The sequence below is a fragment of the Mesorhizobium sp. M0011 genome (assembly GCF_040324155.1).
Classification (GTDB): domain Bacteria; phylum Pseudomonadota; class Alphaproteobacteria; order Rhizobiales; family Rhizobiaceae; genus Mesorhizobium.
This window is the reverse complement of record NZ_JAMYVQ010000019.1, coordinates 1-113,463: the sequence shown is the minus strand read 5'-3', so window position 1 is coordinate 113,463 and position 113,463 is coordinate 1. Positions and strand designations below refer to the sequence as shown.

The window sequence follows — 113,463 nt, the reverse complement described above, 5'->3', positions numbered from 1 at the left end:
CGCATCCACACCAAGCTGGCGCCGGAAGGCAAGGCGGCCCGCGCCATCTATGACGCGGTCGAACAGGCTCGCGTCGAGGCGATAGGCTCACGCGCCATGCAAGGCGTCGCCGACAATATCGGCTCGATGCTGGAGGACAAATACGCCAAGGCCAACCTCGTCGACGTCAAGGACAAAGCCGACGCGCCGATCGAGGAAGCACTCGCCCTGATGGTGCGCGAGAAGCTCACCGGCCGTCCTATCCCGAAAAGCGGCGAGCGGCTGGTCGAACTCTGGCGCCCCTGGGTCGAGGAGAAGGCCAAGGCCGACCTCGACGGATTGTCGGCCAAGCTCGGCGACCAGCAGGCGTTCGCCCGGGTCGTGCGCGAGATGCTCGCCTCCATGGAGATGGCCGAGGAACTCGGCGACGACCAGGAGACGGAAGATTCCGAGGACAATGACGACAACCAGCCGCAAGGCGAGGAGCAGAGCGAGGAGGGCGGCGAAGAGGATTCCGGCTCCGAGCAGTCGCAGTCCGAGGACGCCGAAGCTTCGGCCGATGACGAACAGTCGGCCGAGACCGAAGCCTCCGACGCCACCGCGGACGACCTGTCCGACGATGACGACGCCGATGCCGAAACGCCCGGCGAGGCGCGCCGCAACGACAATCCCTTCACCAATCTGCCGAAGGAAATCGACTACAAGGTCTTCACCACGGCTTTCGACGAGACGGTCGGGGCCGAGGAGCTGTGCGAAGAAGAAGAGCTCGACCGGCTGCGCGCCTTCCTCGACAAGCAGCTGGCCAATCTGTCCGGCGTCGTCGGGCGGTTGGCCAACCGGCTGCAACGTCGCCTGATGGCACAACAGAACCGCTCCTGGGATTTCGACCTTGAAGAGGGTTACCTCGACCCGGCAAGGCTGGTGCGGGTCGTCATCGACCCGATGCAGCCGCTGTCGTTCAAGCAGGAGCGCGACACCAAATTCCGCGACACGGTGGTGACGCTGGTGCTCGACAATTCCGGCTCGATGCGCGGCCGGCCGATCACGGTCGCGGCAACCTGCGCCGACATCTTGGCCCGCACGCTGGAGCGTTGCGGCGTCTCGGTCGAGATCCTCGGTTTCACCACGCGGGCCTGGAAGGGCGGGCAGGCGCGCGAGAAATGGCTGAAGGACGGCAAGCCGCCGAATCCTGGCCGGCTCAACGATCTGCGCCACATCATCTACAAGTCCGCCGACCATCCGTGGCGGCGGGCACGGCGCAATCTCGGCCTGATGATGCGCGAAGGCCTGCTCAAGGAAAATATCGACGGCGAGGCGCTGCTGTGGGCGCACAACCGGCTGATCGCCCGGCCCGAGCAGCGCAAGATCCTGATGATGATCTCGGACGGGGCGCCGGTCGACGATTCGACGCTGTCGGTCAATCCGGGCAATTATCTCGAGCGCCATCTGCGCGCCGTCATCGAGCTGATCGAAACGCGTTCGCCGGTGGAACTGCTGGCCATCGGCATCGGCCACGACGTCACGCGCTACTACCGCCGTGCCGTCACCATTGTCGATGCGGAGGAACTGGCCGGCGCCATGACCGAGCAGCTGGCTTCGCTGTTTGCCGAGGAAAGCGCGAAGGATACGCGACGCGGCGGTGGTATGCGGCGCGCCGGATGATCTCCAGGCGCGGCGGGTTTCGGCAGACGCTTTTCGCCGCCATCGCCCTGCTTTCCGGCGTGGCTTCGGCGGCAGCCGGTTCGGCCGACTCTAGTTCTGTCGAACCGGCCGAAATCTCGGCCCGCCCGATCACCGAATTCCACATTGGCCGTGCCGGCAAGCAGTTCGGCCCGTTCGAATTCGTCGGCGGGCTGGAGATGACCTCGCCGACACGCGATTTCGGCGCGCTGTCGGCCTTCCGCTTCCTGAAAGCCGGCGGTGACTTCATCGGCGTTGCCGACACCGGCTTCTGGTTCTTCGGCACGGTGGTCCGCGACGCGGAAAAGCGACCCTCCGGCATCCAGAATTTCCGCATGCAGCAGATGGTCGACCAGACCGGCCGGCCGATCGACAGGAAATGGGAGGTCGATGCGGAAGGTCTCGCGGTCAAGAACGGCATCGCAACCGTCGGCTTCGAGCGCAGCCACCGCGTCGCCCAGTTCAAGATCGACCCCAACGACATGAAGGCACCCTTCAAGCCGCTGGATTTCGCCGTTCCGGCCCGCGAGCTGCGCCAGAATCGCGGCTTCGAGACCGTCACCCACGCCAATGCCAACGGCCAGCATGAGGGCGGCCTTGTCGTGGTCTCCGAGAAGAGCCTGGACAAGGCCGGCAACATCTATGCCGCCATCATCGAAGGACCGCACAAGGGCGTCTTTACCGTCAAGCGCAATGGCGATTTCGACATTACCGACGGGGCCTTCCTGCCGGATGGCGACCTATTGCTTCTGGAGCGCAGTTTCTCGATGGCCAGCGGCGTCAAGATGCGGCTGCGGCGCATCTATGGCGAAAGCGTCGAGAAGGGCGCGGTCGCCGACGGGCCGGTGCTGCTGGAGGCCGACATGGGCTACCAGATCGACAATATGGAAGGGCTCGACGTCTGGACCCGCGGCGACGGCGCGCTGATGGTGTCGCTGATCTCCGACGACAACCACTCGATCCTGCAGCGCAACCTCTATCTGGAATTCATTCTCCACCAGGATTGAGCCCGCCGGCTTTACGTCCTGGTGGCGATCCAGATGACATGGCGGGCGCCACGCTTGCCGTTGGCGCGCGTACTGACCTCTTCGACCCCGAAGCCTGCCTGCTTCAGCCGCCGCGTGAAGCCGATGTCGGGGCCTTGCGACCACACTGCCAGCACGCCGCCGGGTTTCAGGGCGCTGCGTGCGGCTGCGAGGCCGTGCACGCTGTAAAGTGCGTCGTTGGATTTGTGGACGATGCCTTCCGGGCCGTTGTCGACATCGAGCAGAATGGCGTCCCAGGCCGCGGGCCGCGACCGGATCAACTGCCCGACATCGGCTTCCTGGATTGTGACGCGAGGATCGTCGAGACAGCCGCCAAAGATTTCGGCCATCGGACCGCGCGCCCAGGCGACGACGGCCGGCACCAGTTCGGCGACGACTATTCCGGCATCATTGGCCAATTCTGTGAGTGCGGCGCGCAAGGTAAAACCCATGCCAAGCCCACCGATCAGGATTGTGGGCCGGCTCTGGCCGGCAATCCGCTCGCAGGACAGTTTTGCCAGCGCTTCCTCGGAACCGCTGAGGCGGCTATTCATCAGTTCGTTGGTGCCCAGCATGATCGAGAATTCGGTGCCGCGCCGCTTGAGGCGCAGTTCTTGTCCGCCGTCGGGAGTCTTCGCCGAATCGAGCTGGACCCACGGGATCATGATCTTTGTCCGACCATGATCTTTTCCGAAAACCGGGTCCCACTTTTCGGGATCATGGCTTAAGCCGCAACCGCCGGCTGGCTCCAGCGGGCGGCGAGCAGACGGTAGGGGATCAACGCCACGACGGCGATGATCAGTTTCACCGAGAGATCACCAAGCGCCCAGGAAATCCAGCGCATCGCCTCGACATGGAAGACGCCCATCAAAGGTGCGCTTTCCGACGCAAAGCCGTCGTTTGGTCCGGCGAAGGCAAAGGCAGCCGAGAACGCGACGGTGAAGAACACGGCGGTGTCGAACACCGACCCGACCAGCGTGCCGATGATCGGCGCGCGCCACCAGCTCTGCTGGCGCAGCCGGTTGAACACGGTGACATCGAGCAGTTGCGCGCTGAGGAACGCCGCTCCGGACGCGGCCGCGATACGCACCAGCCGGTCGGCGGCGGTCTCGAATTCGATCAGGCCATGGCGGAACAGGAAGGGCGGTACAAGGATCGAGCAGATCACCGCCGTCATGAAGCCGACAAAGACGATCCGGCGCGCCACAGTGGGTCCGTAGCGGCGGTTGGCGAGGTCGGTGACCAGGAACGAGAAAGGATAGGTGAAGGCGCCCCAGGTCAGCACGTCGGCCAGCGAGAGGCCGCCGATCTGGCCCTGCATCGGGAATTGCACGAGAATGTTCGATGCCACGACGACGAGCGCCATGGCGGCCACGAATGGCAAATACCGTGAGAAGGAAGTCATTTTTTTATCCTGGGTAATGGAACCAGCCAAGCACCATGCCCATGCGGGCGATGCTTGCCTTCGTATGTGGGCACCGGATTGCCAAAACCTTGCGGCTTCGATCCGATGCTCAGGCCAACAAGTGTTGGCCAGAGGCCAACAAGAGGTTGGCCAGGGCGGTCGTCCCCCGCCTTTGAACTGTTTTAAGCGGCAGCCTGTTCGGCGGTCTTCTTGGCGATCTGCTTTTTCAGCAAACGGGCGCGCTGCGACAATTCCTTGACGTCTGCCTTGGCCAGGAAGGCGTCGAGGCCGCCGCGATGTTCTACCGAACGCAGCGCGTTGGCCGAAATGCGCAGGCGCACGTTCTGGTTCAGCGCTTCCGAAATCAGCGTCACATTGACGAGGTTCGGCAGGAAGCGACGCTTGGTCTTGTTGTTGGCGTGGCTCACATTGTTGCCGGACATGACTGCCTTGGCAGTGAGTTCGCAGGTGCGGGACATGGTTCTAACCTTCAGTTCTCGGGGTCTGCCAAACACTCAAGTCCACGCCGGGTGGCGCGCGGTTCTGGTCAGGCGGCCTTATGGAAAAAGTTGGCGTTCCATAGTTGCATTTCGCCGAGGCGTCAAGCTCCGGCTTGCCCAGCCCCTGCATTGCCCACGGCGCGCCCGGCATTTTCATATTAAGGCCGGAATTCATCCTATAAGCGGTTCCATAGGGACATGCCAGACCGGAGTTGCCCGCCTCCGGCCGAAAATCAAGGACCCGATCCCGCCATGCTTCGTTCGCCACATGCCCTTGTTGCCATGCTTGCCATAGCTTTGCCGTCCGCCGCGTCTGCTGCCTCGCCGCAGTCGTTCAAGGGCGAGTACACGGTGTCGTTTCTTGGTCTTTCGATAGCGAAATCAACGTTTTCCAGCCGCTATGAGAACGGCGCCTACGCGATCCAAGGCAGTGTCACCGCGGCAGGTCTCGCCAAGCTGTTCGACGACACGCGCGGCACGATCTCGTCCAAAGGCACGATTGCGGGCAAAAAGATGGTGCCGCAGGCATTCCGCGCCGACTACACCTCCGGCAAGAAGGCATCGGTGGTCGATATCCGCTTTGCCAATGGCAGGGTCACTTCGACGAAGGTCGTACCGGCACCAGGCAAACGCGACCCCAAGAACTGGGTACCGCTCGGTGCCGGCGACCTGGCATCGGTGCTCGATCCTATGGCCGCCACCGTCATTCATGCCGACAGTCTCGACCAGGTCTGCGGCCGCACGGTGAAGTTCTATGACGGCGAGATGCGTGCCGACCTGACGTTGACCTACGCGTCGAAAGGCACGATCTCGGTCCCGGGCTACAAGGGCGACACCGTCACCTGCCAGATGGGCTTCGAGCCGGTGGCGGGTTATCGCAAGGGCCGCAAGGCGCTCAACTATCTCAAGAACAAAAGCCGCATGATGGTGACGTTTGCACCGCTCGGCCAAACCGGCGTATATGCGCCGATCCGTGCCACGGTTGGCACGCAGATCGGCACCTTGACCATCAGCGCCGGGCGTTTCGAAGCCGTACAATAGCCAGGCGCGGAATTGGCGCGCCACTGGAGACAGAATGGGGCGCGCAACACTGATCGGCTTTTCGGCGGTCGCCATGTGGGCGTTGCTCGCACTGCTCACCGATGCGTCGGGCCAGGTGCCGCCGTTCTTGCTATCGGCGATCACCTTCTCGATCGGCACCGGCGTCGGGCTGGTCGCGCGGCTGTTCATGCCGGCACCCGACAAGAGCCAGAAGATACCGCCGCAGGTGTGGCTGATCGGCATTGCCGGCCTGTTCGGCTACCACTTTTTCTATTTCACCGCACTGCGCAATGCGCCGGCGGTGGAGGCGAGCCTGATCGCCTATCTGTGGCCGCTGCTGATAGTGCTCGGCTCGGCGTTGATGCCGGGCGAAAAACTTGCCTGGAACCATATCGTCGGCGCGCTGCTCGGCCTTGCCGGCACCGTGCTGATCGTCACCAAGGGTGGCGGGCTGGCCTTCGACGCCCGCTATTCCTTCGGCTATGCCATGGCTGCCGTCTGCGCCGTCTTGTGGTCGTCCTATTCGTTGTTGTCGCGGCGCTTCCCATCGGTGCCGACCAGCATCGTCACCTGGTTCTGTGCTGCCACCGCGGTGCTGTCGCTCGCCTGCCACCTGGCGCTGGAACAGACGATTCTGCCCGTCGGCGCCGGCCAGTGGCTGGCGGTGCTTGGTCTTGGCCTGATGCCGGTGGGCGCTGCCTTCTACGCCTGGGACATCGGCGTCAAGCGCGGCAACATACAGGTGTTGGGTGCCGCAAGCTATGCCGCACCGCTGTTGTCGACGCTGGTGTTGATCGCGGCCGGCGTCGCCGAGCCGTCGCTGCGCATCCTCGCCGCCTGCGTGCTCATCACCAGCGGTGCGGTGCTCGCCGCAAAATCCCTGTTCCTGCGCAAGCCGGCTGCGGTCGAGAGCGGAGCCGCGGCATCCGAAAGCAGAGCCGGGGCATCCGAAGACGGAGCCCGGGCATCCGAAGGCGGAGCCCAGGCATGACGATGCCGTTTGCGGGCGGCATCGACGCCAATGCCAATGCGACACTGATTTTTTCGCTGGCGGCGGCGGTGATCTATGCCTTCACGCTTGGCATGCCGCCAACGCTGGCCCGCTCGGCCGCAAAGACGCTCGCCGTGGCGATGCTCGCCGTGCTGGCGGCGCTGCAAGGCGGCCCGCTGCTGCTGGTCGCCGCGCTCGCACTCAGCGCCGTTGGCGACGCCTTCCTGTCACGCGACGGCGAAAAGGCCTTTCTCGGCGGGCTGGCCAGTTTTCTTGTCGCTCACATCGTCTATGTCGCGCTGTTCCTGCGCAGCGGTGGCGGGTTGGGAGTGCTTGGCGCCGAGCCGTGGCGCGGAGCGATCGCGCTCGCCATGGCGGTGTTCGTGGTCATCGTGCTGGCGGCGCTGTGGCGTCGTGTCGGTCCCAGCCTGCGTATCCCGATCACCGTCTATATCGCGGCGATCCTGGCAATGGGCATCTCGGCGCTGACAACAAGCAATATGTGGGTGATCGGTGGCGCCGTGCTGTTCATGGTATCGGACGGGCTGCTCGCCACGGAGAAATTCCTTGTCGCCGCCATCTCGCCCCACCGCGCCTGGATGCGCTTCGCCGTCTGGGCGCTATACTACGCCGCCCAGCTCGCGACCACGCTAGGCTTCCTGCTAAATTAAGGTTCTTGCCAAGTTAGGACTGTCCAGACTGCCAGCCGGGTGCCGCCAGCTCAAAAGCTGCAAATTCGAAGCCCGGCGCGACGGTGCAGCCGACCAGCGTCCATTCGCCCAGGCTGCGCGCCGATTGCCACCATCCTGCGGGCACGACGATCTGCGGCCGCTCACCGGCTGCGAGATCGATGCCGAGGACCTGCTCCACAACGGCACTGCCTTCCTCCCACATCGCCAGCGCCAGCGGGGCGCCGGCATGGAAATGCCAGACCTCGGCGGCATCCTTGACCCGGTGCCAGGTCGAAACCTGATGCTCCTCAAGCAGGAAATAGATGGCAGTCGAATGGCCGCGCGCGCCGCCGGTGCCATCGCGAAAGGTCTCGGCATACCAGCCGCCTTCCGGATGCGGCTTCAGCCCGAGCGTCGCGATAATTTCTGCGGAGCTGGTCATGGCGACGATACCACCGGGCCTACAAATTGTCCTTGCGCTTGCGGATTTCGGCAAAGACCTCGGCGTCCGAAGCTTTCTCCAGCCCCAGATGCTTGCGGATCGCCGGATCGTGCCAGCGCAGGAAGGGATTGGTCGACAGCTCCTCGCCGATCGTCGTCGGCAGCGTCGGCTTATTGTCGGCGCACAGCTTTTCGATCTTGGCGGCGCGTTCCTTCAATGCCGAATTCGTCGGGTCGACGGTCAGCGCGAAACGGGCGTTGGCGAGCGTGTATTCATGACCGCAATAAATAATCGTTTCGGCCGGAAGCGCGGCCAGCTTCTTCAGCGAATCGTACATCACCGGCGGCTTGCATTCGAACAGCCGTCCGCAACCCAGCGCAAACAGCGTGTCGGCGGTGAACGCCACACCCGAAGCCGGCAAATAGTAGGAAACGTGGCCGGCGGTGTGGCCGGGCGTGGCGATGACTTCGATCTTTTCATCGCCAAGATGGAGAACCGAGCCGTCTTCGACGGTCTCGTCGATGCCGGGGATCTTGGCCTTTTCCGCTTCCGGGCCGACGATGCGCAGCTTGAAGCGCTCTTTCAGCGTCAGATTGGCCTCAACGTGATCCATGTGATGATGCGTGGTCAGGATCATCGTCGGCGTCCAGCCGGTGCGCTTGAGCGCGGCCAGGATAGGCGCTTCCTCGGGCGCGTCGATGATCGCGGTCTGGCCGCTTTTGGGATCATGCACCAGCACGCCGAAATTGTCGCTGCGGCACATGAACTGTTCGATTTCGACCGGCATCGCATCTCTCCGTTTATGGCCGCAGACATAGGGCGCCGGCGCGTGGATGTCATCCTGGATGTTGAAGACATCCTGGATGTTGAGCAACATTCCGGGACGTTGAACGACGTCCCGCAATGTCTAGTGACATTCCCGGAATGCCAGGTCGTCGCGGCCTGTTGTTGAAACCCGCCGATATCGCGGCTACATCCCTGCCATGCATTCCGACATCGTCGATCTTCGCTCCTTCTATTCGACAACACTCGGCCGTTTCGCCGAGCGTTCGATCACCATGGCGTTGTCGTCGATATGGGCGGTCGTGCCCAACGAGCGGCTGGTTGGTCTGGGCTACACCTTGCCGTGGCTGGAGCGGTTCGGCACCGACGCCGAGCGGGTCTTCGCCTTCATGCCGGCGACGCAGGGCGCGGTGGTGTGGCCGGCGACAGGGCCGACGGCGACGGCACTGGTCTTCGACGAGGAACTGCCGCTGGTCGATTCCTGCATCGACCGCATGCTGCTCGTCCATTCGCTCGAACATGTCGAGAACCCGCGTGAGACGCTGAACGAGATCTGGCGCGTGCTGTCGCCGGCTGGCCGCGTGGTCATCGTCGTGCCCAACCGGCGCGGTGTCTGGGCGCGCTTCGAGCACACCCCGTTCGGCAATGGCCGGCCTTTTTCGCGCGGCCAGCTTACGGAACTGCTGCGCGAGGCCAATTTCACGCCCGCCGCCTGGTCCGATGCGCTGTTCTTTCCGCCGTCACGGCGCCGTTTCATGATGCGCTTCCACAATGTGCTGGAGCGCGCCGGCCGGCGGCTGTGGCCGATCTTTTCCGGCGTCATCGTCGTCGAGGCGCAGAAACGGCTCTATCAAGGCGTGCCTGTCGTCCAGCGCGCCTCGCGCCGCGTCTTCGTGCCGGTGCTGTCGCCGCATGGCGCCACCCGGCTTGGCCGTCACAATGCCGATGCCAAGCCCTCGGCTGCGCAGGTGACGGCTTCGTGATCACGGCAAGCGTGCCTGACGTCGTTTCCCTGCCTATCTGTCGCAAGCGGACCGACAGCCCATCCGGCAGCCCATACGAACGCCTGTCAAGTTTCTCCATCCGGTTTCAGCACTGACGCGAGGACCTCGGCCATGGCTGATCAACCGGACAATGCCGCCGCCGTTCAGCCGGTTGCCGTGGCGGTCGAAGCCAGCAGCCTGCGCGATCAGGTGATGACGATCCGGCGGGCGCTGGCGGGATCGCCGGTTCGCAAATGGTTGCAGTGGACATTGGTCGGCATCATGGCCGTGATCATCGCAACGTCGATCGGCCAAGTTCTGCTCAACCGCTGGAACCAGCCTTTCTACGATGCGCTTGCGCGCCGCGACATGGCGGCCTTCCTGCACCAGCTCTTCGTCTTCGCGATGATCGCCGGCGGGCTGCTGGTGCTCAATATCGGCCAGACCTGGCTCAACCAGATGATCAGGCTCAAACTGCGCGAGGCGCTGACGCTGGATCTGATCGATCAGTGGATGCGGCCGGCGCGCGCCTTCCGGTTGGCCAATGCCGGCGCCATCGGCGTCAATCCCGACCAGCGCATGCAGCAGGACGCCGCGCATCTGTCCGACCTGTCAACCGATCTCGGCGTCGGCCTGCTGCAGTCGTGCATCCTGCTGGTGTCCTTCGTCGGGGTGCTGTGGGAGCTGTCCTCGGGCTTCGTGTTCCACATCGGCGGGACCTCGCTGGCCATACCGGGCTACATGGTCTGGGCCGCCATCCTGTACGCCGGCATCGCCTCCTGGCTGAGCTGGCTGGTCGGGCGCCCGCTCATCCGCCTGAACAGCGACCGCTATACACGCGAAGCCGAGCTGCGCTCCTCGATGGTGCGCGTCAACGAGAATGTCGATGCCATTGCGTTGTATCATGGCGAGGCCGACGCCAGGCGGCGGCTCGAACTCGATCTCGGCACGGTGCTGGGCGCCATGCGGCGCATCTACACCGCCCAGATCAACCTGTCCTGGGTGACCGACACCTATGGCTGGATCACCGTCGTGGCGCCCATACTGGTCGCTTCGCCGGTCTATTTCTCAGGTGATATCAGCTTTGGCGGGCTGATGATGGCGGTCGGCGCCTTCAACCAGGTCCACTCCTCCTTGCGCTGGTTCATCAACAACATCGGCAGTATCGCCGATTGGCGCGCCACGCTGATGCGCGTGGCCGATTTCCGCATCGCGCTCGATGAAACCGATGCGCTGCACGACACGGAAAAGCGCATCGCCTTCGGCCAAAACGTCAATGGCAGCCTGACTTTCGAGAAGCTCGAAGTGACCTCGCCGGAGGGTTGCACGAGACTCGCCGACCCGCATGTCGAAATCCGCCCCGGCGAGCGCGTCATGATCACCGGCGATCCCGGTGCGGGCAAGACGCTGTTCTTTCGTGCCATTGCCGGCCTGTGGCCATGGGGAAGCGGCCGGATCGGCCTGCCGGCGGGAGAAGCCCCCATATTCGTGCCGCGCGTGCCTTATTTTCCGGTCGGCACGTTGCGCGAGGTCCTCGATCACCCGAACGGGCCCGCGCCGGCGAACGATGCCGACATTTCGGCGGTGCTGGCCGAGGTCGGTCTGGGACGGCTATCCTCGTCGCTCGACCGCGCCGGGCGTTGGGACCATGAGTTGGGCGATGACGAACAACGCTCGCTGGCCTTCGCCAGGCTCGCGTTGCGGCAGCCGAAATGGGTGATCATCGATGAAGCGCTGGATGCGTTCGACGGCCCATCGCTAAGACGCGTGCTGTCGATGCTCGAGAAGCGTTTGCCGAGGACAGCAATCCTCAACATCGGGCGCGGCCAGCACAACAACCACTTCTTCCCGCGCGCTTTGACGATCGTCAAGGATTCCGGTGCGCCAGCCCTGAAGCCCGCCCGCGTCAGGGCCGGCGCGATCGAACCGCCGCCAGCCGCCGCTCGTCGCAAGAAATGAGCTGATTTCCGGGCGAGGGAAGCAAAGCTTTATTTTGCCGCGATCGCGAGGGAAGCTCCTCGGGAGAAACAATCTTGGCGACGGCCATGCTTGATGCTCTGCGCCTGCTTGCCTGTCTTGCCTGCGCCCAGGCTGCCCCGGCCGCCTCGCCGCCGGATGCGCTCGCCGTCGACGTCGAGCTGGTGCTGGCGGTCGACATCTCGCTGTCGATGGACGAGAAGGAGTTCGCCCTGCAGCGGGCCGGTTATGTCGAGGCGCTGCGGCATCCCGACTTCATCAAGGCTGTCCGCGCCGGCGCCAAGGGCCGCATAGCGCTGACCTATTTCGAATGGGCCGGCACGGTGCGCGACGACGCGGTTATCGGCTGGCAGATTATCGATAGTGCCGAGAGCGCGAACAGCTTTGCCGACAAGGTCGCGGCTCGTCCGTTCCGCAGCTTTCGCGGCACTTCGATTTCCGGCGCGCTGGCCTTCGGCACCGAGCTTTTCGACCGCACGTCTTTCCAGGGCGAACGCAGCGTCATCGACATTTCGGGCGACGGACCGAACAATATCGGGCCGCCGGTCACCGCGACGCGTGATGCGGCGACTGGCAAAGGCATCGTCGTCAATGGCCTGCCGATCCTGATCAGCCCGTCGCCCACCTTCAGCCATCTCGACCAGTATTATGCGCAGTGCGTGATCGGCGGGCCCGGTTCCTTCGTGCTGCCTATCTATGCCGCCGCCGAGTTTTCGACAGCCATCCGGCGCAAGCTGCTCCTGGAAGTGAGCGGCATTCAGGACGAGGTGAGAAGCATCCCCGTCGACGCGGCGACGTCGATAGACTGCCTGCAAGGCGAACGGGACAGGCGGTTTCTATCGGATCCGTATTTTCCCGAACTTGACCGTTGAGCTCTAGACAGAGGGGTTAACGCGATCCGGAGGAAAAACCGTTCCACAATTTCCCGGAATCCCTATCGGTTTAAGCGGGCCGGGCACCAAATTGATTGCGAAACTCGTTGGAGAGATCGCGGCGCCAGCGCCGGCCATGGACATAGCCTTGCATCAATTCCGGCAGCGAATAGCCAAGCGTTTTGGATGAACGGTTGGCCATGTAGCCCTGAAATGCCTCCGGTATCCTGCCTCGCAGGATGTCGGCGATGAGCTGCCGCGAGATCATGTAAGGCGGAATGTGCGGGTAGGCATGGGCAATATGCGGATGTTTGCCCATCAGGTTCGCATAGGCCTCGACATAGCCGTCACGGCGGCCGGAAATCGAGTTCTCCGAATTGTATTTCGTCCAGTCCAGATCCCTGGACAACTGCGCACCGAAGCGCCGGGCAAGGCGCAGCAGCAATTCGCGATCCTGCATGCGGGTGATGTCGCTGTCGTAGCCGCCGATGGCCAGCAAGGCTTCGCGGCGAGCGGTGATCGCGGAGCCGGCAATGAAGATGGTCTGCCCAACCAGCGTCCGCTCCAGCATTGCAGGGCTCACGAACGCCTCGGGGTTGACGCAGTTTGTGATGCGATTGCCTTTCAGGGACACGAACGAACTGATCAGCACTTGCAGTGCAGGATTCTCATCGAACCAGGTCAGGGTTCGTTCAAGCCGGTGCGGCATGTAGATGTCGTCGGAATCGAGGAACGTCACCAACGGTGCCCGCGCGCGCTCGATGCCGGCATTCCTGGCTGCGTTGGCGCCTCGCCATTTCGCCCCGACATAGATCAGCCGCGGGTCCTGGATACGGGCCAGCGCCGCTTCGGTTCCATCGGTCGAACCATCGTCGACGACAATGTGCTCAAGCCTCGACATGCTCTGGGAGAGTACGCTTTCCACGGCGCGCAACACCGTTTCGCGTCGGTTGTGGGTCGGCGTAATGATCGTGATGAGAGGTGTCGGTTCGATGGTTTTGACCATTTTGACCATAGTGCTTCAGCTATGTCCCACGTAGAGGGGCACGTTTTCAACCTCGTCCCGAACCAGCCCAAGGGCCATGGCCGCTTGTGCACAAAAAACCAGCGCGCAAAAGGCCAATCCGACGATCAGTGCAAACGGGATCTGCCATGCGGGCATTCCGAGCCGAGTTGCATGCGTCAGAATACGCCCGCCCACTTTCCAGGACGTCGAAAACCAACGTCTTGTCGCCTTCAGCACTCGCGCGGCTTGGGATGGCGATGCCAGTGCCACATATTTCCGGTCCGCATCGCGCCCGGTGACCAGGGCACGCCAAAAGAAAAAGCGCCAACCGCGCGGAGGATAATGGCTGGCCCGGCATCGACTCTGACAAAATCATGCCCGCTTGCTCGTAACTGGCTGGTGAGCAACGTGCAAGAAACCTTGAATCCATTGCTGGCCGGAAAGGGATGGCCGGCTAACCAGCTTCTGCGGAAGGCGCAATTGTTGGCGTTCATCGCGCGCTTGGAGGCAAAGCGCCGATCACCATCACGCAGCGGGAAGAACCACAGAAGCGCAAAGGTCCGCGACGCGAAATCGTCACAGCCGAGATAGGTGTAACCGTTCACGGCGATTGTCTTCGGGTCCTGGAATGGTTTGAGAAGTGCCGACAGCCAGCCGTCTTCGATCACTGTATCGGAATCGCAGAAAATGACGATATCGCCCTTGGCCAGCGCGGCGCCTGCGTTCTTGATCTCATAGTACCGGCCGCCTGTGCAGGCACTGAAGACCGTATTTGCAACCATACCAAGTTGCGGAACAATTTCGGTGAGACGATGCCGGAGAAGCGGTGTGTCGGTATCTGATCCGCTATGAACAACGATGACCTCCGGTTTTAGGTATTGACCGGTTGTCGTCACGGCTTCTATTTCCCGTGCCAAAGCACTCAACGAAACGCCGATCTCATCTTCATTGATGGACTTGGCGTTTTCCATTTCGACAACGATCGAATAGGTCAGGTTCCCCGCTCCATGCTTCGCTCGGCATCGCGTCCAGCATGACGCTACGAAAAACATATTCCCGTGTCATCATCTGGTTGCAGAGTTCAATCCGTCCGCAACCACGAATTCGCAACCTTGCGTCTCAACGGCAACACCCTGAGGGCCGGAGACTGGAAACGGCCTCAGGATCGCGCAGGCCGATTCGTCACGATCGCGTCCATGTCATTCTTATTACTTTTGGAGTAATCGAATTCCGTCACGACCATTGGGTATCTGTGCCTGTGGAGCCGGCAATCGGCTTCGATTGAAAGGGAGTGCACTTATGACCGCTTACGCCGTTGCCCATATGCGCCAAGCCACGATGGGCCCGCAGATCGTCGAATACCTGCACAAGATCGATGCCACGCTGGAACCTTTCGGCGGCCGTTTTCTGGTCCATGGCGGCGATGTCGAGGTGATCGAGAACAACTGGCCGGGCCATCTGATCATCATCGAATTTCCCGACAGGCAGCATGTGCATGGCTGGTACAATTCGTCCGCCTACCAGGCGATATTGGCGCTGCGCACGGACAATTCGGAGGCCGATGTGGTGTTTGCTGACGGCGTCGAACATCCGCACAAGGCCACGGACATCCTCGAATAGCTTGCGGCTACTGCCGTTTCAGCAAGAACACTGCCTGCTGGCCGAAGAAGTTCCAGAACCACCACGGCATCGACAGGCCGATCTTCTGGCCGTTGGCGTCGAGAGCGGTTGCCTTCTCGACGGTCGCGCCGAGCTCGTCGCACAGATTGACGAAGTCGCGGATGGTGCAGAAGTGGATGTTGGGCGTGTCGTACCAGGAGTAGGGCAGATCCTTGGTCACTGGCATGCGGCCGTTGACGAACAGTGACAGACGCACACGCCAATGGCCGAAATTGGGGAAGGAGACGATGGCGCGATTGCCGATCCTGAGCAGTTCGTCGAGCACCAGCTTCGGGTTGCGGGTGGCCTGCAGCGTCTGCGAGAGGACGACGAAGTCAAAGCCCTTGTCGGGATAGAATTCGAGATCCTTGTCGGCATCGCCTTGGATGACCGAGAGGCCGCGCGCCACGCATTCGTTGACGCCGCGCTGCGACAGCTCGAGCCCACGGCCGTCGACCTGCTTGCTGTCCTGCAGCAATTCGAGCAGCGAGCCGTCGCCCGAGCCGACATCGAGCACGCGCGACTGTGGTGGGATGAGGTTGGCGACGACTTCAAGGTCGACGCGCTGGTCGAAATTGACGTTCATGATGAGAGCCCTCTTGCTCGTGCCGCCGAGCCGATGAAGCCGTTAATGGCGGCAAACAGTTCCGGCTCGTCGAGCAGGAATGCGTCGTGGCCGCGGTCGGTTTCGATCTCGACGAAGGATACCGATGCGCCGGCGGCGTTGAGCGCATGCACGATCGAGCGGCTCTCCTCGGTCGGAAACAGCCAGTCCGAGGTGAAAGACACCAGGCAGAAGCGGGTTTTCGTTCCGGCGAAGGCATCGGCCAACCGGCCGCCATGGTCGGCGGCAAGGTCGAAATAGTCCATCGACCGCGTCATGTAGAGGTAGGAATTGGCGTCGAAGCGATCGACGAAGGTCATGCCCTGGTGGCGCAGATAGCTTTCGATCTGGAAGTCGGCGTCGAAGCCGAAGGTCAGCGCCTCGCGATCCTGCAGATTGCGGCCGAACTTGCGGTGCAGGGCGGCTTCCGACAGGTAAGTGATGTGGGCGGCCATGCGCGCCACCGCCAGGCCTTTTTCCGGGCGTTTGCCGTGCTCGAAATATTTGCCGCCATGCCAGTCCGGATCGGCCATGACAGCCTGGCGGCCAACCTCATGAAAGGCGATGTTCTGCGAGGAATGGCGCGCGCCGGTGGCGATCGGCAGCGCCGAGAAGACCCGCTCCGGATAGCTCGATGCCCATTCCAGCACCTGCATGCCGCCCATAGAGCCGCCGAGCACGCAGAACAGCTTTTCGATGCCGAAATGGTCGATCAGCATCTGCTGCGCCCGCACCATGTCGCGAATGGTGATGATGGGCAGGTCGAGCCCATAGGGCTTGCCGGTGGCGGGATTGGTCGAGGCCGGACCGGTGGACCCAAGGCAACCGCCGATGACGTTGGAGCAGATGACGAAGAAGCGATTGGTGTCGATGATCTTGCCGGGGCCGATCAGCACTTCCCACCAGCCAGGCTTGCCGGTCACCGGATTGGTGCTGGCGACGTGCTGGTCTCCGGTCAGTGCATGGCAGACGAGGATGGCGTTGGAGCGGGCATCGTTCAGCGTGCCGTAGGTCTGGTAGGCGATCTGGAACGGTGACAGCAGCGTGCCGGCGTCCAGCTTGAGCGGCTTGTCGGATCCAAAACGCAAAACCGGGCTCGACGGTTGGTCGACCTCGTTGTTGGTTTTGCGGGCACGCAGAACGGCCATGACATCCATCTCACACTTTGAGCCCACGCATCGCGCTTGTCGAAAGTCGATGCCGATCCGGGTGTCCGGCCGGCGCGGACAACAAAAAACCGGCATTGCGGTCGCAAAGCCGGTTACAGGATGCAAACGGCCCTTTAGCAAGTTGTTTAACGTGGCTGCAAGCCGACCGGCCAAATCACCACGGAAGTCCGCTCCCCTTCTAGGGCTGTGGCGCGCCGGCGTCAACGGCCAGCCTTGGGCGGTGGCTGTCGCCTCTCGACATTGCAGGCCACGGCTTGTATTTCCGCTGCGGCTTCCCTCAGGAAGCGTTCTCGACGGATTTTGCGACATGAGCCAGACACCGGACCAGGCACGTCCAACCCCGCGCGCGGGCATCATGGACATAGACGCCTATGTGCCGGGCAAGAGCACGGCGCCCGCGGGCGTCGCCAAGATTCACAAGCTGTCCTCGAACGAGAATCCGCTAGGGCCCTCGCCGAAAGCGATCGAAGCCGCGCGCGAGATTGCCGGAAAGCTCGACGTCTATCCAGATGGCACCGCCAGGCGGCTGCGCGAAGCGATCGCCGAGGTGCATGGTCTCAACCCGCAGAACATCATTTGCTCCAACGGCTCCGACGAGATCCTCGGCCTGCTGGCGCAGACTTATCTGGCGCCCGGCGACGAGGCTGTCATCACCGAACACGCCTTCATGGTCTACAAGATCTACATCCAGTCGGCAGGTGCCGTTCCGGTGACGATCAAGGAAAGAGACGAGCGCGCCGATATCGACGCCATCCTCGCAGCCGTCACGCCGCGCACCAAGATCGTGTTCCTGGCCAATCCCAACAATCCGACCGGCACCTATGTGCCTTTCCAGGAGGTGCGCCGCCTGCATGCCGGCCTGCCCAGGCACGTGCTTCTGGTGCTAGACGCGGCCTATGCCGAATATGTCCGCCGCAACGACTATGAGGCCGGCATCGAGCTGGTCGGTGCTGCCCAGAACGTGGTGATGACCCGTACCTTCTCCAAGATCGGCCTCGGCGGAGCGCGGATCGGCTGGATGTATGCGCCGATGCATATCGTCGACGCCATCAACCGCGTGCGGGGTCCCTTCAACGTCAATGCGACGGCGATCGAGGCCGGTATCGCAGCCATCCGCGACCGCGCCCATGTCGAGCGCAGCGTGGCGCACAACGAGACCTGGCTGGCCTGGCTGAGCGAGGAATTCACAAAGCTCGGGCTGCGGGTAACGCCGAGCGTCGGCAATTTCGTCCTCGTTCATTTTCCTGACGATCAGAAGCATTCGGCGGCGGCGGCGGACGACTATCTGACGGCGCGCGGCTATATATTGCGGCGCGTTTCGGGCTATGGCTTTCCCAACGCGTTGCGCATGACCGTCGGCACCGAAGAAGCCAATCGCGGCGTTGTCGCCGCTCTCACGACATTTCTGAAAAGCTAGAACGCCATGACATCACCGATGTTTGAAAAGATCGCGCTGGTCGGCATCGGCCTGATCGGCTCGTCGCTGGCCCGCGTCATCCGCCGCGAGGGGCTGGCCCGTCACGTGGCCATATCAACGCGCAGTGCGGCGACGCTGGCGCGAGCCGAGGAACTCGGGCTGGGCGATAGCTATACCACCGATGCGAAAGAGGCGGTCCGCGATGCCGACCTAGTCGTCATTTCGGTGCCGGTCGGCTCATCCGGCGCGGTGGCCGAGGAAATCGCGCCGGCGCTGAAGAAGGGCGCGATCCTCACCGATGTCGGCTCGACCAAGGCGTCTGTCATCGCGCAGATGCAGCCTTATGTCCCTGAAGGCGTCCATTTCATTCCCGGCCACCCGCTGGCGGGCACGGAAAAATCCGGCCCCGACGCCGGCTTCGCCGACCTGTTCGACAATCGCTGGTGCATCTTCACGCCGCTGCCCGATACCGACGCGGACGCGCTGGAGCGGCTGTCGGAGTTCTGGCGCCGCTGCGGCGCCAACATCGATACCATGGACCCGCAGCATCACGACATGACGCTGGCCATCGTCTCGCACCTGCCGCACATCATCGCCTACAACATCGTCGGCACCGCCGACGATCTGCAGTCGGTGACCAAGTCCGAAGTGATCAAATATTCGGCTTCCGGCTTCCGCGACTTCACGCGTCTTGCCGCTTCCGATCCGACCATGTGGCGGGATGTGTGCCTGCACAACAAGGACGCCATCCTCGAAATGCTGGCGCGGTTCTCGGAAGATCTGGCGTCCCTGCAACGCGCGATCCGCTGGGGGGACGGCGAAAAACTCTTCGACCTGTTCACCCGCACCCGCGCTGTGCGCCGCTCGATCATCGAGGCCGGCCAGGACATCGACGTGCCCGATTTCGGTCGCCAGGCCGTCGAGCATCCCGCGAAGGGCTAAGTCAGTTTCAGGCTGGCCAGGTCTGCGCAACCATGGCCAGCGTCTCGGCCCGGTTCGGCGCACCAAGCCTGCCGCCGAAGCGCAGGCATTTGAGCGCGGCGGCCGCACTGGCAAAGCGCAAAGCCTGCTCGACCGGCATGGCTTCCGCCAGCCCGACGGCGAAGGCGCCGTGAAAGACATCGCCGGCGGCCAATGTGTCGATCGCCTTGATCTTCGGTGCCGCGACATGGCGCACGCAGCCTGCGCGACGGTCGTGCCACCAACTGCCCGCCGCGCCGCCTGTCACTGCGACAAAAGCGTCGGTGCGGCTGGCGAGATCGGCGCAAGCCGTTTCCGGATCGAGCGCCTGGCCGCAGACAATGCGCGCCGCCGTTTCCGAAGCGACGATGTGCGTGGCGAGCGGCAACAGCTGTTCCAGGATCTGCAACGGTGCGGTATCGGCATCGAGGATTGCCGGCCGGCCGAGGGCGCGCGCCGCTCTCAGGGCAAGGGCTGCCGCACCTGGCTAGCGGACATCGACCAGTACGGCGTCGAATGCCGTGAGGTCGGCGACCGGCAAGGCTTCGGGATCGGCCTGGGCAAGCCCGTCATAGAACGGCACGATGATGCGCTCGCCATACGCGTCGACCAGGATCGAGGCCAGCGCCGAGCGGGCGCCTCTGACGCGGCGCACAAAGGTGCAATCGACGCCTTCGGCCTCGATGCCGGCGATGAGCTGGTCGGCGACGGCATCGTCACCCGCGCTCGCCCACAGCGATACCTCGGCCCCCAGGCGATGCGCGGCGCAGGCAGCACTCGTGGCCATGCCCGAGGCGATCTGGACGCCGTCGGAGGCAATGAACTTGCCTTGATGCACGGGCAGCGTCTCGACGCGCAGGATGGTGTCCAGCGTCAAAGCGCCAACGCTCAGCAGCTTCACGGGTCTTGCCATCGCAGCGCTATTCCACCGGCTTGATCTTGCCCAGCGGAATGAAGCCGAGCGAGGCCTTGCCCCTGACCACCTTCAGCGGCATCGACGGTTCGTTGCCGAGCACCGCCAGGGCAGCAAAGCCCTGCTCGATCTGGCTTTTCTGCTCGGGTATGGCGGCGCCGAGAATGGCCGCCACCGCCTTCGGGTCCTTCAGCCTGATCATCAGATCGGCGTTGATCAGGCCCTCGGCATCGACCGAGAGCGGTCCCGAAACGGTGATGCGCGCCGTCCCCGACGACAGGTCGAGGTTGCGGATTTCGATCGCCTGGCCACGAAGGCTCTTCACCTGCGTGCCGATCAACGCGACACCGTTCTTCAGCGTGACGTCGCCACTGGCATCGAGCGCCGGAAGCACGCGCCCGCCAATTGCGTCGGGGTCGATCTCGAGATCGCCGAAACTGCCGAGATAGTCGATATCCTCACCGTTGGGCTGCAACTGACTCGATGCCTTGCCGGCGCTGAACAGTTGCACCGGATCGGTGTCGTCGGCCGGGTCGGTCTGGCCGGAAAGGCCCTCTGCCTCCAGCGAAATCCGCTGCGGCAGCGGCCACCACAATTTGAAATTGGCCTGCAGATTGTCCCAGTCTATCCACAGCGGCACCATGTCCGGAACGGAGGTCCTGAGCGGGCCGCGCAGATTGGCAACCGGCGACAGAGGCTGGATGATCTGGGCGGCTGCGTTGAAACTGCCGGCTGAAGCCGCAATGTTCTTGGCATCGTCCTCATAGGCGAGGTTGTCGCAGGAGACGGTAAAGCTCAAGGGATAGCCGCTGACCTGGAGATTGGCGCAGCCGGCCTCGACGCCATTCTTGTTGAGCGTGGCAACCGCCTTGTCGGCCTCGCTCCTGACGCGGTCAGCCAGATAGAACCAGCCGCCGCTGTAGAGGGCGAGCAGCACGACGATGAATGCTGCAAGCCAGACCAGGCGGCGACGTTTGTTCGGCTGGCGTTCGTCACTTGACGTCATGCTTTGGCTCTCGTTAACGCATGGGTGTTGCGGACGGGTAGTCGATTCCGCCAGGTAGACAGACGATAGTTAGACGGGACGGGCGGAAAAAACACCGGTCCGGGTGCGGTGTTGGCATCTTTTGCAATCAGGCGCGGCGATATGGGCGATTTTTGGGTGTTTGGCTATGGCTCGCTGATCTGGCGGCCGGGATTCGCGCATGTCGAAACACAGCGTGCCCGCCTGCATGGCTACCGGCGCTCGCTCTGCGTCTATTCCTTCGTGCATCGCGGCACGCGCGAGCGGCCGGGGCTGGTGCTCGGCCTCGACCGCGGCGGGTCCTGCGTCGGCCTCGCATTCCGCGTCCCCGGCGACTTGCGCGACGAGGTCATGGCCTATCTTCGCGAGCGCGAACTGGTCACCAATGTCTATCTGGAGCGCATGCTCAAGATTCGCCTCGACGGGGGCGGTACGGTCGACGCGGTGGTCTACATTGTCGACCGCCACCACGAGCAATATGCCGGAGCGCTCGACGCGGCGGATGCGGCGGCCGTGGTGCGCGGCTCGGTCGGCCAGTCCGGCAACAACGAGGACTATGTGCTGAGCACGCTTGAGCATCTCGAGGCGTTGGGCATAAGCGACCACTGGCTGGAGGATGTCGCCAGGCAGGTCGCGCCTTTGTGAAGCTGGCTCTGCGGAAAAAGGCGGCCAGGCCTTTGACCTCGTTCAGGCAAGACCTAGGTTAGGCTCCGACCCTCAGCCCGCGGGCGCCATTTGCCCGCCCCAATCATCCCGGAGATCCGCCTTGCAGAAACGTCGTCTCGGTCGCACCGACCTGTCCATCGCGCCGCTGGTTCTGGGCGGCAACGTCTTCGGCTGGACCGCCGACGAGAAAACCTCGTTCGACCTGCTCGACCGCTTCGTCGGCGCCGGCCTCAACGCCATCGATACGGCGGATGCCTATTCGCGCTGGGTTCCCGGCCACAAAGGCGGTGAATCGGAAAACATCATCGGCAAATGGATGAAAGACCGTGGCAATCGCGACAAAGTCGTGGTGATCACCAAGGTCGGTTCGGATATGGGGCAGGGGCACAAGGACCTGTCCGCCGCATACATCGAAAAGGCCGTCGATGCATCGCTGAAGCGGCTGCAGACCGAGTTTATCGATCTCTATCTGTCGCATTGGCCGGACCCTGCAACGCCCTATGAAGAAACGCTTGGCGCCTACGAGAAGCTGCTCGCCAAGGGCAAAATCCGCTATGCCGGCTGTTCGAATCTCGACGCCGGCCAGTTGCGTGCCGCACTCGATGTGGCGAGCTTGCGCAGCCTGCCGCGCTACGAGGTGCTGCAGCCGGAATACAATCTTTACGATCGCTCGTCCTTCGACGGGCCGTTGCGCGATCTATGCGTGGCCGAGGACATCGGCGTCATCACCTATTTCAGCCTGGCCAAGGGTTTCCTCAGCGGCAAATACCGCAGCGAGGCCGATCTCGGTCAAAGCCCGCGTGGCGGCGGGGTGAAGGACTATCTCAATGCGCGCGGCATGCGCATCCTTGCGGCACTCGACGCGGTTTCATCAAGGCATTCGGCCAAGCAGGCGGAAGTGGCGCTTGCCTGGGTTATCGCTCGGCCGGGCGTCACCGCGCCGATCGCCAGCGCCACCAAGCCTGAACAGATGGACAGCCTGATCAGGGCGGCGTCGCTGAAACTGACCGCCGCCGACATGACCGAACTCGACAAGGCGAGCGGCTGAAGCTCAGTCGCGACGCCTCGCACGAACGTCCAAGACGCCCCTCTGGTCCTGCCATACCGTCTCTTCGCGCAAGGCAGGACAGAGGAGAAAATGGCTGAGCCGCTTCTTTCGCAGCCGGATTTTTGGGGACAACTTCTCGCGCTGATGCTTGCCGCCCTGGTGATCATGGGCAGCCCGGGACCGGCGACGATAAGCGTTACCGCCGTCGGCGCTGCCTTCGGTTTGCGCCGCTCGCTGGGTTATGCCTGGGGAATCATACTGGGCACGATCGCCGTGCTTCTGGTTGTCGCGACCGGGGTCGTGGCGGTGCTCACCGCGATGCCGAGGCTGGCGCCGTTGCTGGCTTTCGCTTCCGCGGCCTACATCCTCTATCTCGCCTTCAAGATCGCCACGGCGCCGCCCATGGCAGCACGCGGCGCCGAGGCTTCGTTCCAACATGGCTGGCTGGATTCCTTCTCGCGGTCGCCAATCCAAAGGCCTATGTGGCGATCGCCGCCGTGTTCGCCAGTGCTTCGTCCAAACAGGGCGCCACTGAGCTTGGTCCATGGCTGAAGCTGACGGCTCTCGCCCTGATGATCGTTGCCATCCATGCTCTGTGGCTTGTCGTGGGAGCATCGTTCGCGCGCTTCCTGCGCCGGCCGGCGGCCTCGCGGATCATCAATCTGGTCTTTGCCGCGACGCTGGTGTTGACCACCACGCCGGCCGTGTTCGGTTGAGAACTGTCGGCCGGAGACTTCCGATTCAGGCTTTGGTTCTTTCAGCCGCGTCCAGCTCTTGCAGCCTTTTCACCGCTGTCGGAGGCAAGGCAGGCGGGCTCGGACCGCGCGCCACATCAATCAGGAATTGGTCGCAGGCAGCCTCGGTCTCGCCGATCAGCCGGGCCATGAATTCGTCCTTGCTCAAGCCGGGCGGGATCGGCGGCAGGAAGCGTGCCTTGATGGTGCCGGGGTAGCGCAGGAATTTCCGGCGCGGCCAGTACAGGCCGGCGACATGGGCAACCGGCACCACCGGAACGCCAAGCTGCGCATAGATTTCGACGATGCCGTATTTGTAGGCCGGTTCGTCGCCCGGTGCCCGGCGTGTGCCCTCGGGATAGATGATCAGCTGGCGAGGGTTGCGCGCCATCTCCTCCTTGGTCGCGGCGACCACGGCCTTCAGCGCCTTCGAGCGGCTGCCGCGGTGAACCGGGATCATCCGCATCTTCATGATGTACCAGCCGAAGAACGGGATCCAGGTCAGCTCTCGTTTCAAGATGTAGAGCGGGTCCTGGAGGAAGGGGAAGAAGGCGATCGCGTCCCAGAACGACTGGTGCTTGGGCGCCAGGATGAACGAGCCTGCTGGCAGGTTTTCCTGGCCAGTGATGTCGCTCTTCGTTCCAGCGATCTTGTCGAAGAGCCACATCGAGGTGCGCGACCAGAATTTCGGCACGAACCAGGCGCGGTGACGGGGCGACAGGAAATAATAGGGGGTCCAGAGGATCATCTGGACGATCAGGTTGACGTAGAAGACGAAATTGAACGTCAGCGATCTGGCATAGAGCATGGGGGAGGCCCGGTGAGGAGGTGAGCGTTGGTTACACCAAGCGCGGGGAAAAAGGAAATGGCCGCAGGGCGCCTTGACCGACGAAGAAAGCGGTCGCTGATTGGGGAGACCCGGTTCCGCTACTTCAGCCGCGCCAGCCGCTCCTTCAGGCGCGGGCCGGCAAAATCGAGGAAGGCACGCAGCTTCACCGGCAGCAGGCCATGGCCCGCATGCACCAGGCTTACCGGCCATGGATTTGGCTCGAACTCCTCCAGCAGGACGCGCAGCATGCCGGACCGCAGCGCGGCCTCGATCTGGTAGGAGAGCACTTTTGTGAGCCCGACGCCGGCAATCGCCGCATCGATGGCCGCTTCGGCGGTGTTGATCTGAAGCCGTGAATGGACCTGAACCGGGATTTCTGCCTTGCCCTTGATGAAGCTCCAGGTGGCGGCGGAAGCAAGTCCCTCAAAGGTGATGCAATCGTGTGTTTCCAGATCTTCCGGGGTGATCGGCGTGCCGTGTTCAGCCAGATAGGCGGGGCTGGCGCAAACGACGCGGCGGATCGCGCCGACGCCCATGGCGACCAGGCTCGAATCGGGCAACCGGCCGATGCGGATGGCGAGGTCGAAATGGTCCTCGACCAGCTGGGTTATGCGGTCTGCCAATATCAGGCGGATGTCCACGTCGGGATAGGCTGCGAGAAAGCCGGTGACGACCGGCAGCACGTGCAGGCGGCCAAAGACGACCGGCGCGGTGATGGCCAGTTCGCCGGTTGGAGCGCTGTACTCTCCGGCAGCCGTGCGTTCGGCCTCACCGACGTCGTCGAGGATGCGGCGGCAGGCGGCAAGATAGGCCTGGCCGGCATCGGTCGGCGTCAGCCTGCGCGTGGAGCGGTTCAAAAGGCGTGTGTTCAGATGGCGTTCCAGATCGGAAACCTTGCGGCTGACCGTCGCCAGCGGAATGCCGAAACGGCGGCTGGCTGCGGAAAGGCTGCCGGCCTCCACCGCGGCGACAAAGAGCGACATGGCTTCGAGACGATCCATAGCTTCTTCCGGAAAATGGAAGGATGAGTTGCAAATATGCCATCTGCATTGGAAGGATGGAAGGCTTTATATTGGGTGTCGGCCTGCCTGCAGCATGGCCTCGCAAAGGAGTTGCCATGTCCGAAGCCCGGCCGCCACTGCCGCCCTTCACCGCAGAGACATCAGCGCAAAAGGCGCGCATGGCCGAGGACGCCTGGAACTCCCGTGATCCGGCACGGGTCGCGCTTGCCTACACAATGGACAGTCGCTGGCGCAACCGGGCCGAATTCCTGCAAGGGCGCGATGCCATCCAGGCGTTCTTGACACGCAAATGGAGCCGCGAGCTTGACTATCGTCTGATCAAGGACGTCTGGGCCTTCCACGGCAACCGCATCGCCGTGCGCTTCGCCTATGAATGGCACGACGACAGCGGTTCATGGTTCCGCAGCTACGGCAACGAGAACTGGGAATTCGACGAACATGGACTGATGCGCCTGCGCATCGCCAGCATCAACGACCTGCCGATCGGCGAGGCCGATCGCAAGTATCACTGGCTGCTCGGCCGGCGGCCGGACGACCACCCGACACTGTCGGAGCTCGGACTTTAGCATCTTGCCGCAAGGAAGCTTTCAATGAACGCGCATGCTTTCACCAGCGACGTTGCCTTCACGCCGACCGTCAAGGCGATCCAGGCCCGCAAGGGCTCACGTCAGTCCTATGCCCGCGTCGAGGAGCGTGGCGGCTGGCAGGCCGGCATCACCCCGGACCTTGCCGCCTTCGTCGAGATGCAGACCAGCGTTTTCCTGTCGACGGCCAATGGCGATGGCCAGCCCTACATCCAGCATCGCGGCGGGCCCGCCGGCTTCCTCAAGGTGCTGGATGAACACACGATCGGCTTCGCGGATTTTGCCGGCAACCGGCAGTTCATCACGCAGGGCAATCTGGCCGACAATCCAAGGGCGTTCCTGTTCCTGATCGACTATATGCACCGCCAGCGCATCAAGATCTGGGGCACGGCGCGGGTCGTCGAGAGTGACGCCGAGTTGATGGCGAAACTGATGCCGCAAGACTACAAGGCGCGCCCCGAGCAGGTCATCCTGTTCACGGTCTCGGCCTGGGATGCCAATTGCCCGCAGCATATCCCGCAACGGTTCGAGGCGGCCGACGTGGCGGCGGCACTCGAAGAGCGGGACAAGCGTATCGAACGCCTTGAGCAGGAGATCGCACGGCTCAGGGGAAATTCGGGCGCGGCCGCAGGGGAATAATCAGCCGCCGGCCGCGGTTTCGGCCAGTGCGATGCCGTTAGGCGTCGGCTTGACCGGCACGATGCCGCGCGCCAGCGCCAGCAGATATTTGTTGTATTCGGTGAACAGCACGCGCAATGCCCGCGGCTTGGTCAGCCAGCCGCCATTGTCGAGGTTAGAATTGACCACCGGATAGGGCTCGAGCTTGGCGCCATGCAGCAGCCTGCCCATTTCCAGCAGGCTGCGGGGCATGTGATAATTGTTGGTGACGAGGATCACCGTGCCATAGGCGTGGCTCTCGACCCATTTGGCGCTTTCCTCCGCATTGCCGATCGTATCGAGCGCGGCGCGGTCGATGTCGACGCAACAGGAAAACAGCTTCTTGTCGCCGCCGGTCGCTGCCTGCAGCTGGCGACGGCTGGCCGAAGGGTGCACGCCGCTGATCAGCAGCCGTTCGCCCTTGCCGGACGCCAGCAGATCCATCGCCGCATCGAGGCGGGACTGGCCGCCGGTCAAGACAATGATCGCGTCCGCCCTGGCCGGATTGGCGGGCGTCGTCAGATGGCTTACCTTGTTGGCGAACCAGCCGAAACCGCCGGCAAACAACGTAGCGAGGATGAGCAGAGACAGAGCCGAAAGGCGCAACGCGGCTCTTAGACGGCTCACAGCGCGGCGGTCATGCGAACGGGCAACCACCACTGGCATCTGCCCAGCCGTACCGGTCGAATCCCGCGCGTCCATCGCCATATGGTTAATCCTGAAATGCGGCTTTGGGTAGGTAAAAGACGCACTTTGCGTTACGTGAATTCTCCATCCGTGATCACCCTGTTTTATCCATGTCGTTGTCCCCCAACCGGTTCCCACTTTTGGGCGACATGAATTAGCCTGCATCCGGCTGGCGGACATCGATGTCGCTGAGATAGGCAACGACGGTGACGTGGGACGTGGCAGCTGTCAGTCCGCCGATCACCAGCACCATCAACACGACACCGAGATAGCCTGCCGAACCGATGGCGAAATTGCCGAACAGGGCGGTCGCCTGGTCGGCCTGCGGCGTCGCCATATTGCGCGACGACCACCAGGAAAAGACGATGAACACGAGCACTGCGGCGGCACCGCCAGCCGCTGCTCCCTTCATGCCGGTGACCAGGAAATGCCGGCGGAATTCGCGCGCGATGAAGCGTGCTTCGGCGCCGACGAAATGCAGCACCTCGATGATGTGACCGTTGCCGGCCATGGCGCCGCGCGTCGCGAACACCACGGTCAGCACGGTCGCCGACAGCATCAGCGCCAGCACGGCGATGCCGATGGTCACCGTCGTGCGGGCCATGGCTACCAGCCGGTCGACCCAGGTGCGGTGATCGTCGAGCGATGCGCTCGGCAGTTTCGGCGTGATCGCGGCGCGCATGGCAGCGAAATCGGGCGGGCTGTTCTCGTCGATGGTGACGATAATCAGGCGCGGCACGGGTAATTCGTCGATGTTGAGCCCCGAGCCCAGCCAGGGCTCAAGGAGCCTCGCGGTCGCCTCGCGGTCGATGATCCGGGTCGTCTTGACGCCAGGGAATTCACCGGCGATCTGGGAGGCCTGGGTAAGGGCTGCTTCCATGTCGAGCCCGTCGACCGGCTTGATCTGGATGGTCGCCTCGCGCGAAATCTGGTTCTCCCAGACGGACGCTGTGTCGCGCACCAGCGTCACCGCGCCGAAAGTCAGGCAGGACAGGAAGGTCATGATGGCGATGACCAGGACCAGTGCCCGGCCAGCGATGTTCTGCGCCGGCACGATCGGCGCCATCCTGCGCTGGGCGCGGGGCTTTGCCTCGGTCGCCTCGGCGTCCTGCTCCCGTTCCACAAAATGTTCGGCGGACAGTTCAGTCATAGATGTCCAGCCTTCCGCCGGCCAGGATCATGCGGCGCGCGTCGACCTGTTCCATCAGGCCAAGGTCGTGGGTGGCGATCACCACCGCGGTGCCGAGCCGGTTGAGCTCGATGAACAGCCGCAGCAGGCGTCGCGCCAGCGGCGGATCGACATTGCCGGTCGGTTCGTCGGCGAGCAGGATTTCCGGCTGCTCGATCAGCGCCCGCGCGATCGCCGCGCGCTGCTTCTCGCCGCCGGACAGAACCGGCGGCAGCACGTGCATGCGCTCGCCCAGCCCGACCCACTTCAACAACTCGGTGACATCGGTGCGGTAGCTCGCCTCCTCGCGCCCGCGCACGCGCAGCGGCAGCGCGACGTTCTCGTAGGTGGTCATGTGGTCGAGCAGGCGAAAATCCTGGAACACCACGCCGATGCGGCGGCGCAGATGCGGCAATTCGGTGCGCGAGATGCGCGAACGGTCCTTGCCAAAGATGGTGATCAGCCCGCGCGTCGGCTTCAGCGACATGAACAGCAGGCGCAGCAAGGTCGTCTTGCCGGCGCCCGAAGGCCCGCTCAGGAACTGGAAGGAGCGCTCCGGGATGTGCAGGGAGATGTCGCGGAGGATTTCCGGACCCATGCCATAGCGGAGGCCGACATTTTCGAAACGAATCAATTTCGACGACCTGAATTTCGGCACGGCGGCGAGCCGGCCTGTTTTAGATAAAGACCATCGGCCGGCATGGTTAACCGGCGGTTAATTTCTGGGCTGTTTCGGCTCGTCACGAGGGCTCCGGTGGGGAAGCGTTAACCATTTGTGTTTACGCAAAAGAAACGAAAAGCGAACACGTGCTGCAATGCTGGGGCCATGATGGCTGACGATCGAACCGCGCGCCCGGTTTCCGGCGAAATCATGACCGATCCGGCGGCAATCGCCGCAGCGGACCGGTTCATGCGCGGTTCGGCTGCCGACATCGTCGATGCCGACTACGTGGTGATGCCGCGCCTTGCGCCTGCCGTGGAAAGCGTTTCGCCGCTGCCGCGCGCGATCGTCACGCCGCCCATCGACGGCATGGACATGTTGCGCAAGCCCGAGACTCCGGCAGAACGACCGCCAACCTCACGCGGCGGGCCAATCTTCTGGGTCGCCGGCATCGGCGCTGCCTTGGCCGCATTCTGGACCTCCGGCGGGCATGCGCTGGTGCGCCAGGCGCCGTTCCTGTCCAGCGCGCAGGCGTCGGCGCTCAGCATTTCGGGCGTCACGTCACGCGTCGACGCTACCGGGCCGAACGCCGCACTGTTCGTCGATGGCGAGGCCGTCAATGACGGTGCGAAACCGACGCAGTTGCCGCCGCTTGAAATCCGGGTGACTGGCAATGACGGGCAGACCACCCGCTATACGTTGGGGACATCCGGCCGCTCGCTGGCCTCTGGCGAAAGATTCGGCTTTGCCAGCCGGCTCGACTTGCCTAGAAACGGTGTGAAGACCGTGTCGGTCACTTTCGCCGAATAGGCGATCACCGGGGAAGACCATCAATGCCCATCGTACGCGGCAAGGACATCGAGGTTCTGTTTTCAGCATCGGCGATCGCGCGGCGCAATCTGGAACTCGCCAAGGAGATTGCCGGCCACGACTATCACGATCTGCTGGTGATCTCGGTCCTGAAGGGCTCGTTCATCTTCGCCGCAGATCTCATCCGCGCCATGCATGATGTCGGCCTGTCGCCGGAGGTCGAATTCATCTTCATCTCCAGCTATGGCGCCGGCACCAGCAGCGGCGAGGTGAGGGTGCTGCGCGACATCGACAATGAGGTCGCCGGCCGCGACGTGCTGCTGATCGACGACATTCTCGAATCGGGGAAGACGCTGAGCTTTACCCGCGAGCTGATGTTGTCGCGGGGCGCCAAGAGCTGTTCGATCGCCGTGCTGCTCGACAAGCGCATGCGCCGCCAGACCGAGCTCAATGCCGACTATGTCGGCTTCGACTGCCCCGACTATTTCGTTGTCGGCTACGGCATGGATGTCGCGCATGCTTTTCGCGAGTTGCCGTTTGTCGGTGTCGTCAAAGGGGATGTCTGAGCGGCATCAAAAAGGTTTGCTGATGCTTAGAGCGGTTCGCCGCTTCACGAAAACGCCGAACCGCTCTAGTTTTTTGTTTTGACGCAATTCCCAAGGGAAAGCGCTATGCGCTTTTCCCGGAAAACCGTCTCACACTTTTCCTGAATTGCTCTGGGGCTTTCAGGAAAAGTCAACTTTTGGCGGCCAAATATGCCGGCCATGGCAAAGCTTCTGATCGTCGAGGACGATGAGTCCGTCCGCACCCTGGCCGCCCGCGCGCTTGAACGTGCCGGGCACACAATCGATATCGCGGCGGACGGCGCGCAGGGGCTTTCGCTGATCCAGGCGGCGCGTGGCGGCTATGATCTCGTCGTCTCCGATATCCGCATGCCGGAGATGGACGGCATCGAGATGGCGATCGCGGCGGCGGCACTGTTTCCGGCGATGAAGATCGTGCTGATGACCGGCTATGCCGACCAGCGCGAGCGTGCCGAGGAATTGAACGGCATCATCCTCGATGTCGTGCAGAAGCCCTTCACGCTGGCCGAAATCCGTTCGCGAGTCGAGCGGGCGCTGATCTGCTTCGCCTGATCAGGCTGGGCCGGCGGCAGTGAGCACGGGTGGAACGCTCTTGCGCCGTTCGGTGTTGAGCGCCAGCAGACCGGCGCCGATGATCAAGGCAGCACCGATCACCGTCGTCGACCGCGGCACCTCGGCGAAGAACAGGAAACCCCACAGCGGCGACCACAGGATGCCGGTGTATTCGAAAGTGGCAACGCGGTTGGCCTGCGCCATCCGGTAGGCCTGCGACAGCAGGATCATGCCGGCGGAGGCGACGAAACCGCAGGCCGCCATCTTGAGAAAATCGGGCAGCGTCGGCCACAGCCAGGGCCGTACCAGGAATTCCAGGCTCGGATGGACGGCGTGGGTGATGCCGGCCAGGTGAAACGCCCCGGCAACCACGGCGGCGCCGACCAGATAGGCGCCGTTCTGATAGAAGGCCATGACGGTGGAGGATTCGGTATCGCCGATCTTGCGGGCCATCAGCTGCGAAAAACCATAGAGCGCCGCCGAGCCCAGCGACAGCAGCGCAGCCCAGTCGAACAGCCCTGCGCCCGGACGCAGCATCACGAGGACGCCGAACAAGCCGATCAGCACGGTTGCCAGTGTCTGCCAGGAGACGCGCTCGCCAAGGTACGGCCCGGCCAGCACCATGATGAACAGCGGCGCCATGAAATAGAGCGCCACCGCATCGGCAAGCGGCAAGGCGGCGATGGCCAGGTAGTACATCGTATAGGAGGTGAACTGGATGAAGGCGCGCACCGTCAGCATGCCGAATCGCTTCGACTGGATTGCCCGCAGGCCGACGTCGGCATGGACCAGAACGATCAGGATCGGCAGGGCGACGATCGAGCGGATCGCCATCACCTCGGTCACTGGATAGCCGCTCGACACGGCTTTGACGAGCGGATCCTGCAGCGAAAAGATCAGCACGCCGAGGCACAGGCTCAGGATGCCGCCCACCATCCGATTCTGCATCTGCATCCAGGCTCCTGCGCGTACGGTCCGAAGCTGTCGCCTGCGGCGTAAAAAGAACCCGCCACCGTTTCGGGCAGCGGGCACGAGTGAGGACTCTTGATTGGTCCGCGGCTGATTTCGCAGCCGCATATCCAATGGGTGAGGCGACTATCGTCCGCCATTTGACATGTTGCAAACGAATTGGAATGATGCCAGCAATCAAATTCCCTTATGGCGGATTTCATGCGGCCGACCCTCGACAGCGATCTCCTGCGCACCTTCGTGGCCATTGCCGAGACCGGCAATTTCACCAAGGCGGCGGAGCAGGCCGGCCGCACCCAATCCGCGGTGTCGATGCAGATGAAGAAGCTCGAAGAGCTGATCGGCGCCAGCCTGTTCGAGCGCGGTTCGCGCGGCGTCGCGTTGACGCGGCGCGGCGGCGAACTCATCGTCAACGCCCGCCGCATTGTCTCGCTGCTCGACGAGACGTCGGCATCAATGGCGGCAGCGCCGCTTGGCGGTCCGGTTCGCATCGGCATTCCGGAGGAATATGGCCACGCCATCCTGTCGCGCGCTCTCGGCGCCTTCTCGAAGCGTCATACGCAGGTCGAAGTCACTGTGCGCTATGCCCATTCCGGGGCACAGATGGCGGCGCTCGCCGCCGGCGAGCTCGATCTGTGCGTGGTGTTCGAATGGCAGGATCCTGCCGGCGGCGAAGTGCTGATGCACGACCCGACCGTGTGGGTGACGTCGACCCTGCACCATATGCATGAGGAACAGCCGGTGCCGATCGCGCTCTACAACCGGGCCGGCTGGTGCAAGGACTTTGCCATCAAATCGTTGGAGCAGCGCGGTCTTGCCTATCGTGTCGCCTATACCAGCGACACCACCGGCGGCCTCAAGCTCGCCGTCACCTCCGGACTGGCGATCGCGCCGATTTCGCGCAGTAACATTCCGGACGGCTGTCGTGAACTGACCACGGCAGACGGATTCGGCGCCATCGATTCCTCGAACGTGGTGATGCACCGCAACCCGAATGCGTCAGGCGAGGCGATCGACGGCATGCAGGATGCGATCTGCGAAGCCTTCGTCAACAGGCTCAGTCAGCCGGCATCCTCGTAGAAATGCAGCCTGTTGCCGAACGGATCGGCGACCGATATCTCGCGGGTCTTCCAAGGCGTCTCTTCCACGCCCGGCCTGGCGAAGCGGTAGTTTTTGCCGATCAGTTCGCCACGAAGAGCCGTGATGTCCTCGACCTCGATGCGCAGGGCGATGCCGGGTGCACCGTCGCCGTGATGTTCGCTGAGATGCAGAACACAGCCGTCGCGGCCGACCGCCATGTAAAGCGGCGCGTCGTCGGCGAAGCGATGTTCCCACTGCACCTCGAAGCCGAGGAAGCCGACGTAGAATTCACGTGCCTTGGCAATGTCGAAGATGCGCAGGATGGGTGTGACGGCGCCAAGTCTGGGCATGGTGGTGCAACCGTGCGAGAGGGTTTTCAGGTGGGATGGCGGACGGCAATCCCTTTATTTTATAGCAATTCCGGACGGAAAACCGCTTCATAATTTTCGTGGAATTGCTCTATTTCAGCTCGATCAGCCGTTCCAGATAGCTGCGTTCAATGTCAGGGCTGAGCGCATTGCCGAGCCGCTTGCGGATCGCTTCCAGTATCTGGCGGGCACGCTGCACGTCGATCTCGTCGGGCACCTTCACCGAATCGCCGAAGTCGGGACCCGTGCTGGCGCGTGGCCGGCCGAGCGGATCACGATCGGCGTTCTGCTGGCGGCCGCCTTCCTCGCCGCCGCCCTGGTCGCCTTGCATGGCCTGCATCTGCTTCATCATGTCCTTGGCGCCCTTGCGCAGCGCTTCCAGCGCCCGGCCCTGATGACCGACGGCCGCATCGCCTTCGCCCTCGCCGAGTGCCTGTTCGGCATTGCCCATGGACTTGCCGGCCTCGCCAAATCCTTCATTGGGCTCCATACCCATGCCTTCGAGGCCTTTCTTCAACTGATCGAGGTCGCTTTGCAGCTGGCCCTGGCCCTGCTGCAGCTGTTTCAGCGCATCGGCGAATTCCTGGGGTGTCATCGGCTTTTGCCGGGCGAGCGGATCGCGGTCTTCGCCGACGCCGGGTCTGTCCTCATCCTGGCCGCCTTCGCCGAGCTGCTCGTCACGGTTCTGCCCGCGCTGGCGCTCGCCGCGCTGCATCTGATCCATGCGGAAGGTGTCGTTCATCATCTCCTGCTGACGTCGCAGGATCTCGCCCAGCTTGTCCATCTGCTGGCGCATCTCGCTGTCCTGCTGGCCGCCTTGCTGCTGACGGCCGGCTTGCAGATTGTTCATCATGTCCTGCAGTTGCGACAGCAGTTGCTGGGCCTTGTCGCGATCTCCGGACTTCGCCAGGTTTTCGATCTGGTCCATCATGCGATCGATGTCGCTCTGGCGCAGTTCCTGGCCGTTCTGCTGCATCTGCGGGGCGTTGGGATTCTGCTTGGCGCGCTCCGCGAATTCCTGCAGGAACTGGTTCATCGCCTCGCGCAGTTCCTTCATCGCCTTTTCGATTTCAGCGTCGCTGGCGCCATTCTTGATGGCGTCCTGCAGCGCCTGTTGCGCCTGGCGCAGCCGCTTTTCGGCGGCCGAAAGATTGCCTTCCTCGATGCCGAGCGCGATTTCCCAGAGATAGGAGACCTCGCTGCGCAATTGATCGTCGCTCTCGGCCATCTTCAGCCGGGTGCGGGCACTCATGATGGCGAGGTAGTGGGACATATTGTCGAACGTGTCTTCCGGCCGCAGCGTGATGGCGTCCATCAGGTCGAGCACGCGCGGCTTGGCGTTGGCGTCGAGCGCCAGCAGGCGGCGCTGTTCGATCACGGCGCGTGCCAGCGGATTGGCGAAAGGCCGCTCCGGCATCAGCAGCGTCTTGGTTTGGCTCGATGCGGTGTGCCCGGCATCGTCGGTGGCGACTAGCGTCAGCTTGATGCTGCTGCCGGCCCAGACATGCTCGGTCAGGTCCTTGGAGGTCCTGGCGGCGTTCGACTTGCCGCCGCGGCGCGGCAGCGTCAGCGGCATTTCAGGTGCACCGTACAGCGGACGCGCATTCGGCGCCTGCGGATCGGCGAGCGCGAACACCGCCTTGGCGGTGGCGGCGCCATAGTCGTCGTCGATTTGGTAGTTTAGCTCGAAGGCGCCATTGGCGGCGCGCTTGGGCTCGCCGACGAAGCGGATCTGCGGCGGCTTGTCCGATATGACCGCGAAGGCCCAGCGGCCGAGCTGTTCCTCGCCCGACGTCAGCGTCAGCGTGCCGTCGCCGGTCAGCTTGCTGGTGAACTGGCGCACCTTGGACGGCGTCGCCGGGCTTGCAGCCGGCTTGGCGGCGGTCTGCGGCGCAGCGGGGTCGATGACGCGGGCGTTGCCATTCTTGTCGGCATAGCCGAGCGTCTCCTCGCCCGAGCCGCCCGTCACGCGCAGCGAAACGTCGCTGCCTTCGGGAACCGTAAAGGTCGGGATCGCCTGATTTGCGTCGGCGGTCAAGAAGATCGGCGGCTTGCCGGTATAGGCCGGTGGCGTCACCCATGCATCGATGCGCGGCGGCACGATATCGCGCGTCCCATGGGCATTGAAGCCGTCGCTGATCCTGCCGCCCGTCGGTCCGAAGGAGAAGGCGAAGGCGGTAACGAGCAAAAGGGCCGCCACCGCGCGCAGCCCCCAGGGGTCGCGCTCCGGCACGCGTGTGCGCGGCAGGTCGGCGCCAAGGTTGTCGAGCTTTCCAGCCATGCGCTTCTGGTGTTCGCGCCACAGCGCCTGCGAGAAGCTGCTTTCCCTGCCGCTGGGCCGGTCGGTCTGCACCAGCACCGGGCTGTGCAACAGTTGATTGGCGGCCTCGATGCGGCGGTCAATTTCGGCGGCGCCCGGCAGGCGGAAGAAGCGCAGCGGATAGAGCGCGGCCAGTGCCGCTATGGCAAAAGCAGCGATCAGGCCGATGCGCGCCATATCCGGCAGCCGGGAGAACAGCCCGAGCCAGGAGATGCTGAGGAACAGGCTGGCGACTATGACGAGCGGAAGCAGCAACGGCCAGCCGCGCTCGACCATCATCGAGACCCGCGTCGCCAACCGGCTCAAGGCCAGGCGCCCGGCCAGGCCGCGATCGCTGCTGAAGGTGGGTCGTTGCGTCATCGGCCCTTCCTTGAGCCTATCCCGAAAACCGGGATGCGGCCCTATCCCTTTGAGCATGATCTGTTCCGAAAGGGATTTCACCTTTCGGGATCATGCTGTGGAGCGGGCAGGATAGCCCGACGCCTCACGACTCAAAGAATACCAGCAAACACGGCAAAGGCGAGGCAGTTCGGAAAAACGTGAAGTGGGCCGTTAAAGTTCCATCCTGCATACCCTTTAGAAGGCAGCAGGCCATTAGAAGGTAGCGGGGTCCGCATTCGCCCCGCAGACCAGCACGGCGACCCGTTCGCCCGCCGCCGGCGTATAGCGGCCCGACAGGACCGCGGCAAAGGCGGCCGCACCTCCCGGCTCGGAGATGATGCGGGCCCGGTTCCACAGCGCCTTCTGCGCGGCGATGATGTCGTCGTCGCTGACCAGGATCGAGCGTTCGACAAAGGCTTCGGCGATCGGGAACATCATTTCGCCGACGCGCTTTGGCGCCAGCGAATCGGCGGCGATGCCCTCGGCCGGTGCGTCGACGGGGTGTCCGGCCTCGAAGGCGCGATGAAGCGTCGGCGCCCCTTCCGGCTCGACGGCGATGATCCGAATGCGGCCGGCGAACCAGGCAGCGATGCCGCCGATCAGGCCGCCGCCGCCGACAGCGACCAGCAGCGTGTCGATCTTAGGCAAATCGCTCTCGATTTCGAGCCCGAGCGTGCCCTGGCCGACGAGCGTTTCCTCCTGGTTGAAGGCATGGATCTGCAAGGCGCCGGTCTCCTCGGCGAAACGTTCGCTGGCCGCCAACGCCTCGGCATAGCGGGCGCCGCCGACGATCAGCTCGGCGCCGTAGCTGCGGATCCGTTCCAGCTTGGCCGCCGGGCTCACCTCGGGAACGAAGATGGTCGCCTTATGGCCCAGCCGCATGGCGGCATAGGCGACGGCCGCGCCATGGTTGCCGCCCGATGCCGCGACGACACCGGCGTCGGGAACCGGCCGCTCCAGGAGATTGGTGAAAGCGCCGCGCGCCTTGAACGAGCCGGAATGCTGCAGGCATTCGAGCTTCAGGTCGACGGCCAGCGGCGGCCGGTCGAAGTCGGCCATGTCGACGCGCAGCACTGGCGTGAGCCTGATATAGGGGCGGATGCGCGGTTCCATTGCGGCAATGCGCTCGCGTGTGACGGTGATGCCGTTCGTCATGATTGCTCCCTGTGACGGGTAGGTGTGTTTCCGGCGCTTCTATGCAAGCCAGTCGGGCATGGAATCCAGCCCGATCAAGTCGTCATAGGTCAGGCGTGGGCGCACGACGTGGAACCGGTCGCCGTCGACCAGCACTTCCGGAACCAGCAGACGCGTGTTGTAGGTGCCGGCCTGTACCGCGCCATAGGCGCCGGCGGTGGAGACGGCAATCAGGTCGCCGGCCTTCAGCCTGGGCAGATCGCGGTCCAGGCCGATATAGTCGCCGGTCTCGCAGACCGGGCCGACCACGTCGACCATCATGCGCGGCGTGTCGGCCGGCGGCTGCACGACCGGACGGATGTCGTGGAAGGCGTCGTAGAGCGTCGGCCGGATGAGATCGTTCATTGCGGCGTCGACGACGAGGAAGTTCTTGGCGTCGCCTTCCTTTACGAAGATCACTTCCGAGACGAGGATGCCGGCATTGCCTGATATCAGCCGGCCAGGCTCGAACATCACCTTCAGCCCGAGCTTGGTGACATGCTTCCTGACGATCTGGGCATAGGCGTCGGGCAGCGGCGGCGGGTTGTTGTCGATGCGGTAGGGAATGCCGAGCCCGCCGCCGACATCGATATGCTCGATGGCATGGCCGTCCGCCCGCAGCGCGCCGACCAGATCGACAAGCAGGGCGAAGGCATCGTCGAAGGGCTGCAGCTCGGTGATCTGGCTGCCGATATGGGTATCGATGCCGGTGATCCTGATGCCGGGAAGCTTTGCCGCGCGGGCATAAACCTGCCGCGCCCGCTGCCACGGGATGCCGAACTTGTTCTCGGCCTTGCCGGTGGAGATCTTCTTGTGGGTCTTGGCGTCGACGTCGGGATTGATGCGCAGCGAGATCGGCGCCACCTTGCCAAGGGCAGTGGCCCGCGCCGACAACAGCTCGAGTTCAGGCTCGGACTCGACGTTGAAGCAAAGGATGCCGGCGGCAAGGGCAAAGTCCATTTCGCGCGCGGTCTTGCCGACGCCCGAAAACAGGATCTTGCCGGCCGGAATGCCGGCGGCCAGCGCCCGGCGCAATTCACCTTCCGAAACCACGTCGGCGCCGGCGCCGAGCTTGGCCAGCGTCCGCAGGACGGCCTGGTTGGAATTGGCCTTCATGGCGTAGCAGACCAGCGCGTCGAGCCCGGCAAAGGACTGGGCAAACACCCGGTAGTGCCTGGTCAGGGTGGCCGTCGAATAGCAGTAGAATGGCGTGCCGATCTGTGCGGCGATATCTGGTATCGCCACGTCCTCCGCATGGAGCACGCCGTCGCGGTAGTCGAAATGGTTCACGAGAGTGGTTCCGGAAAGTTGGGGCTCGATGAGATCGGGTTGGAAGGCCCCGCTCTCGTCGGCTCTAGATCAGCGGGTCGAGGATGAATTTCTTGTCCTTGACCGGTTTTTCCGGCTCCGGCGGCACGGGCTGGTGGGCCTTCGAGGCATCCTTGCGCGCCTGCACGGCCGCCTCATAGGGCGTGTCGAGAGCGCCCCTCCTGCCGCAGGCCGAAACGGCCGCGATCGCAACCAGCAGCGTCAGCGTCACCAAAATCCTGCTTCCGGTCATCGATCCATCCGTCCGAAACGTTTGTCAGCCGCCGCTTTTAGCCGAGTTCTCGGCGCATTGCACCCCGAGATATTGCTCGTCGAAATATCCGGGATATTACTGCTCGCAATATCCGGCATTACGCCTTCGCCAGCCGCTTTTTCCAGGCGCGGATCTGCTTCCTCACTTCCGACGGCGCGGTGCCGCCGAAACTGGTGCGGCTCTTGACCGAGTTCTGCACCGCCAGCACCGAAAATATGTCGGCCCTGATGCCGGAATTGATCGACTGCAAATCCTCCAGTGAAAGCTTCTCCAGCCCCACCTTCTTGTCTTCGGCCAGCGCCACCGCCCGGCCGGTGACATGATGCGCCTCGCGGAACGGCAGGCCGAGCGTGCGTACCAGCCAGTCGGCAAGGTCGGTTGCTGTGGCGTGGCCGGAGCCGGCGGCCTTCTTCATCGCAACAGCGTTGACCGTCATGTCCGAGACCATGCCGGTCATCGCCGCCAGCATCAGATCGAGCGTCTCGGCGGCGTCGAACACCGATTCCTTGTCTTCCTGCATGTCCTTGCCATAGGTCAAAGGCATGCCCTTCATCACCGTCAGCAGGCCGACCAGATGACCGGTGACGCGGCCGGTCTTGCCGCGCACCAGTTCGGCTGCATCGGGGTTCTTCTTCTGCGGCATGATCGATGAGCCGGTGGAAAACGAGTCCGACAGCCTGACAAAGCCGAATTGCGGCGTCGACCAGATGATGATCTCTTCAGCCAGCCGTGACAGATGCGTGGCGCAGATCGCGGCAAGAGCGAGGAACTCGAGCGCGAAATCGCGATCCGAGACGCTGTCCAGCGAATTGCGCATCGGCTCGCGGAAGCCGAGCGCCTTGGCGGTCCGGTGACGGTCGATCGGGAAGCTGGTGCCGGCGAGGGCTGCGGCACCGAGCGGGCTTTCGTCCATCCGTTCGATCGCATCGCGCGCGCGCGACAGGTCGCGAGAAAACATCTCGACATAGGCCATGCAATGATGGCCGAAGGTCACCGGCTGGGCCGCCTGCATATGGGTGAAGCCCGGCATCACGGTCGCCGCATGCTCCTCGGCCCGCTCCAGCAGCGCCTCGATCAACCCCTTCAACGCCCCGGCGACGCGAAAGCACTCCTCCTTGACCCACAGCCTCAGATCGACCGCGACCTGGTCGTTGCGCGAGCGTGCGGTGTGCAGGCGGCCGGCCGCCGGGCCAATCAGATCGGCAAGGCGCGCTTCGATGTTCATGTGGATGTCTTCGAGCCGTGGCGAGAACTCGAAGCTGCCGGCCTCGATCTCTTTCAGGATCGTGTTCAGCCCGTCTGCGATTTTTTCTTGGTCGGCCGCCGAAATAATGCCCGTTTGCGCCAGCATCTCGCTATGGGCGATCGAGCCTTTGATGTCCTGCGCATAAAGCTTGCGGTCGAAGGAGATAGACGCGTTGATCGCTTCCATGATCGCGGCCGGACCCGAGGCAAAACGTCCGCCCCACATCTGGTTGCTGGTTTTCTTGTCGCTCATGGCTATAACCCGTGCTTCGGAGCAGTTTTGAGAAAATGGCAGACGGTAGTAGATTCTTCCCGGCCCCGCGCCTGATCCTCGCCGCCTTGGTGGCGGGCGCGCTGGCGGGCGCGGTCGCGGTATATGTCAGCGAGAGCCGGTCTGGCAACAATGCACCGGCACAAGCTGCCGTGGATGAGAGCAAGGACGATGTCGCCTGCGCGGCCAAGAGCGACCGCGCCAAGAAAATCGCGGCGTCGGCCACCGGTGAGGTTGCGGCACTTTTGCCGGCCGATCCGCCACAATCCCTGAAGAGCCTTGCCTTCAATGGCCCGGACGGCAAGCCGATGACGCTTGCCGATCATGCCGGCAAGACGGTGCTGCTCAATCTGTGGGCGACATGGTGCGCGCCGTGCCGTGCCGAAATGCCGGCGCTCGATGCGCTGCAGAAGGAAAAGGGCAGCGACTCCTTTGAAGTGGTCGCCGTCAATGTCGATGCCGGCGACGATGTGAAGCCGAAGAAGTTCCTCAGCGATACCGGCGTCACGACGCTCGATTATTACCGGGATTCGACGATGGCGCTGTTCAACGACCTCAAGAAGCGCGGCCTGGCGCTAGGCCTTCCCGTTACCATGCTGATCGACGGCGAAGGCTGCCTGATCGCCCATATGAACGGCCCGGCCGAATGGTCGGGGCCGGATGCCAGGCGGCTGATCGAGACGGCACTCAAGCCCGAGAGTTTTTAAGCCCTATTGAGGACAGGCGCGGGTGCGAAGGCCAGAACGCTTCTGTCGCGCAAGGTGGCGGGTTTGCTGCCGACAGCGGGTGCGACGACACCGGTCAGCTCGCCGAATTCCTCGATGAGAGCTGGCCTGCCGATGTAATAGCCCTGGCCGATCTCGCAGGCTTCGGCGTCCAGGAATTTCAGTTCGCCGAGCGTCTCGACACCTTCCGCCAGAACCGGCAGGCCGAGACCGCGTCCAAGTCCCAGGACGGCGCGCACGATCGCCGCGACCTGGCCGTTCTTGTCGACGGACTTGATGAAGGAGCCATCGATCTTGATCTTGTCGAAGGGGAAGGCGCGAAGGTTGGAGAGCGAGGAATAGCCTGTTCCAAAATCGTCCATGGCGACCCGCACGCCCAGCGCCTTGACCTGCCGCAAGGTGGCCAGTGCCCGCGGCATGTCCTTAACAAGCGCCGTCTCGGTGATCTCAAGCTCGAGCCTGCCGGGCGCCAGGCCGGAATTCAGCAAGGTTTCGTGGACCTTGCGGCTGAAATTCGTGTTGTGGAGCTGCACCGCCGAAACGTTGACGGCCACCGTCAGCGGATTTTCCCAGCGGGCGGCTTCCTCGCAGGCGGCCGTCAGCACCCATTCGCCAATCTGGCCAATGGCGCCGCTGTCTTCGGCGATCGGGATGAATATGCTCGGCGACACGTCGCCGCGCGTCGGATGCCGCCACCGGACCAGCGCTTCGAAACCGACCATCTTTCCGCTGCTGATCTCTTTCTGCGGCTGGTAGACGAGGTAGAACTCCTGGCGTGCGACCGCCTGGCGCAGCTCGTGCTCCATCACGCGCTTGTCGCGGGCCTCGGCTCCCATCGAGGCCTCGAAATAGCGGTAGGTGTCCTTGCCTTCGGTCTTGGCCCGGTAGAGTGCCGTATCGGCGTGACTTATCAGGCTGGCCAGGTTTTCAGCATCCGACGGATAAAGCGCAATGCCGATGCTGGCCGACACGAGGCCGCCGCCGACCGAGAGCCGGTTTTCCTCGCGCATGGCGGTCAGCACCGCGTCGGCGATACGGCCTGCCTCCAACGGGTCGGTCAGGTTCGGCGCGATGATGGCAAATTCGTCGCCGCCCAGCCGCGCCACCATCTGTCCTTGGCGAAGAATGCCGGTAACGCAATGCGCAACCTTCTGCAGCATGGCGTCGCCCGCGCCGTGCCCATACAGGTCGTTGACCTCCTTGAACCGGTCGAGATCGAGCAGCAGAAGCGCAAGCTGGCCGCCTTTCCTGGTCCGGCCCATCGCAGCAATTTCCGTCTCCAGCCGGCCGGAAAAGCTGCGGCGATTGGCCAGTCCGGTCAATGGATCGAAATGGGCAAGCCGCAGGATCTCCTGTTCCGCCTTCTTGCGCTCGCGAATGTCGCGGACCGCGACCACGTTGTGCGGTTTGCCACAGTAGTCGATGCTCCTGGCGATCAGCTCGACAGGAATGCTCGTGCCATCGCGGCCGCTCAATTCGGCCTCCTGCGGCTGTTCGCCGAAGCCTGACATGTCGGATCCGAAGAGATCGCCAAGCTGCATTCCGTTCAGCGTCGCTGTTGCGATGCCCGTCAATGTCGCCATGCTGTCATTGGCACTGATGATGCGGTTGCCGTCGCAGACGATCAGCCCCTCCACGGCGGCATTGGCCAGGCCGTGCATGCGGTCGACCTCGAGCTTCTGGCGACGGAAGCGCAAATCGATCCACAGCGCCGATGCCGACAGGACCAGGATCACCAATGTGGCGGCGGCGGCGGCGAAAGCCTGCGAGGTCGGCTCGATCGTGTATTCGGATATGACGATCGAGGGATCGGGGAAGATCGAGACGGCACCCATGCCGATGAAATGCAGGGTGCAGATTGCCAGCGTCAGCAGCACCGCGCCGCCGGATGTCGCCTTCAGGGAGGGGCGGCGCTGCACGACACGCAGCGCCAGCGCCGCGAGCGTTACGCCGGCCAGAAGGGAAACGGCGACAAGCAACAGGTTCCACTCGATGCGGCCCTGAACCTCGAACGCCGCCATACCAATGTAGTGCATGGCCGCGATACCGCCGCCCAGCACGGCGCCGCCGACGAGATGATAATCGAACTCATTCCGCAAGGTGGCGATCCACATGCCGGCTGCCGTCAGAGTGACCGAAGCAGCGAGCGAAAGCACGGAGAGTGCGGGATCGTAAGCACTGGGTATGCCCGGTGTGAATGCGAGCATGGCGATGAAGTGCGTTGCCCAGATGCCGAAGCCGGTCGAAGTGGCCGCGATCATCAGCCAGGCAAGCCGGTTCCGATCGGTGGAGCGGCTTATGTGATGAAGCAGGTTGACGGCAGAGAAACAGGAAATTCCGCAGATCAGCGCGGCAAGTGCGACCAGTCTCAGATCGTGTTCGTTGACGATACAATTGTAGACCGTCAGCATTTATTTCACCTGATCTTTGGAAATAAACAGGGCAGCAGGATTGAGTAGCGCGTTGCCGTTGAGGGATCGATAAAGTCGCCTGCAACCTTGGCGTGTCTCTTCGGGTTGCGGCGGCTGCAATCAGGGCTGACACGCCGAAGCCAGCTTGGCAGTTCCGATGGTAGTTCCTGGCGCGCTTGTCGTCGCGCTAAGCCGGCTAACCGTGTGGCTTTCCATGTCTCCAAGCGGAGGCGAGGGTGGCGTGAGGTAAAGGGTGAAGTTCGTCGATCTGCAACAAAACCGTTGTCTGATTGTCACGAGCGACACATATTGCCTTTGCGGGAGTGCCCCTTTCGCCAATGACAAACGGGAGATGAAACATGAAGTCCTTCGGCTTCGCGGCCGGTGTTGCCGCCACCTTTATGCTGCTTTCCTCAACCTCCGCTTTTGCTGTCACGCAGATCAGTTGGTGGCACGCCATGACTGGCGCCAATGCCGAAGTTGTCGACAAGATCTCCAAAGATTTCAATGCCAGCCAGAGCGACTATGAACTTGTTCCGGTGTTCAAAGGCACGTATCCCGAGACGCTGAATGCCGGCATCGCCGCCTACCGTGCCGGCCAGGCGCCCGACATCATGCAGGTGTTCGACGTCGGCACCGGCGTGATGATGGCAGCCGAAGGCGCAATCAAGCCGGCAGCCGATGTGTTGACCAGCGCTGGAATGACCTTCGACAAGAGCCAGTATCTGCCAGGCATAGTCGGCTATTATTCGAAGCCGGACGGCACCATGCTCTCCTTCCCCTACAACTCCTCCTCGCCGATCCTTTATTACAACAAGGATATCTTCAAGAAGGCTGGTCTCGACGTCGACAGCCCACCCAAGACCTGGAATGAGGTGTGGGAAGACGCCAAGAAGATCAAGGCGAGCGGCGCGGCCGTCTGCGGCTACACCTCGACCTGGCTGACCTGGATCCATCTGGAGAATTTCGCGGCCTGGAATGACGTGTCATGGGCCACCCAGCAGAACGGTCTGGCCGGCGGCGATGTCGAGCTCAAGATCAATGCGCCGATTTTCGTCAACCATTTCCAAGCGCTCGCAGACCTCGCCAAGGACGGCACCTTCAAATATGGCGGCCGCACCTCGGAAGCCAAGCAGATATTCCTTGCGGGCGAATGCGGGATCATGACCGAATCCTCCGGCGGACTTGGCGATATCGTCAAGTCCGGCATGAATTACGGCATCGGCCAATTGCCCTATGACAGCGACGCCAAGGGCGCGCCGCAGAACACGACGCCGGGTGGCGCCAGCCTGTGGGTTTTCGCTGATAAATCCGACGAGGAATACAAGGGCGTCGCGGCCTTCTTCGCCTACCTGTCGAAGACCGAGGTGCAAGAATACCTGCACCAGAAGTCGGGTTATCTGCCGGTGACGCTGGCGGCTTATGAAGCGACCAAGAAGTCCGGTTTCTATGACAAGAACGTCGGTCGCGAGACCCCGATCCTGCAGATGACGGGTAAGGCGCCGACCGACAATTCCAAGGGCGTACGTCTGCCGAACCTGCCGCAGGTGCGCGATATCCAGAACGAGGAGTTCGAGAAGATGCTCGCCGGCCAGCAAACCGCGCAGCAGGCGCTCGACAACGCGGTTACGCGTGGCAATGCGGCGATCAAGGAAGCGCTGGGGAATTAGAGCGAGCGCAGGTCCTTGCTCTACGGCGCACCCACCTGTCCTGCCAGGCGTCTCCCCTCGGCGAGGGGAGTTTTGCCGTCCCTTGCGATTTCGCCAATGGTCGATGATGCCAACGCCGAAACGCTCGTCAAAGCCATCTTGGCGGAGAGGGGTGCCGCATGGTGCCGCCCGGCTCATCACCTCGGAGTGGCTCAGTGACCCCTCGCGTCGTGTTTCCCAACAAGGTCCTTCCCTACCTGCTGGTGGCGCCGCAACTGGCCATCACGCTCGTGTTTTTCTACTGGCCGGCCGGTCAGGCGTTCTACCAATCCATGCTCAGGCAGGATCCGTTCGGACTGAGGACCAAGTTCGTCTGGTTCGCCAATTTCAGGAAAGTGCTTGCCGATCCGGCCTACCTGAACTCGATCAAGGTCACGGTGGTATTTTCCCTTGCGACCGCTATCGTCGCCATGTGCGTGGCGCTCCTGCTTGCGGTCATGGCAGAGAAGGTGGTGCGCGGCAAAGGTCTCTACCGCACGCTCTTGATCTGGCCCTACGCGGTGGCGCCGGCGATCGCCGGTATGCTGTGGCTGTTCCTCTTCAACCCGTCGATCGGGTCGCTAGCCTACATGCTGAGGAGTCTCGGCATCGCCTGGGATCCACTGCTCAACGGCACCCACGCCATGATCCTGCTGGTGTCCGCCGCTGCCTGGAAGCAGATCAGCTACAATTTCCTGTTCTTCGTCGCCGGCCTGCAGGCGGTGCCGAAAGCCTTGATCGAGGCGGCGGCCATGGACGGCGCCGGCGAGACCAAGCGATTCTGGACCATCGTCTTCCCGCTGCTTGCGCCGACGACCTTCTTCCTGCTGGTCGTCAACACCGTCTATGCCCTGTTCGACACGTTCGGCATCGTCCATGCCGTCACCGGGGGCGGTCCGGGCAAGACAACTGAGACGCTGGTCTACAAGGTCTACAATGACGGCTTCGTCAATCTGATCCTCGGTGACTCGGCGGCGCAGTCGGTCATCCTGATGGTCATCGTCATCTCGCTCACGGCCATCCAGTTCCGCTATGTGGAACGCAAAGTCCATTACGGCTGAGGGCGAGCGATGATCGGCCAGTCCTCGTTTCGCATTTTCCTCGCCCATGCCGTGCTGATCCTCGGCATATTGATCGTTGCCTTTCCGATCTACTACACATTCGTCGCCTCGACACAGACGCTGCAAACGATCCTCAGGCCGCCATTGCCGCTCCTGCCCGGCGATCAGTTCTGGAACAATTACACCGAGGCGCTGTTCGGCGGTGTCGGTCGCATCGGCGGCGTCAGCGTCGGTCGATTGCTGCTCAACACCACGGTCATGGCGCTCGGCATCGCGGTGGGGAAGATTTTCATCTCGATCCTGTCGGCCTATGCGATCGTGTTCTTCCGTTTTCCGCTGCGGATGGTCTTCTTCTGGCTGATCTTCATCACCCTGATGCTTCCCGTTGAGGTGCGCATCCTGCCGACCTACAAGGTGATGGTCGATCTCGGCATGATCGACACCTATGCCGGCTTGATCATCCCGCTGATCGCCTCGGCCACCGCCACATTGCTGTTTCGACAGTTTTTCATGACCATTCCAGGTGAGCTGGTGGAGGCGGCGCGTGTCGACGGTGCGGGGCCGTGGCGCTTCTTCTTCGATATCCTGTTGCCCTTGTCGCGGACAAATATCGCGGCGCTGTTCGTCATCCTCTTCATTTATGGCTGGACGCAGTATCTGTGGCCGCTGCTCGTCACCAACAGCAGCAACATGAACACGATCGTCATCGCGCTCAGAAAGATGGTCTCCTTCGCCGATGCCGATACGCAATGGCACCTGGTCATGGTTACAGCGATGCTGGCCATCGTGCCGCCGATCCTGATCGTGGTGCTGATGCAACGCTGGTTCGTTCGCGGCCTGGTCGATTCCGAAAAGTGAGAAGCTGATGGCGACCGTCGATCTGAAGGATGTGAAGAAGGTCTACCCCAGCGGTTTCGAGGCCGTGAAGGGCGTTTCAATCGCAGTTCCCGACAGGCAGCTTTGCGTGCTCGTCGGTCCATCGGGTTGCGGTAAGTCCACGCTGCTCAGGATGATCGCCGGGCTCGAAACCATCTCCTCGGGAACAGTTGCGATCGACGGCAAGATCGTAAACTCAATCGGTCCAACCGAGCGTGACATCGCCATGGTGTTCCAGAACTACGCGCTCTATCCGCATATGAAAGTCTACGACAATATGGCCTATGGGCTGCGCAACCGCGGCACGCCGAAGGACGAGATCGACAGCCGGGTTCGCGCGACGGCGAAAATACTGGAACTTTCGGCGCTGCTCGACCGCCGCCCGCGGGAGCTTTCCGGCGGCCAGCGCCAGCGTGTCGCCATGGGTCGTGCCATTGTGCGCAACCCGAGGGTTTTCCTGTTCGACGAGCCGCTCTCCAATCTCGATGCCAAATTGCGTGGCCAGATGCGGGTCGAGATAAAGAACCTGCAACGCTCGCTTGGCGTCACGTCGGTCTATGTCACGCATGACCAGCTCGAGGCGATGACGTTGGCCGACATTCTCGTCGTCATGAATGCCGGACTGGTCGAGCAAATGGGGGCGCCGCTCGACGTCTACGAAAGACCGGCCTCGACCTTCGTCGCTTCCTTCATCGGCGCGCCGCCGATGAATCTCCTGGCACTGACCGAAGGCGCCTCGGGCGCGGTGCTCGCAGACGGCACGGCGATCGCTTTCGCGCCTCGGGAGGCAAGAGCTGCGACCCTCGGTTTTCGGCCCGAGGATGCCGACGTCACCTTCAATGCGGAGGCGCCGTCCGGCGCGCTCGTTCTGCCGGCGCTGGTCGAGGCAGTCGAACCGGTAGGCGCCGAAAGTTTCCTTCACTGTGCGGCAGGCGGCAACCGCATCGTCGTGCGTGTCGCGGGTCGCGCCACCGCCACGGTTGGCAACCAATTGCGCGTGGTTGCCAAGGCAGAAAAGCTGCACTGGTTCGATCAGGCAGGAAAGCGCGTCGGTTAACCGCATACGGCGTTCAGGCGAAGACATGCGCCTTTCCCGATACGGTCAGCCGGACGATCTCGCCGACCGCCGGCGCGTCCATGCCCGGTTTGCGCAGGACCAGCGGCGTGTTGCCGATCGCTGCCGCATCGGGCGGATCGGCATTGTTCAAGAGCCGCACCGCGACCGTGCACATCGAGCCGGCGAATTCCGATTCCGTCACTTCGCCGAACAGCATGTCCGAGGTGCCGGACATGCCCTCGCGCGACGTTCTCTTCAGCGCGATCTGCTCCGGGCGAAGCATGATGCGGGCGATATCGCGGCTGTCATTGGTGTCGACCGCGATGCGGCCGAGCGGCGAGTTGGCGAAGCCATTCGATATCTTGGCCGGCAGGATGATGGCGTCGCCCAGGAATTCGGCGATCATCCTGTCCTTCGGCTTGAGATAGAGTTCGCGCGGCGTGCCGATCTGCGAGAACTTGCCGTCGCGCATCACCGCGACCTGGCTGGCGAAGGACAGCGCCTCGGCCTGGTCGTGCGTCACCAGGATGGTGGTGATGCCGGCGGCTTCCAGCAGCTCGGCTACCGCCTTGCGCATCGAGGCGCGCAGGCCGGTATCGAGCGCCGAGAACGGCTCGTCCAGAAGCATCAGCCTGGGCTTCATCGCCATGGCGCGGGCCAATGCCACACGCTGCTGCTGGCCGCCGGAGAGTTCGTGCGGGCGGCGTTTGAGGATCGCCTTGTCGAGTCCGACGATATAGGCGAGTTCGACGATGCGCTCAGCGCGCTTGTCCTCGCCTCGGGCCATGCCGAAGCCGATATTATCGGCAATGGTCAGATGCGGGAACAGGGCGCCGTCCTGCGCCACCACGCCGATGCCGCGGCGATGCGCTGGTACCGCCGCGCCGCCATTGGCCAGCACCTCGCCATCGAGCGTGATGCGGCCCTGGTCCGGGGCCTCGAAGCCGGCGATCAGCCGCAGCAAGGTCGTCTTGCCGCAGCCGGACGGACCGACAATCGCCGTGCGGCTGCCGCTGGCGACGTTCAGGTCGACGCCGGCAAGGGCGGCCACCGGGCCGTACTGCTTGTGCAGGCCGCTGATTTCGAGAAAGCTCATCGTCCGGCCATCCGTTTCGACTGGACATAGAGCAGCCAGGTCAAGGGAAGCGACATCGCCACCATGATGAAGGCGTAAGGTGCCGCCGAGGCATAATCAATCTCGCCACTGTAGGACCAGAACGCCATCGCCAGCGTGCGGGTGCCGTTCGGCGCCAGCATCTGGGTGGCGGTCAGTTCGTTCATGATGCCGAGCGCCACCAGCGCCATGCCGGCCGCGGCACCTGGCGCCGACAGGCGGATCGTGGTCGACCACAGCGCCTGCAGCGGCGGCCGGCCGAGGCTGGAAGCAGCGCGTTCGAGTTCGACCGGCGCCTGCGCGATCGACGCCCGCAGGCTGACCAGCGCGCGCGGCAGGAACATCAGCGCATAGGCCACCAGGATCGTGAACAGGGTCTGGTAGAGCGGCAGCGCGATGCGCACGGTGATGGTGACCAGCGCCAGCGCAATGACGACGCCGGGCAACGAGCCGACAATGTAGTTGCAGCCCTCCAGCAGGCGCTGCAATGGCCCCGGCGCGCGGATCGAGATCCAGGCCATCGGCATGGCGGCGACGGTGGCCAGCAAGGCGCCGGCGAGCGCCAGGAACAGCGTCTGCCCAAGCGCCAGGCCGATTTCGTCCAGGCGCCAGACAGCGGCGCCGCCGGCGGCAAGCCAGCCGCCGATGGTGACGAACGGCACGCCGAGCGCCAAAAGCGTGGTGACGACAAGCAAGAGCAGGCTCGGGATGGTGGCGCGTCCGAGGCTCGTGCGTTGCTGATGGCGCGCCGCACCTGAGCCGACGCGGGCATAGCGCTCCTCACCGCGCACCAGCACTTCGAGGCCGAGCAGCACGAAGCAGCAACTGACCAGCACGCCGGCCAGCATGTTGGCGGCCGGTCCGTTGAAGGTCGACTGGAACTGGTCGACGATCGCCGTGGTGAAGGTGTCGAAGCGGATGAAGACATAGAGGCCGTACTCGGCCAGCAGATGCAGGCCGACCAGCAGCGAGCCGCCGCAGATGGCGAGCCGCAATTGCGGCAGCACGACCCGCCAGAACACGCGCCGGGGCCCAAGGCCGAGTGCGGCGGCGGCGTCCTCGAGGGCGGGATCGAGACGGCGCAATGCCGCCGACACTGGCAGATACAGGAACGGGAAATAGGCGATCACGGAAACCAGCACGCCGGCCCACAGGCCGTGCAGTCCCGGCACCATGGTGATCCAGGCATAGCTGTGCACGAAAGCCGGGATGGCGAGCGGCGCCACGCATAGCCAGGCCCAGAGCCGGGCGCCCGGCAGGTCGCTGCGTTCGGTCAGCCAGGCCAGCGCAACCGACAGCACGATGGTGATCGGCACGGAGAGCGCGACCAGCAGGACAGTGTTGACCAGAAGCTCGCCGACACGCGGCCGGAAGACCAGCGCCGAGACGGTTTCCCAGCCGGTCTGCACCGCGATCCAGATGATGAAGGCGAGCGGCACCAGCGCCAGCAGCGCAACGAAGATGGCGGCGAGGACCAGCCAAAGCGGTGCGCGTCGCCGGGCCCTTCGGCCTGTGCCCGAAGGCAGGCCCGAACGCGCGAGATCGACCGCGGACTGCATCAGGTCAGACGCCGTGCCGCTGCCGTCCAGCGGCAGCAATTGAAGGACCGCGATCACGGTCGGGAACACAGCGTGTCGTCATCGACGAATGCCATCTCGAAAAACAAAATCACTCCCGCGGAAGGCGAATTCCCGCGGGAGCGTGGTCGGGTGTCCTTTTAGGACGAATGGCAACTAAAGCAAGCCGGCTGCCGTCATCAGGTCGGTGACCTTCTTGGAGTTCAGCGTCGTGGCGTCGACCTTTGGTGCCTGCAGATCGACGAGCGGCACCAGCTTCGGGTTGGACTCCGCACCCTTGCCGACCGCGTATTCGAAGGAATCGCCGGTCTTCAGCACGTCCTGGCCGCCCTTGCCGGTCAGCCATTTCAGGAAGGCCTGGGCTTCCTTCGGATGCTTGCTCGAGGCCAGCACACCGCCGCCGGAGATCGAGACGAACGCGCCCGGATCCTGGTTCTTGAAATAGTGCAGCTCGACATTCTTGCTGTTTTCGCCGGTCTTGGCCTGATCGCCGAAGTAGTAATAGTGATAGATGACGCCGCCTTCGATCTCGCCGGCATTGACCGCCTTCATCACCGTGCTGTTGCCCTTATAGGCGGTGAAGTTGGTTTTCATCGCCTTCAGCCAGTCGGCGGTAGCGGCTTCGCCCTTGAGCTGGAGCAGGGCACTGACGATGGCCTGGAAATCGGCGCCTGACGGGGAGGCGGCCCAACGGCCCTTCCAGCTCGGATCGGCGAGGTCGAGCATCGACTTGGGCAACTGGTCGGCGGTCAGCTTGGTCTTGTTATAGGCAAAGACCGTGCTGCGCGCTGCGACGCCGACCCATTTGCCGCTGGCCGGCTGATAGTCCTGGGGAACCTGTGCCAACGTGTCGGCGTCGACCGGCGCGAACAGGCCGGCCGTCTCGACCAGCACCATGGCCGGCGAGTTTTCCGTCAGGAACACGTCGGCCGGCGAAGCAGTGCCCTCAGCGACGATCTGGTTGGAGAAGTCGCTGTCGCCGCCATTGCGCACGGTGACCTTGATGCCGGTCTCCTTGGTGAAGCCTTCGGCCCACGCCTTGGTCAGGCTTTCGTGCTGGGCGTTGTAGACAATGATGCCATCATCTTCCGCCATCGACGGGCTGGCGATCAGCATGATTGCCAGCGCGGTGGCGCCGGCGAGAGTGGAAAGAGCGTATTTCATGTCATTGTCCTAAAGTTCGGTTGGCACCGGCTCACCTACCGATACCTGACAGCCTTAGTCAACATTGGTGATCTGCTTCAATCGGCCGCTGAAGCACAAACGCTTGATGTCGGGCTCACAATTCCAAGTGATGAAGTGACGCGAATGGCGTGCCGAATTCAACCCGATGTTTGATCGGCCGACCGGATGAATGGGGCGGCTTGCAAACCGTGGAAAAGCACCGAATGCCGCCTGACGACCCTGGGAAGATCCAAGCACCAGCCTTTGGCCTGCGTGAACAAGGCCTCCAGCAGTACAGCCATTTCTAACCGGGCGACGTGTTGACCCAGACAGGCATGCAGTCCGGTGCCAAAGGCAAGGGCCGACGAAATGCCGGAACCCAAATCCAACCGGTCGCCCGCCGGAAAAACAGAAATGTCTCGATTGGCGCTCGCCAGCACGGGTACAACGGCCTGCCCGGCTTTTATGGTTGCGCCACCAAACTGCAAATCTTCCGCGGCGATACGCGCTCCGGCATAGTGAACCGGAGCGCAAAAACGGAGCAGCTCTTCGGCTGCTGAAAACCAACTGACTTTCCCATCTGCAAGCAGCGAAAGCTGTTCAGGGAAGCGTGCAAGCGCGACCAGCGCATTGCCGAAGGTATCGACGACTGTCGCCTGCCCGGCAAAGAGCAGGAATACGATGTTTGCAATGGCATCGTCTTTCAGCCAGCGGCCAGCCTCGACTTCGGCAAGCATCTGAGCTGAAATACCGTTTGGGCGCACAGCACCGTGTTCTATCACGCTGGATACCCATGCCTCCAACCGGCGGCAGGCATCGTCTTCGTCTTCGTCTACGCCTCCGGCCCTTATTTCAAGGGCGTTGGCCATAAGCTGTGCGTCGGCGCCAATCCGCCAGGGATCGTCCATGTCGATACCAAGGATCTGTTCCAGGCCTGAAAACGATAGCGGCAGGCCTATATCACGAACCGCGTCGAACTCCGGTTTTTGTACAGCTGCCTGCGTAAGTTCCGACGCTTTGGCCGCAAGCCGGTCGAACAGCCCATTGCTGGAGGAAAAGCTTAGCGAACCAGCCAATGGGCGGCGCAGGCGCATGTGCCGCGGCGGGTCGGACAGCAGCATGGAACGGGTCAACAGGTCCAGGGCCGGATTGGCGCTGATCTTTTGCCTGACCTCCTGATAGGCGCCCGGCGGTGCCTGCAGCAACAGCGGGTGTTTCAAGGCCTGGGAAACAAGCGCATGGCTGAACACGTAGAAGGCTTCACCGACCTCGGGATAAGGAGGTTTGCCCCAACTGGCGCCTCCTGAACTCCGACGACGGGCGAATTCGGGAAACGCATCGCTGCCATGGGCAATGGGGTCAAATAGATCAGCTTGATCTGTCATCGGGCAAGATCGACAGCAAAGATAACGCGAAATCCGCCGGAACTCATGTCTTCAGGTAGAAAATCGGACGCGAGATGTAGAAATTCGCACCGGAGAACACGGTTATAGAACCGCAGTAGCGGATCCCTCGTTATTGATTCCACCGAAGGCATGACACCGGTCCGGTGCCAATCGTCGATGGTCCGACGAAATTCCGGATCCGGCCGAACCTTGTCGGGCAACTCGTCCTGTGCTCCTGCGTAGGACGGGCAACGTCCGTCGCCGACCAACCAACGCGCACCGACCTGCCGGCCATAGTCAGACATTTGCGACAACAGGCGGCGTGCCATGTCGGTGCCGCGGAATTCGGGTCGCACACCAAGATTGTAAACGTAGAGTGACCGTGCAGGTTGGCTCCTGACAAGCGAAGAGTAGGCGGAGAAGGTCTTGGGGAACCTTCCCGTATCGTGCGGATCTTGGCTGGTTTCCACGAAGCAGATCGCGCCTGCAACAAGGTTCTCAACCATGGCCAGGATCATTGTATGCCCGAGCGAAAGCCGGTGGTGAATTGTTTTTTCGCTGGCACCGAGTCGTCCCCAGGCTGCGGCCTCCATCGCGGCCATGCCCGGAACGTCGTCTGCCACAAGTTGTTGAAATACGATCATCTTCATCGTCGAAAGGCCGCTCGTAATTGCGATATCGAATCGATAATTTTCTGATACCAGCTGTTGATGGGTGCATGAGTAGGGGCGGGTTGTCTCATGATCTTCTATGTTTGCCATCGCTTGCATGCCTATACCCTGGCAAGCCTGCTACTCTATTTTCGAACTGATTTGCAGGATTCTGTGCGCTTTGTCCCCTATGACGAACGGGCGCATCTGCTTGAGATTTCCAGAGGCACCGTTCTTTGGACGGATTTGGACCGACTGAGCGAAGCAGAGATTGAAGCATGCTCCAATCTCAGCCAGCGAATGAAGTCGCAGCAGCCTGATCTGTTTCAACTCAACCATCCGCGAAAAAGCCTTCAGCGTTTCGATCTATTGCGTATGCTGTTCGCGGACGGCATCAATGATTTCAATGTATACAGACCCGAAATTCTGCCGGCGGGAATGCGTTTTCCTGTCTTTCTGCGTGACGAGACGGGCGCCGCTTATAAAGTGCCGCCGCTGTTGCAATCGCCGGCGGAACTCGGCGAGGCGCTCTCGAACCTGGGTACGATGAATTTTGTTCGCCCCATGGTGGTGGAGTTTGGAGCAAAGGCTGGTGCCGATGGCAGCTACCGAAAATACTCGGCATATCGGATCGGCGAGCGCAGTTATGCGCAACACTGCTTCGCCAGCAAGGAGTGGTTCATAAAGGTACAGGGAGGCGGTATGTCGGGGCAACATCGGGTCGAGCATACCGCCTTTGTGCGCGACAATCCGCATGCGGTAGAGCTGATGCCGATTTTCGAGAAGGCGGGGATCTCATATGGCAGGATCGACTACACCATTGTCGATGGTCGCATCCAGGTTTTCGAGATCAACACCAATCCCACTGTATTGAACGACCCTCCCACACCCTTCGACAGATATGATTCGTTGCCTTACGCCAACATGCATGCAGATGCCTTGGCACAGCTGCCATATGCTAACGATCCCCTATCCACTCCGGATATCGATGAGACACATCTCCAGATCTTGGGCCGCCTGAGAAACAAGTACCGTCGCAGACGAATGAAGCTGACCGTTCGAAAGGGCTTCAGGTCTTTCCGGGATGCCATGTTCGGCGCCAAGCCTTGAGTTCAAGAACAAGAGCGCGGGGCAATATCGCACTGGCGATCGGCGCGCAGTGTGCAGCAAACTTTCGTGATTTGCCGGCAGTTTGGCTTGGACATTATTTCGCCGGCCACGTAACAAATCAGCGCCGAGACGCGAAATTCGGGGGAGTGAACTCTTGTGAGCGGCAAGGACGAGGCCGAACTTTCCCGGCTGATGCGGGCCGCCATCGCGGGAGATGAAAGGGCTTACGCCGACTTTCTGCACCGGATTGCCGCGCTGGTTCGCGGTTTTGCCAGGCGCAAGATCGTGCAGGGCGGGGTCGATCCCGAGGATGTCGTGCAGGAAACCTTGCTGGCCATTCATGTAAAACGACATACTTGGCGCCAGGATGCGCCGGTGTTGCCGTGGATCTACGCGATCGCCCGCTTCAAGCTGATCGATGCGTTCCGGCGGCGCGGACGGCGCATCGAGATCGATGTCGACGATATCGCCGAGACGTTCGCCGAGCCGGAAACCGAGACCGTCAGCGAGCGAGACATCAACCGGGCATTGGACAGCCTGTCGCCGGCACTGCGCTCCGTGGTCTCGGCCGTGTCGGTGGAAGGGCGGTCCATCGGTGAGACGGCGGCGAAGTTCGGCATCAGCGAGACGGCGGTGCGTGTGTCGCTGCATCGCGGACTTGCCGCGATAGCCAAGCGATTCGGGCAGGGGCGGTTCGGGCGGGAATGACATGAGGACGGACGATCTCATCAGGGCGCTGGACGCCGATGCAAGCAGCAAGGCGATGCCGCTGCAATCGGCCTGGTGGCTGGCCGCCGGTGCGGGGGCGGTGATCGCGGCCATCGTTTTCCTGCTGACCATCGGCCCGCGCCCAGACTTCATGGCGGCCGCGCACACGATGCGCTTCCTCTCCAAATTCGTCTTCACCATCGTGCTTGCCGTCAGCGCCTTCGCCCTGATCCGCGCCTTGTCGACACCGGGTGCCTCGACGGGCCGGGCAATGGCCTGGATGGCCGCGGCGCCCGTGCTGGTAGCCGTGGCGGTGCTTCTGGAGCTTTTCATGATGCCGGAGGCGCTGTGGGGTACACGGATGGTCGGCAACAACATGATGCTCTGCATGGGCTTCATCCCGCTGATCGGTATTGGCCCGCTTGCCATCTTCCTGTGGATGCTGCGCTATGGCGCGCCGACACGGCCGGTGCTTGCCGGTGCGGTGGCGGGCCTGCTCGCCGGCGGGCTGGCGGCAACCTTCTATGCCGCGCACTGCTTCGACGACTCGCCGCTTTTCGTCGCCCCCTGGTACACGATAGCCATTGCAGCGCTCGCATTGCTCGGTGCGCTCGGCGGACGGTTTTTCATACGCTGGTAGCGTTTCGTAACGATCGCGGACCCGTGCACCGATCCTTAATCATGCCGGCAATTGTTTGCCGGTTAGCGACCACGCCGGCATGCCGGACGCAACCTTTCCTTAAAATCGATCCGCCAAGGTTGATGCGAGAACATGCGTTTGCGCACGGGGGTGGCACGTATCGTGATGTGGCGAGGATTGACCAGCCGAGAATCTCTTGGGCATGCAGGGTTGGCGTTGCTCGTCGCCGGCCTGGGCGTGCTGGCGACCTCGATCCTGCTTTCGCGCCTGGACCTCGGCACCGAAGCGCTGAAGCTCTGCCTGCAGATCGCGGTGGCGCTGGCGGTGGGCGCGCTGTTCCTCGCCGCCCTGTCCATCCGCAGGATCAGCAGGCATCGCCAGCAGATCGCCGAGAGCGAGCTGCGCTTCCGCCGCGCCATGGAGGATTCGGCGATCGGCATCGTGGTTGTCGGTCTCGACGGTCGCATCCGCCAGACCAATCCGGCCTTCGCCGCCATGCTTGGCTACACAAGCGAAGAGATCGAGGCGCTGACTTTCTTCCAGATCACGCATCCCGACGATCTGCAGATCGGGCGGGAGACGATGGACGATCTGAAGGCGGGCACGGTCAATTCCTTCCACTTCGAGAAGCGCTATCTCAGGAAGGACGGAACGCCCGTTTGGGCCCATCTCTCCGGTTCGGTCATTCGCGATGAGACCGGCGGCCGCCCGCTCTATCTCGTCTCGCAAATCGAGAACATCGACGCTCGCAAGCAGGCCGAGGCGCGCATTGCCGAGGCGGAAACGCGTTGGAATTTCGCCCTGGCCGGCGCCGGCCAAGGGGTCTGGGACCTCGATATGCGCAAGGGCGGCACGACCTATTCCTCGACCTGGGTCAAGATGCTGGGCTATGCGGATGGTGAGCTCGATGGCGACACCGACCGCTGGCTGACGATGATCCATCCCGACGATCGCGAGACTGTCGCCGAAGCGGATCGCGCTCATCTCGAGGGCAAGACACCGTTCTTTGAGGCCGAGTTCAGGATGCGCCACAAGGATGGCCACTGGATGTGGATACTCGACCGCGGCAAGGCTATCGAACGCGACGAGGATGGACGGCTGATCAGGGCCATTGGCAGCCTGACCGACATCACCCGTCGCAAGGAGGCCGAAGAGCGCCTCACTGTGTCGGCGGCAATGCTTGCCGATGAAAAGGAGCGGCTGAGGGTGACGCTGCAATCGATCGGCGATGCCGTCATCTGCACCGATGCCGCAAACCGCGTCACCTTCATGAACCCGGTCGCCGAAAAGCTGACCGGGATTGCCGGCGGCGAGGCTCTCGGCAAGATGCTTGGCCATGTCTACTGGGCGGTCGACGAGGAGACGGGGCACAGGATCGGCGTCACCCGGCCCGCGATTGGCGTTCATGCGCCCGCCGACCAGAACAGCCGCGCCGTCCTGATCCGGCGCGACGACACGCGCTGCAGCATCCGCCAGGTCGTGTCGCCGATCATCAACGAACGGAACGAATTCTGCGGGCTGGTCATCGTCTTCCAGGACTTTTCCGATGCGCGCGCGCTGCAGCGCCAACTGGCGCACGCCGCGGCACACGACGCGCTGACCGGCCTTGCCAATCGCTCCAGCTTCATCCGCGCCATGGAGGAACTGGTCGGTCAGGCCCGCAAGGACGGCACCGCCGACACGAGGAAGTCGACCGGCGACACGACAGAGTCGGTCGGAGCCAGCGGACATCAGTTCATGTTCATCGATCTCGACCACTTCAAACTGGTCAACGACACGGGCGGCCACGCGGCGGGAGACGCGCTGCTGAAGCGGGTTGCCGTGGCGATTCGCGGCGTGCTTGGTCCAGACGATATCGTCGCTCGCCTCGGCGGCGACGAATTCGCGGTCATTCTGAAATCGGGTTCAGCAGCCGGCGCCAAGATCGCGGCGCGCTCCATCATCGATGCGATCGGCGGGCTGGACTTCTCCTGGGACGGCCGTTCTCACGTGATCGGCGCCAGCATCGGGTTGGCTGCGATCAATGCCAATTGCGGTGAAGTCGACGAGATCATCGCGCGGGCCGATGCGGCCTGCTATGCGGCCAAGGCGGCGGGCCGTGGCTGCGTCTCCGTGGCGCCCGACGCCCAGATCGTGGATGGCCCGACAGAGCCGTTGGCCGCGGCCTCCTGATCGAGCCTGTCACGGCTGATCCGAAAGGCTTGTCCCTGGCCGACGATCCGCTCAGCGCGTCGGAACGGGATGCTCGCCACGATAGTCGTAGAAGCCGCGCCCGGTCTTGCGGCCGAGCCAGCCGGCCTCGACATATTTCACCAGCAGCGGGCAAGGTCGGTACTTGGAGTCCGACAGGCCGTCATGCAGCACCTGCATGATGGACAGGCATGTATCGAGCCCGATGAAGTCAGCCAGCTGCAGCGGCCCCATCGGATGGTTGGCGCCGAGCCGCATGGCGGTGTCGATGGCATCGACCGAGCCGACCCCCTCATAGAGCGTGTAGATCGCCTCGTTGATCATCGGCAGCAGGATGCGGTTGACGATGAAGGCCGGAAAATCCTCCGAGACCGTGATCGTCTTGTCGAGCTGCTTCACATAGGTCTTGGCGGCCTCGAAGGTCTGGTCCTCGGTGGCGATGCCGCGCACCAGTTCGACCAGCTTCATCAGCGGCACCGGATTCATGAAATGTATGCCGATGAACCGCTCCGGCCGGTCGGTCTGCGCGGCAAGCCGCGTGATCGAGATCGACGAGGTGTTGGTCGCCAGGATGGCTTCGGGATTGAGCTGCGGACAGAGTTGGGCGTAGATCTTGCGCTTGACCGTCTCGTCCTCGGTCGCCGCCTCGATGACCAGATCGGCGCCGGCAAGATCGGCCATCGCCGGAGCGGCCGAAATGCGGCCCATCGCGTCGTTGCGAACCTTTTCGTCGAGCTTGCCGGACCCCACCTGGCGGGCCATGTTGCCGCTGATTGTGGCGATGCCCTTCTCGATGCGGTCGGGCGATATATCGTAGATCAGCACCTTGTAGCCCGAAAGCGCGGAGACATGGGCGATGCCGCCGCCCATCTGGCCCGCGCCGATGATGCCGATCGTCTCGATCTTGCTCATTACACCGATCCCGTCAAAAGGCCTTTGCGGCCTGCTTTTTGTGCGGTGCACACTAAAAGGGCGGGGCGACTTCGTCTACCCCACCCTCACCATTTAATACGCTTTGGCAGAAAGCGTCAAAGCGCCTTTTGCAGCTCCGGCAGAATGACGAACAGGTCCCCGACGAGGCCGTAGTCGGCAACCTGGAAAATCGGCGCCTCCTCGTCCTTGTTGATGGCGACGATGACCTTCGAATCCTTCATGCCGGCGAGGTGCTGGATAGCGCCGGAGATGCCGACCGCGATGTAGAGATCGGGGGCGACGACCTTGCCGGTCTGGCCGACCTGCCAGTCGTTCGGCGCGTAGCCGGCGTCGACCGCTGCGCGGGAAGCGCCGACGGCGGCACCGAGCTTGTCGGCGACCGGCAGGATGACCTCCTGGAACTTCTCCGCCGAACCCAGCGCACGACCACCCGAGATGATGATCTTGGCCGAGGTCAGCTCCGGACGGTCGGTCTCGGAGAGCTTGTTCTCGACGAAGGTGGACAGGCCGGGATTGGCCGCGGCCTTGACAGCCTCGACCGCCGCCGAGCCGCCCTCGGGGGCTGCCTGGAAGGAGGCGGTGCGCACCGTGATCACCTTCTTGGCGTCGCTCGACTGCACCGTCTGGATGGCGTTGCCGGCATAGATCGGCCGCTTGAAGGTGTCGGGCGATACGACTTCGATGATCTCGGACACCTGCGCGACGTCGAGCAACGCTGCCACGCGCGGCGCGACATTCTTGCCCGACGAGGTCGCCGGCGCGATGATGGTGTCATAAGCGCCCGCCAGCGACACAATGAGCGCTGCCGTCGGTTCGGCCAGGCGCTCGGCAAGCTCGTCGGCCTCGGCCAACAGCACCTTGCTCACGCCCTTGAGTTTGGCGGCAGCGTCCGCTGCCGGCTTGGCGCCCTTGCCGGCAACCAGCACATGCACGTCCGAGCCGATCTGCAGCGCCGCCGACAGCGCCTTGGCGGTCTGGTCGGAAAGCGTTGCGTTGTCGTGTTCTGCGATGAGGAGAATAGCCATTTTTCTTGTTCCTTTCCCGATCGCTTACAGCACGCCGGCTTCGTTCTTGAGCTTGTCGACCAGCTCAGCGACGCTCTTGACCTTGACGCCTGCCTTGCGGCCACTCGGCTCCTCGGTCTTGATGACCTTCAACCGCGGCTTGACGTCGGCGCCGTAGTCGGCCGGGGTCTTTTCGTCGAGCTGCTTCTTCTTGGCCTTCATGATGTTGGGCAAGGAGGCATAGCGCGGCTGGTTGAGGCGAAGGTCGGCAGTCACGATCACCGGCATCTTCAGTTCCAAGGTCTGCAGGCCGCCATCGACTTCGCGCGTCACCTTGGCCTTGTCGCCGTCGAGCACGATCTTGGAAGCGAAGGTGCCCTGCGCCCAGCCAAGCAGTGCCGCCAGCATCTGGCCGGTCTGGTTCGAGTCGTCGTCGATCGCCTGCTTGCCGAGAATGACGAGGCCGGGCTGCTCGGCGTCGACGACGCCCTTCAGCACCTTGGCGACGCCGAGCGGCTCGGTTTGTTCATCGGTCTTGACCAGGATGGCGCGGTCGGCGCCCATGGCGAGTGCGGTGCGCAGGGTTTCCTGCGCCTGCTGCGGGCCGATCGAGACGACGATGATTTCTTCCGCCTTGCCGGCTTCCTTCAGCCGGATTGCTTCTTCCACCGCGATTTCGTCGAACGGGTTCATCGCCATCTTGACGTTGGCGAGCTCCACCGCCGAACCGTCAGCCTTCACGCGAACTTTGACGTTCGCATCCACAACCCGCTTCACGGGCACAAGGATCTTCATTTGCCTGTCACCTCTTCACGCTAGTTGGGCGCGCTATAACAGCCTGCGCCCGTTCTGAGTTGTCGAAAGCCGACATTTCGGATGGAAATTCTGGTCTTTGCCCGCCTTAGGTTGCGGCGGTGACGTTTCCGTAGTTGCGGCAACCCTGCACGTCAATACGCTGCAAGCCGCTCAAATCGGTTCAGTCCGAACTGGAAGCGTTTCCTCGCCCCCAGCGCGGTGTCGCGGCGGGCGGGTCGGGGATCAGCGGTTCCGTGGCAACCGGCGGTTGGTCGGGAGCGGTGGGCGCGACGTCCTCGTCGGCGCCGGCAAACAGCGGCACGCCGCGGCTGCGCAAGACGAGCACAAGAACAGCTCCGGCGATGATGCCGCCGATATGGCAGGCCCAGGAGATCTGATCCTCGCCACCGGCGGCAAACATCACCACCTGGAACAGCACCCACAGGATGAGCGGGATGAAGGCCGGAATCCGCAGCGGGATGCGGGCAAAGGCCAGCACCCAGACCTTCACCCTGGGATAAAGGATCAGATAGGCGACGACCACCCCGGCGATGGCGCCGGATGCACCGATCAGCGGCACTTGCGAATCCCAGGCGACGAGGCCCTGGAAAGCGGCGCCGGCAATGGCGCACAACAGATAGAAGATGAGGTAGCGGATGTGGCCGAGCGCATCCTCGACATTGTCGCCGAACACCCACAGGAACAGCATGTTGCCGCCGAGGTGGAAGATGTCTGCATGCAGGAACGAATAGGTGAGGTAGCTCAGGCTTTCGGGGATGACGATGAAACGGGGATCGAGCTCGGCGGTGTCATGGACGACCGACGGGATGAAGCCGAGACCAAGGACGGCGGCATTGGAGAAACTCTCGCCGCCGAGCGCGGTGACAAGGTAGACCAGGGCATTGACCACGATCAGCCCGATGGTCACATATTGCAGCCTGATGTGCCGCAGCCTGTTGGTGTCGTAAAGCGGGATGAACATTGCCCCAGGCCCTCTTCCGCTTTCGACAATCAGCGGTTCTTGCCGGGAACCCATAGCACGTCGGCGTTTCCGTTGTCATTGACCGCCCGGGCGGCGACAAACAGGAAATCCGAGACGCGGTTGATGTATTTCAGACCGTCGCGGTTGACGTGCTCGTTCGGGTCCTGGGCAAGGGCCACGATCAGCCTTTCGGCCCGCCGCGCCACGGTGCGGGCAAGGTGAAGTGCCGCCGCTGCCGGCGTGCCGCCATTGAGCACGAAGGATTTGAGCGGCTGAAGCTCCTTGTTGAGAAGGTCGATGTCCTTTTCGACCCGGTCGGTCTGCACGGCGACGATGCGAAGCGGCTCGTAGCCGAGCGGCTTGCCGTCGTCGGGCACGGCGAGATCGGCGCCGAGATCGAACAGATCGTTCTGGATGCGGGAAAGCATGTCATCGATCGCGGGATGGGTCGCGGCCGTGTGGACCCGGGCGATGCCGATGCAGGCATTGGCCTCGTCGACCGTGCCGTAGGCGTCTACCCGCAGGTCGGATTTCAGCCGCCTTTCGCCGGTGCCGAGACCCGTGGTGCCATCATCGCCGGTGCGGGTGTAGATCTTGTTGAGCTTGACCACGTAGCCTCCCGGCTGCCGATATCCTCACTTGCGGGTGAAATACACCGCCAGCAAGATCAGCACCAGCGCCACGGCCTGCAGCATGACGCGTGCCTGCATCAGCTTGTTCGAGGTGACGCCGGAACCGCCGCGCATCATGTTGATGAGGCCACGAACAAGCACGACCGCAACGGCGACCATGACCAGAATGGCGAGAATGTTGAAGACGGTTGCCATTGTTGCGTTCCAGTTGTTTGGCGTTCAGGCGCGTTTGGCCATCAGGCGGTAGAGCATCGATGCCGGCAGGATGCGTTTGAGCACCGCACCGATCCTGGCCGGCACTGTTACCACATAGTGCGGGCGCGGGCGCCGCGACAGAAGTGCATGGCGCAGCGCCGCATGAACGACTTCCGGCCCTGGCTTCAAGGCCGATTGGCTGCCGCCGGCCCGCAACCGCTCGAGTTGCGCCGCATAGTCCACGCGGTGCACAGAATTTTCGTGGTCGATGCTGCTGAGAAACCAAATGAGGCCATTGCTGGCGATCTTCGACTTCACCGGCCCCGGCTCGATCAGCGAAACGTGGACGCCGCTGCCGGCCAGTTCCTGGCGCTGGCAGAGCATCAAGGCCTCCAGTGCGTGCTTCGACGCCGAATAGGCGCCGCGAAAGCGCACCGGCACCAGGCCAAGGATCGACGAGCAGTGGACGATGCGGCCGTGACCCTGGCGGCGCATCACCGGCACCAGTCGGCGGGTCAAATCATGCCAGCCGAAGAAATTCGCCTCGAACTGCTGCTTGAGCGCCGCAACGGGCAGATCCTCGACGGCGCCCGGCTGCGCATAGGCGCCGTTGTTGAACAGGGCGTCGAGCCGGCCGCCGGTGCGGTCGAGCACCGCCGTCACCAGCGCGGCGATGGAGTCCGGCTCGCAATAATCGAGATAGAAGGCCTCGATGCCGTCGGCTTCGAGCGCGGCGATGTCCTGCGGCTTGCGCGCCGTTGCGAACACCCGCCAGCCTTCCGCCTTCAACGCGCGGGCGCAGTACGCGCCTATTCCCGAAGACGCACCGGTGATGATAATCGAGCGCACCTTCTGCGCCGGACTGTTCGTGGTTTCGCCAAGGGTTGCCATTTGCCGCAATCCCTTCCCATATTCCCGGCGTGGAGACAATTGGAGGGCGCGGTTCTTGTTGCGGAAGATCGTAGCCCTCAAGCGGGTTCTCTACGACGCGCTTGGCCATTTCAACACCGATGACGGCTGGGCCATGGCCAGCCATCTGGCGATCACATCGCTGATGGCGCTGTTCCCGTTCCTGATCTTCGCGACGACGCTGGCGAGCTTCCTGGGCGCGCAGGCGTTCTCCGACACGGCCGTGCATCTGGTCTTCGACACCTGGCCCGAACAGATCGCCAAGCCGATCGCGCGCGAAGTGCTCAATGTGCTGACCGTCAGGCGCACCGACCTTTTGACCTATGGTGTGGTGCTTGCGGCCTATTTTGCGTCGAACGGCATCGAGGCGCTGCGCACGTCGCTCAACCGAGCCTATCGCGTTTCGGAAACGCGCGGCATCATCTACCGCCGGGTGCAGAGCATCATCTTCGTTCTCATCGCCACGGCCGGTTTCCTGGCGATCAGCGTGCTCCTGGTGTTCGCGCCGCTGCTGGCGCGGCTCGCCGAAGCCCATATCGACTGGATCAAGCCCTATATGGGCACCATCACACTGTGGCGTTACGTCATCGCTTCGGCGGTCATCGTCGGCGGATTGTTTGCCGTGCATTTCTGGCTGCCGGCGGGCAAGCGCCGCTTCGTCTCGCTGGTGCCGGGCATCGTCTTCACGCTGGCGGCATGGCTTATCGGCTCGACCATCTTCGCCACCTATCTCGACCACTTCTCGTCCTATGTGACGACCTATGCCGGCCTGGCCTCGATCATGATCGCCGTGGTCTTCCTCTACATGGTCTCGGCGATCTTCATCCTCGGCGGCGAGCTCAACGCCGCGATCAGTCGCTATCTGGAGGCGCGTGCGCGGGTGGGATGACAGGTCGAATTGAGGAATTGAAGAACTGAAGAATTGGAGAAAGAGCGGGTCATATCCGGCGCTGTCTGTGCTTCTTCCTCAATTCCTCAATTCCTCAATTCCTCAATTCCTCAATTCCACAGTTCTTCCCTTGGCCTGCCGAGCCGTTGCCAGGCCAACGCCGAAGGTCGTGATCGCCATGCCGACGATCTGCAGCGCGTTGAGCTGTTCGTCGAAGAGTGCCCAGGCGATGACCGCCGTCACCGCCGGCACCAGGTAGAACAGCGACGCCACTTTCGACATCTCGCCGTCGCGGATCATCACCATCAGCAGGAAGATGGCGCCCAGCGACAGCACCAGCACCAGCCAGGCCATGGCGAAGATCAGCTCGCCATTGATGATGATCGTGTGGGTTTCGAAAGCGAGCGAGGCGAGGAGCATCAGCGAACCGCCGCCGACATATTGCCACATGGTCGCCGCGACCAGGTCGCCGCCGGAGGCGAAGCGCTTCTGCCAGATGGTGCCGGCGCTCATGCCGAGTACCGAGACCAGCGAGGCGGTCAATGTCGCAACTGTTACGCCGCCGCCCAGCGCGCCGAGCTTCGGCCACAGCACGATGACGATGCCGATGAGGCCGATACCAAGGCCAAGCCAGTGGCGCGGCAGGATCGCCTCGCCGAGAAACTTACCGGCAAGCACCGCCGTGATCAGCGGCTGCAGGCCGACGATGAGGGCCGAAAATCCGGCCGGCATGCCCCTGTGGATGGCCCAGAAGACGGCGCCGAGATAGACGCCATGCATCAGGATGCCGGCGCCGGTGGCATGCAGCGCCTCCTCGCGGGTGGCTCTTTTCGAGCCCAGCACAAGCATCAGGACGGCCAGCAGGATGGCGGCGATGACGAAACGCGCGGCGAGGAATGTGAACGGTTCCGCCCACGGCATGGCGTAGCGCGCGCCGATAAAGCCGGTCGCCCACAGGACGACGAAGGTGGCGGGGATGAACCGCTTGATGCTGTGCATGTTCCGGAGACCGCCGCGCTGGAGGGAGTTGACCGTGGCGCTGCTCTACTGCGCTTCAACCCGGCGCGCAAAACGAAACCGTTGATCCATGCATCACCGGAATTCAACGGGCGTCAAGTTCGACATGCGTTACCTTGGCCGCGCCGCGCTCAAAAGCCCGACCGTCCGCCTGATGTCGTCAGGCGATGCGCCGGCATGGCGCAATGCGGCAAGACCGGTGTCACGGAGGCTCTTCGACAGTTTTCGTCCGTCTGGTCCGAGGATGAGGCGATGATGGAAATAGGCCGGTTGCGGCAGTCCGAGGAGTTGCTGCAGCAGGCGCTGCACGCCAGTGGCGGAAAACAGATCCTGGCCGCGCACGACGTGGCTGACGCCTTGCAGCGCATCGTCCATGACGACGGCGAGGTGGTAACTGGTCGGAATGTCTCGGCGCGCCAAGATCACGTCGCCCCAGTCCCGCGGGCGGGCTTCGACGGAGCGCGTCGCGGAAAGCGTCTCGTCAGAATACTCCGTCCATGAAAGGTCCTTGCCGACACGCGCCGTGGCGGCATCGACATCCAGCCGCCAGGCGAAGGGTGCATTCTCGGCGATCCGCCGCTGGCGTTCCTTCAGCGGCAGCGCCTTGTCGGTGGCGGGGTAGAGCGGCACGCCATCGGGATCGCGCGGCCAGTCGCGCCCACGCTTTTCGCTGTCGGTGATGAAGGCGCGGATCTCGCCACGGCTCATGAAGGCGGGGTAGACGAGTTCGTCCGCGATCAACCGCTCGAGCACCGCCTGGTATTCGGCGAAATGCTCGGACTGGCGGCGCACCGGCTCTTCCCAGCCAAGCCCCAGCCATTTCAGGTCGGCAAGCACGCCTGCCTCGAATAGCGGCGTGCAGCGCGTCGTGTCGATATCCTCGATGCGCAGCAGCAGGCGGCCGTGCGCCTGTGCCGCCAGCTTCTGGTTGAGCAGCGCCGAATAGGCGTGGCCGAGATGCAGGTCGCCGTTGGGGCTGGGCGCGAAGCGGAATGTCAGGAGTGTCATCTCTCAGGCGGCAATCATGTTTTGCGGCGCTCCGCCAATTGCTACCCTGTCGACGGTCGAGGAACAAGAAAGCATGCGCCGTATCGTGACATCAGACGACATTGCCCGGGGGCTCGATGCGCTTTGCGTGATCGACCCGCGCCTGGAAAAGGTGCGCGGCATGGCCGGCGAGGTGCCGCTGCGGCTGTCCGAGCCGGGGTTTCGAAGCCTGGCGTCGATCGTCGTCTCGCAGCAAGTGTCCCGCGCCAGTGCCGATGCGATCTTCGGCCGGCTGACCAAACTCGTCGATCCGCTGACGCCGCAAGCGATCCTGGCCGCCGGCGAGGACATGTTTCGCGAGGCCGGCCTGTCGCGGCCCAAGCAGCGCGGCCTGATCGCAATTGCCCAGGCGGTGGCCGACGGCCTCGACCTTCATCACCTCTGTTCGCTCGATGCCCAGGAGGCGATCACGACGATGACGGCGGTGTCCGGCATCGGCCCGTGGACGGCGGAAGTGTATCTCTTATTCGCCGCTGGGCATCCCGACATCTTCCCCGCGCGCGACGTCGCGCTGCAGAGCGCGGTCGGCCACGCGCTCGGCATCGAGCCGCGTCCGCCGGAGAAAACCCTGATCGCATTGGCCGAATCATGGAGCCCGTGGCGAGGTGTCGCATCGCGGCTTTTCTGGTCCTATTATCGTGAAATCAGAGGGCGAGACGCCGCGCCGCCGGCCTGAATCCGCAAAAAATCATAAAAATCACGCATTTTTGGCGCTTAGGCCACGCGACAATCCGCTTCACATCCCTGTCATGTCGGGCTTACAGTATCCGCGCCGTTCGGGTCTAGAACCAAGGAGGTGAACACGTGACGGTTGCCGTATCTCCGGATGGGCTTCCAGCACTGGTGCTGAATGCGGATTACCGTCCGCTCAGCTATTACCCCTTGTCGCTCTGGTCGTGGCAGGATGCCATCAAGGCGGTGTTCCTCGACCGGGTGAACATCGTCGCGGAATACGAGCATGCCGTCTCCTCGCCGACCTTCTCGATGAAGCTGCCGAGCGTGGTCAGCCTGAAGGCCTATGTGAAGCCCTCCAGGCACCCGGCCTTCACCCGCTTCAACGTCTTCCTGCGCGATCGCTTCCAGTGCCAGTATTGCGGCACGCCGGAGGATCTGACCTTCGATCACGTCATCCCCCGCCATCGCGGCGGCGCGACGACATGGGAGAATGTCGTTGCCGCCTGCTCGCCCTGCAACCTCAGGAAGGGCGGCATGATGCCGGCGCATGCCAAGATGTGGCCGCTGCAGAAGCCTTTCCAGCCGACGGTGCACGATCTGCACAACAATGGCCGCCTGTTCCCGCCCAACCATCTGCATGAGAGCTGGATGGATTATCTGTACTGGGATGTCGAACTGGAGCCCTGAGATCGTTCGAGAATTCGGGAGGCTGGCCGTCTGGAGCGATTGTCTGCGCTTCCGATGCTCACGGACCAAATGTCCGCTCCGCTTCGGTTCTCGAGAATCACTCCATACGACTCAGCCTGCCGAATTCCTTGAACGATCTCGCGTCGGCGCCATCGCGCCAAATCAGTCGCGGGTGAGGGCGCCGCGGAAGGCTACGGCGGCGAGGATCAGGCTGGCGATGGCGTTCCAGCCGGCCAGGGACAGGCCGAGGATGCGCAATGCGGCTTTGTCGCAGGACGGCGGCACGAATTTGTCGAGCGCGTCGAGCACGCCCTTGCCGCCGGTGTCGACCGGCCCGGCGCCTGCGGTACAATCGGTCGGGCCGGCCCACCACTGCCATTCGACGCCGGAGTGGTAGACGCCGAGATAGAGGCCGTAGAGCATCAGGATGCCGCCGACGGCCAGCAGGCCGCGCGTCAGCCAGCTGGGTGCGTGCAGCATCGACGCAATCACCGCCAGCACCATCAGCGGCACGCCGATATAGTAGGGCGTGCGCTGTTCGAGGCAGAGGTGGCAGGGGATGTAGCCGCCGAGATACTGGAAGCCGAGCGCCGAACCAACGGTGGCGGCCATGGCAACGGCGAGGAACAAGGCGGTTAGCGTGCGCTGGCGTCCGGTGTCGGCATTCATGGTCGCTGTCATTTCAATCGGTCCGTCCGGCTCGCAATGGTTCTGTTCAGAACGCGTATTTGACGAGGATATAGAGCAAAATCAGGGCAGCCGCGCCGGCGCCGGCGATGAGGCCGAGGCGCTTTTCGATGAATTCGCGGATCGGTTCGCCATAATGGCGCAGCAGCCAGGCGAGCAGCAGGAAACGGCCACCGCGGGCCACGATCGCCAGCACCACGAACAACAGCAAATTGACGCCGATGACGCCGGACAGGATCGTCACCACCTTGATCGGCGGCAGGTGGGCAGCGCCCGACGTGATCAGCATCAGGACGATGAAGCCGACGCCTGCCCCCGCGCGCAGCGCTTCGAACTCGTCGTACTTGCCGTAGAATTCGAGGATCGGCCTCGCCACCGCGTCATAGGCGTAGTGGCCGATGAACCAACCGGCGATGCCGCCCAGCACCGAGGCGACGGTGGCGATCAGCGCATAGCGGTAGGCGCGATCCGGCCGCGACAGCGCCATCGGCAGATAGAGCACGTCGGCCGGCACCAGGAACACCGAGCTTTCGACGAAAGCGATGAAGGCCAGCCACCATTCGGCGGATTTGCGGGCCGCCAGCGACAAGGTCCAGTCGTAAAGTCCGCGAAGCATCGGCACTCCTAATGCGTGTCGTTCCATTGCGCAGGCAGGTTGGGGTGTAACGGCATGCACAGAACAAAGACCCAGAGCACGCCATCCGTCCCCGCAGACGTGCCGCGCTTTGATGCGCCGCCTGTCTAGAAAGATTTTCCGCGCTGCACAATGGCAGCCCCGTCACGAAATCGAAAGGCGCAGTTTGGTCGCATCTTGAGAGCGCCGGAGAATTGGCCAGTTGACGAACAGGCCTCCAACCGTATAGTCCCGCGCCATCCAGGCCGCCCGGCCTGAGCCCCTATGGCGGAATTGGTAGACGCGCTCGACTCAAAATCGAGTTCCGCAAGGAGTGCTGGTTCGATTCCGGCTAGGGGCACCAACCTTCACTCTTCGAGCTTTGGGTGGCAAATCCCAACGCGATCAAGACGCCTTACGCGTCGCGGTGGGATCGCCGTCATTGGCCGCGCCAAGCTCGCCAGCCGCCAGCAATTCGTCGAATGTCCGTTCGAGATCGGCATTGTCATCCGCTGCCGGTCCGCTGGGCGGATCCTGGCGTCTCAGCGTTTCCAGCCTGTGGTGAAGCTGGCGGTTCTCATCGCGGCAACGGGCATGCGCGAGCTCGTCGGTCATGTCGCGCAAGCGGAGATCGGCGAGTTGAACCTTCACCGCGCCATAGTCTCGGCGCGCCGCGTCGCGCTCCTGGCGCAACGTCGCAATCTCGGTTTCCGAGGTTTGGCGCCGATGCTCGGCCACGCCCTCGGCGGGCTGTCCCACGCTCGGCGTTGCGCGGACCACGCTTTGATCGGCGGCGCTGCGCTGGAGCGAGCGCAACCTCTTTTCAAGTTCGACGGCCCGTACCTGAGCGGTGGCGGCGCAATCGCCGAGAACGCCGCGCTGATGCTCGACCGTGGACAGCCGCACCTGCAGGTCCTGCTGCACCAGCATCTGCGCAGACAGTTTGCCGGTCAGTCTTTCGTTTTGGAGCTGGTAATCCGCGACCTTGGAACGAAGCAGCATGGCGGCCTGTTGCAAGCTGGCGAGCCGCGATGCAACGTCCTCACGCGCCTGCTCGGCGGCTTGCCTGGCGATGATCTCGTCGCGAAGTTGCCCCGACACGCGCGCCAGGTTCCGGCCCAGACGCTCAACCTCGACATTCGCTTCGAGGAACCGCGTTGCCCGCTGGCCGGCATGCCTGTCCGCTTGCGCAATGGTCTGCCGTGCCTTGTTGAGTTGGACGTCCAGGTCGGCGATTGTCTTACTCGCGATCGATAGCTCGCGCGATTTTCGCCCAAGCTCTTTCGAGGTGCGATCCTGCAAGCGCTGCAGCTTCGCCACCTCTTCCTGCAATTCCCATTTGTCGGTATCGGGAGCGTCGGCATCGTGATCAACCAACGACCACGCCAAGTCGTCATCGGCACGTGGATCCAGCCTATCGTTGGACAAGAGCGAGGAGCCGCGCATGGCGCGGGCCTGGCTCGAGCCCGTCCGGGCCGAAGTCGAGCCGAGGGAGGCGGCCAGCGTGTCTGACTGGGCCAACCCGGTCACGGGCTCCTCTTCGAAGAGAGGCAAAGCTTGATGCGTTGCGGCTCGAATGCTTCGGATCAGTTCTTCGAAGTCTTCGTCGGCCCTTCGGACAACGGCGCTGTCCTCCGCACTGATGTGCCGGGCGCCGTTGGCCTCATGATTCAGCGACATTTCTCTCTCATCGCTACCGAATCACTAGATTATCGTGAATTAAGAACAAGAATGCGAGTAGATCTTATCGGCTTTCACCGGAAATTTCTGCGAGAAATCTCGTTTTTTACAAGCAGAGATCAATATTCGCGTTTGCCTGCTGGCAACCGAAGTAAATTCCCGGTCACCCACCCCTCAAATATTGCAGCGAAGATGTGCCATTCTTCAGAACCGCACCCTGCCTTTTCTCACCGCCGCCCCAGCAAGCTCTTCATGCGGTTTCGCAGCAGGCGGGCCATGTTGCGGGTTTCGCGGTAGAGGTGCAGTTGCGAGGCGGCCTGGCGGGTGAGGCGGTCGGCGTCCGGCGCCAGGCCGATCACCAGGGTGCCCATCGGCTTGCGCTCGGCCCATAGCCGGCTCATCACCGGATGGTCGGGCACCGCGCAGGAATCGGTCATCATGATGTTGGGATCGTCGAGATGCTGCCTGGTCACCTCGATCATCAGCAGCGTGCCGGGCGAATAGCTGGCCAGCGTCTCGTCATAGGCCGTTTTCCAGGTGTAGGCGACGCCGGCTTCGACGAAGACGATCAGGCAGGCGATGGTGCGGCCGTCGAGTGTCAGCGAATGGATGCGGCACATGTCCTGTTCGGCCAGCCGGTGCACGGCTTCGCGGGCGAAGGCGGCGCGGAAGCGGTCGATCGCCATGGCGGTGCGTTCGCGGCCTTTCCAGCCGGCCGCTTCCAGCGACAGGAAGCCTTCGATGGCATGGCGGATGTCTTCGGGGCCGCGCGCCACGACATGCTCAAGCTTGCCAAGGTCGCCAAGGCGCCGCTTCAGGCGGCGGAACTCGCGATAATGGTGCGAGCGCAGCGAGGCCTTCAGATAATCGTCTCCATCGAGCTCGCTCTCCAGCGCCGGGCGCTGGCTCTGGCCGGTGGTGATCAGCGTCAGGCCGCGCGCCTCGGCCACGGTGGCAAGCAGGCTCGCCACCGGGCCATCGAGCCGGACATCGGCCAGGACGAACACTTTCGGCAGCTTGAGGTGCGGGCGCGACAGCATCGAGAAGAAGTCCTCGACGACGCCGACCGGGTCGTCGCGGTCGACCAGCGGCGTGCCGAGCGGACCGAACGGGCTCGACCATGTGCGCATGACCGGCACGCCGAGCGGCACCACCGGCCGTTCCACCGAGAACGGCACCAGAAGGCGCAGCCGGTTGCGGTATTCGTCGCCGTCGCGGATGACCGCCAGCCGCACCTCGCGATCCTCCAGCCGCGGCATGGCGGGCGCCAGGAAGCGCGGGTTGAAGAACACGTTGGGCTCGACCGTGCGGGCGCAGAGATAATCCAGCTCCTCCACCAGGTCGAAACCTGCCGATGCCGGGTAGATGGCGAGCTTGCGCTCGGGCCGGTTGTTGGCGAGGATCTCGATATGGGCGGGATCGGCGTCGCGGGTCAGCCCGGCAAGGCCCGACACCATGGCGCCGGCGGTGCCGCCGCTGGTTTCCTCAAGCAACGGGATGGCGGCCATCACGCGGCTCCTTTCGCAGGCACGAAGATGAGCATGGCGATGCCGAGCTTGCGCCACACCGTGAAGGAGAGCGCGCCGGCTTCGAAGATCATGGCAAAGGCGGTGGCCATTGCCGCGCCCCACAGGCCGAACATCGGGATGAGCACCACATTGAGGGCGATGTTGAAGGCCAGCGTCATGGCATAGACGGCGGCGCAGATGTTCTGGTTGCCGCTCATCGTCAGCAGGCTTTCGCAGGGGCCGACGGCGGCCCGCGCCACGACGCCGAAGACGAGCAGAAACAGCAGCGGATAGCCGCTGCTGAATTCAGGGCCGAACAGCATCAGCATCGGCTCGCCCAGCACCAGCACCAGCAGCGCCATCAACAGCGAGGGCCAGAACGTCCACGACACCGTCTCGCGGGCAAAGGCGGCAAGCCTTTGCGGGTCGCCATGGGTGAACTGCGCATAGCGCTGGGCAACGCCGGCCTTGACGGCGAAGTAGACGAAATGCACCAGCGCCAGCGTCTTCACGGTGGCGAAATAAACGGCGACGTCGTTGGGGTCCATATAGGCGCCGACCATCAGCACATCGGCATTGGTCAGCAGGAAGAAGAAGCTTTCGACCAGGAAGATCGGCAGCGAGACGATGAACCATTGCGCGAAATGCACCTTCATCGGCCCTGCCGGGATCTGCCTTTCCATGCGCTGGGTGACACCGATCAACTGACCAAGGGTGGTGGCGTAGGTGGCGGCGATCGAGGCGAAGATCGCGGTCTTTGCGTCAGGGGCGTAGCCCGCCAGCAGCATCAGCGCCATGAACAGCAGGATCAGGATGGGCCGCACCAGATAGGTCGGCGACAGGGCAAACAACGCCCAGCTGTTGGCGCGCGCCAGTCCCGACAAAAGGTCGGACATGGCGATCATCGGCAGGCAGATGACGCCGAGGATGAACGGGATCACATAGTAGTTTTCGATCCAGGGTGCTGCCAGCCAGACGCCGAGCGCGCCGAGCCCGGCAATCAGCGTGGAGGCGATCAGCACGAACAGCCGGCTGGCCAGCACGATGCCGCGCAGCTCATCCATCAAGCCGCGCTCGCGGTATTCGGGAATGTAGCGGATGACGGAGGTGTGGAAGCCCAGGCAGGCGAGGTTTCCGACGATGACCATCGTCACCCAGACGAGGACGAAGATGCCATATTCGAACGAACCCATCCAGCGTGCCATCAGCACCTGGCTGACGAAGGCGATGACGGCGCTGACGATGCGGACCGAGAAGGCGATGACCGACATGCGGCTCGCCTCGCCGCGCTCGTCGGCGGTGAACAGCACGGCATCGATGCGGCCAAGCAACGGCCCCATGCGCAGCGCCCAACGCTGCGGCAAGAACCGCCCGGCAGTCGTGGCCGCGGAAAAGCGCACCCCGATTTCTCTCCGTTTTCCGCTTCTTTTCAGCGTTCTGTGTAGCGGAGACACATTAAGAAACGGTTGGGTGGGGAGTGGTCCACGCATGACCGTCGGGACATATTCTGGATTGACGAAGCTGCAGGATCGATGGACAAAAAAAACTGTTTGTGTGACGTAGCTTATGAATCGGGCTCTGTCCGCCGATGATTTGCGAGCGCCTTAGTCACGTTTGAATCGGCTTTTCGAAAATGACCCATTACAATGTTTGATGACAGCCGCAGCTTCGTAACACGCGCCTTTCTTCGTGCCGAATTCGAGCTTGAATTCCGCGCCTATGTCGGAGACGGTTCCGATACTGTCCTTATCCAGCGCTTACGCGAATGGTCAACCGTCGCCAACTGAGCGAAGTTCAGGCGGAAGGCGCACTCACCCAGACCTTTTTCGTCGACACTTGGGGGTATGGCGAAGCGGGCCGAGTAGCGCCTGAATTGCAGACCCTCATTCCCAAACTTCGCATCGCTGGTGAGGGGGCCGGCGGCGGCCCAGGCGAGGTGGACCTGGCTTTCGGCTGGTTCAGTGGCGACTTGCACGCGACGCCACAGGTGCTGTGCGAGTTCAAGGACATTCGCTCGAAACTCGACGCGAAGCAGAATCGAAAGGGCAGCAACCGCTCCCCTGTCGAGCAATGCCTCAACTACATTCGTGGCGCGCGGCGCGGACTGTTCGGCAACGAGCCGGTACAGCCGTGGTGGGGGATCGTCACCGACATGAACGAGTTTCGCCTCTACTGGTGGGATCGTGCTCCATCGGAATATCTCCGCTTCGTCATCCGCCGCACCGATCTCTTCGCCGAGAATTACGACCTGCTAACCAATTCCGAGGACGCGCAGTTCGATCGGTTTCTTTTTTGGAAGCTGTTTCAGCGAGACTATCTGCTTTCTCAGGCTGGTAGGCCGCCGCTTCTGCGACTTATCGAGAGGCAATGGGTCAAGGAGCGTGCGCTCGAAGGTGAGTTTTATGATCGCTACAAAGCGGTTCGCGAGCGGCTTTTCGAGGTTATGAGGCTGACCAACCCTGCCTTTGACGGCACACCGACGGAACTCCTTCGGCTCTCGCAGGCACTTCTCGACCGGTTTATTTTCGCTTTCTATTGTGAGGATATGGGTGCGCGGATGCTGTTTCCGCCGCAAATGATCCGTGACCATCTGAAGAGTCGCAGCGTCGAACCCTATTATGATCCCAGCGGGTCGGAATTCTGGGAATTCTTCAAGCGTTTGTTTGCTTTCATGAACGAGGGCGGCATGTTCGGCGGTCTAAGGGTGCCGCACATCAACGGCGGCCTGTTCGCCGCCAATCCCACAATGAACGCTTTGGCTATTCCGAATCATGTGTTCGCGGCGGCTAAGCAGGGCGCCGGTGAGGCCGCACTTGAAAGCGACAGAGACACGCTGCTTTATCTCTGCGCGCGCTACAATTATGCCTCTCGAGGCAATGTGAAGGAAAGCCTCAGCCTCTACACTCTCGGACGGATTTTCGAGCAATCGATAACCGAGCTTGAGTATCGCGCCGGCGAACTGGAAGGTCGTGAGAGCGTTGCCAAGATTTCGAAACGCAAGCGCGACGGGGTCTACTATACGCCTGGGTGGGTGGTGAACCTACTGGTCGAACAGGCCCTTGGGCCATGGTTCGCTGCGGCCAGGGGAGCTAGCGGGTATCCTACCATGGCGGATGATGCGCCGGACCTTTCCGCAGGAGAAGCGTATCTCGCACGACTACGCGCGATACGCATCGTCGATCCTGCCTGCGGGTCCGGCGCATTCCTGATTTCGGCTTTCCGGCGTCTGTTGCAAGAAAGGATGGCGGTGGATCGCGATATCGAGCGCGCCAGAGGTGGAGCGGTAGAGGCGGCTGTTAGCGAGGCGCCGATGATCGCAGATATTCTCGCTAACAACATCTATGGGGTCGATATCAATCCAGCTTCGGTGGAAATCGCCAAGCTGGCACTGTGGCTACATTCGGCTCGCGCCGACGGACCGCTTTCTTCCCTCGATCACACGATCCGGTGCGGCAACAGTCTTGTCGGTCATGATTTCTGGGGCGGTCGAGAGAGGCTGCAGGATTATATCGATCGCATCAACAGCTTCGACTGGGAGGATGCTTTCCCCGAAGTCTGGCCGGATGATGACGCGGAAGGGGGCTTCGATATTGTTCTCGGCAATCCTCCCTATGTGAAGTTGCAGAATCTGATGAAGGTTGACCCCGAAGTGGTTGCTTACCTGCAAGCGAACCGAGGTAACGATACCTATGTCAGCGCTCAGACCGGCAATACCGACCTTTACCTGCCATTCATCGAGAAGGGGTTGAGGCTGCTGGCGCGGGGCGGTCGCATGGCCTATATCGCGCCGAGCCTATGGACGGTGAATCAGTACGGCGAAGGCCTGCGCAGGCTGGTGCGCAGAACACAGCAGCTTGACCGCTGGCTAGACTTCAAGGCGAACCAGATATTCGAAGAGGTCACCACCTACACCGCGCTGCAGTTCTTCACCAAGGAGCCGCGCGAACAGGTACGAATCGCCGTTGCCCCCGCCGGTGAAACCGAGGCACATGATGTCGACTGGTCGGACGAGGATCTGTCGGTAGCCTACAACGCCTTTGCCGAGGACGGCGAATGGCTAATGGCGACCGGCGCGGAGCGGGCATTGATCGATCGACTGGCACGAGATTGCCTGCGTCTTGATGATGCATCGATGACCAGTGGAATTACGGTTGGGATCCAGACAAGCGCTGATTCCATTTATCACCTCGATCGCATTGGATCCGGCCGCTACCGCTGCGCGCCTAAGGGCCTCCCGGCCTATGAAGTTCAGATCGAGGATGCGATCATGAAGTCGCTGGTGTCAGGCGGTGAAGCAAAGCGCTACGAGGAACCTGAGACAAACACATTCTTGTTGTTCCCTTATGAGCGAGAACCTGGTGGAGCGATGCGGATTATCTCCAGCAGAGAGATGGTTCGTAAGTTCCCCTCCGCCTGGGCATATCTGAGGTCATGGGAGCAGCAGCTTCGTGGACGTGAAAACAATAAATTCGATGACGACGTTTGGTACCGGTTTGGCCGAAGCCAGAACATTGACAAGCAGGATTTGGCGAAACTAGTTGTCCCTCGACTCGTGGAGCACTTGAAAGTCAGCATGGACGCCACGGGATCAATTTGCCTCGACAATGTGGACGTAGGAGGCGTTTCGGCCACCCAAGGAACTGACTTGGCATATTTAATGGGGGTTCTGAATGCTCCCGTGGCCGACTTCGTCTTTCGTTCGATAGCCAAGCCCTTTAGAGGCGATTACCGATCCGCTAACAAGCAATTCATTGCGCCTCTGCCGATCCCAAACGTCTCTCCGGAGGATCGCGCCGAGGTTGCTACCCGGGCGCGCGAGTTGCAGCGGAATTGGACGCGACGCCGCGAACTACTGCAATCGGTTGAGGAGCGGCTTTCTATATTGGCGCGAGCGCGACATCCAATGCGTTGGCTATGGCCCGATCTGCAAGACCTGCCGGAAATGATAGTGCAAGCTCCGGCGGCGCTAAAGCTGCAAGCCGATCGCCGCGCTTGGGCGGAAGCGCGACTAGATGAGCTCGAGGCAAGCCGCCTCGAAGCGCTACAGGCAGCGATTGATGGTGGCGGACGTCTCGAAGTGGCGTTCCGCGATGGTGAACTCCGGCTCTATGCAGGCGGTACGATCATCCTCGGGCGCATTTACCTTGACGATGAGCCCGGCCGGCTTACAGAAGCCTATTGGCGCTGGCTATTCCTCAGCCGCAAGTGGCGCGAGGCTGACCGCTTCGCCGCCGAATTGAGGCGGCCGCCAGTTGAATCCGCTTCACCGGCCATCCTCAGTTTGTCGAACGTGTCGGTGCTCTGGCCGAAGACGTGGATGCAATCGAAACCGGGGAGCGGGAGATGAACGAGCTTTTGTTCCGGCTTTACGCGCTGTCGGCAGATGAGCGGCTTCTTGTTGAAAACGATAGTCTGCGACGCGGCAATGCCTGAAAGCCCTCGTCAAACGGCTTACGGAACGCCTAAATAGTCGCATGAATCAGCTTTCGCTTTTCGACACCGAACTTGCTGTGACCGAGCCTCGCGTTCCTAACGCTGCCTATATCCGCAAGCACCTTAACCGGATTCTGCGGCTTGCTCGGCAAGCTGAGCGGCTGCCATGGAGCAAGGCAGAGACCGAAAGTTGGGAAAAGCTGTTTCCGGAACTGGCGCAATTGCTCCCCGGCGAAGAAGGCGAGGCCTTACGGGCTGCTTTTGCGGCGGAGCTGGAGCGACTCAAGGCAGTGTAGGAATCCCGGAGGCTGGCGCTACAGCGCCCCCCTCTGGCCTGCCGGCCATCTCCCCCTCAGGTGGGGAGATTGGCTAATCGCAAACGCCGGCACCCAGCCCTTCGCTATCGCTCCGGGCGTTCGTCGTTCGAAAAGCCAAGCAATTGGCTTTTCGTCCGCTGCGCGGACCACGCCTCACCCCCGTGAACGGGGAAAAGGCGCCTTACGCGAACGCCCCATGGCAGTGCTTGTATTTCTTGCCAGAGCCGCAGGGGCAGGCCTCGTTGCGGCCGACCTTGCCCCAGGTCGCCTGGTTGTTGGGATCGCGGTCCTCGGGAGCGACGATGGCGGTTGTCTCCGGGCGGACCAGGAGGGCGGTTTCGCCGCCTTCGAAGTCGTTCTCGCCGGTGGTGCCGTCAATATGGGTGCCGAACATGTCGGGGGCTTCCGGAGGCGGCGCTTCGGCGGCCTGGCGGACCAGTTCGACGCGCATCAGCTGCGCGGTGACGGCCTGGCGCAGATTGCCCAGCATGGCCTGGAACAGCTCGAACGCCTCGCCCTTGTATTCCTGCAGCGGATCGCGCTGGGCGTAGCCGCGGAAGCCGACGACCGAACGCAGATGGTCGAGATTGACGATGTGCTCGCGCCACAGATGGTCGAGCGTCTGCAGCACCACCGAGCGCTCGACATAGTTCATCACCTCGGGGCCAAAACGCTCGGCGCGCTCCTTGGCGGCGGCTTCGGCGGCCTGCGCGATGCGCTCGCGGATATCGTCCTCGGCGATGCCCTCTTCCTTGGCCCAGTCCTCGACCGGCAGGTCGAGGTTCAGGAACTCGGCGATCTCGGCCTTCAGCCCGGCAACGTTCCACTGCTCGGCATAGGCGTTTTCGGGAATGGCCTTGGCGACGATCTCGTCGATGACGCCTTCGCGCATCTCGGCGATCGTTTCGGAGAGGCCCTCGCCGTCCATCAGCTCGATGCGCTGCTCGAACACCACCTTGCGCTGGTCGTTGGAGACGTCGTCATATTTCAGAAGGTTCTTGCGGATGTCGAAGTTGCGCGCCTCGACCTTCTTCTGCGCCTTCTCCAGCGCCTTGTTGATCCACGGATGGATGATCGCCTCGTCTTCCTTGAGGCCGAGCTTCTGCAGCATGCCGTCCATGCGCTCGGAGCCGAAGATGCGCATCAGATCGTCCTGCAGCGACAGGAAGAATTTCGAGCGGCCGGGGTCGCCCTGACGGCCGGAACGGCCGCGCAACTGGTTGTCGATGCGGCGCGATTCGTGGCGTTCGGTGGCCAGCACGTAGAGGCCGCCGGCGGCCAGCGCCTTTTCCTTCAGCCGCTCGATGTCGGCAATGATTTCCTTTTCCCGCGCCTCGCGCTCGGGTCCGGCCGGCATGTCGCCGAGTTCTTCCTCGATGCGCATCTCGGCATTGCCGCCGAGCTTGATGTCGGTGCCGCGGCCGGCCATGTTGGTGGCGATGGTGATGGCGCCGGGCTTGCCGGCCTGGGCGACGATCGCCGCCTCGCGCTCGTGATGGCGGGCGTTCAGCACTTCAAAATCGGTAAAACCTTCCTTGCGCAGGCGCTCGGCCAGCTGCTCGGACTTTTCGATGGAAGTGGTGCCGACCAGCGTCGGCTGGCCCTTGGCGCTGGCTTCGCGGATCTCCCTGACGATCGCCTTGTATTTCTCCTCGACAGTCCGGTAGACCTCGTCGTCCTCGTCGATGCGCACGACGGGCAGATTGGTCGGGATTTCGGTGACTTCCAGGCCGTAGATGTTGCCGAATTCCTCGGCCTCGGTCAGCGCCGTGCCGGTCATGCCGGAGAGCTTCTTGTAGAGGCGGAAATAGTTCTGGAAGGTGACGGAGGCCAGCGTCTGGTTCTCCGGCTGGATCGCCACATGCTCCTTGGCTTCGAGCGCCTGGTGCAGGCCTTCCGAATAGCGGCGGCCCGGCATCATGCGGCCGGTGAACTCGTCGATGATGACGATCTCGCCGTTGCGCACGATATAGTCCTTGTCCTTCTGGAACAGCCGGTGCGCCTTCAGCGCGTTGTTGACGTGGTGGACGATGGCGACGTTCTCGACGTCGTAGAGCGACTCGCCCTTGAGCAGGCCGGCGTCGCGCAAAAGGTTCTCGAGCTTCTCGGTGCCTTCCTCGGTGAAGATCGAGGTCTTCTGCTTCTCGTCGATCTCATAATCCTGCGGCTGCAGCTGGATGATGAAGGTGTCGATGGTGTTGTACATTTCCGAACGGTCCTCGAGCGGACCGGAAATGATCAGCGGCGTGCGCGCCTCGTCGACCAGGATGGAATCGACTTCGTCGACGATCGCGTAATTGTGACCGCGCTGCACCATCTGGGCGCGCTCGTATTTCATGTTGTCGCGCAGATAGTCGAAGCCAAGCTCGTTGTTGGTGGCGTAGGTGACATCGGCGGCGTAGGCGGCGCTGCGCTCCTCGTCGGAAAGGCCGTGGACGATGACGCCGACCGAGAGGCCGAGGAATTTGTAGACGCGGCCCATCCATTCGGAGTCGCGGGTGGCCAGATAGTCGTTGACGGTGACGACGTGGACGCCCTTGCCGGCGAGCGCGTTGAGGTAGACCGGCAGCGTCGCGACCAGGGTCTTGCCCTCGCCGGTGCGCATCTCGGCAATGCCGCCATTGTGCAGCACCATGCCGCCGATCAGCTGGACATCGAAGGGGCGCATGCCGAGCACGCGGCGCGCCGCCTCGCGGGCGGTGGCGAAGGCCGGCACCAACAGGTCGTCGAGCGTGGCGCCGTTAGCGATGTCCTGGCGGAATTTCGCGGTGCGGCCGACCAACTCCTCGTCGGAAAGCGCCCGCATCTCGTTTTCCATGGCGTTGATCGCCTCGACACGAGGCCGGGTCGATTTGACCCGACGGTCGTTGGAGGAACCGAAAACCTTACGGGCGAGACCGCCGAGACTGACCATCCAATGGTCCTTTCGATAGAATTCTCAATCTTGAGATGAGCGCCGGCCGGCCCCATCAATTCCACGTGAACACTGGCAAACACATTAGTGAACACCTGGCAAACACAAAAAGCGCCCGGAAAACGGTTCTGGACGCAAAGTCGTTGGACAGATAAGAGGGGGCTCAACTGATGTCAACGCCGCGCCGGCCCTGCTGGCTGCGCCAAATTCCGCCACAATCTGGCCGATCTGGAAGCACCCCTCTTAACAATCCCCACCGGAGTCGCCCTATGTCCCTGTTGTTCCGCCGCGCGTCGCTCGCCAGCCTTGGCTTGGCCGTCGGCCTGTCGGCCCTTTCGCTCTCGCCGCTGATGGCGCAGCAAACCGCTCCCGCTCCGGCGGATGCAGCAGCGCCAGCCGCGGCACCGGTCGATCCGAATAAGGTTATCGCCACGGTCAACGGCCAGCCCCTGACCGAAGCAGATCTGGTGCTTGCCGAAGGGGAATTGTCGCAGCAGTTCGCGCAATTGCCGCCCGAGCAGCGCCGTGCCGCCGCCCTTTCGGCTGCCATCGAGATCCGCGTCATGGCCGCCGAGGCGGTCACCACAGGGCTCGACAAGGATCCCGACTTCCAGCGCCGCATGGCTTTCCTGCAGCAGCGCGCGCTGCATGGCGAGATGGTCGAGAAGGGCGTCGTCGACAAGGTCACCGACGCCGAGGTCCGCGCCCGTTACGACCAGGAAATCGCCAACACGCCGCCCACCAATGAGCTGCATGCCCGTCACATCCTCGTGAAGACCAAGGAAGAGGCGGAGGCCATCATCAAGCAGCTCGATGGCGGCGCCGACTTCCAGAAGCTCGCCAACGAGCACACCAGCGATCCCTCGGGCAAGACCAGCGGCGGCGATCTCGGCTGGTTCGGACCTGGCCAGATGGTGCCGGAGTTCGACAAGGCGGCCTCCGCGCTCGAGGTCGGCAAATACACCGAGCAGCCGGTGCAAACGCAGTTCGGCTGGCATGTCATCAAGCTCGAGGACAAGCGCACCAAGCAGCCGCCGGCCTTCGACGACGTCAAGGACCAGGCCAAGCAGGCGGTCATCCGCGACAAATATTTCGCACTGGTCAAGTCCCTGCGCGCCGGCGCCAAGATCGAGATCCCCGACGCGAACCTGAAGAAGACGGTCGATACGCTGGAAAGCGCCAAGTAAGACTGATAGCTCCTTAAAAAAGGGCGCGGCAGCCAGGGGTTGCCGCGCCCTTTCTCATTGCCATCTTTACGGGGCGGGCGCCGCTATGCCTCGCATCACGTAGTTGACCGCCTTGCCGATGGTCGCTTCGTCCTCGTCGAGGCGGTTGGTCAACAGATGTCTCCAGGCGAAGGAGGCGATCAGGTCGGCGACAACAGCTGAATCGATGTCGGCCGGGATTTCGCCCTTTGCCTTGGCGCGTTCGATGATCTGGCCGGTGTGGGAGCGTCGGCCCAGTGAGTAGTCGGCAAGGGCCGCGGCAGCGGCCTCGTCCGACTGTGCCTCGGCGATCAGCGACCGGAACACGCTTCCCGACGATGTTTCGCGCCAGTGGGCGAACAGGTTTTTGAGGAAGCCGACGAGATCCTCCTCCAGCCGCCCGGTATCGGGAACATCGACGCGCTTCTGGCGCTGGTAGACCTCGAGCAGCAACGCCGCCTTGCTCGGCCACCAGCGATAGATGGTGGGTTTGCCGGCGCGGGCCCGCCGCGCCACGGCTTCGATGGAAAAACCGGCATAACCGGCTTCGACCAGCACGGCCTCGGCGGCTTGGAGAATGGCATCGGCGCTGTCGGGGTTGCGCCGCGCACCGATCGATCTGCGCGCCGGATCGGCGTCCTCGGCCATCTCTGTCTCCTCGCCAACACTATCGCCGGCAATATAGGCGACCCGACGCTCAAACGAAACGGCGCGTTTTCAAGCTTCAGGAACGGATGGTAGCGGCAGGGGTTAAGTTTATTCTCTGGAAGTCTACCGGCGTGTCGGTTAGCGAAGCTCCAAAGGCAAAAACCCGCCGGGCGGCGGGTCACTGGCGCAAATCAGCACCATAGGCAAAAATGTAGCATAGCTGCCCTCACCGAGTCAAGAAAAAATTCCTATCGCTATGAGACGCTGCCGGCTTAAATTGCCCGGCTGGCCGTGGGATCACGCCTACTGCATCGCCTGCGATGTCTCGGATTCGATACGCCAGCCGCCGCCGGCCTTGACCAGCCCAAGCGTGACGCGCGCCTTGCCGGTCAGGCGTGTCGCCGACGTGTCCTTTGGAAGATAGTCGTAGCGCATCGCAAAGACTGCCTCGGCGCGATCTTCGCCCTGCGGAGCGACTTCCAGGCTGCCGGCCTCCATGCTTAGCGACCAGGAGGCCCACTGCGCGAACCAGTCGGCCTTGACCTTGACGATGGCGTCGGCGTCGTAGCGGGTTCCGAAGATGATGGCGGATGGGCCGTAGAGCCGTTTGACGGTCTCGCTCATCGCCCTGGTGTCCGGCGTCAGATAGTCCTGGCGCAGGAATTTCTCGATCGATCCCTTGTCGTCGCCGACAGAGCGTTCAAGTGCGGCGACTTCCGTCGAAGGCGCCGGCGCCGCGGCCGGCCTTTGTGGCTCTGCGGGTTGTCCGTCCGAGACGAATTCGAAGCGTTCGAGCAGCGATCCCTGCTCCCAGGGGCGCTGGGTTTCGCGGGTTTGCGAAACCACGTCGCGGCGCACCGCGATCATCATGTCGTTGATGCTCTGGCCGGGCTCGGCGATGTGGCGCAGCAGGGCGGCGGCGAAGGGCGAGTTGCGTCCGCTGCCGTCCATGGCGACAGCGCCAGGTGCCGTCGAGAAGGCGATGAACGAGCCGCGCGTCGAATCGAATTGCGCCAGCCCGGCCAGCGCCTTCGCCGAGCGCGTGGTGGCGGTGCGGCTGAGACTGCGGGCAAATGGATTGTTGCGGCAGGCATCGAGAAACACCAGGCTGACCTTGGTCTGCTGTTCCATGATGTCGAGGACTTCGTCGATCGGCACGGCCTCGAGCTGCAGCTTGACCGGTACGTCCAGCCTGGCGTCGACCGGCACGATGTAGTTGCGCCCGTCGACCTGCAGGCCGTGGCCGGCATAGTAGAAAAGCCCGACGCCGGCGCCTTCGAGCGCATCGGAGAACTCACCGATGCTGCGCTCGAGTTCGCGCTTGCCGAGATCATTGCCTTCGATGACATCGAAGCCGATGGAGCGCAGCTTGTCGGCGATGTCGAGGGCGTCGTTCACAGGATTGGCCAGCGTGCCGGCTTCGGCGTAAGTGCCGTTGCCGATGACAAGCGCTACCCGCCGTTGCGGCTGCGCATCCGCGCTCAGCAGCAAAAGTCCCAGAAATGCCCATGCAAGGATCGCAAGCCTGCCCATGGGGCAGATCATAACGCCATCGGTCCCGGCGACGCCATCGGATTTGAAATGCAGGCCTAACCTAACCACGAGCGGGTTCGAGCTCCCGGGCAAGAGCGACGAAAACGCCCTTGCGCCCGCGCGGTCTATCGGGCAAACCGGCCTTCCCCTGCGATTTTTCCCGCCCGAGGCCTCCATGTCCACGACGATTTCGCCGCTCGCGCCGAAGAAATACCCCAAAATGCCGGAAATCGAAGGGGTGCGCATCGCCACCGCCGAGGCAGGGATAAAGTACAAGGGCCGCACCGATCTTTTGACCATGGTCTTCGATGAAGGCACCGCGATCGCCGGCGTGTTCACGAAATCGAAATGCCCTTCGGCGCCGGTCGATTTCTGCCGGCAGAATCTCGGCGCAGGCAAGGCCCGGGTGCTGGTCGTCAATTCCGGCAACGCCAACGCCTTCACCGGCAAGAGAGGCCGCGAGTCGACCGCGCTGACCGGCGAGGCAGCGGCGAAGGCGGCCGGCTGCACGGCAGCGGAGGTTTTCCTGGCCTCGACCGGCGTCATCGGCGAGCCGCTCGACACCAGCAAATTCAGCCATCTGCTGGCCGGGCTGGTCAGCAACGGCAAGCCCGGGCTGTGGACCGAGGCGGCAAAGGCGATCATGACCACGGATACCTATCCGAAACTGGCGACTGCGACCGTCAAGCTCGGCGACGCCGATGTCACCATCAACGGCATTTCCAAGGGCGCCGGCATGATCGCGCCCGACATGGCGACGATGCTCTCCTTCATCGCCACCGATGCGCCGATCGCCGCCCCTGTCCTGCAGGATCTGTTGTCGCGCGGCACGGCCAAGACCTTCAACGCGGTCACCGTCGACAGCGACACGTCGACCAGCGACACGCTGCTGATCTTCGCCACCGGCAAGGCCGCCAGCCGCGGCGCGCCGGAGATAACCGATCCCAGGGATGCCCGTCTCGGCGCGTTCCGCCGGGCGCTCGGCAAGGTGCTGAAATCGCTGGCGCTGCAAGTGGTGCGCGACGGCGAGGGCGCCCGCAAGCAGGTCGAAATCACCGTCACCGGCGCCAAATCGGCGCGCTCGGCCAAGCGCATCGCGCTGTCGATCGCCAATTCGCCGCTGGTCAAGACGGCGGTCGCCGGCGAGGACGCCAATTGGGGCCGCGTCGTCATGGCCGTCGGCAAGGCCGGCGAACCCGCCGATCGCGACCGGCTGTCGATCTGGTTCGGCGACAACAGGCTGGCGCATGAAGGCGAGCGCGACCCCGGCTACTCCGAGGCCGCGACGTCGGCCTACATGAAGCGCGACGACATCCGCATCCGTGCCGATATCGGCATCGGTCGCGGCAAGGCGACGGTGTGGACCTGCGATCTCACCAAGGAATATGTCGCCATCAATGGCGATTATCGGAGCTGACGGTTTTGAGCTCCAGGCATCCGGCAAGCATGCTCGCGATCGTACGCCGCTACGAGGCGGCCGGCTTTCGCGCCTGGCCGGCAGCCGCCGTCCACTATGACGGCACCTGGGTGGTGCGGCTGACCGCCGGCCATCCGGCCAAGCGGCTGAACTCGGTCAATCCGCTCGATCCCGGCGATATCATGCACATGGCCGACCGTATCGGCCGGGCCAGCCGCCGTTTCGATGCCTATGGAAGGCCGCTGACGTTCCGCATGTCGCCGCTGTCGGGCCCAGATCTCGCCAGCCATCTCGACCGCGAGGGCTGGAGCCGGTTCGACGAGTCGCTGGTCATGCGGCTGCCGCTGGCCGGCGCGCAGCTCGACGCCGCCATGGACCAGATTCCGCTCAAGGACATCAGCCGCTTCATCGGCGCGTTGCTCAAGGTCAGCGGTTCGGATGTTTCGCTGCGGCCCGGCCTGTCGGAGATCATCGGCGCCATCCAGCCCGAAGCCGGGCTGTTCGCGCTCGAAGATGGAGCCGAGGCGCTGGCGACGCTTATCTGCGTGCATGACGGCGATCTCGCCGGCCTGTTCGAGGTCGCCACCGACAAGTCGGCGCGCAACAGGGGCCATGGCCGCAACCTGATCCTGTCGGCGCTCAAATGGGCGCGGCTGCGGGGCGCGCGGGAAGCCTGGCTGCAGGTCGAGGCCAACAATGTGCCGGCGCTGGCGCTCTACCATTCGCTCGGCTTCGAGGAAGTCTATCGCTACCACTACCGCCGGCCGCCGGGTCATGAATGAGGTCGTGACCGCCGGCAAACGCCTGCTGCTGGTCGCCGCCTGCGCGCTGGTCGATGCCGACGGCCGGGTGCTTCTGGCGCAGCGGCCTCAGGGCAAGCAACTTGCCGGGTTGTGGGAATTTCCCGGCGGCAAGGTCGAGCCCGGCGAGACGCCCGAACAATGCATCATTCGCGAACTGCATGAGGAAATCGGCATCGAAACCGACATCCCGTGCCTGGCGCCGCTTACTTTCGCCAGTCATTCCTACGACGATTTCCACCTGCTGATGCCGCTGTTCGTCTGCCGCCGCTTTCGCGGCATAGCCCAGCCCAGGGAAGGGCAGACGCTGAAATGGGTGCGGCCGAAGCAGATGCGCGACTATCCGATGCCGCCGGCCGATGCGCCGCTGATCCCGTTCCTCATCGATCTTCTCTGAGGCTCGCGTTCGGTCGGTTCCTGGCCGAGGCGTGTATCAGCCAGCGTTAATGGAAGATTTATCTCGTCGTGAAAAATTGAGGCATGGCCGTTCGCGGCCGAGCCGTCGATTTGCCGGGGAGCGATAGCATGAGCCTAGACAGGGATTGGGACTCGATCCGGCCCGAGCGCGGCTTTCGCGCCGCCGATGCGGGCATGGGCATATTGCGCATCACGCTGCTGTTCGGTTCGGCCGCGGTGGCGCTGGCGCTGATCGCAACCCCTTTCCTCGACAGCCAGACACGCTCGCTCTCGGCCCGTAATGGTTTCGGCGGGCTCGACATGGCGGCCACAGGCTCGATCGGCCATCGCGAAACCTACACGCTGCGCCGCAGCGTGCTGCAGCCGCAGCCGAGCTCGGTCTGCATCATCAGGTCCAATGGCAGGAGCAGCGGCGACTGCTGACATGGTTAAGAGATTTCGGAAAGGCGGCAGCTTCATCGCCTGTTAAGCCTTTGCCGTTAACCTTTCTTAACAGGTCGGCTGTAAGGTCCCGGACAGAGGGGTTAAGGCCATGAAAGCAGTGCTGCTGCGTTTTCTGAACGACGAGACCGGCGCCACGGCCGTCGAATATAGCCTGATCGTCGCCGTGCTGTCATTGGCTATCGTCGGCGGCATCGGCCGGGTCTTCGACTCGCTCACCTGGCTGTTCAGCGACAATAACAGCAAGCTTGCGAACGCTTTCGCACCCACTCCCTGATCCGGCTTTTCCGCGCCTGCGGGCAGGATCATTGCCCGCCGGGCGCCTCCAGAATTGCCTTCAGCGAGATCTTGGCCGACCCTGGCTTCAGCGGTTTTTGCTGCGATGCGTCGGGCGCCCAGCCGGACATCCAGACAATCGAGAAGCTTGCCCTCACGCGGCCGTCGGGGTCGGAAAACCGCTCGGCGTAGATTTCCGCCGCACGGGCAAACAGCTTGCGCGAGCCCGGCCGCCGGCTGCGATCGGTGAGCGCATTGGTTTCGCCCATGGCCCGCAAATCCGCCATAAGGTTAAACAGGCTGGCATAGCGCACGGTCACCGTCTCGACGTCGGCGACCGGCAGAGCGAGACCGGCGCGCTGCAGCAGCGCACCGGCATCGCGCACGTCGGTGAACGGGGCGACACGCGGGCTGGCGCCGCCGTAAAGCTCGGTCTCGGCCGAAAGCAGGCTTTCGCGCAATTCGAAAAGCGTACCGGCGCCGGCAAAGGCGCCGAGGAAAAGCCCATCCGGCCGCAACGCACGGCGGATCTGGATCAGCATGCCGGGGATGTCGTTCATGGCCTGCAGCGACAGAAGCGACACCGCCAGATCGAGGCTTTCCGCTTCGAACGGCACGGTTTCGAGCGGTGCGATCAAGCCGGCGCCGCCACCGCTCAGGAAGGCCGTGTCCGCCTCGACGCGGACAATGTCGGCGACCTTGCTGCTTTCGGCGAGCGTTTCGGCCGACGCCGGCGTCTGGCAAAACAGCACAGCCGCCTTGCCGAACCTGCGCTCGACGGCGCCCAGCCGGTCGGCAAGGTCCTCGGCCGTGCGGCGCATGAGGAAGTCCGCGCCGTCGACCGGATGGGCAAGGGCGCGCCGCTTGTGCGCCAGCCACAGAGAGGTATCCATTATCGGCTGCAACGGGCAGATCCTTTGTTTGTCCACGCTCCGAGATCGTTGATATAGTGGCGTGCAGGAGCAACCACGTGGCCGATCCGATGCCCAAGATCAAGTCCATCGGAATCACGAACCTGGCCCGGTCGGTTGTCGGCTGGCCGGCGCGGATGCTGTTTCCGCCGGTCTGCGCCGGTTGCCGCCGGCATGTCTCGCAGCCGGGCGTGCTGTGCGGCGCCTGCTGGCCGAAGCTCAGGCTGCTGGAGCGGCCATGGTGCGCGGTCATGGGCACGCCGTTCACCCACCATATGGGCGAAGGCTTTCTGTCCGCCGAGGCGATTGCCGATCCGCCGCCTTTCGAGCGGGCGCGGGCGGCGGTCGCCTATTCCGGCGTTGCCCGACAGATGGTGCAGGGGCTGAAATACCAGGATCGCACGGATCTGGCACCATGGATGGCGCGCAGGATGGTTCGCGCCGGTGCCGATCTCATCGCCGACGCGGACGTGGTGGTGCCGGTGCCGCTGCACTGGCGGCGCTTTTTCAGGCGGCGCTTCAACCAATCGGCGGAGTTGGCGAGGGCGGTCTCGGTACTCAGCGAATTGCCCTTCGCCCCCTCGGCGGTGCGGCGCGTGAAACTCACCCGCCAGCAGGTCGGGCTGGAGCGCGGGGAGCGCGAGGAAAATGTGCGGGCCGCCTTTCGGGTACCCGCCGAGGCGGAAATCGAGATCGCCGGCCGCAGGGTGCTTTTGATCGATGATGTCTACACCACCGGCGCCACGGTGCGTTCCGCCACCAAGGCGCTGAAAAGGGGAGGTGCGGCCGCCGTCGACGTGCTGACCTTTGCGCGTGTGTTGCCGGGGGACTTCCGGGCGGACGAGTCCGCGACTATATAAGTCGGCAACGAACAGCGGAAATTCGTCATGGCCGATGTCACGATCTACACCCGCATGATGTGCGGCTATTGCACGGCAGCCAAGCGGCTGCTCGAGCGCAAGGGCATAGCCTTTACCGAGCACGATGCCTCCTTCTCGCCGGAACTGCGCCAGGAGATGATCTCCCGGGCGCATGGCCGCACGACCTTTCCGCAGATTTTCATCGGCGATACGCATGTCGGCGGCTGTGACGATCTCCACGAGCTGGAGGCCGAAGGCCGGCTCGACAAACTGCTCGCCGACGGCGCGACGAATTGAGGGAATGACGATGGGTGTTTTCAAAGCCGCTGCGATCCAGATGCGTTCAGGCGAGAGCCCCGAGCGCAACGCCGTCGATCTCGAACGGCTGGTGCGCGAAGCAGCTGGCCAAGGTGCCGCCTACATCCAGACGCCGGAAATGACCGGCGCGCTGATTCGCGACAAGGAAGCTCGCGCCACATCGTTCATGTCGCAGGACAAGGACATCGTCGTCGCGACCGCGCACAGGCTGGCCAGGGAGCTCGGCATCTTCCTGCATATCGGCTCGACCGCCATTTTACGCGCCGACGGCAAGCTCGCCAACCGGGCGCTGCTGTTCGGGCCGGACGGCGCCACGCTCGCGACATACGACAAGATCCACATGTTCGACGTCGATCTCGACAATGGCGAGAGCTGGCGCGAATCCGCCGCCTATGAGCCGGGCACCGAGGCCGTCGTCACCGAGATCGAGGGTGCAAAGCTCGGCTTCGCCGTTTGCTACGATCTGCGCTTTCCGCAACTCTTCCGCGCCGAGGCACTGGCCGGCGCCGACCTGCTTTCCGTACCTGCCGCCTTCACCCGCCAGACCGGCGAGGCGCACTGGCACGTGCTGCTCAGGGCCCGCGCCATCGAGAATGGCGCCTATGTCGTCGCCGCCGCGCAGGGTGGCTTGCATGAGGATGGCCGCGAGACCTACGGTCATTCGCTGATCGTCGATCCGTGGGGCCGTATCATCGCGGAAGCCGCGCATGACGAGCCGGCGGTGATCATCGCCGAGATCGACCCGGCGCAGTCGCTTGCCGCGCGTAAGAAGATCCCCAATCTCAGGAATGCGCGGGATTTCGCCGTCAATGCCGGCTTGGGCGAGGCGCCGCGGCTCAGGGGTGCAGCCTCTTGATCCGTTTTGCCCTGATCTGCGAGCACGAGCACGAATTCGAAGGCTGGTTCCGCAGCAACGACGATTTCGACACCCAGAAGAAGCGCGGCTTTGTCGATTGCCCGACCTGCGGTTCGCACAAGGTGCAGAAAGCGCTGATGGCGCCGGCTGTTTCCACGGCGCGCAAGCAGGAAACCATAGCGCTCGCCATGGGGGAGGCGCAGAAGCAGGCTCTGGCGCAGCTGAAGGCTATGGCCGAGAAGGTGCGCGAGAATGCCGACTATGTCGGCGACAAGTTCGCCGAGGAAGCGCGAAAGATCCATTTCGGCGAGAGCGACGCGCGCGGCATCTATGGCGAGGCGACGCTGGACGAGGCCAAGAGCCTAGCCGAGGACGGGGTCGAGTTCATGCCGATCCCGGTGTTTCCGGACGATCGCAATTGAGCGGCTAGCTGACGCTGCCGATCAATTTCTCAAGCAGCCGAGAGAGCGTTTCGCGTTCCGCCTGCGTCAAGCCCGAAAGCACCGCGTGTTCGTTGGCCACATGGGCGGTAACGGCCTCATCGATCAAGGCCAGGCCTTTTTCGGTCAGCCGCACGACAATGCCGCGCCGATCGTTGGGGTGCGGCCCGCGCAGGATCAATCCGGACATCTCCAGCCGGTCAAGCCGGTTGGTCATGGCGCCCGACGTCACCATCGTCGCTTCATAGAGAGCGGTTGGCGTCAGCGCGTAAGGTAAGCCCGAGCGGCGCAGCGTTGCCAGCACGTCGAATTCCCCGGACTGCAATCCATAACGGGCAAACAGCGGCGCGAGCCGTTCGCGGGCGATCAGCGAGGCGGCCTCGTTCAGCCGTCCGAGCACGGCCATCGGCGAGACATCCAGATCCGGCCGCTCCCGCTTCCATTGCTCGATCGCTCTTGCTGCCCTGTCCAACTGTCTCACCATTATTTATCTTGACGTTAAGAATCTTGCCATTATCTTATCGTAACATGCAATGCCGGCCAAGAGCCGCGCTACAGGATTCGGTCAATGAAACTTCTCTGGGATTCGGCGCTCGGCCTGCTGGTCGTCACCGGCGGCCTGCTCGGCCTGACGCTGCCCTTCGGCAAGCTCGCCACGGCTGCCGGCGTGCCGGCAATGGTCTGGGCCTTCGTCATCTCGCTCGGCGCCGGCGGGGTCTTGCTGTGCGTGCTCTTGGCTCGCGGCAAGCGGGTCCGGCTCACCGCGCACAAATTGCGCTATTTCTTCGTCACCGCCGCGGTGTCCTATGCTGTCCCCAACCTCCTGATGTTCTCGGCCATCCCGCATCTGGGCGCCGGCTACACCGGCATCATGTTCACCCTGTCGCCTGTCATCACACTGGTGTTCTCGATCCTGTTGCGTGTCCGGCGCCCCAACATGCTTGGCATTGTCGGCATCGCCGTCGGCTTCGTCGGCGCTGTCATGGTCGCGGTGACGCGCGGCGAGGCCGGCCAGCCGGCCGATTTGTTCTGGGTGGCGATGGGGTTGCTCATTCCGGTCAGCCTTGCCGTCGGCAACATCTACCGCACGGTCGACTGGCCGGACGGCACAGGCCCGATCGAGCTTGCCGTCGGCAGCCATCTGGCGTCAGCGGCGATGCTGCTTGCCGGCATTCTTCTCCTGTTCGGCGGCGAGGCTTTCGTGCCACTCGGCGGCGTGCCGCTGGTGGTGGTCGCGCAGGTCGCGTCGGCGTCGGCGATGTTTGCCTTCTTCTTCCGGCTGCAGGCGGTTGGCGGTCCCGTCTATCTCAGCCAGATCGGTTATGTGGCGGCCGCCGTCGGCCTGTTTGCCGGAACCATCTTCCTCGGCGAGCACTATCAGCTGCTGACCTGGGCAGGCGCGCTCATCATCACTGCCGGCGTGTTCATCACCACCAGGGCACAAAGCCAGAAGGGTCGAGTTCCTGCAGCCGGAACCGCCTTGCCGATCCGTTAGGCCTGGCTCGCGTCAAAGATTTTCCTGAGAGCCGGCGGGGCAACATTTCGCCATGACATCCGTATTGCGCTGCGAAATGTCTGTTCATCGCATGCGTCAAGAATGATCGACGTCCAGCCCTTTCGTCCCCATCCACCAGGCACTGGCTTGAAAACCAGCGGTTCGGCTGCAGTCGTCATCTCTTGCTGGCCGGTGTCGAGCTTTATGACGGCGCGATCGTTTTCGGGCAGCGACATGAAGATGCGATTGCGTACCCGGAAGTCGGCCTTGCCGAAATGCGATTTCTCGGCCGCTTCGGGAAGCTCAAGCGCCAATTGTCGGGCTCTCACACTGTCCACGGTCCGACAAATCTCCAGATCAGCCTTCAGACCGAGCCTTTTTCCGCCAGGACCATGTAGTTGACGTCCATGTCCTTCGACCGCGCCCAGCGGTCGGCCAGCGGGTTGTAGGTGACGCCGGTGCGGTCGATGATGGTCAGGCCGGCGCCGCCAAGCGCCTTTTCGAGCTCTTCCGGGCGCACCAGCTTGCCGAACTGGTGGGTGCCGCGCGGCAGCCAGCGCAGCACATATTCGGCCCCGATGATGGCTAAGCCCAGCGCCTTCAGCGTGCGGTTGATGGTGGCCACGAACATGATGCCGCCGGGCCGCACCATCTCGCCGCATTTGGCGACGAACAGGTCGATGTCGGCGACATGCTCGACCACTTCCATGTTGAGGATGACGTCGAATTTCTCGCCGGCGTCGGCAAGGTCCTCGGCCGTCGTGGCGCGATAGTCGACGCTGACATTGCCCTCGGCGGCGTGCAGCTTGGCCACTTCGATGTTGGTTTCGGAGGCATCCGCGCCCACAACCTCGGCGCCAAGCCGCGCCATCGGCTCGCACAGAAGTCCGCCGCCGCAGCCGATGTCGAGGATGCGCAGGCCCTCGAAAGGCCTTGCAGCGCGCGGGTCACGGCCGAAGCGCGTCGCTATCTGGTCGCGGATATAGGCCAGCCGGACCGGATTGAATTTGTGCAGGGGACGGAATTTGCCGTTCGGGTTCCACCATTCGGCGGCAAGGGCGGAAAAGCGTTCCACTTCTCCGGCATCGATCGTCGATCGTCGGGGCTCTGGCATCGATAGGTCTCCTCGACACTACAGCGCCGCGCGTCCTCTTGGACGCGCAAAGGACGCTGTAGCACTTTAGATTCTGCGCATGATCCTTTCCGAAATCGACTTCGATTTCGGGGTCATGCGCTAGGAAGTCGGGCGTGAGACTGCGAATGTCAAGGCAACAATTTTGCTCTGCCGGCAGGGAGCCGGATTCTGTCAGGGCATGTCAGCTGACGAACGCCGCGGTGAAACACGATTGGCTTGGCGGGCGAAGGACAAGGCATCGTTTCGAATTCTAGGGAGGTGACGATGACAACAATGACGGCTTCGATCCTTTGGCCTCGGCTGGACGTGGAGGGCCATGATGCCTGCCTGCTTTCGCAGACCAATGTCGGGCACAGTCTCGAGGGACAGGCCATCTTCATCCAGGACGGCAAGCCGTGCTGCCTTGGCTATGAGGTGATCTGCGATCTCGGCTGGCGCACGCGTTCAGCGCGGGTCGACGGCTTTCTCGGCACCCGCAAGCTGCATTATGCGATCGAACGCGATTCGGACGGCCAGTGGACGCTGAATGGCGAAGTCCAGCAGGGCGTCGACGGCCTTATCGATGTCGATCTTGGCTTCACACCGGCATCGAACCTGCTGGCGATCCGCCGGTATGGCCTCGGCATCGGCGAGGCGACGCCTGCTCCGGCCGCCTACCTGACTTTCCCTGAACTGAGCCTGGTGCGCCTCGATCAGACCTATCGGCGTCTCGACACGGTTCGCTACGCCTATGCCGCGCCGGTGTTCGGCTATGACGAGACGCTCAACGTCTCGCCGCACGGCTTCGTTGTCGACTATCCCGGCCTGTGGAGAAGCGCGGCTGCTTCAGACTGAAGCGATTGTGATCAATCCGCTGCGCCCTGCGTCGTGCCGAGCACGTCGCGCAGTTTCGCTGCCAGTTGCTCGATGGTGAAGGGCTTGGCGAGGAAATGCACGTCGTGATCCAGCACGCCATTGTGGACCACGGCGTTCCTGGTGAAGCCGGTGGTGAAGATCACCTTCAGCTGCGGCATGCGGGCAACGGCCTCTTCCGCCAGCTTGCGGCCGTTCATGACGGGCATGACGATGTCGGTGAACAGAAGGCCGACGTTCGGGCGCTCCGCCAGTTTCTGCAACGCTTCCTCGCCGCTCGCGGCATGAATGACGGTGTATCCGAGTTCGCGTATGGCCTCGGTGGTGGAGACCCTCACGCGGGCATCATCCTCGACGACAAGGATCGTTTCGGTGACCGGTGCGGCGGGGTTGTCGCCTCGCCCGGTGGGCACGGCCGGCTCATCGGCGCCGAAATACCGCGGCAAGTAGATCTTGATCGTCGTGCCTTCGCCGGGTTCGGAATAGATATTGACGTGGCCGCCCGACTGTTTGACGAAGCCGAACACCTGGCTCAATCCCAGGCCGGTGCCCTTGTTGACCGGCTTGGTGGTGAAGAAGGGTTCAAAGGCCTTGGCGATGACATCGGGGGTCATGCCCGAACCGGTGTCGCTGACGGCGATCATCACATACTGGCCGGCCGCGACTTCGGCATGGGCGGCGGCGTAGCTCTCATCGAGATGGCTGTTGGCGGTCTCGATGGTCAGCTTGCCATCATCGCCCATGGCGTCGCGCGCGTTGACGGCCAGGTTGAGAACGGCGTTCTCGATCTGGCTCGGGTCGGCATGGGTTTTCCACAAGCCTCCCGCCAGCACCGTTTCGATGCGGATGGTTTCGCCGAGTGCCCGACGGATCAGGTCGGACATGCCGGTCAGCAGACGGTTGGCGTCGACGATCTGCGGCGCCAGCGGCTGCTGGCGCGAGAAGGCGAGCAGCCGGGCCGTCAGATTGGCGGCACGGGTCGCGGCATCGATCGCCGCATCGACGAATTGTGCGATGTCGTGCTCGCCGCGCGCCAGCTTGCGCTGGGCGAGGTTCATGGCGCTGATGATCACCGCCAGCATGTTGTTGAAGTCGTGGGCGATGCCGCCTGTAAGCTGGCCGACAGCCTCCATCTTGTGCATCTGGCGGATCTGGGATTCGGCCTTTTCGCGTGTCTCGATCTCCTTGCCGAGGGCGACGTTCTTGCGCACCAACTCATCCTGGGCAACGGCAACCTCACGGAAGCGGCGGCGCGATTCCCTGATCGCGTAGCCGGCAAGCAGGAAGATCGCCAGCAGCGCCGCCACCGAACCGATGCGTAACCAGGCCTCGACCTGGTCGGTATGCGCATCGCGCGCGGCGACGGCTGCGGCGCTGATGCGTCGGACCGTATCCATGCTGGTCCGGATTTCCTCCATGACGGCCTTGCCCTGGCCGCTGCGAACCAGATCCAGCGCATTCGTCGCATTGCCCTGGTCGTACAGGGCAATCGTCTCGGCCAGTTCAGCCTGCTTTTGCGAAAGCGCGTCCTTCATATGGCTGATCTCCTGGACGAGCTGGTCGTCAGGGGCAGTCAAGCTGTCGATGCGGGCAAGTTGCCCCGGAATGGCGCCGACAGCGCGCTGATAGGGATCGAGATAGGATTTCTCGCCGGTCAGCAGATAGCCGCGTTGGCCGCTCTCTGCATCTTGCGCCAGCGAAAGCAGTCCCGAAAGCAATTGCTGATATTCGATTGCCTCGCGCGCGGCGGCGCGGTTGGCCCGCTGTTCCTCGACCAGCATGGCACGGCTGCCGACAATCAGCGCCAGCACGGCAAAGCCGGCGACAAGCGGGAGCGATTGCCATCGCATGGCGCGTCGAAGACGAGCAATCATCATCTGTTATGCCGAACCAAAAGAATTCCCCGCAGGCAGCATTTCGTAGGCGGCGGCGGGGCGGAAGGCAATATGCCGGCTTCCGGAGCCGCAATCGGCCGCCAGCCTTGCGAAACCTTCATCATTTGGCTAAGGAGGCCGCGCATTCAGCGGCCGGCGTCAGCCGGCCTTCCGCTTTTCGGGATTCCGGCTTTTGGCCGGGATTCAGCTTCAGGCAAAGGCATTTCGCTCCCATGGCGCGCATCGTGATGAAATTCGGCGGAACCTCGGTCGCCGACATCGCCCGCATCCGCAACGTGGCGCGTCACGTCAAACGCGAGGTCGACGCCGGCCACGAGGTGGCGGTGGTCGTTTCGGCGATGGCTGGAAAAACCAATGAACTGGTCGGCTGGACGCGTGAGGCCTCGCCGATGCACGATGCACGCGAATATGACGCGGTCGTCGCTTCCGGCGAACAGGTCACGGCCGGCCTTCTGGCCATCACCTTGCAGAATATGGGCGTGCATGCACGTTCCTGGCAGGGCTGGCAGATCCCGATCAAGACCGACAATGCGCATGGCGCGGCGCGCATCCTCGACATCGACGGCGCGTTCCTGATCAAGCGCTTCGGCGAGGGCCAGGTGGCGGTGATCGCCGGTTTCCAAGGCATCGGCCCGGACAATCGCATCGCCACGCTCGGCCGCGGCGGCTCCGACACCAGTGCTGTCGCCATCGCCGCGGCGGTCAAGGCCGATCGCTGCGACATCTACACCGACGTCGACGGGGTCTACACCACCGATCCGCGCATCGAGCCCAAGGCGCGGCGGCTGGCCAAGATCTCGTTCGAGGAAATGCTCGAAATGGCTTCGCTCGGCGCCAAGGTTCTGCAGGTGCGTTCGGTCGAGCTTGCCATGGTGCACAGGGTGCGTACCTTCGTGCGGTCGTCCTTCGACGATCCCGACGCGCCCGGAATGGGGGATTTGCTCAATCCGCCCGGAACGCTCATTTGCGACGAGGAAGAGATCGTGGAACAGCAGGTCGTCACCGGAATTGCCTACGCCAAGGATGAAGCGCAGATTTCGCTGCGCCGGGTCGGCGACCGGCCGGGCGTTGCCGCCGGCATCTTCGGGCCGCTGGCCGAGGCCAACATCAATGTCGACATGATCGTCCAGAACATTTCCGAGGACGGCAAGTTCACCGACATGACCTTCACCGTGCCGTCGGGCGATGTCGACAAGGCGCTGGCCGTGCTTGAACGGCTGAAAGCCGAGATCGGCTACGATGTCGTGCAGTCGGAGGCCGGCATGTCGAAGGTTTCGGTCATCGGCATCGGCATGAGGAGCCATGCCGGCGTCGCCGCCACCGCTTTCAAGGCGCTGGCCGACAAATCGATCAACATCCGCGCCATCACGACCTCCGAGATCAAGATTTCGATCCTGATCGACGGTCCGTATACGGAACTTGCGGTTCGTACTTTGCATTCCGTCTACGGTCTGGATAAGCAGTAGCGAGAACGATTTGAGTTGTTGCGTGTGCGCCGGTCGCGGTGGAAACTGCGGCGGGCAGAATGCCCATTGGAGAACAAGCCGCGATGCGTGATCAGGCCAGTGGCCCGCGCGTTTTGCTCAAACGGCTCCGCGAGCTCATGCAGGAGCCGCTGGAGCCGCAGGAGCGGCTTGACCGGATTGTGCGCGACATCGCCTCCAACATGGTCGCGGAAGTCTGCTCGCTCTATGTGCTGCGCGCCGATTCGGTGCTCGAACTCTACGCCACCGAAGGTCTGAACCCGAACGCCGTCCACCTGGCGCAGTTGCGGCTGGGCCAAGGTCTGGTCGGCACGATCGCCGCCAGCGCGCGGCCGCTCAACCTGTCCAATGCGCAGGAACACCCTGCCTTCGCCTATCTGCCGGAGACCGGGGAAGAGATCTACAACTCGTTCCTCGGCGTGCCGGTGCTGCGGGCAGGGCGCACGCTGGGCGTGCTGGTGGTGCAAAACAAGACCATGCGCCACTACCGCGACGACGAGGTCGAGGCGCTGGAAACCACGGCGATGGTGATCGCCGAGATGATCGCCACCGGCGATCTGGCGCGGCTGACCCGGCCCGGCCTCGAACTCGATCTGCGCCGTCCTGTCAGCTTCACCGGCCTGTCCTTCAATGAAGGCGTCGGGCTCGGCCATGTCGTGCTGCACGAGCCGCGCATCGTCGTCACCAATCTGTTCAACGAAGACAGCGAGGAAGAGGTCCGCCGGCTCGAGACCTCACTCAGCTCGCTCAGGCTGTCCATCGACGACATGCTGGAACGCCGCGACGTCGCCTTCGAAGGCGAGCATCGCCAGGTGCTGGAAGCCTATCGCATGTTCGCCAACGATCGCGGCTGGGTGCGGCGGCTGGAAGAGGCCATCCGCAACGGCCTGACGGCCGAAGCGGCGGTGGAAAAGGTGCAGAGCGACATGCGCGCCCGCATGCTGCACATGACCGATCCCTATCTGCGCGAGCGGATGAGCGATTTCGACGACCTCGCCAACCGCCTGCTGCGCCAGCTGATGGGGCGCGGGCCGGAAGATGTCGCCGCATCGCTGCCGAAGGATGCCATCATCGTTGCCCGTTCGATGGGGGCCGCCGAGCTGCTCGATTATCCCCGCGACAAGATGCGCGGGCTGGTGCTCGAGGATGGTGCCGCGACCAGTCACGTCGTCATCGTCGCGCGTGCCATGGGCATCCCCGTCGCCGGCCAAATGAAGGGCGCCGTTTCCATGGCGGAAAACGGCGATGCCATCATCGTCGACGGCGAAGAGGGCGTGATCCATTTGCGGCCGCAGCCAGATCTCGAGGCCGCCTACGCCGAAAAGGTGCGTTTCAGGGCGCGCCGGCAAGAGGTCTACCGCGAGCTGCGCAAGAAGCCGTCGACGACCAGGGATGGTGTCCAGGTCGATTTGCTGATGAATGCCGGTCTTGCCGTCGACCTGCCGCAGCTTGCCGAAGCGGGTGCGGCCGGCATCGGCCTGTTCCGCACCGAACTTCAGTTCATGGTCGCCTCGACATTTCCCCGGGCCGAAGCCCAGGAAAAGCTCTACCGCGACGTGCTCGAGGCGGCGCGCGGCAAGCCGGTCACCTTCCGCACCATCGATATTGGCGGCGACAAGGTGCTGCCCTATTTCAAGGGCGCGATCCAGGAAGAGAACCCGGCGCTTGGCTGGCGGGCGATCCGCCTGACGCTTGACCGGCCAGGGTTGTTGCGCACCCAGATACGCGCTTTGCTCAAGGCCAGCGGCGGCCGCGAATTGAAGCTGATGCTGCCGATGGTGACCGAGTTGGGCGAGATCGCCCAGGCACGCGAGATCATCGACCGCGAGGTGCGGCACTTGTCACGCTTTGCCCATCATTTGCCGACCAGCCTGAAGTTGGGCGCCATGTTGGAAGTGCCGTCGCTCCTGTTCCAGCTCGATGAATTGATGAAGGCGGTCGATTTCGTCTCGGTCGGTTCGAACGACCTGTTCCAGTTCGTCATGGCCGTTGACCGCGGCAACACGCAACTGGCCAACCGCTTCGACACGCTGTCGGCGCCGTTCCTGCGCGTGCTCAAGCAGATCGCCGATGCCGGCGTCCGCAACCATACGCCGGTGACGCTGTGCGGCGAACTCGCAGGCAAGCCGATCTCGGCGATGGCGCTGATCGGTCTCGGCTTCCGTTCGATCTCGATGTCGCCGGCCTCGATCGGTCCGGTCAAGGCGATGCTGACGGAACTGCCGCTGGACGAGTTGAAGGCGTTTTTCGACGACAATCTGATGGCTCCGGCACAGGGCTTGCCGATGCGGGCGCTGCTGCAGGCCTTTGCCGACGACCGTTCGATCCCGTTGTAGCAGCTTCATCATGGTCAATTTGCCCCGCGATCGTATGGATCAAGTCGTCAAGCGTTTCGAGATGCTCGAAGCGCAGATGTCGGCCGGCCCGGCGCCGGATGCCTATGTGCGGATGGCGTCCGAATATGCCGAAATCCAGCACATGGTGGCCAAGGTCAGGGCGCTGCGCCTGGCCGAGCATGAGCAGGCCGACCTCGAAGCCATGCTTGCCGACAAGGGCACCGATGCCGAGATGCGGGCGCTCGCCGAGGCCGAGCTGCCGGAAGTCGAGGACCGTATCGAGGCGCTGCAGAAGGACATCCAGATCCTGCTGTTGCCCAGGGATGCCGCCGACGACAAGAACGCCATTCTCGAAATCCGCGCCGGCACCGGCGGTGACGAGGCCGCGCTGTTCGCCGGTGACCTGTTTCGCATGTATGAGCGCTACGCCGCCGAACGCGGCTGGCGTTTCGAGACCGCCTCGGCCAGCGATGGCGATGCCGGCGGCTACAAGGAAATCATCGCCACCGTGTCCGGCAAGGGCGTCTTTGCGCATCTGAAGTTCGAATCCGGCGTGCACCGGGTGCAGCGCGTGCCGGCGACCGAGGCGAGCGGGCGCATCCACACCTCGGCGGCAACCGTCGCGGTGCTGCCCGAAGCCGAAGAGGTCGACATCGACATCAGGGCCGAAGACATCCGCATCGACACGATGCGTGCATCGGGTTCGGGCGGCCAGCACGTCAACACCACCGATTCGGCCGTCCGCATCACCCATCTGCCGACCGGCATCATGGTCGTGCAGGCGGAGAAATCGCAGCATCAGAACCGCGCCAAGGCCATGCAGATCCTGCGGGCCCGGCTCTATGATCTGGAGCGCGGAAAGGCCGACGAGGAGCGTTCCGAATCGCGCAAGTCACAGGTCGGTTCCGGTGACCGCTCGGAACGCATCCGCACCTATAATTTCCCGCAAGGCCGCGTCACCGACCACCGCATCAATTTGACGCTCTACAAGCTCGACCGGGTAATGATGGGCGAACTCGACGAGATCATCAACGCGCTGATCGCCGATCACCAGTCGAAATTGCTCGCCGACATCGGCATCGATGACTGACCTGCCCGATGCACTCGGGCCGCTGCTGCGGGAAGCGCAGGCTCGGCTTGCCGCTGCCGCTATCGATGATCCGGCGCTCGATGCGCGGCTGATCGTCGAGCATTTTTCGGGCACGACGCGCACGCAAGCCATTGCGGACCCCGAACGCAGGCTCGGCGCCGGCGTTGTTGCCGAAATCGATGCCGCCTTGAGACGCCGCGCTAGCAGCGAACCGGTGCATCGCATCCTCGGCTATCGTGAATTCTACGGTTTGCGCCTGTCGCTGTCGCCGGAAACGCTGGAGCCGCGGCCGGATACCGAAACGCTGGTCGAGGCAATATTGCCCTTCGTCAAGGCAGTTGCGGCGCGGGAAGGCGAGTGCCGCATCCTCGATCTTGGCACCGGCACCGGCGCCATTGCGCTGGCGCTGCTCAGTGTCGTGCCGACGGCTAACGCCACGGGCGTCGATCTGTCCGCGGGTGCGCTGGCGACGGCGGCGCGCAATGCCGGGCAACTGGGTCTTGCAGGCCGGTTCACGACGCTGCAGTCGGACTGGTTCGAAAAAGTTTCCGGCCGGTACCATGTAATTGTCGCAAACCCTCCCTATATAACCACGGAAGACATTGGAAATCTGCAGGACGAAGTCCGCAATTTCGACCCGCGCCTGGCCCTGGATGGTGGCGCGGACGGTCTGAACCCCTACAGAACCATCGCTGCGGAAGCGGCAAGGTTTTTGGAAACTGAAGGCAGGATTGCGGTCGAGATCGGCCATACGCAACGCAACGAGGTCTGCGAGATATTCGCTGCAGCCGGCTATGGGCCGGGCGGTGCTTTTCGTGACCTCGGTGGAAACGACAGGGTTGTTGTCTTTGAAAGGATAAAGCCTTGACGCAGTGCAAAAAAGCGCTTGGCAATGCCGGGGAATGCGGCTAGGGTCGCCTTAACCGGATGAGACGAAGCAGGCAGTGCTCTTAGCGATTCGGTTTTCCTTGGAAATAGCTGCCTTCTTGCGCAAACGATGCCCAAGCTTCGTGCGGGAATCGTCCGGCAAGTGATGTAACCGGAACAGGATGGCACGTGGCGCCAACGCAATCGATGCGGGCGAACGCCGGTGAAGAGACGAAACGGCTGGCTGCATGAGCGCCTCCGTTCGTGAAGAGTTTTTCGAAAATTTCAAAATGAAGAGAGTTTGATGAGGCCACAACAGCAGAACAGGCGCATGCGCGGTCGCAACAATAGTGGCGGCGGCGGTAGTAACAATAACAACAACAATAACAACAACAACCGCAAGGGGCCTAATCCCCTGACGCGCAACTACGAGAGCAATGGCCCGGATGTGAAGATCCGCGGTTCGGCTCAGCAGATCGCCGAAAAATACGCCACCCTTGCCCGCGATTCTCACAGCTCCGGCGACCGGGTCATGGCGGAGAACTATCTCCAGCACGCCGAGCACTACAATCGCATCATCGCGGCCGCACAGGCGCAGATGCCGATCCAGAACGCGCAGCAGAATCGCGATGATTTCGACGATGACGGCGACGAGGATCGCGACGATTTCGACAATGGCGGCAACAACAACAGCAACACTGTTTCCGACGTCCAGGTCCCGGTGATCAACCATGGCGCCGGCCCGCAGCCGGTCATCGAAGGGACGCCTGCCGAGGTTGCGCTCAACCGGGAAGGTGGCCGCGAGGCCCGCGATAACAATGGCGGGCGTAACAATGGTGGCCGCGACAACAATGGCGGGCGCCATCGCGATCGTCGCCCCAATGGCGGTTATGGCCAGAACGGCCAGCGCGACTTTGGTTCACCCGTGGAACAAGGTGGTCAGCCCCAGGGCAACGAGACCCCGGTTCAGGGCGAAGCCGTTTCGCCGACCGAATCTGTAGCGCCGGCCGAACCGGCTCCGTCGTTCGAGAATCTTTCCCCGGCAGGTCTTGCCGCCCAGGCCGAACTCAACGAGGCGGCCGCCGAAAGCGGGGCTGCCCGTCGTCCGCGTCGTCCGCGCCGCCCGCGCGTCAACGCCGATCAGGTTGATGGCGGTGGCGAAAGTGCCGAGGCGGCCCCGGTCGAAAGCGGCAATGCCCAGCCGGTCAATGTCGATATCGACAACTGATCAAACGGCACCTCAAGACATGGAACGGCGGGGAGAAATCTCCGCCGTTTTCGTTTGGGCGGCCGTGCAATATTATGAAGTTGCCGATATCGAGACGTCTTGAGGGTTCGGAACTTGTGCACCATATCAGCCTCAACTGGACCCGGCTCGAATGGGCGGGTCCGTCACCGCAATCGGATCCGGTGCCGCAAAGCGGGCCGGTGATGGAAGGAGACAGATATGAACCTCGAGAAATACTCAGAGCGCGTGCGCGGCTTTATCCAGTCCGCGCAGACTATGGCGCTTTCCCGCAACCATCAGCAATTCACTCCTGAACATATCCTGAAAGTGCTCGTCGACGACGATGAGGGCCTGGCCGCGTCGCTGATCGAACGCGCCGGCGGCAACGTCCGCGACGTCAAGCTTGGCGTCGAGGCGGCGCTCGAAGCGATGCCCAAGGTCGAGGGCGGCAATGGCCAGCTCTATCTGGCGCAGCCGCTGGCAAAAGTGTTTTCGACCGCCGAGGAACTGGCCAAGAAAGCCGGCGACAGCTTTGTCACGGTGGAGCGGCTCTTGCAGGCGCTCGCCATGGAGAAATCGGCCAAGACCGCCGACATACTGGCCAAGGCCGGCGTCACCGCGCAGGCGCTCAATCAGGTCATCAACGATGTCCGCAAGGGCCGCACCGCCGATTCGGCGAGTGCCGAACAGGGCTACGACGCGCTGAAGAAATACGCGCGCGACCTGACCGCGGATGCCCGTGCCGGCAAGCTGGACCCCGTGATCGGCCGTGACGACGAGATCCGCCGCACCATCCAGGTGCTGTCGCGCCGCACCAAGAACAATCCCGTGCTGATCGGCGAACCCGGCGTCGGCAAGACGGCGATCGCCGAGGGCCTGGCGCTGCGCATCGTCAATGGCGACGTACCGGAATCGCTGAAGGACAAGCAGCTGATGGCGCTCGACATGGGCGCGCTGATTGCCGGCGCCAAATATCGCGGCGAGTTCGAGGAGCGGCTGAAGGCAGTGCTCTCCGAAGTCACCTCGGCCAACGGCAACATCATCCTGTTCATCGACGAGATGCACACGCTGGTCGGCGCCGGCAAGGCGGATGGCGCCATGGATGCGTCGAACCTGTTGAAGCCGGCTTTGGCGCGGGGCGAGTTGCACTGCGTCGGCGCCACCACGCTCGATGAGTATCGCAAGCATGTCGAGAAGGATGCAGCGCTTGCCCGCCGCTTCCAGCCGGTGTTCGTCGACGAGCCGACGGTGGAAGACACCGTCTCGATCCTGCGCGGCCTGAAAGAGAAGTACGAGCAGCACCACAAGGTGCGCATTTCGGATTCGGCGCTGGTGGCGGCGGCGACGCTGTCCAACCGCTACATCGCCGACCGCTTCCTGCCGGATAAGGCGATCGACCTGGTCGACGAAGCCGCATCGCGGCTGCGCATGCAGGTCGATTCCAAGCCCGAGGCGCTGGACGAGATCGATCGCCGCATCATGCAGCTCAAGATCGAACGCGAGGCGCTTAAGGTCGAGACGGACGACGCCTCGAAGGATCGGCTTGCCCGCCTGGAAAAGGAACTCGTCGGCCTTGAGGAAGAATCGACCGAGATCACCGCCAAATGGCAGGCCGAGAAGCAGAAGCTCGGGCTTGCCGCCGATCTGAAGAAGCAGCTCGACGAGGCGCGCAACGACCTTGCCATTGCCCAGCGCAAGGGTGAATTCCAGCGCGCCGGCGAGCTTGCCTATGGCAAGATCCCGGAGCTGGAAAAGAAGCTGAAGGAGGCCGAGGCCCAGGACGGCAAAGCCGGCATGGTCGAAGAGGTGGTCACCCCCGATCATGTCGCCCACATCGTCTCGCGCTGGACCGGCATTCCGGTCGACAAGATGCTGCAGGGCGAGCGCGACAAGCTGCTGCGCATGGAAGACGAGATCGGCAAGCGCGTCGTCGGCCAGGGCGAGGCGGTGCAAGCTGTCTCGAAGGCCGTGCGGCGTGCCCGCGCGGGCTTGCAGGATCCGAACCGGCCGATCGGCTCGTTCATGTTCCTCGGACCGACGGGCGTCGGCAAGACCGAATTGACCAAGGCGCTGGCGAGCTTCCTGTTCGACGACGAGAGCGCGATGGTGCGCATCGACATGTCGGAGTTCATGGAAAAGCACTCGGTCGCCCGGCTGATCGGCGCACCTCCCGGCTATGTCGGCTATGAGGAAGGCGGCGCGCTGACCGAAGCGGTGCGGCGCCGGCCTTATCAGGTCGTGCTGTTCGACGAGATCGAGAAGGCGCATCCGGACGTGTTCAATGTGCTTTTGCAGGTGCTCGATGACGGCCGCCTGACCGACGGGCAGGGCCGCACGGTCGATTTCCGCAACACGCTGATCATCATGACGTCGAACCTGGGCGCCGAATATCTTGTCAATCTCACCGAGGATCAGGACGTCGATCTGGTTCGCGACGAGGTGATGGGTGTCGTCAGGGCGTCGTTCCGGCCGGAGTTCCTCAACCGCGTCGACGAGGTGATTCTGTTCCACCGGCTGCGCCGGCAGGATATGGGCCGCATCGTCGAGATCCAGCTCAAGCGGCTGGAGAGCCTGCTTGTCGATCGCAAGATCACACTTTCGCTGGACCAAGAGGCGGTCGATTGGCTGGCGGCCAAGGGCTACGACCCTGCCTATGGCGCGCGACCGCTGAAGCGAGTGATGCAGAAGGAATTGCAGGACCCGCTGGCGGAGAAGATCCTGCTCGGCGACATCCTCGACGGCTCGACCGTCAAGGTGACAGCCGGTTCCGACCGGCTGAACTTCCGCTCGAAACCGACGATCGTCGCGGCGGAAGTGGCAGCCTGATCCAAAGCCGCGCGTCCATCCCGGACGCGCGGCTTTTTAGGTCTTTGTCATATGCATGTCGTTCTCCCAAAACCGGGGCCACTTTTGGGCGATATGCGCAAAAAAGCGGGCGCGGATGACACTGGACGATTACAACAGCTTCTGCGCCTCGCTGCCCGCGACGAGCCATGTCGTCCAGTGGGGCGGCGCCCATGTCTGGAAAATCGGGGCCAAGATCTTCGCGATCGGCGGCTGGGACCAGGGCCAGCAGCTCTTCGTCACCTTCAAATGCTCCGATATCGCCTATGACGTGCTCAAGGAGCAGCCGGGCCTGCGGCCCGCGCCCTATCTTGCCTCGCGCGGCATGACATGGATCCAGCGTCGGACAAGCCAGAGTATGGATGATGCCGCGCTGAAGGACTATTTGCGCGAGAGCCATCGCCTTGTAGCCCTGAAACTGACCAGGCAGGCGCGCAAGGAATTAGGACTTGCCGCAAGCTAGTCTATATTCCTCGAGGCGCCGGAAAACCGCCATCTTCATGCCCGGTTCATGTTGGAACCATATGGTGGGTAACTGGTTTGCTGGCGAGGGGCTTCGCCAGAGAACAATGTCGGGCGTCGGCAATTACGGACCGGAGAGTTTCGCCACTATGCTGCGTACGATCTTCACCCTTTCGGTACTTGCCGGCGGGCTTTTGTCTGCCAATGCAATCGCTGCCCCAACGCAGGACAGCGCACCACCGATTGTCCGTGCCGCCGATACCGGGGGCATCCTTATCGCCCAGGACGGCAATCTCGACATCTACTACGACGCTAGAGGCAACCGCGTCATCGTCGATGCCGATACCGGCAAGGTCATCGCCATCCAGCCGCCGCAGACCCGGCTCGACCGTCGTGCCCTGCGCCGGGAGACACGACTGCGCGAATTGGGCCGCGCCCCCGACGGCGACGACCGCTACTATCTCGACGATCCGGAAGACATGGCGCGGTTCCGCCGCCAGCAGTTGGAAGAGGAAGGCCGCGTTATCCCGCCGCCGGCGGACGAGTACGATCCCTATGGGGACAATTCCGTCGAAGCCTATCCTCCCCCACCGCAGGACGATGGCAGCTACGACGACAATTATCCCGACGCGCCGCAGCCGGCGAAGCCGGGCACCATCAAGCGCCAGCCGCTGAACGAGGCCTCGATAGACCCTGCCCAGCCGGCGATACCCGCCGATCAGGCGGCTCTGCCACCAAAGGCTGGCGACAAGACCACTGTTGCCCCGGCACTTTCGCTGGGAGCGCGCCAGGATGTCGCCGCCCTTCAGGTGCTGCTCGACCGGGGTGGCGCTTCGCCTGGCGTCATCGACGGGCGTTTCGGTTCGAATGTCGACAAGGCGCTCGCTGCCTACAACCAGATCACCGGCGCCAATCTGCGATCGACCGACGCGGTCGCCATCCAGGCGGCACTTGCGCAATCCGGCGGCGATGCCTTCGCCAACTACACGATCACAGCGGAGGATGCGGCCGGTCCCTATGTCGCGTCGATCCCGGAAGACTACAGCCAGAAGGCGCAACTCGACCGCATGGGTTATACGTCCGTGACCGAGGCGCTCGCGGAGCGCTTCCACATGGACGAGAATTATCTCAAAGCGCTCAACCCGGACGTCGATTTCAATCGTCCCGGCACAACCATCAAGGTCGCCAATTTCGGAAAACTGGTTTCGACGCCGGTGGCCCGCATCGTCGCGGACAAGGACAAGAAAGAGGTTTTCGCCTATGATGCCGGCGGCAGACTGGTCGCGGCCTATCCCGCAACCATCGGCTCATCGGACACGCCGTCACCGTCCGGCATACACACGGTGTCGCGCGTCGCGCTCGATCCGAACTACACCTACAACCCCAGCATCAATTTCAAGCAGGGCCAGAACGACAAGGTCCTGACCATTCCGCCGGGCCCGAACGGCCCGGTCGGCTCGGTCTGGATCGCCCTGGACAAGCCGACCTACGGCATCCATGGCACGCCGGATCCGTCGAAGATCGGCAAGACCGAAAGCCATGGCTGCGTGCGCCTGACCAACTGGGATGCGCGTGAACTGGCCAAGCTGGTGTCGCCGGGTGTGACGGTGGAGTTTGTCGGCGGACCTTCAGCCGATGATTTTGCGCAGCAGTGAACTGTGAAGTGCGGCGGCATAGACCAGATGCACGATCAGAATGAAACCGAGCTTTCAAGTGGTCGCCTCACCGAAATCCCCGCCGGCTGCGTGTAACGGCGCCAGCATGACTGTGCCATTTGCGCCCTGACAGAGTGCGACCTGGCCAAACGGCTGGTTTCAGCGACAGCAAGCCACTGGCTGGTTGTTGCCGGTGCGCTAGGGGTTTAAGCAAGATTTCATGCATTCACCGAGTAAAGCTGCCGCCGTCCCGCTGACCAGCCCGGTCAGGAATGGGACGTTCTGTCCGCAGTCGCAGCGGCGATTTGTGCTGATCGCGGCAATTCTGGCCTCGGCGCTTGGCTTCATAGACGGCTCGATCCTGGCCATCGCCACACCGGCGATCCGCGTCAACGTCGGCGCCAGCCTTGCCGAGGCGCAGTGGATTTCCAATGCCTATGCGTTGACGCTGTCGGCGCTGATCCTGGCCGGGGGTGCCGCCGGCGACCGATTCGGCCTACGCCGCGCCTTCGTGGCCGGCATTGCGCTGTTCATCGTCGCTTCGCTTGCCTGTGCGCTGGCGCCGAATGCCATTGTGCTGATCGCATTTCGTGCCGTCCAGGGCATTGGCGCAGCGATCATGGTGCCCGGCAGCCTCGCCATCATCGCCAAGGCCTACCCGAAGAAAGAACGCGGCCGCGCTATCGGCATCTGGGCGGCGGCTTCAGCGCTGACCACGGCACTTGGCCCGGTGCTCGGCGGCTTCGTGCTGTCGGCCTTCGGCGACGGCATCTGGCGGGCGATCTTCGCCATCAACCTGCCGCTCGGGCTTATTTCGATCTGGCTTCTGCTGGCCAAGGTTCCAGCCGATACGCCGACGGAGAAACGCAGCCTGGATCTCGGCGGTGCAGCGCTCGCGACATTGGCCTTCGGCGCGCTTGCCTATGGGCTGACCTCGATGAGCGCCAGCGGCGAGGGCCTCATGGCAGGGCCGAGCATTGCCGCAGGCGTCGTATTGCTGGCTGTCTTCATCTTCTTCGAGCTTCGGCAGCGTGAGCCGATGATCGACCTCAGCCTGTTTCGTGTCGCTGCTTTCGCCGGTGCCAATGTGGCGACGTTCTTCCTCTATTTCGCGCTTTCGGCCAACCTTTTCTATCTGCCGATGCTGCTGATCGCCGGCTGGGGACTGAGCACGGCCGAGGTCGGCTTCATCTTCCTGCCCTTGTCGGCAGCGATCGCGCTTTTGTCAGGACCTGTCGGCAAGCTGTCGGACCGGATCGGATCGCGTTTTCCGATCGCCTGCGGCAGCCTGGTCGTGGCTTTCGCGTTTGCCGGGCTGGCCTTGCTCACCTACGCCGGTATCCATAATTTCTGGATCGGAACATTCCCGCTGATGGGGCTGATGGGGCTCGGCATGGCTCTGGTCGTATCGCCTTTGTCGACCGCGATCATGACGGCGGTGGAAGACAAGGACACGGGGGCGGCCTCCGGCATCAACAATGCCGTCTCACGCATCGGCGGTTTGATCGCGGTGGCGGCGATGGGCTCGCTTGCCGCATGGGTTTACGCGAATGCGCTGGACGCGAGCGCAACGCCGGGCATCCCAGGATTTGGTGAACCGGCGCCAGCCGGGCTTGCGCCGGCCATCGATGCGGCGAGGCTCGCCGCCAGCGACGCCGCTTTTGCCGCGGTCTCTTCGGTGACCGCGCTGCTTTGCCTGCTTGCGGCTGTCATCGCCTGGACGACCATTCCCGGTGAGCGATTGCCATGGTCGCGACAGGCCGAAGATCAGCAAGGCTGAAGCGGGTCAACCGTCGATCTTGGCGCTCGCAACCTTCAGCGAATCGCTGTCTTCCTGCTTCAGCAGTTCGTCGATGCGCTCGCGCTCGCGCTTGAAGGCAACGAGGTCATCGCCCTTCAGCACCTTGCCGACCGGCAGGCGGACACGCATCGGATCAACCTTGGTGCCGTTGACGATCAGTTCGTAGTGAAGATGCGGGCCGGTGGCGAGGCCGGTCTGGCCGAGGAAGCCGATGGTCTGGCCCTGGCGGACGTGCACGCCCGGTTCGATGCCTTTGGCAAAAGCGCTCTGGTGATTGTATGATGTCTCATAGCCATTGGCATGGCGGATGATGATCTGCTTGCCGTAACCGCCGGCCCAGCCGACCTTCTCGACCGTGCCGTTGCCGGCGGCGATGATCGGCGTGCCGATGGGGGCTGCCCAGTCGACGCCGGTGTGCATGCGGACATAGCCGAGGATGGGATGCCTGCGGGCGCCGAAACCGGAGCGGAATTTCCCGGCGGGCAGGGGATTGCGCAACAGGAACTGCTCGGCGCTCGAGCCGTCCTCATCGAAATAGTCGGTGCCGCCGTCCTGCATCTGGAAGCGGTAGAAGTTGCGGGTCTGGCCGCCGAACGTCGCCGAGACGTAAAGAAGCTCGGAGTTGTCCGAGGTCTGGTCGTCGCCGTCGGGCTGCGAGAACAGGACTTCGATGCGGTCGGCGGGGCTGAGGCGGGACTGGAAATCGACGTCGGACGCCAGCAGCTTGATCAACCGCTGCGTCATCACCTTGGACATGCCGTAGGAATAGGCGGCGCGGTAGATGCCGTCATAGACGTTGGGCAGGTTGCCGCGCACCACCACGGGCGCCGACGAATCATCGAAGGCCGTCAGCAATTCGGGGTTCGGATCCGGTTCCTGCGCCGGCACATACTGGCCGCGATCGTTGAGCGCGATGGTGACGATGTGCTGGGTCCGGTCATAGACGCTGGTGCGCACGACCTTGGCGGCATCGCCGTGAACCTCAAGACCGACACGCAGCACGGTTCCAGCTTTGAGCGCCGTTGCGTTGAGCAACTTGGCGATAGCTTCGGCCATTCCGGTGGCATCTTCACCCGTGTAGCCCGAATTAGCAAAAGCCTCGGTGACGTCGAGATCCTTGGTGAAGGGGATGATTTCCTCGGCGAAAGCCGGCGCCTGGTCGTCAACAGTGGCGCGGGGCGCCACCGAGACATTTTCCGGCACGATCTTGACGTCGTAGGAGCCCGCCATGCTCTCGGCAAAAGCTTCGCCGAATCGCTGCGGGTCGACATAGTGAAGTGAAGCGACCTGCACGGCGCCGTCGCTGAGGTCGGTGCCGGCTTCGCGCACCACTTTTTCCACCTCGTCGGCGGAGAGGTCACTCTTTTCGTCGAAGGAAGCCGTTTCGATCGGAAAATCGATGGTCTTCAGGCTCATCTCGCTTTCGACCTTGGCGCCGTAGATCTGGCCGGAAGCGGCAGAGGCCGTCGCCGGCTGGGCATTGTCGTCGCTGTCGTCGCCGAACACCTGCATCGGGTCGAAGGGTGGGTAGGCGCGGCTGGTGGTGTGGCCGGCGGCAAGGGCCATCTTGATCTGGACGAAAGGCATGGTGTGGATGACGTCGCGGTCGCCGACCTTGGTGACCATCGACACTTCCATGCGGCGGCGGTCCTTGGCCTTTGCGATCTGACGCGGCGCCACCAGCCTAGTGGTCTTGGCGACTTCGCCAGAATCCCCGTTGCCGGCAAGGCTGATCAACTCGGCGATCTCGGGTGGGGTGGCTAGTTGCTGGCGGCCGTCAAGGGCGGCGAACAGCGCCACGCCCATCAGCACGCTCGAGGTGACGCCAGTGAGAAATGTTCCCGACAGCCAGCGTGCAGAAACCTCGCGCCGGTCGGGCGGGCCGCTGCGGCCATCCGCGACAAGCGGCGGCTCGTTGCCGAGTTCGGCTATGACATCTTCCGTGTCTGGCATCCAGAAAGGCTGCTTCTTCCCCGGGCGGAACGGCTTGTCGCTTTTGTTGTGGCCGTGACATTTGCCTGTCATGGCAGGTGAAGTCAACGAAGCGCCAGGCTCCGAACGAATTGCCCCCAAGCACTTCTCTTATAGAGCGCCCTACCAGGCGGGGCGGTGTACCTTCTCTGCAAGGCCATCGCACACTCCTATATAGGAGGGCTCATAAGAGAGGCGCTGCTCCGTCGGCGGCGCCCACTTTCGTTGGCTTTGGTGTCGAACGGCAATGCGGCGGCAATAGGGCTCCTTCCTGGCCGTCCAATCGGTATTGCCAGCGTTCCCCTGGGGCAGTCGGCTATCGACAGATCCGGTCCGAAATTTCTGTCGCAAAAACTTCAAAAACATTGTCGATGTGTGTTGACAGTTGTCGAGTGTGGCGACTATATACGCCTCACGAACGAGGGCGGCTCGCCGCTGGCGACGAAGAAGTTTGCTTCTAA

General features: G+C 63.1%; 106 protein-coding genes, 1 tRNA gene, 2 pseudogenes and 1 riboswitch (1 of these 110 only partly in view). Of the genes and pseudogenes, 57 read left to right on the top strand and 52 right to left on the bottom strand.

Annotated features, from left to right (window positions below; genetic code table 11):
- Positions 1-1,641, top strand: the 3' portion of a protein-coding gene (cobT, locus tag NKK51_RS20735) for a cobaltochelatase subunit CobT (RefSeq protein ID WP_352441752.1). It extends 261 nt beyond the left edge of the window; 1,641 of the gene's 1,902 nt are visible here — the last part of the coding sequence; its start codon lies beyond the left edge, outside the window; its stop codon occupies positions 1,639-1,641.
- Positions 1,638-2,666 (top strand): esterase-like activity of phytase family protein, encoded by a 1,029-nt coding sequence (locus NKK51_RS20730; RefSeq protein ID WP_352554445.1) that lies wholly within the window; start codon positions 1,638-1,640, stop codon positions 2,664-2,666. Before cobT ends, NKK51_RS20730 begins: the two co-directional genes overlap by 4 nt.
- Before the next feature lie 11 nt (positions 2,667-2,677).
- Here NKK51_RS20730 and NKK51_RS20725 read toward each other — a convergent pair whose 3' ends face one another.
- The 3 genes from NKK51_RS20725 to rpmB all read right to left on the bottom strand — a co-directional run bounded on the left by NKK51_RS20725 (position 2,678) and on the right by rpmB (position 4,568).
- Positions 2,678-3,349 (bottom strand): spermidine synthase, encoded by a 672-nt coding sequence (locus tag NKK51_RS20725; RefSeq protein WP_352554444.1) that lies wholly within the window; start codon positions 3,347-3,349, stop codon positions 2,678-2,680.
- 59 nt (positions 3,350-3,408) lie between these two features.
- Positions 3,409-4,089, bottom strand: a complete 681-nt coding sequence (locus tag NKK51_RS20720) for a queuosine precursor transporter (protein ID WP_352554443.1) — start codon at positions 4,087-4,089, stop codon at positions 3,409-3,411.
- 182 nt (positions 4,090-4,271) lie between these two features.
- Positions 4,272-4,568 (bottom strand): 50S ribosomal protein L28, encoded by a 297-nt coding sequence (gene rpmB / locus NKK51_RS20715; protein ID WP_013529373.1) that lies wholly within the window; start codon positions 4,566-4,568, stop codon positions 4,272-4,274.
- Between the two features lie 273 nt (positions 4,569-4,841).
- Here rpmB and NKK51_RS20710 point away from each other — a divergent pair, with 273 nt between their 5' ends.
- The 3 genes from NKK51_RS20710 to NKK51_RS20700 are packed head-to-tail and all read left to right on the top strand — an operon-like array spanning position 4,842 to position 7,292.
- Positions 4,842-5,630 (top strand): DUF3108 domain-containing protein, encoded by a 789-nt coding sequence (locus tag NKK51_RS20710; RefSeq protein WP_023811078.1) that lies wholly within the window; start codon positions 4,842-4,844, stop codon positions 5,628-5,630.
- Between the two features lie 34 nt (positions 5,631-5,664).
- Positions 5,665-6,621: an aromatic amino acid exporter YddG gene (gene yddG, locus NKK51_RS20705; RefSeq protein WP_352554442.1), complete on the top strand. Its 957-nt coding sequence runs from the start codon at positions 5,665-5,667 to the stop codon at positions 6,619-6,621.
- The gene (locus NKK51_RS20700; RefSeq protein WP_352554441.1) at positions 6,618-7,292 is read left to right on the top strand and encodes a lysoplasmalogenase family protein; all 675 of its coding nucleotides are present in this window, start codon (positions 6,618-6,620) and stop codon (positions 7,290-7,292) included. The genes yddG and NKK51_RS20700 overlap by 4 nt, the downstream gene beginning before the upstream one ends.
- A gap of 13 nt (positions 7,293-7,305) precedes the next feature.
- On the opposite strand, the gene NKK51_RS20695 is transcribed toward NKK51_RS20700, so the two are convergent.
- Together NKK51_RS20695 and gloB are read right to left on the bottom strand one after the other, a co-directional pair.
- The gene (locus NKK51_RS20695; RefSeq protein ID WP_352554440.1) at positions 7,306-7,734 is read right to left on the bottom strand and encodes a cupin domain-containing protein; all 429 of its coding nucleotides are present in this window, start codon (positions 7,732-7,734) and stop codon (positions 7,306-7,308) included.
- A gap of 19 nt (positions 7,735-7,753) precedes the next feature.
- Positions 7,754-8,521, bottom strand: a complete 768-nt coding sequence (gloB, locus tag NKK51_RS20690; RefSeq protein WP_352554460.1) for a hydroxyacylglutathione hydrolase — start codon at positions 8,519-8,521, stop codon at positions 7,754-7,756.
- 196 nt (positions 8,522-8,717) lie between these two features.
- On the opposite strand from gloB, the gene NKK51_RS20685 reads away from it, so the two are divergent.
- The 3 genes from NKK51_RS20685 (at position 8,718) to NKK51_RS20675 (ending at position 12,349) form a co-directional block, all read left to right on the top strand.
- Complete coding sequence (locus NKK51_RS20685; RefSeq protein WP_352554439.1) at positions 8,718-9,500, top strand: class I SAM-dependent methyltransferase; 783 nt, start codon at positions 8,718-8,720, stop codon at positions 9,498-9,500.
- A 132-nt stretch (positions 9,501-9,632) separates the two neighbouring features.
- Positions 9,633-11,459, top strand: coding sequence for an ABC transporter ATP-binding protein/permease (locus NKK51_RS20680; RefSeq protein ID WP_352554438.1), 1,827 nt, complete (start codon positions 9,633-9,635; stop codon positions 11,457-11,459).
- 86 nt (positions 11,460-11,545) lie between these two features.
- Positions 11,546-12,349, top strand: a complete 804-nt coding sequence (locus NKK51_RS20675; RefSeq protein ID WP_352554437.1) for a DUF1194 domain-containing protein — start codon at positions 11,546-11,548, stop codon at positions 12,347-12,349.
- A gap of 70 nt (positions 12,350-12,419) precedes the next feature.
- Here NKK51_RS20675 and NKK51_RS20670 read toward each other — a convergent pair whose 3' ends face one another.
- Together NKK51_RS20670 and NKK51_RS20665 are read right to left on the bottom strand one after the other, a co-directional pair.
- A complete protein-coding gene (locus NKK51_RS20670) occupies positions 12,420-13,355 on the bottom strand; it encodes a glycosyltransferase family 2 protein (protein ID WP_352554436.1) in 936 nt (311 codons plus the stop codon).
- A gap of 230 nt (positions 13,356-13,585) precedes the next feature.
- Positions 13,586-14,326 carry a glycosyltransferase gene (locus NKK51_RS20665; RefSeq protein WP_352554435.1) on the bottom strand — a complete coding sequence of 247 codons (741 nt, stop codon included), beginning with the start codon at positions 14,324-14,326 and terminating at the stop codon, positions 13,586-13,588.
- Positions 14,327-14,654: 328 nt separating this feature from the next.
- On the opposite strand from NKK51_RS20665, the gene NKK51_RS20660 reads away from it, so the two are divergent.
- Entirely contained in the window at positions 14,655-14,975 is a 321-nt protein-coding gene (locus NKK51_RS20660; protein WP_128304667.1) for a DUF1330 domain-containing protein, read from the top strand.
- Positions 14,976-14,982: 7 nt separating this feature from the next.
- Here NKK51_RS20660 and metW read toward each other — a convergent pair whose 3' ends face one another.
- Together metW and metX are read right to left on the bottom strand one after the other, a co-directional pair.
- Positions 14,983-15,600: a methionine biosynthesis protein MetW gene (gene metW, locus NKK51_RS20655; protein ID WP_128304666.1), complete on the bottom strand. Its 618-nt coding sequence runs from the start codon at positions 15,598-15,600 to the stop codon at positions 14,983-14,985.
- Positions 15,597-16,766 carry a homoserine O-acetyltransferase MetX gene (gene metX / locus NKK51_RS20650; protein ID WP_027038109.1) on the bottom strand — a complete coding sequence of 390 codons (1,170 nt, stop codon included), beginning with the start codon at positions 16,764-16,766 and terminating at the stop codon, positions 15,597-15,599. The genes metW and metX overlap by 4 nt, the downstream gene beginning before the upstream one ends.
- A 114-nt stretch (positions 16,767-16,880) precedes the next feature.
- A riboswitch (SAM riboswitch) is annotated at positions 16,881-16,958 on the bottom strand.
- Positions 16,959-17,094: 136 nt separating this feature from the next.
- On the opposite strand from metX, the gene hisC reads away from it, so the two are divergent.
- Entirely contained in the window at positions 17,095-18,204 is a 1,110-nt protein-coding gene (hisC, locus tag NKK51_RS20645; RefSeq protein ID WP_352554434.1) for a histidinol-phosphate transaminase, read from the top strand.
- A 6-nt stretch (positions 18,205-18,210) separates the two neighbouring features.
- Complete coding sequence (locus tag NKK51_RS20640) at positions 18,211-19,146, top strand: prephenate/arogenate dehydrogenase family protein (protein ID WP_023811092.1); 936 nt, start codon at positions 18,211-18,213, stop codon at positions 19,144-19,146.
- Positions 19,147-19,153: 7 nt separating this feature from the next.
- On the opposite strand, the pseudogene NKK51_RS20635 reads toward NKK51_RS20640, so the two are convergent.
- Both NKK51_RS20635 and NKK51_RS20630 read right to left on the bottom strand, forming a co-directional pair.
- A pseudogene (locus NKK51_RS20635) lies at positions 19,154-20,077 on the bottom strand (sugar kinase).
- A gap of 7 nt (positions 20,078-20,084) precedes the next feature.
- Positions 20,085-21,083, bottom strand: coding sequence for a DUF2125 domain-containing protein (locus NKK51_RS20630; protein ID WP_352554433.1), 999 nt, complete (start codon positions 21,081-21,083; stop codon positions 20,085-20,087).
- Positions 21,084-21,224: 141 nt separating this feature from the next.
- Between NKK51_RS20630 and NKK51_RS20625 the strand changes: the two genes are divergently transcribed.
- The 3 genes and pseudogenes from NKK51_RS20625 to NKK51_RS20615 all read left to right on the top strand — a co-directional run bounded on the left by NKK51_RS20625 (position 21,225) and on the right by NKK51_RS20615 (position 23,531).
- Entirely contained in the window at positions 21,225-21,746 is a 522-nt protein-coding gene (locus NKK51_RS20625; RefSeq protein ID WP_128304663.1) for a gamma-glutamylcyclotransferase, read from the top strand.
- Between the two features lie 121 nt (positions 21,747-21,867).
- Positions 21,868-22,815, top strand: coding sequence for an aldo/keto reductase (locus NKK51_RS20620; protein WP_023811096.1), 948 nt, complete (start codon positions 21,868-21,870; stop codon positions 22,813-22,815).
- A gap of 90 nt (positions 22,816-22,905) precedes the next feature.
- Positions 22,906-23,531 (top strand): annotated as a pseudogene (locus NKK51_RS20615) (LysE family translocator).
- A 25-nt stretch (positions 23,532-23,556) separates the two neighbouring features.
- Here the strand turns inward: NKK51_RS20615 and NKK51_RS20610 are convergent.
- Together NKK51_RS20610 and NKK51_RS20605 are read right to left on the bottom strand one after the other, a co-directional pair.
- The gene (locus NKK51_RS20610; RefSeq protein WP_023811098.1) at positions 23,557-24,357 is read right to left on the bottom strand and encodes a lysophospholipid acyltransferase family protein; all 801 of its coding nucleotides are present in this window, start codon (positions 24,355-24,357) and stop codon (positions 23,557-23,559) included.
- 119 nt (positions 24,358-24,476) lie between these two features.
- Positions 24,477-25,379, bottom strand: a complete 903-nt coding sequence (locus tag NKK51_RS20605; RefSeq protein WP_352554432.1) for a LysR family transcriptional regulator — start codon at positions 25,377-25,379, stop codon at positions 24,477-24,479.
- A 116-nt stretch (positions 25,380-25,495) separates the two neighbouring features.
- Between NKK51_RS20605 and NKK51_RS20600 the strand changes: the two genes are divergently transcribed.
- Together NKK51_RS20600 and NKK51_RS20595 are read left to right on the top strand one after the other, a co-directional pair.
- Positions 25,496-25,966: a nuclear transport factor 2 family protein gene (locus NKK51_RS20600; protein ID WP_352554431.1), complete on the top strand. Its 471-nt coding sequence runs from the start codon at positions 25,496-25,498 to the stop codon at positions 25,964-25,966.
- 24 nt (positions 25,967-25,990) lie between these two features.
- Positions 25,991-26,623 carry a pyridoxamine 5'-phosphate oxidase family protein gene (locus NKK51_RS20595; protein ID WP_023811100.1) on the top strand — a complete coding sequence of 211 codons (633 nt, stop codon included), beginning with the start codon at positions 25,991-25,993 and terminating at the stop codon, positions 26,621-26,623.
- Here NKK51_RS20595 and NKK51_RS20590 read toward each other — a convergent pair whose 3' ends face one another.
- The 3 genes from NKK51_RS20590 to ftsE all read right to left on the bottom strand — a co-directional run bounded on the left by NKK51_RS20590 (position 26,624) and on the right by ftsE (position 29,130).
- The gene (locus tag NKK51_RS20590; protein WP_128304658.1) at positions 26,624-27,349 is read right to left on the bottom strand and encodes a YdcF family protein; all 726 of its coding nucleotides are present in this window, start codon (positions 27,347-27,349) and stop codon (positions 26,624-26,626) included.
- 133 nt (positions 27,350-27,482) lie between these two features.
- The gene (locus tag NKK51_RS20585) at positions 27,483-28,478 is read right to left on the bottom strand and encodes a cell division protein FtsX (protein ID WP_023811102.1); all 996 of its coding nucleotides are present in this window, start codon (positions 28,476-28,478) and stop codon (positions 27,483-27,485) included.
- A complete protein-coding gene (gene ftsE / locus NKK51_RS20580; RefSeq protein WP_010911739.1) occupies positions 28,471-29,130 on the bottom strand; it encodes a cell division ATP-binding protein FtsE in 660 nt (219 codons plus the stop codon). Before ftsE ends, NKK51_RS20585 begins: the two co-directional genes overlap by 8 nt.
- 192 nt (positions 29,131-29,322) lie before the next feature.
- On the opposite strand from ftsE, the gene NKK51_RS20575 reads away from it, so the two are divergent.
- From NKK51_RS20575 to NKK51_RS20565, 3 genes are all read left to right on the top strand, one after another.
- A complete protein-coding gene (locus NKK51_RS20575; protein WP_023811103.1) occupies positions 29,323-29,967 on the top strand; it encodes a hypothetical protein in 645 nt (214 codons plus the stop codon).
- Between the two features lie 23 nt (positions 29,968-29,990).
- Positions 29,991-30,533: a hypoxanthine phosphoribosyltransferase gene (gene hpt / locus NKK51_RS20570; RefSeq protein ID WP_023811104.1), complete on the top strand. Its 543-nt coding sequence runs from the start codon at positions 29,991-29,993 to the stop codon at positions 30,531-30,533.
- 198 nt (positions 30,534-30,731) lie between these two features.
- Positions 30,732-31,103 (top strand): response regulator, encoded by a 372-nt coding sequence (locus NKK51_RS20565; RefSeq protein ID WP_164754337.1) that lies wholly within the window; start codon positions 30,732-30,734, stop codon positions 31,101-31,103.
- On the opposite strand, the gene NKK51_RS20560 is transcribed toward NKK51_RS20565, so the two are convergent.
- Positions 31,104-32,051: a DMT family transporter gene (locus tag NKK51_RS20560; RefSeq protein ID WP_352554459.1), complete on the bottom strand. Its 948-nt coding sequence runs from the start codon at positions 32,049-32,051 to the stop codon at positions 31,104-31,106.
- A gap of 222 nt (positions 32,052-32,273) precedes the next feature.
- Between NKK51_RS20560 and NKK51_RS20555 the strand changes: the two genes are divergently transcribed.
- Entirely contained in the window at positions 32,274-33,152 is an 879-nt protein-coding gene (locus tag NKK51_RS20555; protein WP_352554430.1) for a LysR family transcriptional regulator, read from the top strand.
- On the opposite strand, the gene NKK51_RS20550 is transcribed toward NKK51_RS20555, so the two are convergent.
- The 6 genes from NKK51_RS20550 to argH form a co-directional block, all read right to left on the bottom strand.
- Entirely contained in the window at positions 33,134-33,502 is a 369-nt protein-coding gene (locus tag NKK51_RS20550) for a glyoxalase superfamily protein (protein WP_352554429.1), read from the bottom strand. The two genes, NKK51_RS20555 and NKK51_RS20550, sit on opposite strands and share 19 nt — an antisense overlap.
- A 109-nt stretch (positions 33,503-33,611) precedes the next feature.
- The gene (locus tag NKK51_RS20545) at positions 33,612-36,200 is read right to left on the bottom strand and encodes a TIGR02302 family protein (RefSeq protein ID WP_352554428.1); all 2,589 of its coding nucleotides are present in this window, start codon (positions 36,198-36,200) and stop codon (positions 33,612-33,614) included.
- A 234-nt stretch (positions 36,201-36,434) separates the two neighbouring features.
- Entirely contained in the window at positions 36,435-37,376 is a 942-nt protein-coding gene (locus tag NKK51_RS20540) for a threonine/serine dehydratase (RefSeq protein ID WP_352554427.1), read from the bottom strand.
- A 39-nt stretch (positions 37,377-37,415) separates the two neighbouring features.
- Complete coding sequence (lysA, locus tag NKK51_RS20535) at positions 37,416-38,684, bottom strand: diaminopimelate decarboxylase (protein WP_128304650.1); 1,269 nt, start codon at positions 38,682-38,684, stop codon at positions 37,416-37,418.
- A gap of 64 nt (positions 38,685-38,748) precedes the next feature.
- Entirely contained in the window at positions 38,749-38,955 is a 207-nt protein-coding gene (gene lptM / locus NKK51_RS20530) for an LPS translocon maturation chaperone LptM (RefSeq protein WP_023811112.1), read from the bottom strand.
- Positions 38,956-39,073: 118 nt separating this feature from the next.
- Positions 39,074-40,474, bottom strand: a complete 1,401-nt coding sequence (argH, locus tag NKK51_RS20525; RefSeq protein WP_023811113.1) for an argininosuccinate lyase — start codon at positions 40,472-40,474, stop codon at positions 39,074-39,076.
- 35 nt (positions 40,475-40,509) lie between these two features.
- Between argH and tlpA the strand changes: the two genes are divergently transcribed.
- Complete coding sequence (tlpA, locus tag NKK51_RS20520) at positions 40,510-41,199, top strand: thiol:disulfide interchange protein TlpA (RefSeq protein WP_128304648.1); 690 nt, start codon at positions 40,510-40,512, stop codon at positions 41,197-41,199.
- Here tlpA and NKK51_RS20515 read toward each other — a convergent pair.
- On the bottom strand, positions 41,196-43,628 hold the full coding sequence (locus tag NKK51_RS20515; protein ID WP_352554426.1) for an EAL domain-containing protein: 2,433 nt from the start codon (positions 43,626-43,628) through the stop codon (positions 41,196-41,198). The genes tlpA and NKK51_RS20515 overlap by 4 nt on opposite strands.
- A 359-nt stretch (positions 43,629-43,987) precedes the next feature.
- Between NKK51_RS20515 and ugpB the strand changes: the two genes are divergently transcribed.
- The 4 genes from ugpB (at position 43,988) to NKK51_RS20495 (ending at position 48,310) form a co-directional block, all read left to right on the top strand.
- A complete protein-coding gene (ugpB, locus tag NKK51_RS20510) occupies positions 43,988-45,298 on the top strand; it encodes a sn-glycerol-3-phosphate ABC transporter substrate-binding protein UgpB (protein WP_352554425.1) in 1,311 nt (436 codons plus the stop codon).
- A gap of 158 nt (positions 45,299-45,456) precedes the next feature.
- The gene (ugpA, locus tag NKK51_RS20505) at positions 45,457-46,377 is read left to right on the top strand and encodes a sn-glycerol-3-phosphate ABC transporter permease UgpA (RefSeq protein ID WP_352554424.1); all 921 of its coding nucleotides are present in this window, start codon (positions 45,457-45,459) and stop codon (positions 46,375-46,377) included.
- Between the two features lie 9 nt (positions 46,378-46,386).
- Positions 46,387-47,235 carry a sn-glycerol-3-phosphate ABC transporter permease UgpE gene (gene ugpE, locus NKK51_RS20500; RefSeq protein ID WP_352554423.1) on the top strand — a complete coding sequence of 283 codons (849 nt, stop codon included), beginning with the start codon at positions 46,387-46,389 and terminating at the stop codon, positions 47,233-47,235.
- A 7-nt stretch (positions 47,236-47,242) separates the two neighbouring features.
- Positions 47,243-48,310, top strand: coding sequence for a sn-glycerol-3-phosphate import ATP-binding protein UgpC (locus NKK51_RS20495; protein WP_352554422.1), 1,068 nt, complete (start codon positions 47,243-47,245; stop codon positions 48,308-48,310).
- Between the two features lie 13 nt (positions 48,311-48,323).
- Here the strand turns inward: NKK51_RS20495 and NKK51_RS20490 are convergent, their stop codons facing one another.
- The 5 genes from NKK51_RS20490 to NKK51_RS20470 form a co-directional block, all read right to left on the bottom strand.
- Positions 48,324-49,406 (bottom strand): ABC transporter ATP-binding protein, encoded by a 1,083-nt coding sequence (locus tag NKK51_RS20490; RefSeq protein ID WP_352554421.1) that lies wholly within the window; start codon positions 49,404-49,406, stop codon positions 48,324-48,326.
- A complete protein-coding gene (locus NKK51_RS20485) occupies positions 49,403-50,983 on the bottom strand; it encodes an ABC transporter permease (protein WP_352554458.1) in 1,581 nt (526 codons plus the stop codon). Before NKK51_RS20485 ends, NKK51_RS20490 begins: the two co-directional genes overlap by 4 nt.
- 174 nt (positions 50,984-51,157) lie before the next feature.
- Positions 51,158-52,165, bottom strand: a complete 1,008-nt coding sequence (locus NKK51_RS20480) for an iron ABC transporter substrate-binding protein (RefSeq protein WP_023811123.1) — start codon at positions 52,163-52,165, stop codon at positions 51,158-51,160.
- A 158-nt stretch (positions 52,166-52,323) separates the two neighbouring features.
- A complete protein-coding gene (locus NKK51_RS20475) occupies positions 52,324-53,550 on the bottom strand; it encodes a cytochrome P450 (RefSeq protein WP_352554420.1) in 1,227 nt (408 codons plus the stop codon).
- Entirely contained in the window at positions 53,547-54,320 is a 774-nt protein-coding gene (locus NKK51_RS20470; protein ID WP_196815322.1) for a GNAT family N-acetyltransferase, read from the bottom strand. Before NKK51_RS20470 ends, NKK51_RS20475 begins: the two co-directional genes overlap by 4 nt.
- Here NKK51_RS20470 and NKK51_RS20465 point away from each other — a divergent pair.
- The 4 genes from NKK51_RS20465 to NKK51_RS20450 all read left to right on the top strand — a co-directional run bounded on the left by NKK51_RS20465 (position 54,291) and on the right by NKK51_RS20450 (position 58,830).
- Positions 54,291-55,310, top strand: a complete 1,020-nt coding sequence (locus NKK51_RS20465) for a hypothetical protein (protein ID WP_023811126.1) — start codon at positions 54,291-54,293, stop codon at positions 55,308-55,310. The two genes, NKK51_RS20470 and NKK51_RS20465, sit on opposite strands and share 30 nt — an antisense overlap.
- 156 nt (positions 55,311-55,466) lie before the next feature.
- Complete coding sequence (locus NKK51_RS20460; RefSeq protein ID WP_352554419.1) at positions 55,467-56,018, top strand: sigma-70 family RNA polymerase sigma factor; 552 nt, start codon at positions 55,467-55,469, stop codon at positions 56,016-56,018.
- Position 56,019: 1 nt separating this feature from the next.
- On the top strand, positions 56,020-56,658 hold the full coding sequence (locus NKK51_RS20455; protein ID WP_352554418.1) for an NrsF family protein: 639 nt from the start codon (positions 56,020-56,022) through the stop codon (positions 56,656-56,658).
- Between the two features lie 210 nt (positions 56,659-56,868).
- A complete protein-coding gene (locus NKK51_RS20450; RefSeq protein WP_352554417.1) occupies positions 56,869-58,830 on the top strand; it encodes a PAS domain S-box protein in 1,962 nt (653 codons plus the stop codon).
- A gap of 51 nt (positions 58,831-58,881) precedes the next feature.
- Here the strand turns inward: NKK51_RS20450 and NKK51_RS20445 are convergent, their stop codons facing one another.
- From NKK51_RS20445 to NKK51_RS20415, 7 genes are all read right to left on the bottom strand, one after another.
- Positions 58,882-59,760, bottom strand: a complete 879-nt coding sequence (locus tag NKK51_RS20445; protein ID WP_013529423.1) for a 3-hydroxybutyryl-CoA dehydrogenase — start codon at positions 59,758-59,760, stop codon at positions 58,882-58,884.
- A gap of 116 nt (positions 59,761-59,876) precedes the next feature.
- On the bottom strand, positions 59,877-60,806 hold the full coding sequence (locus tag NKK51_RS20440) for an electron transfer flavoprotein subunit alpha/FixB family protein (protein WP_292679708.1): 930 nt from the start codon (positions 60,804-60,806) through the stop codon (positions 59,877-59,879).
- A gap of 24 nt (positions 60,807-60,830) precedes the next feature.
- Positions 60,831-61,580, bottom strand: coding sequence for an electron transfer flavoprotein subunit beta/FixA family protein (locus tag NKK51_RS20435; protein WP_352554416.1), 750 nt, complete (start codon positions 61,578-61,580; stop codon positions 60,831-60,833).
- 181 nt (positions 61,581-61,761) lie between these two features.
- A complete protein-coding gene (locus NKK51_RS20430) occupies positions 61,762-62,562 on the bottom strand; it encodes a rhomboid family intramembrane serine protease (RefSeq protein WP_352554415.1) in 801 nt (266 codons plus the stop codon).
- Between the two features lie 29 nt (positions 62,563-62,591).
- Positions 62,592-63,173: a cob(I)yrinic acid a,c-diamide adenosyltransferase gene (locus NKK51_RS20425; protein ID WP_352554414.1), complete on the bottom strand. Its 582-nt coding sequence runs from the start codon at positions 63,171-63,173 to the stop codon at positions 62,592-62,594.
- A 24-nt stretch (positions 63,174-63,197) separates the two neighbouring features.
- Positions 63,198-63,389 (bottom strand): twin transmembrane helix small protein, encoded by a 192-nt coding sequence (locus NKK51_RS20420; protein ID WP_013529428.1) that lies wholly within the window; start codon positions 63,387-63,389, stop codon positions 63,198-63,200.
- Between the two features lie 24 nt (positions 63,390-63,413).
- Positions 63,414-64,280: an SDR family oxidoreductase gene (locus NKK51_RS20415; RefSeq protein WP_352554413.1), complete on the bottom strand. Its 867-nt coding sequence runs from the start codon at positions 64,278-64,280 to the stop codon at positions 63,414-63,416.
- A 55-nt stretch (positions 64,281-64,335) separates the two neighbouring features.
- Between NKK51_RS20415 and NKK51_RS20410 the strand changes: the two genes are divergently transcribed.
- Positions 64,336-65,187 (top strand): YihY/virulence factor BrkB family protein, encoded by an 852-nt coding sequence (locus tag NKK51_RS20410; protein WP_013529430.1) that lies wholly within the window; start codon positions 64,336-64,338, stop codon positions 65,185-65,187.
- A 102-nt stretch (positions 65,188-65,289) separates the two neighbouring features.
- Here the strand turns inward: NKK51_RS20410 and NKK51_RS20405 are convergent, their stop codons facing one another.
- Together NKK51_RS20405 and gluQRS are read right to left on the bottom strand one after the other, a co-directional pair.
- Positions 65,290-66,186: a DMT family transporter gene (locus NKK51_RS20405; RefSeq protein ID WP_352554412.1), complete on the bottom strand. Its 897-nt coding sequence runs from the start codon at positions 66,184-66,186 to the stop codon at positions 65,290-65,292.
- A gap of 129 nt (positions 66,187-66,315) precedes the next feature.
- A complete protein-coding gene (gene gluQRS / locus NKK51_RS20400; RefSeq protein WP_352554411.1) occupies positions 66,316-67,212 on the bottom strand; it encodes a tRNA glutamyl-Q(34) synthetase GluQRS in 897 nt (298 codons plus the stop codon).
- 73 nt (positions 67,213-67,285) lie between these two features.
- On the opposite strand from gluQRS, the gene NKK51_RS20395 reads away from it, so the two are divergent.
- Positions 67,286-67,927 carry a DNA-3-methyladenine glycosylase family protein gene (locus tag NKK51_RS20395; protein WP_352554410.1) on the top strand — a complete coding sequence of 214 codons (642 nt, stop codon included), beginning with the start codon at positions 67,286-67,288 and terminating at the stop codon, positions 67,925-67,927.
- A gap of 128 nt (positions 67,928-68,055) precedes the next feature.
- A complete protein-coding gene (locus NKK51_RS20390; RefSeq protein WP_006328497.1) occupies positions 68,056-68,613 on the top strand; it encodes an HNH endonuclease in 558 nt (185 codons plus the stop codon).
- Positions 68,614-68,775: 162 nt separating this feature from the next.
- Here NKK51_RS20390 and NKK51_RS20385 read toward each other — a convergent pair whose 3' ends face one another.
- Positions 68,776-69,294 (bottom strand): disulfide bond formation protein B, encoded by a 519-nt coding sequence (locus NKK51_RS20385; RefSeq protein ID WP_013529434.1) that lies wholly within the window; start codon positions 69,292-69,294, stop codon positions 68,776-68,778.
- A gap of 34 nt (positions 69,295-69,328) precedes the next feature.
- Positions 69,329-69,916, bottom strand: coding sequence for a YqaA family protein (locus NKK51_RS20380; RefSeq protein WP_023811139.1), 588 nt, complete (start codon positions 69,914-69,916; stop codon positions 69,329-69,331).
- A gap of 276 nt (positions 69,917-70,192) precedes the next feature.
- Here NKK51_RS20380 and NKK51_RS20375 point away from each other — a divergent pair.
- Positions 70,193-70,277, top strand: a tRNA-Leu gene (locus tag NKK51_RS20375).
- A gap of 41 nt (positions 70,278-70,318) precedes the next feature.
- On the opposite strand, the gene NKK51_RS20370 is transcribed toward NKK51_RS20375, so the two are convergent.
- The 3 genes from NKK51_RS20370 to NKK51_RS20360 form a co-directional block, all read right to left on the bottom strand.
- A complete protein-coding gene (locus NKK51_RS20370) occupies positions 70,319-71,593 on the bottom strand; it encodes a coiled-coil domain-containing protein (RefSeq protein WP_352554409.1) in 1,275 nt (424 codons plus the stop codon).
- A 227-nt stretch (positions 71,594-71,820) separates the two neighbouring features.
- Positions 71,821-73,101, bottom strand: a complete 1,281-nt coding sequence (locus NKK51_RS20365; RefSeq protein WP_352554408.1) for a GNAT family N-acetyltransferase — start codon at positions 73,099-73,101, stop codon at positions 71,821-71,823.
- Positions 73,101-74,501 carry a lipopolysaccharide biosynthesis protein gene (locus NKK51_RS20360; RefSeq protein ID WP_352554407.1) on the bottom strand — a complete coding sequence of 467 codons (1,401 nt, stop codon included), beginning with the start codon at positions 74,499-74,501 and terminating at the stop codon, positions 73,101-73,103. The genes NKK51_RS20365 and NKK51_RS20360 overlap by 1 nt, the downstream gene beginning before the upstream one ends.
- 365 nt (positions 74,502-74,866) lie before the next feature.
- On the opposite strand from NKK51_RS20360, the gene NKK51_RS20355 reads away from it, so the two are divergent.
- Positions 74,867-78,448, top strand: coding sequence for an Eco57I restriction-modification methylase domain-containing protein (locus NKK51_RS20355; protein ID WP_352554406.1), 3,582 nt, complete (start codon positions 74,867-74,869; stop codon positions 78,446-78,448).
- A 127-nt stretch (positions 78,449-78,575) separates the two neighbouring features.
- Positions 78,576-78,830 (top strand): hypothetical protein, encoded by a 255-nt coding sequence (locus NKK51_RS20350; protein ID WP_352554405.1) that lies wholly within the window; start codon positions 78,576-78,578, stop codon positions 78,828-78,830.
- Between the two features lie 202 nt (positions 78,831-79,032).
- On the opposite strand, the gene secA is transcribed toward NKK51_RS20350, so the two are convergent.
- Positions 79,033-81,765, bottom strand: coding sequence for a preprotein translocase subunit SecA (secA, locus tag NKK51_RS20345; protein ID WP_352554404.1), 2,733 nt, complete (start codon positions 81,763-81,765; stop codon positions 79,033-79,035).
- A gap of 269 nt (positions 81,766-82,034) precedes the next feature.
- On the opposite strand from secA, the gene NKK51_RS20340 reads away from it, so the two are divergent.
- Positions 82,035-82,952: a peptidylprolyl isomerase gene (locus tag NKK51_RS20340; protein WP_352554403.1), complete on the top strand. Its 918-nt coding sequence runs from the start codon at positions 82,035-82,037 to the stop codon at positions 82,950-82,952.
- 66 nt (positions 82,953-83,018) lie between these two features.
- Here the strand turns inward: NKK51_RS20340 and NKK51_RS20335 are convergent, their stop codons facing one another.
- Entirely contained in the window at positions 83,019-83,618 is a 600-nt protein-coding gene (locus NKK51_RS20335) for a TetR/AcrR family transcriptional regulator (protein WP_352554402.1), read from the bottom strand.
- 303 nt (positions 83,619-83,921) lie between these two features.
- Complete coding sequence (locus tag NKK51_RS20330; RefSeq protein ID WP_352554401.1) at positions 83,922-85,151, bottom strand: caspase family protein; 1,230 nt, start codon at positions 85,149-85,151, stop codon at positions 83,922-83,924.
- Positions 85,152-85,326: 175 nt separating this feature from the next.
- Here NKK51_RS20330 and argJ point away from each other — a divergent pair, with 175 nt between their 5' ends.
- From argJ to NKK51_RS20305, 5 genes are all read left to right on the top strand, one after another.
- On the top strand, positions 85,327-86,568 hold the full coding sequence (gene argJ, locus NKK51_RS20325; RefSeq protein ID WP_352554400.1) for a bifunctional glutamate N-acetyltransferase/amino-acid acetyltransferase ArgJ: 1,242 nt from the start codon (positions 85,327-85,329) through the stop codon (positions 86,566-86,568).
- Positions 86,569-86,597: 29 nt separating this feature from the next.
- Positions 86,598-87,350, top strand: coding sequence for a GNAT family N-acetyltransferase (locus NKK51_RS20320; RefSeq protein WP_031213220.1), 753 nt, complete (start codon positions 86,598-86,600; stop codon positions 87,348-87,350).
- Complete coding sequence (locus NKK51_RS20315) at positions 87,343-87,765, top strand: (deoxy)nucleoside triphosphate pyrophosphohydrolase (RefSeq protein ID WP_352554399.1); 423 nt, start codon at positions 87,343-87,345, stop codon at positions 87,763-87,765. Before NKK51_RS20320 ends, NKK51_RS20315 begins: the two co-directional genes overlap by 8 nt.
- A 128-nt stretch (positions 87,766-87,893) precedes the next feature.
- Entirely contained in the window at positions 87,894-88,208 is a 315-nt protein-coding gene (locus tag NKK51_RS20310) for a hypothetical protein (protein ID WP_023811152.1), read from the top strand.
- Positions 88,209-88,317: 109 nt separating this feature from the next.
- Entirely contained in the window at positions 88,318-88,503 is a 186-nt protein-coding gene (locus NKK51_RS20305; RefSeq protein WP_128304558.1) for a Flp family type IVb pilin, read from the top strand.
- Between the two features lie 28 nt (positions 88,504-88,531).
- On the opposite strand, the gene NKK51_RS20300 is transcribed toward NKK51_RS20305, so the two are convergent.
- Positions 88,532-89,407 (bottom strand): methyltransferase domain-containing protein, encoded by an 876-nt coding sequence (locus NKK51_RS20300; protein WP_352554398.1) that lies wholly within the window; start codon positions 89,405-89,407, stop codon positions 88,532-88,534.
- Between the two features lie 65 nt (positions 89,408-89,472).
- On the opposite strand from NKK51_RS20300, the gene NKK51_RS20295 reads away from it, so the two are divergent.
- The 4 genes from NKK51_RS20295 to NKK51_RS20280 are packed head-to-tail and all read left to right on the top strand — an operon-like array spanning position 89,473 to position 91,869.
- A complete protein-coding gene (locus tag NKK51_RS20295; protein WP_352554397.1) occupies positions 89,473-90,273 on the top strand; it encodes a ComF family protein in 801 nt (266 codons plus the stop codon).
- Positions 90,274-90,300: 27 nt separating this feature from the next.
- Positions 90,301-90,570, top strand: coding sequence for a glutaredoxin 3 (grxC, locus tag NKK51_RS20290; RefSeq protein ID WP_352554396.1), 270 nt, complete (start codon positions 90,301-90,303; stop codon positions 90,568-90,570).
- A 10-nt stretch (positions 90,571-90,580) separates the two neighbouring features.
- On the top strand, positions 90,581-91,447 hold the full coding sequence (locus tag NKK51_RS20285) for a carbon-nitrogen hydrolase family protein (RefSeq protein WP_352554395.1): 867 nt from the start codon (positions 90,581-90,583) through the stop codon (positions 91,445-91,447).
- Entirely contained in the window at positions 91,444-91,869 is a 426-nt protein-coding gene (locus NKK51_RS20280) for a DUF1178 family protein (protein ID WP_056583459.1), read from the top strand. The genes NKK51_RS20285 and NKK51_RS20280 overlap by 4 nt, the downstream gene beginning before the upstream one ends.
- Positions 91,870-91,873: 4 nt before the next feature.
- Here NKK51_RS20280 and NKK51_RS20275 read toward each other — a convergent pair whose 3' ends face one another.
- Positions 91,874-92,359: a MarR family winged helix-turn-helix transcriptional regulator gene (locus tag NKK51_RS20275; RefSeq protein ID WP_352554457.1), complete on the bottom strand. Its 486-nt coding sequence runs from the start codon at positions 92,357-92,359 to the stop codon at positions 91,874-91,876.
- A gap of 96 nt (positions 92,360-92,455) precedes the next feature.
- Between NKK51_RS20275 and NKK51_RS20270 the strand changes: the two genes are divergently transcribed.
- Complete coding sequence (locus tag NKK51_RS20270; RefSeq protein WP_352554394.1) at positions 92,456-93,382, top strand: DMT family transporter; 927 nt, start codon at positions 92,456-92,458, stop codon at positions 93,380-93,382.
- Here NKK51_RS20270 and NKK51_RS20265 read toward each other — a convergent pair.
- Together NKK51_RS20265 and ubiG are read right to left on the bottom strand one after the other, a co-directional pair.
- Entirely contained in the window at positions 93,379-93,696 is a 318-nt protein-coding gene (locus NKK51_RS20265) for an MmcQ/YjbR family DNA-binding protein (protein ID WP_245490379.1), read from the bottom strand. The two genes, NKK51_RS20270 and NKK51_RS20265, sit on opposite strands and share 4 nt — an antisense overlap.
- 50 nt (positions 93,697-93,746) lie before the next feature.
- The gene (gene ubiG, locus NKK51_RS20260; RefSeq protein WP_023811162.1) at positions 93,747-94,496 is read right to left on the bottom strand and encodes a bifunctional 2-polyprenyl-6-hydroxyphenol methylase/3-demethylubiquinol 3-O-methyltransferase UbiG; all 750 of its coding nucleotides are present in this window, start codon (positions 94,494-94,496) and stop codon (positions 93,747-93,749) included.
- Positions 94,497-94,781: 285 nt separating this feature from the next.
- On the opposite strand from ubiG, the gene NKK51_RS20255 reads away from it, so the two are divergent.
- The gene (locus NKK51_RS20255; protein WP_352554393.1) at positions 94,782-95,351 is read left to right on the top strand and encodes a putative glycolipid-binding domain-containing protein; all 570 of its coding nucleotides are present in this window, start codon (positions 94,782-94,784) and stop codon (positions 95,349-95,351) included.
- A gap of 11 nt (positions 95,352-95,362) precedes the next feature.
- Here the strand turns inward: NKK51_RS20255 and NKK51_RS20250 are convergent, their stop codons facing one another.
- Positions 95,363-97,219 (bottom strand): CHASE3 domain-containing protein, encoded by a 1,857-nt coding sequence (locus NKK51_RS20250; RefSeq protein ID WP_352554392.1) that lies wholly within the window; start codon positions 97,217-97,219, stop codon positions 95,363-95,365.
- Between the two features lie 257 nt (positions 97,220-97,476).
- On the opposite strand from NKK51_RS20250, the gene NKK51_RS20245 reads away from it, so the two are divergent.
- The 9 genes from NKK51_RS20245 (at position 97,477) to NKK51_RS20205 (ending at position 111,010) form a co-directional block, all read left to right on the top strand.
- Positions 97,477-98,730 carry an aspartate kinase gene (locus NKK51_RS20245; RefSeq protein WP_023811164.1) on the top strand — a complete coding sequence of 418 codons (1,254 nt, stop codon included), beginning with the start codon at positions 97,477-97,479 and terminating at the stop codon, positions 98,728-98,730.
- A gap of 83 nt (positions 98,731-98,813) precedes the next feature.
- Positions 98,814-101,084, top strand: coding sequence for a phosphoenolpyruvate--protein phosphotransferase (gene ptsP / locus NKK51_RS20240; protein WP_013529460.1), 2,271 nt, complete (start codon positions 98,814-98,816; stop codon positions 101,082-101,084).
- Between the two features lie 10 nt (positions 101,085-101,094).
- Positions 101,095-102,174 (top strand): peptide chain release factor 1, encoded by a 1,080-nt coding sequence (gene prfA / locus NKK51_RS20235; RefSeq protein WP_352554391.1) that lies wholly within the window; start codon positions 101,095-101,097, stop codon positions 102,172-102,174.
- On the top strand, positions 102,167-103,042 hold the full coding sequence (prmC, locus tag NKK51_RS20230; protein ID WP_352554390.1) for a peptide chain release factor N(5)-glutamine methyltransferase: 876 nt from the start codon (positions 102,167-102,169) through the stop codon (positions 103,040-103,042). Before prfA ends, prmC begins: the two co-directional genes overlap by 8 nt.
- Positions 103,043-103,345: 303 nt before the next feature.
- On the top strand, positions 103,346-104,269 hold the full coding sequence (locus tag NKK51_RS20225; RefSeq protein ID WP_352554389.1) for a DUF4167 domain-containing protein: 924 nt from the start codon (positions 103,346-103,348) through the stop codon (positions 104,267-104,269).
- Positions 104,270-104,488: 219 nt separating this feature from the next.
- On the top strand, positions 104,489-107,095 hold the full coding sequence (gene clpB / locus NKK51_RS20220; protein ID WP_352554388.1) for an ATP-dependent chaperone ClpB: 2,607 nt from the start codon (positions 104,489-104,491) through the stop codon (positions 107,093-107,095).
- A gap of 115 nt (positions 107,096-107,210) precedes the next feature.
- Entirely contained in the window at positions 107,211-107,576 is a 366-nt protein-coding gene (locus tag NKK51_RS20215) for an MmcQ/YjbR family DNA-binding protein (protein WP_023811170.1), read from the top strand.
- A gap of 148 nt (positions 107,577-107,724) precedes the next feature.
- Positions 107,725-109,230 (top strand): L,D-transpeptidase family protein, encoded by a 1,506-nt coding sequence (locus tag NKK51_RS20210; protein ID WP_352441696.1) that lies wholly within the window; start codon positions 107,725-107,727, stop codon positions 109,228-109,230.
- Positions 109,231-109,450: 220 nt separating this feature from the next.
- Positions 109,451-111,010 carry an MFS transporter gene (locus tag NKK51_RS20205; RefSeq protein ID WP_352554387.1) on the top strand — a complete coding sequence of 520 codons (1,560 nt, stop codon included), beginning with the start codon at positions 109,451-109,453 and terminating at the stop codon, positions 111,008-111,010.
- 6 nt (positions 111,011-111,016) lie between these two features.
- Here the strand turns inward: NKK51_RS20205 and NKK51_RS20200 are convergent, their stop codons facing one another.
- On the bottom strand, positions 111,017-112,984 hold the full coding sequence (locus NKK51_RS20200) for a M23 family metallopeptidase (protein WP_352554386.1): 1,968 nt from the start codon (positions 112,982-112,984) through the stop codon (positions 111,017-111,019).
- Positions 112,985-113,236: 252 nt separating this feature from the next.
- On the opposite strand from NKK51_RS20200, the gene NKK51_RS20195 reads away from it, so the two are divergent.
- The coding region (locus NKK51_RS20195) for a hypothetical protein (protein WP_352554456.1) at positions 113,237-113,463 on the top strand (227 nt) is incomplete at its 3' end.

Bases quoted from the DNA above. Each gene is read 5' to 3' on its own strand.
- NKK51_RS20730 (WP_352554445.1), top strand. From the start codon at position 1,638: ATGATCTCCAGGCGCGGCGGGTTTCGGCAGACGCTTTTCGCCGCCATC.
- NKK51_RS20725 (WP_352554444.1), bottom strand. From the start codon at position 3,349: ATGATCCCGTGGGTCCAGCTCGATTCGGCGAAGACTCCCGACGGCGGA.
- NKK51_RS20720 (WP_352554443.1), bottom strand. From the start codon at position 4,089: ATGACTTCCTTCTCACGGTATTTGCCATTCGTGGCCGCCATGGCGCTC.
- rpmB (WP_013529373.1), bottom strand. From the start codon at position 4,568: ATGTCCCGCACCTGCGAACTCACTGCCAAGGCAGTCATGTCCGGCAAC.
- NKK51_RS20710 (WP_023811078.1), top strand. From the start codon at position 4,842: ATGCTTCGTTCGCCACATGCCCTTGTTGCCATGCTTGCCATAGCTTTG.
- yddG (WP_352554442.1), top strand. From the start codon at position 5,665: ATGGGGCGCGCAACACTGATCGGCTTTTCGGCGGTCGCCATGTGGGCG.
- NKK51_RS20700 (WP_352554441.1), top strand. From the start codon at position 6,618: ATGACGATGCCGTTTGCGGGCGGCATCGACGCCAATGCCAATGCGACA.
- NKK51_RS20695 (WP_352554440.1), bottom strand. From the start codon at position 7,734: ATGACCAGCTCCGCAGAAATTATCGCGACGCTCGGGCTGAAGCCGCAT.
- gloB (WP_352554460.1), bottom strand. From the start codon at position 8,521: ATGCCGGTCGAAATCGAACAGTTCATGTGCCGCAGCGACAATTTCGGC.
- NKK51_RS20685 (WP_352554439.1), top strand. From the start codon at position 8,718: ATGCATTCCGACATCGTCGATCTTCGCTCCTTCTATTCGACAACACTC.
- NKK51_RS20680 (WP_352554438.1), top strand. From the start codon at position 9,633: ATGGCTGATCAACCGGACAATGCCGCCGCCGTTCAGCCGGTTGCCGTG.
- NKK51_RS20675 (WP_352554437.1), top strand. From the start codon at position 11,546: ATGCTTGATGCTCTGCGCCTGCTTGCCTGTCTTGCCTGCGCCCAGGCT.
- NKK51_RS20670 (WP_352554436.1), bottom strand. From the start codon at position 13,355: ATGGTCAAAACCATCGAACCGACACCTCTCATCACGATCATTACGCCG.
- NKK51_RS20665 (WP_352554435.1), bottom strand. From the start codon at position 14,326: ATGGAAAACGCCAAGTCCATCAATGAAGATGAGATCGGCGTTTCGTTG.
- NKK51_RS20660 (WP_128304667.1), top strand. From the start codon at position 14,655: ATGACCGCTTACGCCGTTGCCCATATGCGCCAAGCCACGATGGGCCCG.
- metW (WP_128304666.1), bottom strand. From the start codon at position 15,600: ATGAACGTCAATTTCGACCAGCGCGTCGACCTTGAAGTCGTCGCCAAC.
- metX (WP_027038109.1), bottom strand. From the start codon at position 16,766: ATGGCCGTTCTGCGTGCCCGCAAAACCAACAACGAGGTCGACCAACCG.
- hisC (WP_352554434.1), top strand. From the start codon at position 17,095: ATGAGCCAGACACCGGACCAGGCACGTCCAACCCCGCGCGCGGGCATC.
- NKK51_RS20640 (WP_023811092.1), top strand. From the start codon at position 18,211: ATGACATCACCGATGTTTGAAAAGATCGCGCTGGTCGGCATCGGCCTG.
- NKK51_RS20630 (WP_352554433.1), bottom strand. From the start codon at position 21,083: ATGACGTCAAGTGACGAACGCCAGCCGAACAAACGTCGCCGCCTGGTC.
- NKK51_RS20625 (WP_128304663.1), top strand. From the start codon at position 21,225: ATGGGCGATTTTTGGGTGTTTGGCTATGGCTCGCTGATCTGGCGGCCG.
- NKK51_RS20610 (WP_023811098.1), bottom strand. From the start codon at position 24,357: ATGCTCTATGCCAGATCGCTGACGTTCAATTTCGTCTTCTACGTCAAC.
- NKK51_RS20605 (WP_352554432.1), bottom strand. From the start codon at position 25,379: ATGGATCGTCTCGAAGCCATGTCGCTCTTTGTCGCCGCGGTGGAGGCC.
- NKK51_RS20600 (WP_352554431.1), top strand. From the start codon at position 25,496: ATGTCCGAAGCCCGGCCGCCACTGCCGCCCTTCACCGCAGAGACATCA.
- NKK51_RS20595 (WP_023811100.1), top strand. From the start codon at position 25,991: ATGAACGCGCATGCTTTCACCAGCGACGTTGCCTTCACGCCGACCGTC.
- NKK51_RS20590 (WP_128304658.1), bottom strand. From the start codon at position 27,349: ATGGCGATGGACGCGCGGGATTCGACCGGTACGGCTGGGCAGATGCCA.
- NKK51_RS20585 (WP_023811102.1), bottom strand. From the start codon at position 28,478: ATGACTGAACTGTCCGCCGAACATTTTGTGGAACGGGAGCAGGACGCC.
- NKK51_RS20575 (WP_023811103.1), top strand. From the start codon at position 29,323: ATGATGGCTGACGATCGAACCGCGCGCCCGGTTTCCGGCGAAATCATG.
- hpt (WP_023811104.1), top strand. From the start codon at position 29,991: ATGCCCATCGTACGCGGCAAGGACATCGAGGTTCTGTTTTCAGCATCG.
- NKK51_RS20565 (WP_164754337.1), top strand. From the start codon at position 30,732: ATGGCAAAGCTTCTGATCGTCGAGGACGATGAGTCCGTCCGCACCCTG.
- NKK51_RS20560 (WP_352554459.1), bottom strand. From the start codon at position 32,051: ATGCAGAATCGGATGGTGGGCGGCATCCTGAGCCTGTGCCTCGGCGTG.
- NKK51_RS20555 (WP_352554430.1), top strand. From the start codon at position 32,274: ATGCGGCCGACCCTCGACAGCGATCTCCTGCGCACCTTCGTGGCCATT.
- NKK51_RS20550 (WP_352554429.1), bottom strand. From the start codon at position 33,502: ATGCCCAGACTTGGCGCCGTCACACCCATCCTGCGCATCTTCGACATT.
- NKK51_RS20545 (WP_352554428.1), bottom strand. From the start codon at position 36,200: ATGACGCAACGACCCACCTTCAGCAGCGATCGCGGCCTGGCCGGGCGC.
- NKK51_RS20540 (WP_352554427.1), bottom strand. From the start codon at position 37,376: ATGACGAACGGCATCACCGTCACACGCGAGCGCATTGCCGCAATGGAA.
- lptM (WP_023811112.1), bottom strand. From the start codon at position 38,955: ATGACCGGAAGCAGGATTTTGGTGACGCTGACGCTGCTGGTTGCGATC.
- argH (WP_023811113.1), bottom strand. From the start codon at position 40,474: ATGAGCGACAAGAAAACCAGCAACCAGATGTGGGGCGGACGTTTTGCC.
- tlpA (WP_128304648.1), top strand. From the start codon at position 40,510: ATGGCAGACGGTAGTAGATTCTTCCCGGCCCCGCGCCTGATCCTCGCC.
- NKK51_RS20515 (WP_352554426.1), bottom strand. From the start codon at position 43,628: ATGCTGACGGTCTACAATTGTATCGTCAACGAACACGATCTGAGACTG.
- ugpB (WP_352554425.1), top strand. From the start codon at position 43,988: ATGAAGTCCTTCGGCTTCGCGGCCGGTGTTGCCGCCACCTTTATGCTG.
- ugpA (WP_352554424.1), top strand. From the start codon at position 45,457: ATGGTGCCGCCCGGCTCATCACCTCGGAGTGGCTCAGTGACCCCTCGC.
- ugpE (WP_352554423.1), top strand. From the start codon at position 46,387: ATGATCGGCCAGTCCTCGTTTCGCATTTTCCTCGCCCATGCCGTGCTG.
- NKK51_RS20495 (WP_352554422.1), top strand. From the start codon at position 47,243: ATGGCGACCGTCGATCTGAAGGATGTGAAGAAGGTCTACCCCAGCGGT.
- NKK51_RS20490 (WP_352554421.1), bottom strand. From the start codon at position 49,406: ATGAGCTTTCTCGAAATCAGCGGCCTGCACAAGCAGTACGGCCCGGTG.
- NKK51_RS20485 (WP_352554458.1), bottom strand. From the start codon at position 50,983: ATGCAGTCCGCGGTCGATCTCGCGCGTTCGGGCCTGCCTTCGGGCACA.
- NKK51_RS20480 (WP_023811123.1), bottom strand. From the start codon at position 52,165: ATGAAATACGCTCTTTCCACTCTCGCCGGCGCCACCGCGCTGGCAATC.
- NKK51_RS20475 (WP_352554420.1), bottom strand. From the start codon at position 53,550: ATGACAGATCAAGCTGATCTATTTGACCCCATTGCCCATGGCAGCGAT.
- NKK51_RS20465 (WP_023811126.1), top strand. From the start codon at position 54,291: ATGATCTTCTATGTTTGCCATCGCTTGCATGCCTATACCCTGGCAAGC.
- NKK51_RS20470 (WP_196815322.1), bottom strand. From the start codon at position 54,320: ATGCAAGCGATGGCAAACATAGAAGATCATGAGACAACCCGCCCCTAC.
- NKK51_RS20455 (WP_352554418.1), top strand. From the start codon at position 56,020: ATGAGGACGGACGATCTCATCAGGGCGCTGGACGCCGATGCAAGCAGC.
- NKK51_RS20445 (WP_013529423.1), bottom strand. From the start codon at position 59,760: ATGAGCAAGATCGAGACGATCGGCATCATCGGCGCGGGCCAGATGGGC.
- NKK51_RS20440 (WP_292679708.1), bottom strand. From the start codon at position 60,806: ATGGCTATTCTCCTCATCGCAGAACACGACAACGCAACGCTTTCCGAC.
- NKK51_RS20435 (WP_352554416.1), bottom strand. From the start codon at position 61,580: ATGAAGATCCTTGTGCCCGTGAAGCGGGTTGTGGATGCGAACGTCAAA.
- NKK51_RS20430 (WP_352554415.1), bottom strand. From the start codon at position 62,562: ATGTTCATCCCGCTTTACGACACCAACAGGCTGCGGCACATCAGGCTG.
- NKK51_RS20420 (WP_013529428.1), bottom strand. From the start codon at position 63,389: ATGGCAACCGTCTTCAACATTCTCGCCATTCTGGTCATGGTCGCCGTT.
- NKK51_RS20415 (WP_352554413.1), bottom strand. From the start codon at position 64,280: ATGGCAACCCTTGGCGAAACCACGAACAGTCCGGCGCAGAAGGTGCGC.
- NKK51_RS20405 (WP_352554412.1), bottom strand. From the start codon at position 66,186: ATGCACAGCATCAAGCGGTTCATCCCCGCCACCTTCGTCGTCCTGTGG.
- gluQRS (WP_352554411.1), bottom strand. From the start codon at position 67,212: ATGACACTCCTGACATTCCGCTTCGCGCCCAGCCCCAACGGCGACCTG.
- NKK51_RS20395 (WP_352554410.1), top strand. From the start codon at position 67,286: ATGCGCCGTATCGTGACATCAGACGACATTGCCCGGGGGCTCGATGCG.
- NKK51_RS20385 (WP_013529434.1), bottom strand. From the start codon at position 69,294: ATGACAGCGACCATGAATGCCGACACCGGACGCCAGCGCACGCTAACC.
- NKK51_RS20380 (WP_023811139.1), bottom strand. From the start codon at position 69,916: ATGCTTCGCGGACTTTACGACTGGACCTTGTCGCTGGCGGCCCGCAAA.
- NKK51_RS20370 (WP_352554409.1), bottom strand. From the start codon at position 71,593: ATGTCGCTGAATCATGAGGCCAACGGCGCCCGGCACATCAGTGCGGAG.
- NKK51_RS20365 (WP_352554408.1), bottom strand. From the start codon at position 73,101: ATGGCCGCCATCCCGTTGCTTGAGGAAACCAGCGGCGGCACCGCCGGC.
- NKK51_RS20355 (WP_352554406.1), top strand. From the start codon at position 74,867: ATGGTCAACCGTCGCCAACTGAGCGAAGTTCAGGCGGAAGGCGCACTC.
- NKK51_RS20350 (WP_352554405.1), top strand. From the start codon at position 78,576: ATGAATCAGCTTTCGCTTTTCGACACCGAACTTGCTGTGACCGAGCCT.
- secA (WP_352554404.1), bottom strand. From the start codon at position 81,765: ATGGTCAGTCTCGGCGGTCTCGCCCGTAAGGTTTTCGGTTCCTCCAAC.
- NKK51_RS20340 (WP_352554403.1), top strand. From the start codon at position 82,035: ATGTCCCTGTTGTTCCGCCGCGCGTCGCTCGCCAGCCTTGGCTTGGCC.
- NKK51_RS20335 (WP_352554402.1), bottom strand. From the start codon at position 83,618: ATGGCCGAGGACGCCGATCCGGCGCGCAGATCGATCGGTGCGCGGCGC.
- NKK51_RS20330 (WP_352554401.1), bottom strand. From the start codon at position 85,151: ATGGGCAGGCTTGCGATCCTTGCATGGGCATTTCTGGGACTTTTGCTG.
- argJ (WP_352554400.1), top strand. From the start codon at position 85,327: ATGTCCACGACGATTTCGCCGCTCGCGCCGAAGAAATACCCCAAAATG.
- NKK51_RS20320 (WP_031213220.1), top strand. From the start codon at position 86,598: ATGCTCGCGATCGTACGCCGCTACGAGGCGGCCGGCTTTCGCGCCTGG.
- NKK51_RS20315 (WP_352554399.1), top strand. From the start codon at position 87,343: ATGAATGAGGTCGTGACCGCCGGCAAACGCCTGCTGCTGGTCGCCGCC.
- NKK51_RS20310 (WP_023811152.1), top strand. From the start codon at position 87,894: ATGAGCCTAGACAGGGATTGGGACTCGATCCGGCCCGAGCGCGGCTTT.
- NKK51_RS20305 (WP_128304558.1), top strand. From the start codon at position 88,318: ATGAAAGCAGTGCTGCTGCGTTTTCTGAACGACGAGACCGGCGCCACG.
- grxC (WP_352554396.1), top strand. From the start codon at position 90,301: ATGGCCGATGTCACGATCTACACCCGCATGATGTGCGGCTATTGCACG.
- NKK51_RS20285 (WP_352554395.1), top strand. From the start codon at position 90,581: ATGGGTGTTTTCAAAGCCGCTGCGATCCAGATGCGTTCAGGCGAGAGC.
- NKK51_RS20270 (WP_352554394.1), top strand. From the start codon at position 92,456: ATGAAACTTCTCTGGGATTCGGCGCTCGGCCTGCTGGTCGTCACCGGC.
- ubiG (WP_023811162.1), bottom strand. From the start codon at position 94,496: ATGCCAGAGCCCCGACGATCGACGATCGATGCCGGAGAAGTGGAACGC.
- NKK51_RS20255 (WP_352554393.1), top strand. From the start codon at position 94,782: ATGACAACAATGACGGCTTCGATCCTTTGGCCTCGGCTGGACGTGGAG.
- NKK51_RS20250 (WP_352554392.1), bottom strand. From the start codon at position 97,219: ATGCGATGGCAATCGCTCCCGCTTGTCGCCGGCTTTGCCGTGCTGGCG.
- NKK51_RS20245 (WP_023811164.1), top strand. From the start codon at position 97,477: ATGGCGCGCATCGTGATGAAATTCGGCGGAACCTCGGTCGCCGACATC.
- ptsP (WP_013529460.1), top strand. From the start codon at position 98,814: ATGCGTGATCAGGCCAGTGGCCCGCGCGTTTTGCTCAAACGGCTCCGC.
- prfA (WP_352554391.1), top strand. From the start codon at position 101,095: ATGGTCAATTTGCCCCGCGATCGTATGGATCAAGTCGTCAAGCGTTTC.
- prmC (WP_352554390.1), top strand. From the start codon at position 102,167: ATGACTGACCTGCCCGATGCACTCGGGCCGCTGCTGCGGGAAGCGCAG.
- NKK51_RS20225 (WP_352554389.1), top strand. From the start codon at position 103,346: ATGAGGCCACAACAGCAGAACAGGCGCATGCGCGGTCGCAACAATAGT.
- clpB (WP_352554388.1), top strand. From the start codon at position 104,489: ATGAACCTCGAGAAATACTCAGAGCGCGTGCGCGGCTTTATCCAGTCC.
- NKK51_RS20215 (WP_023811170.1), top strand. From the start codon at position 107,211: ATGACACTGGACGATTACAACAGCTTCTGCGCCTCGCTGCCCGCGACG.
- NKK51_RS20210 (WP_352441696.1), top strand. From the start codon at position 107,725: ATGCTGCGTACGATCTTCACCCTTTCGGTACTTGCCGGCGGGCTTTTG.
- NKK51_RS20205 (WP_352554387.1), top strand. From the start codon at position 109,451: ATGCATTCACCGAGTAAAGCTGCCGCCGTCCCGCTGACCAGCCCGGTC.
- NKK51_RS20200 (WP_352554386.1), bottom strand. From the start codon at position 112,984: ATGCCAGACACGGAAGATGTCATAGCCGAACTCGGCAACGAGCCGCCG.